Source organism: Lactobacillus sp. B4015, from assembly GCF_026536055.1.
Lineage (GTDB): Bacteria > Bacillota > Bacilli > Lactobacillales > Lactobacillaceae > Lactobacillus > Lactobacillus panisapium.
This window is the reverse complement of record NZ_JAFNOY010000001.1, coordinates 205,714-321,056: the sequence shown is the minus strand read 5'-3', so window position 1 is coordinate 321,056 and position 115,343 is coordinate 205,714. Positions and strand designations below refer to the sequence as shown.

111 protein-coding genes, 1 pseudogene and 1 riboswitch (1 of these 113 running past the window's edge) are annotated in these 115,343 nt (G+C 37.3%); of the genes and pseudogenes, 94 read left to right on the top strand and 18 right to left on the bottom strand.

Going from position 1 to position 115,343, the window contains the following annotated elements:
* Nucleotides 1-84: 84 nt before the first annotated feature.
* The 10 genes from metG to J3U71_RS01545 all read left to right on the top strand — a co-directional run bounded on the left by metG (nucleotide 85) and on the right by J3U71_RS01545 (nucleotide 10,645).
* Entirely contained in the window at nucleotides 85-2,061 is a 1,977-nt protein-coding gene (gene metG, locus J3U71_RS01590) for a methionine--tRNA ligase (protein ID WP_267392432.1), read from the top strand.
* Nucleotides 2,061-2,828: a TatD family hydrolase gene (locus J3U71_RS01585; RefSeq protein WP_267392431.1), complete on the top strand. Its 768-nt coding sequence runs from the start codon at nucleotides 2,061-2,063 to the stop codon at nucleotides 2,826-2,828. The genes metG and J3U71_RS01585 overlap by 1 nt, the downstream gene beginning before the upstream one ends.
* On the top strand, nucleotides 2,815-3,387 hold the full coding sequence (rnmV, locus tag J3U71_RS01580; RefSeq protein WP_220268506.1) for a ribonuclease M5: 573 nt from the start codon (nucleotides 2,815-2,817) through the stop codon (nucleotides 3,385-3,387). Before J3U71_RS01585 ends, rnmV begins: the two co-directional genes overlap by 14 nt.
* Complete coding sequence (gene rsmA, locus J3U71_RS01575; protein WP_267392429.1) at nucleotides 3,380-4,267, top strand: 16S rRNA (adenine(1518)-N(6)/adenine(1519)-N(6))-dimethyltransferase RsmA; 888 nt, start codon at nucleotides 3,380-3,382, stop codon at nucleotides 4,265-4,267. The genes rnmV and rsmA overlap by 8 nt, the downstream gene beginning before the upstream one ends.
* A gap of 85 nt (nucleotides 4,268-4,352) precedes the next feature.
* Nucleotides 4,353-4,598, top strand: coding sequence for a Veg family protein (locus tag J3U71_RS01570; RefSeq protein WP_103752268.1), 246 nt, complete (start codon nucleotides 4,353-4,355; stop codon nucleotides 4,596-4,598).
* Between the two features lie 119 nt (nucleotides 4,599-4,717).
* A complete protein-coding gene (gene purR, locus J3U71_RS01565) occupies nucleotides 4,718-5,548 on the top strand; it encodes a pur operon repressor (protein WP_103752269.1) in 831 nt (276 codons plus the stop codon).
* Nucleotides 5,549-5,606: 58 nt separating this feature from the next.
* Complete coding sequence (gene glmU / locus J3U71_RS01560) at nucleotides 5,607-6,992, top strand: bifunctional UDP-N-acetylglucosamine diphosphorylase/glucosamine-1-phosphate N-acetyltransferase GlmU (RefSeq protein ID WP_267392428.1); 1,386 nt, start codon at nucleotides 5,607-5,609, stop codon at nucleotides 6,990-6,992.
* Nucleotides 6,993-7,088: 96 nt separating this feature from the next.
* The gene (locus tag J3U71_RS01555; protein ID WP_220220170.1) at nucleotides 7,089-8,432 is read left to right on the top strand and encodes an MFS transporter; all 1,344 of its coding nucleotides are present in this window, start codon (nucleotides 7,089-7,091) and stop codon (nucleotides 8,430-8,432) included.
* Between the two features lie 181 nt (nucleotides 8,433-8,613).
* On the top strand, nucleotides 8,614-10,164 hold the full coding sequence (locus J3U71_RS01550; protein WP_220268503.1) for an SLAP domain-containing protein: 1,551 nt from the start codon (nucleotides 8,614-8,616) through the stop codon (nucleotides 10,162-10,164).
* A gap of 88 nt (nucleotides 10,165-10,252) precedes the next feature.
* The gene (locus J3U71_RS01545; protein WP_220268502.1) at nucleotides 10,253-10,645 is read left to right on the top strand and encodes a nuclear transport factor 2 family protein; all 393 of its coding nucleotides are present in this window, start codon (nucleotides 10,253-10,255) and stop codon (nucleotides 10,643-10,645) included.
* Nucleotides 10,646-10,791: 146 nt separating this feature from the next.
* On the opposite strand, the gene J3U71_RS01540 is transcribed toward J3U71_RS01545, so the two are convergent.
* The 4 genes from J3U71_RS01540 to J3U71_RS01525 are packed head-to-tail and all read right to left on the bottom strand — an operon-like array spanning nucleotide 10,792 to nucleotide 15,290.
* The gene (locus J3U71_RS01540) at nucleotides 10,792-11,745 is read right to left on the bottom strand and encodes an aldo/keto reductase (RefSeq protein WP_267392426.1); all 954 of its coding nucleotides are present in this window, start codon (nucleotides 11,743-11,745) and stop codon (nucleotides 10,792-10,794) included.
* Between the two features lie 31 nt (nucleotides 11,746-11,776).
* Complete coding sequence (locus tag J3U71_RS01535) at nucleotides 11,777-12,727, bottom strand: carbohydrate kinase family protein (RefSeq protein WP_267392425.1); 951 nt, start codon at nucleotides 12,725-12,727, stop codon at nucleotides 11,777-11,779.
* A 9-nt stretch (nucleotides 12,728-12,736) separates the two neighbouring features.
* Complete coding sequence (locus J3U71_RS01530) at nucleotides 12,737-13,789, bottom strand: NAD(P)-dependent alcohol dehydrogenase (protein WP_220268499.1); 1,053 nt, start codon at nucleotides 13,787-13,789, stop codon at nucleotides 12,737-12,739.
* Nucleotides 13,782-15,290, bottom strand: a complete 1,509-nt coding sequence (locus J3U71_RS01525) for an MFS transporter (protein WP_220268498.1) — start codon at nucleotides 15,288-15,290, stop codon at nucleotides 13,782-13,784. The genes J3U71_RS01530 and J3U71_RS01525 overlap by 8 nt, the downstream gene beginning before the upstream one ends.
* 165 nt (nucleotides 15,291-15,455) lie before the next feature.
* On the opposite strand from J3U71_RS01525, the gene J3U71_RS01520 reads away from it, so the two are divergent.
* The 20 genes from J3U71_RS01520 to J3U71_RS01425 all read left to right on the top strand — a co-directional run bounded on the left by J3U71_RS01520 (nucleotide 15,456) and on the right by J3U71_RS01425 (nucleotide 38,667).
* Nucleotides 15,456-16,817: an MFS transporter gene (locus J3U71_RS01520; protein WP_267392424.1), complete on the top strand. Its 1,362-nt coding sequence runs from the start codon at nucleotides 15,456-15,458 to the stop codon at nucleotides 16,815-16,817.
* Nucleotides 16,795-17,913, top strand: coding sequence for a zinc-binding dehydrogenase (locus tag J3U71_RS01515; protein ID WP_267392423.1), 1,119 nt, complete (start codon nucleotides 16,795-16,797; stop codon nucleotides 17,911-17,913). Before J3U71_RS01520 ends, J3U71_RS01515 begins: the two co-directional genes overlap by 23 nt.
* Before the next feature lie 20 nt (nucleotides 17,914-17,933).
* A complete protein-coding gene (locus J3U71_RS01510) occupies nucleotides 17,934-18,788 on the top strand; it encodes a class II fructose-bisphosphate aldolase (RefSeq protein WP_220268495.1) in 855 nt (284 codons plus the stop codon).
* Nucleotides 18,789-18,957: 169 nt separating this feature from the next.
* Nucleotides 18,958-19,704, top strand: a complete 747-nt coding sequence (locus tag J3U71_RS01505) for a DeoR/GlpR family DNA-binding transcription regulator (protein ID WP_220268494.1) — start codon at nucleotides 18,958-18,960, stop codon at nucleotides 19,702-19,704.
* A gap of 651 nt (nucleotides 19,705-20,355) precedes the next feature.
* Entirely contained in the window at nucleotides 20,356-21,720 is a 1,365-nt protein-coding gene (locus J3U71_RS01500) for a PTS sugar transporter subunit IIC (protein ID WP_220232318.1), read from the top strand.
* Between the two features lie 10 nt (nucleotides 21,721-21,730).
* Nucleotides 21,731-22,828, top strand: a complete 1,098-nt coding sequence (locus J3U71_RS01495; protein WP_267392422.1) for a DUF871 domain-containing protein — start codon at nucleotides 21,731-21,733, stop codon at nucleotides 22,826-22,828.
* 142 nt (nucleotides 22,829-22,970) lie between these two features.
* Entirely contained in the window at nucleotides 22,971-24,020 is a 1,050-nt protein-coding gene (locus J3U71_RS01490) for a DUF871 domain-containing protein (RefSeq protein ID WP_267392421.1), read from the top strand.
* 243 nt (nucleotides 24,021-24,263) lie between these two features.
* Complete coding sequence (locus J3U71_RS01485) at nucleotides 24,264-24,746, top strand: isochorismatase family cysteine hydrolase (protein ID WP_220220165.1); 483 nt, start codon at nucleotides 24,264-24,266, stop codon at nucleotides 24,744-24,746.
* A gap of 204 nt (nucleotides 24,747-24,950) precedes the next feature.
* A complete protein-coding gene (locus tag J3U71_RS01480) occupies nucleotides 24,951-26,921 on the top strand; it encodes a glucose PTS transporter subunit IIA (RefSeq protein WP_267392420.1) in 1,971 nt (656 codons plus the stop codon).
* A gap of 15 nt (nucleotides 26,922-26,936) precedes the next feature.
* Complete coding sequence (gene murQ / locus J3U71_RS01475; protein ID WP_267392418.1) at nucleotides 26,937-27,836, top strand: N-acetylmuramic acid 6-phosphate etherase; 900 nt, start codon at nucleotides 26,937-26,939, stop codon at nucleotides 27,834-27,836.
* 296 nt (nucleotides 27,837-28,132) lie between these two features.
* Nucleotides 28,133-29,110 carry a ribose-phosphate diphosphokinase gene (locus tag J3U71_RS01470; RefSeq protein WP_220268490.1) on the top strand — a complete coding sequence of 326 codons (978 nt, stop codon included), beginning with the start codon at nucleotides 28,133-28,135 and terminating at the stop codon, nucleotides 29,108-29,110.
* Nucleotides 29,111-29,274: 164 nt separating this feature from the next.
* A complete protein-coding gene (locus J3U71_RS01465; RefSeq protein ID WP_267392416.1) occupies nucleotides 29,275-30,876 on the top strand; it encodes an ATP-binding cassette domain-containing protein in 1,602 nt (533 codons plus the stop codon).
* On the top strand, nucleotides 30,866-32,461 hold the full coding sequence (locus tag J3U71_RS01460) for an ATP-binding cassette domain-containing protein (protein ID WP_267392415.1): 1,596 nt from the start codon (nucleotides 30,866-30,868) through the stop codon (nucleotides 32,459-32,461). Before J3U71_RS01465 ends, J3U71_RS01460 begins: the two co-directional genes overlap by 11 nt.
* Before the next feature lie 214 nt (nucleotides 32,462-32,675).
* Nucleotides 32,676-33,704: an SIS domain-containing protein gene (locus tag J3U71_RS01455; protein WP_267392414.1), complete on the top strand. Its 1,029-nt coding sequence runs from the start codon at nucleotides 32,676-32,678 to the stop codon at nucleotides 33,702-33,704.
* Between the two features lie 76 nt (nucleotides 33,705-33,780).
* Nucleotides 33,781-34,845 carry an SIS domain-containing protein gene (locus tag J3U71_RS01450; protein WP_267392413.1) on the top strand — a complete coding sequence of 355 codons (1,065 nt, stop codon included), beginning with the start codon at nucleotides 33,781-33,783 and terminating at the stop codon, nucleotides 34,843-34,845.
* Nucleotides 34,846-34,848: 3 nt separating this feature from the next.
* Entirely contained in the window at nucleotides 34,849-35,268 is a 420-nt protein-coding gene (locus J3U71_RS01445) for a PTS sugar transporter subunit IIA (protein ID WP_220268486.1), read from the top strand.
* A gap of 25 nt (nucleotides 35,269-35,293) precedes the next feature.
* Nucleotides 35,294-35,761: a PTS sugar transporter subunit IIB gene (locus J3U71_RS01440; protein WP_220268485.1), complete on the top strand. Its 468-nt coding sequence runs from the start codon at nucleotides 35,294-35,296 to the stop codon at nucleotides 35,759-35,761.
* Nucleotides 35,762-35,783: 22 nt separating this feature from the next.
* A complete protein-coding gene (locus J3U71_RS01435) occupies nucleotides 35,784-36,587 on the top strand; it encodes a PTS mannose/fructose/sorbose/N-acetylgalactosamine transporter subunit IIC (RefSeq protein WP_220220156.1) in 804 nt (267 codons plus the stop codon).
* Nucleotides 36,577-37,410, top strand: coding sequence for a PTS system mannose/fructose/sorbose family transporter subunit IID (locus J3U71_RS01430; RefSeq protein ID WP_220220155.1), 834 nt, complete (start codon nucleotides 36,577-36,579; stop codon nucleotides 37,408-37,410). The genes J3U71_RS01435 and J3U71_RS01430 overlap by 11 nt, the downstream gene beginning before the upstream one ends.
* Before the next feature lie 90 nt (nucleotides 37,411-37,500).
* A complete protein-coding gene (locus J3U71_RS01425; protein WP_267392412.1) occupies nucleotides 37,501-38,667 on the top strand; it encodes an MDR family MFS transporter in 1,167 nt (388 codons plus the stop codon).
* A gap of 21 nt (nucleotides 38,668-38,688) precedes the next feature.
* On the opposite strand, the gene J3U71_RS01420 is transcribed toward J3U71_RS01425, so the two are convergent.
* The 3 genes from J3U71_RS01420 to J3U71_RS01410 form a co-directional block, all read right to left on the bottom strand.
* The gene (locus J3U71_RS01420; RefSeq protein WP_267392411.1) at nucleotides 38,689-39,423 is read right to left on the bottom strand and encodes a GntR family transcriptional regulator; all 735 of its coding nucleotides are present in this window, start codon (nucleotides 39,421-39,423) and stop codon (nucleotides 38,689-38,691) included.
* Complete coding sequence (locus J3U71_RS01415) at nucleotides 39,416-40,150, bottom strand: GntR family transcriptional regulator (protein WP_267392410.1); 735 nt, start codon at nucleotides 40,148-40,150, stop codon at nucleotides 39,416-39,418. Before J3U71_RS01415 ends, J3U71_RS01420 begins: the two co-directional genes overlap by 8 nt.
* Nucleotides 40,151-40,384: 234 nt before the next feature.
* Nucleotides 40,385-41,095, bottom strand: a complete 711-nt coding sequence (locus tag J3U71_RS01410; protein WP_267392409.1) for a GntR family transcriptional regulator — start codon at nucleotides 41,093-41,095, stop codon at nucleotides 40,385-40,387.
* Nucleotides 41,096-41,404: 309 nt separating this feature from the next.
* Between J3U71_RS01410 and J3U71_RS01405 the strand changes: the two genes are divergently transcribed.
* The 6 genes from J3U71_RS01405 to J3U71_RS01380 are packed head-to-tail and all read left to right on the top strand — an operon-like array spanning nucleotide 41,405 to nucleotide 45,638.
* Nucleotides 41,405-41,809 (top strand): PTS sugar transporter subunit IIA, encoded by a 405-nt coding sequence (locus J3U71_RS01405; RefSeq protein ID WP_220268480.1) that lies wholly within the window; start codon nucleotides 41,405-41,407, stop codon nucleotides 41,807-41,809.
* A complete protein-coding gene (locus tag J3U71_RS01400) occupies nucleotides 41,806-42,294 on the top strand; it encodes a PTS sugar transporter subunit IIB (protein WP_267392407.1) in 489 nt (162 codons plus the stop codon). The genes J3U71_RS01405 and J3U71_RS01400 overlap by 4 nt, the downstream gene beginning before the upstream one ends.
* A 20-nt stretch (nucleotides 42,295-42,314) precedes the next feature.
* The gene (locus J3U71_RS01395; protein ID WP_220220148.1) at nucleotides 42,315-43,061 is read left to right on the top strand and encodes a PTS mannose/fructose/sorbose/N-acetylgalactosamine transporter subunit IIC; all 747 of its coding nucleotides are present in this window, start codon (nucleotides 42,315-42,317) and stop codon (nucleotides 43,059-43,061) included.
* Nucleotides 43,061-43,891, top strand: a complete 831-nt coding sequence (locus J3U71_RS01390; RefSeq protein ID WP_220220147.1) for a PTS system mannose/fructose/sorbose family transporter subunit IID — start codon at nucleotides 43,061-43,063, stop codon at nucleotides 43,889-43,891. Before J3U71_RS01395 ends, J3U71_RS01390 begins: the two co-directional genes overlap by 1 nt.
* A gap of 14 nt (nucleotides 43,892-43,905) precedes the next feature.
* A complete protein-coding gene (locus J3U71_RS01385) occupies nucleotides 43,906-44,538 on the top strand; it encodes a hypothetical protein (RefSeq protein ID WP_267392405.1) in 633 nt (210 codons plus the stop codon).
* Between the two features lie 2 nt (nucleotides 44,539-44,540).
* The gene (locus tag J3U71_RS01380) at nucleotides 44,541-45,638 is read left to right on the top strand and encodes an SIS domain-containing protein (RefSeq protein WP_267392403.1); all 1,098 of its coding nucleotides are present in this window, start codon (nucleotides 44,541-44,543) and stop codon (nucleotides 45,636-45,638) included.
* Between the two features lie 47 nt (nucleotides 45,639-45,685).
* Here J3U71_RS01380 and J3U71_RS01375 read toward each other — a convergent pair whose 3' ends face one another.
* Nucleotides 45,686-47,053: an HD domain-containing protein gene (locus tag J3U71_RS01375; RefSeq protein WP_267392402.1), complete on the bottom strand. Its 1,368-nt coding sequence runs from the start codon at nucleotides 47,051-47,053 to the stop codon at nucleotides 45,686-45,688.
* A gap of 198 nt (nucleotides 47,054-47,251) precedes the next feature.
* Between J3U71_RS01375 and J3U71_RS01370 the strand changes: the two genes are divergently transcribed.
* The 10 genes and pseudogenes from J3U71_RS01370 to J3U71_RS01325 all read left to right on the top strand — a co-directional run bounded on the left by J3U71_RS01370 (nucleotide 47,252) and on the right by J3U71_RS01325 (nucleotide 59,182).
* Nucleotides 47,252-48,088: a helix-turn-helix domain-containing protein gene (locus J3U71_RS01370; RefSeq protein WP_267392401.1), complete on the top strand. Its 837-nt coding sequence runs from the start codon at nucleotides 47,252-47,254 to the stop codon at nucleotides 48,086-48,088.
* A 1,401-nt stretch (nucleotides 48,089-49,489) separates the two neighbouring features.
* A pseudogene (locus J3U71_RS01365) lies at nucleotides 49,490-50,182 on the top strand (IS3 family transposase); the annotation flags it as partial.
* Between the two features lie 241 nt (nucleotides 50,183-50,423).
* Nucleotides 50,424-51,668, top strand: coding sequence for an arginine deiminase (arcA, locus tag J3U71_RS01360; protein WP_267392400.1), 1,245 nt, complete (start codon nucleotides 50,424-50,426; stop codon nucleotides 51,666-51,668).
* Between the two features lie 33 nt (nucleotides 51,669-51,701).
* Nucleotides 51,702-52,757: an ornithine carbamoyltransferase gene (argF, locus tag J3U71_RS01355; protein ID WP_267392399.1), complete on the top strand. Its 1,056-nt coding sequence runs from the start codon at nucleotides 51,702-51,704 to the stop codon at nucleotides 52,755-52,757.
* Entirely contained in the window at nucleotides 52,750-54,183 is a 1,434-nt protein-coding gene (arcD, locus tag J3U71_RS01350; RefSeq protein WP_267392398.1) for an arginine-ornithine antiporter, read from the top strand. Before argF ends, arcD begins: the two co-directional genes overlap by 8 nt.
* Nucleotides 54,184-54,197: 14 nt before the next feature.
* On the top strand, nucleotides 54,198-55,142 hold the full coding sequence (gene arcC / locus J3U71_RS01345) for a carbamate kinase (protein WP_267392397.1): 945 nt from the start codon (nucleotides 54,198-54,200) through the stop codon (nucleotides 55,140-55,142).
* Nucleotides 55,143-55,421: 279 nt separating this feature from the next.
* Nucleotides 55,422-56,537, top strand: coding sequence for an aminotransferase (locus J3U71_RS01340; protein ID WP_267392395.1), 1,116 nt, complete (start codon nucleotides 55,422-55,424; stop codon nucleotides 56,535-56,537).
* Between the two features lie 211 nt (nucleotides 56,538-56,748).
* Nucleotides 56,749-56,919 carry a hypothetical protein gene (locus J3U71_RS01335; protein WP_267392394.1) on the top strand — a complete coding sequence of 57 codons (171 nt, stop codon included), beginning with the start codon at nucleotides 56,749-56,751 and terminating at the stop codon, nucleotides 56,917-56,919.
* A 141-nt stretch (nucleotides 56,920-57,060) separates the two neighbouring features.
* A complete protein-coding gene (locus tag J3U71_RS01330; RefSeq protein WP_267392393.1) occupies nucleotides 57,061-57,777 on the top strand; it encodes a helix-turn-helix domain-containing protein in 717 nt (238 codons plus the stop codon).
* A gap of 217 nt (nucleotides 57,778-57,994) precedes the next feature.
* Nucleotides 57,995-59,182, top strand: coding sequence for an MFS transporter (locus J3U71_RS01325; protein ID WP_267392391.1), 1,188 nt, complete (start codon nucleotides 57,995-57,997; stop codon nucleotides 59,180-59,182).
* A gap of 22 nt (nucleotides 59,183-59,204) precedes the next feature.
* Here J3U71_RS01325 and J3U71_RS01320 read toward each other — a convergent pair whose 3' ends face one another.
* Nucleotides 59,205-59,978 (bottom strand): biotin--[acetyl-CoA-carboxylase] ligase, encoded by a 774-nt coding sequence (locus J3U71_RS01320; protein ID WP_267392390.1) that lies wholly within the window; start codon nucleotides 59,976-59,978, stop codon nucleotides 59,205-59,207.
* A gap of 314 nt (nucleotides 59,979-60,292) precedes the next feature.
* Between J3U71_RS01320 and J3U71_RS01315 the strand changes: the two genes are divergently transcribed.
* From J3U71_RS01315 to scrK, 27 genes are all read left to right on the top strand, one after another.
* Nucleotides 60,293-60,763 carry a MarR family winged helix-turn-helix transcriptional regulator gene (locus J3U71_RS01315; RefSeq protein ID WP_220268471.1) on the top strand — a complete coding sequence of 157 codons (471 nt, stop codon included), beginning with the start codon at nucleotides 60,293-60,295 and terminating at the stop codon, nucleotides 60,761-60,763.
* Between the two features lie 4 nt (nucleotides 60,764-60,767).
* A complete protein-coding gene (locus J3U71_RS01310; RefSeq protein ID WP_323848330.1) occupies nucleotides 60,768-61,739 on the top strand; it encodes a beta-ketoacyl-ACP synthase III in 972 nt (323 codons plus the stop codon).
* Between the two features lie 30 nt (nucleotides 61,740-61,769).
* On the top strand, nucleotides 61,770-62,018 hold the full coding sequence (locus tag J3U71_RS01305; protein WP_103752288.1) for an acyl carrier protein: 249 nt from the start codon (nucleotides 61,770-61,772) through the stop codon (nucleotides 62,016-62,018).
* A 3-nt stretch (nucleotides 62,019-62,021) separates the two neighbouring features.
* A complete protein-coding gene (gene fabK / locus J3U71_RS01300) occupies nucleotides 62,022-62,975 on the top strand; it encodes an enoyl-[acyl-carrier-protein] reductase FabK (protein ID WP_220220134.1) in 954 nt (317 codons plus the stop codon).
* Between the two features lie 3 nt (nucleotides 62,976-62,978).
* Nucleotides 62,979-63,908, top strand: a complete 930-nt coding sequence (locus J3U71_RS01295) for an ACP S-malonyltransferase (RefSeq protein WP_267392389.1) — start codon at nucleotides 62,979-62,981, stop codon at nucleotides 63,906-63,908.
* Nucleotides 63,908-64,642, top strand: coding sequence for a 3-oxoacyl-[acyl-carrier-protein] reductase (fabG, locus tag J3U71_RS01290; protein ID WP_220220132.1), 735 nt, complete (start codon nucleotides 63,908-63,910; stop codon nucleotides 64,640-64,642). The genes J3U71_RS01295 and fabG overlap by 1 nt, the downstream gene beginning before the upstream one ends.
* Nucleotides 64,643-64,652: 10 nt before the next feature.
* A complete protein-coding gene (fabF, locus tag J3U71_RS01285) occupies nucleotides 64,653-65,885 on the top strand; it encodes a beta-ketoacyl-ACP synthase II (RefSeq protein WP_267392388.1) in 1,233 nt (410 codons plus the stop codon).
* Nucleotides 65,886-66,374 (top strand): acetyl-CoA carboxylase biotin carboxyl carrier protein, encoded by a 489-nt coding sequence (accB, locus tag J3U71_RS01280; RefSeq protein ID WP_267392387.1) that lies wholly within the window; start codon nucleotides 65,886-65,888, stop codon nucleotides 66,372-66,374.
* Between the two features lie 13 nt (nucleotides 66,375-66,387).
* Nucleotides 66,388-66,834, top strand: coding sequence for a 3-hydroxyacyl-ACP dehydratase FabZ (fabZ, locus tag J3U71_RS01275; RefSeq protein ID WP_267392386.1), 447 nt, complete (start codon nucleotides 66,388-66,390; stop codon nucleotides 66,832-66,834).
* Between the two features lie 12 nt (nucleotides 66,835-66,846).
* Entirely contained in the window at nucleotides 66,847-68,250 is a 1,404-nt protein-coding gene (locus J3U71_RS01270) for an acetyl-CoA carboxylase biotin carboxylase subunit (protein ID WP_267392384.1), read from the top strand.
* On the top strand, nucleotides 68,240-69,085 hold the full coding sequence (locus J3U71_RS01265; RefSeq protein WP_323848329.1) for an acetyl-CoA carboxylase carboxyltransferase subunit beta: 846 nt from the start codon (nucleotides 68,240-68,242) through the stop codon (nucleotides 69,083-69,085). The genes J3U71_RS01270 and J3U71_RS01265 overlap by 11 nt, the downstream gene beginning before the upstream one ends.
* A complete protein-coding gene (gene accA / locus J3U71_RS01260; RefSeq protein ID WP_267392383.1) occupies nucleotides 69,085-69,855 on the top strand; it encodes a carboxyltransferase subunit alpha in 771 nt (256 codons plus the stop codon). Before J3U71_RS01265 ends, accA begins: the two co-directional genes overlap by 1 nt.
* 255 nt (nucleotides 69,856-70,110) lie before the next feature.
* Nucleotides 70,111-70,515: a DUF1934 domain-containing protein gene (locus J3U71_RS01255; protein ID WP_103752298.1), complete on the top strand. Its 405-nt coding sequence runs from the start codon at nucleotides 70,111-70,113 to the stop codon at nucleotides 70,513-70,515.
* A gap of 46 nt (nucleotides 70,516-70,561) precedes the next feature.
* Nucleotides 70,562-71,110 carry a DNA-directed RNA polymerase subunit delta gene (gene rpoE / locus J3U71_RS01250; RefSeq protein WP_103752299.1) on the top strand — a complete coding sequence of 183 codons (549 nt, stop codon included), beginning with the start codon at nucleotides 70,562-70,564 and terminating at the stop codon, nucleotides 71,108-71,110.
* A 117-nt stretch (nucleotides 71,111-71,227) separates the two neighbouring features.
* Nucleotides 71,228-72,847, top strand: a complete 1,620-nt coding sequence (locus J3U71_RS01245) for a CTP synthase (protein WP_220220125.1) — start codon at nucleotides 71,228-71,230, stop codon at nucleotides 72,845-72,847.
* A 129-nt stretch (nucleotides 72,848-72,976) separates the two neighbouring features.
* Nucleotides 72,977-74,251 (top strand): UDP-N-acetylglucosamine 1-carboxyvinyltransferase, encoded by a 1,275-nt coding sequence (locus J3U71_RS01240; protein WP_220268461.1) that lies wholly within the window; start codon nucleotides 72,977-72,979, stop codon nucleotides 74,249-74,251.
* A 328-nt stretch (nucleotides 74,252-74,579) separates the two neighbouring features.
* Nucleotides 74,580-74,825 (top strand): hypothetical protein, encoded by a 246-nt coding sequence (locus tag J3U71_RS01235; RefSeq protein ID WP_267392382.1) that lies wholly within the window; start codon nucleotides 74,580-74,582, stop codon nucleotides 74,823-74,825.
* Nucleotides 74,826-74,901: 76 nt separating this feature from the next.
* Complete coding sequence (locus tag J3U71_RS01230) at nucleotides 74,902-75,189, top strand: hypothetical protein (RefSeq protein ID WP_220268459.1); 288 nt, start codon at nucleotides 74,902-74,904, stop codon at nucleotides 75,187-75,189.
* 270 nt (nucleotides 75,190-75,459) lie between these two features.
* Nucleotides 75,460-75,807, top strand: coding sequence for a hypothetical protein (locus J3U71_RS01225; RefSeq protein WP_267392380.1), 348 nt, complete (start codon nucleotides 75,460-75,462; stop codon nucleotides 75,805-75,807).
* Nucleotides 75,808-76,069: 262 nt separating this feature from the next.
* Complete coding sequence (locus tag J3U71_RS01220; protein WP_267392379.1) at nucleotides 76,070-78,808, top strand: sigma 54-interacting transcriptional regulator; 2,739 nt, start codon at nucleotides 76,070-76,072, stop codon at nucleotides 78,806-78,808.
* Nucleotides 78,809-78,947: 139 nt separating this feature from the next.
* The gene (locus J3U71_RS01215; protein ID WP_220220121.1) at nucleotides 78,948-79,721 is read left to right on the top strand and encodes a PTS mannose/fructose/sorbose/N-acetylgalactosamine transporter subunit IIC; all 774 of its coding nucleotides are present in this window, start codon (nucleotides 78,948-78,950) and stop codon (nucleotides 79,719-79,721) included.
* Complete coding sequence (locus J3U71_RS01210; RefSeq protein ID WP_220220120.1) at nucleotides 79,714-80,502, top strand: PTS system mannose/fructose/sorbose family transporter subunit IID; 789 nt, start codon at nucleotides 79,714-79,716, stop codon at nucleotides 80,500-80,502. Before J3U71_RS01215 ends, J3U71_RS01210 begins: the two co-directional genes overlap by 8 nt.
* A gap of 11 nt (nucleotides 80,503-80,513) precedes the next feature.
* Nucleotides 80,514-81,002, top strand: a complete 489-nt coding sequence (locus tag J3U71_RS01205; protein WP_267392378.1) for a PTS system mannose/fructose/N-acetylgalactosamine-transporter subunit IIB — start codon at nucleotides 80,514-80,516, stop codon at nucleotides 81,000-81,002.
* 21 nt (nucleotides 81,003-81,023) lie between these two features.
* Nucleotides 81,024-81,434, top strand: coding sequence for a PTS sugar transporter subunit IIA (locus tag J3U71_RS01200; RefSeq protein WP_267392377.1), 411 nt, complete (start codon nucleotides 81,024-81,026; stop codon nucleotides 81,432-81,434).
* Between the two features lie 14 nt (nucleotides 81,435-81,448).
* A complete protein-coding gene (locus J3U71_RS01195) occupies nucleotides 81,449-82,864 on the top strand; it encodes a glycoside hydrolase family 32 protein (RefSeq protein WP_267392376.1) in 1,416 nt (471 codons plus the stop codon).
* A 13-nt stretch (nucleotides 82,865-82,877) separates the two neighbouring features.
* On the top strand, nucleotides 82,878-83,255 hold the full coding sequence (locus J3U71_RS01190; protein WP_220232285.1) for a VOC family protein: 378 nt from the start codon (nucleotides 82,878-82,880) through the stop codon (nucleotides 83,253-83,255).
* Nucleotides 83,256-83,387: 132 nt separating this feature from the next.
* Nucleotides 83,388-84,260 carry a fructokinase ScrK gene (scrK, locus tag J3U71_RS01185; protein ID WP_267392375.1) on the top strand — a complete coding sequence of 291 codons (873 nt, stop codon included), beginning with the start codon at nucleotides 83,388-83,390 and terminating at the stop codon, nucleotides 84,258-84,260.
* 520 nt (nucleotides 84,261-84,780) lie between these two features.
* Here scrK and J3U71_RS01180 read toward each other — a convergent pair.
* The 4 genes from J3U71_RS01180 to J3U71_RS01165 all read right to left on the bottom strand — a co-directional run bounded on the left by J3U71_RS01180 (nucleotide 84,781) and on the right by J3U71_RS01165 (nucleotide 87,900).
* The gene (locus tag J3U71_RS01180) at nucleotides 84,781-85,491 is read right to left on the bottom strand and encodes a GntR family transcriptional regulator (protein WP_267392373.1); all 711 of its coding nucleotides are present in this window, start codon (nucleotides 85,489-85,491) and stop codon (nucleotides 84,781-84,783) included.
* A 349-nt stretch (nucleotides 85,492-85,840) separates the two neighbouring features.
* Complete coding sequence (locus J3U71_RS01175) at nucleotides 85,841-86,650, bottom strand: PTS system mannose/fructose/sorbose family transporter subunit IID (RefSeq protein WP_220268452.1); 810 nt, start codon at nucleotides 86,648-86,650, stop codon at nucleotides 85,841-85,843.
* Nucleotides 86,651-86,666: 16 nt separating this feature from the next.
* Complete coding sequence (locus J3U71_RS01170; RefSeq protein ID WP_220268451.1) at nucleotides 86,667-87,404, bottom strand: PTS mannose/fructose/sorbose/N-acetylgalactosamine transporter subunit IIC; 738 nt, start codon at nucleotides 87,402-87,404, stop codon at nucleotides 86,667-86,669.
* Between the two features lie 37 nt (nucleotides 87,405-87,441).
* A complete protein-coding gene (locus J3U71_RS01165; RefSeq protein WP_220268450.1) occupies nucleotides 87,442-87,900 on the bottom strand; it encodes a PTS sugar transporter subunit IIB in 459 nt (152 codons plus the stop codon).
* Nucleotides 87,901-88,053: 153 nt separating this feature from the next.
* On the opposite strand from J3U71_RS01165, the gene J3U71_RS01160 reads away from it, so the two are divergent.
* From J3U71_RS01160 to J3U71_RS01105, 12 genes are all read left to right on the top strand, one after another.
* Nucleotides 88,054-89,067 (top strand): SIS domain-containing protein, encoded by a 1,014-nt coding sequence (locus J3U71_RS01160; RefSeq protein WP_267392371.1) that lies wholly within the window; start codon nucleotides 88,054-88,056, stop codon nucleotides 89,065-89,067.
* 145 nt (nucleotides 89,068-89,212) lie between these two features.
* Nucleotides 89,213-89,632, top strand: a complete 420-nt coding sequence (locus J3U71_RS01155) for a PTS sugar transporter subunit IIA (RefSeq protein ID WP_267392370.1) — start codon at nucleotides 89,213-89,215, stop codon at nucleotides 89,630-89,632.
* Between the two features lie 10 nt (nucleotides 89,633-89,642).
* Entirely contained in the window at nucleotides 89,643-90,113 is a 471-nt protein-coding gene (locus J3U71_RS01150; protein ID WP_220268447.1) for a PTS sugar transporter subunit IIB, read from the top strand.
* 17 nt (nucleotides 90,114-90,130) lie between these two features.
* Nucleotides 90,131-90,916 (top strand): PTS mannose/fructose/sorbose/N-acetylgalactosamine transporter subunit IIC, encoded by a 786-nt coding sequence (locus J3U71_RS01145; protein WP_220268446.1) that lies wholly within the window; start codon nucleotides 90,131-90,133, stop codon nucleotides 90,914-90,916.
* Nucleotides 90,906-91,733, top strand: a complete 828-nt coding sequence (locus J3U71_RS01140) for a PTS system mannose/fructose/sorbose family transporter subunit IID (RefSeq protein WP_220268445.1) — start codon at nucleotides 90,906-90,908, stop codon at nucleotides 91,731-91,733. Before J3U71_RS01145 ends, J3U71_RS01140 begins: the two co-directional genes overlap by 11 nt.
* A gap of 18 nt (nucleotides 91,734-91,751) precedes the next feature.
* Nucleotides 91,752-92,750 carry an SIS domain-containing protein gene (locus J3U71_RS01135; protein WP_267392368.1) on the top strand — a complete coding sequence of 333 codons (999 nt, stop codon included), beginning with the start codon at nucleotides 91,752-91,754 and terminating at the stop codon, nucleotides 92,748-92,750.
* Between the two features lie 10 nt (nucleotides 92,751-92,760).
* Nucleotides 92,761-93,624 carry a PfkB family carbohydrate kinase gene (locus J3U71_RS01130; protein WP_220268443.1) on the top strand — a complete coding sequence of 288 codons (864 nt, stop codon included), beginning with the start codon at nucleotides 92,761-92,763 and terminating at the stop codon, nucleotides 93,622-93,624.
* A gap of 578 nt (nucleotides 93,625-94,202) precedes the next feature.
* Nucleotides 94,203-94,688, top strand: coding sequence for a PTS system mannose/fructose/N-acetylgalactosamine-transporter subunit IIB (locus tag J3U71_RS01125; protein WP_267392366.1), 486 nt, complete (start codon nucleotides 94,203-94,205; stop codon nucleotides 94,686-94,688).
* Between the two features lie 2 nt (nucleotides 94,689-94,690).
* Nucleotides 94,691-95,476 (top strand): PTS mannose/fructose/sorbose/N-acetylgalactosamine transporter subunit IIC, encoded by a 786-nt coding sequence (locus tag J3U71_RS01120; RefSeq protein ID WP_258562387.1) that lies wholly within the window; start codon nucleotides 94,691-94,693, stop codon nucleotides 95,474-95,476.
* Nucleotides 95,466-96,299, top strand: a complete 834-nt coding sequence (locus J3U71_RS01115) for a PTS system mannose/fructose/sorbose family transporter subunit IID (RefSeq protein WP_220268441.1) — start codon at nucleotides 95,466-95,468, stop codon at nucleotides 96,297-96,299. The genes J3U71_RS01120 and J3U71_RS01115 overlap by 11 nt, the downstream gene beginning before the upstream one ends.
* Before the next feature lie 34 nt (nucleotides 96,300-96,333).
* Nucleotides 96,334-97,425 carry an SIS domain-containing protein gene (locus J3U71_RS01110; RefSeq protein ID WP_220268440.1) on the top strand — a complete coding sequence of 364 codons (1,092 nt, stop codon included), beginning with the start codon at nucleotides 96,334-96,336 and terminating at the stop codon, nucleotides 97,423-97,425.
* 30 nt (nucleotides 97,426-97,455) lie between these two features.
* On the top strand, nucleotides 97,456-98,169 hold the full coding sequence (locus J3U71_RS01105) for a GntR family transcriptional regulator (RefSeq protein ID WP_220268439.1): 714 nt from the start codon (nucleotides 97,456-97,458) through the stop codon (nucleotides 98,167-98,169).
* A 166-nt stretch (nucleotides 98,170-98,335) separates the two neighbouring features.
* On the opposite strand, the gene J3U71_RS01100 is transcribed toward J3U71_RS01105, so the two are convergent.
* Entirely contained in the window at nucleotides 98,336-99,751 is a 1,416-nt protein-coding gene (locus tag J3U71_RS01100; RefSeq protein WP_267392364.1) for a C69 family dipeptidase, read from the bottom strand.
* Nucleotides 99,752-99,959: 208 nt separating this feature from the next.
* Here J3U71_RS01100 and J3U71_RS01095 point away from each other — a divergent pair, with 208 nt between their 5' ends.
* Nucleotides 99,960-100,175, top strand: coding sequence for a helix-turn-helix transcriptional regulator (locus tag J3U71_RS01095; RefSeq protein ID WP_267392363.1), 216 nt, complete (start codon nucleotides 99,960-99,962; stop codon nucleotides 100,173-100,175).
* The gene (locus J3U71_RS01090; RefSeq protein WP_267392362.1) at nucleotides 100,159-100,632 is read left to right on the top strand and encodes a hypothetical protein; all 474 of its coding nucleotides are present in this window, start codon (nucleotides 100,159-100,161) and stop codon (nucleotides 100,630-100,632) included. The genes J3U71_RS01095 and J3U71_RS01090 overlap by 17 nt, the downstream gene beginning before the upstream one ends.
* Before the next feature lie 85 nt (nucleotides 100,633-100,717).
* On the opposite strand, the gene J3U71_RS01085 is transcribed toward J3U71_RS01090, so the two are convergent.
* Entirely contained in the window at nucleotides 100,718-101,737 is a 1,020-nt protein-coding gene (locus tag J3U71_RS01085; protein ID WP_267392361.1) for a hypothetical protein, read from the bottom strand.
* 190 nt (nucleotides 101,738-101,927) lie between these two features.
* On the opposite strand from J3U71_RS01085, the gene J3U71_RS01080 reads away from it, so the two are divergent.
* Nucleotides 101,928-102,845: a phosphotransferase gene (locus J3U71_RS01080; protein WP_267392360.1), complete on the top strand. Its 918-nt coding sequence runs from the start codon at nucleotides 101,928-101,930 to the stop codon at nucleotides 102,843-102,845.
* Nucleotides 102,846-102,932: 87 nt separating this feature from the next.
* On the opposite strand, the gene J3U71_RS01075 is transcribed toward J3U71_RS01080, so the two are convergent.
* Together J3U71_RS01075 and J3U71_RS01070 are read right to left on the bottom strand one after the other, a co-directional pair.
* Complete coding sequence (locus J3U71_RS01075) at nucleotides 102,933-104,252, bottom strand: nucleobase:cation symporter-2 family protein (RefSeq protein WP_220268433.1); 1,320 nt, start codon at nucleotides 104,250-104,252, stop codon at nucleotides 102,933-102,935.
* Entirely contained in the window at nucleotides 104,252-104,830 is a 579-nt protein-coding gene (locus tag J3U71_RS01070) for a xanthine phosphoribosyltransferase (RefSeq protein ID WP_267392359.1), read from the bottom strand. The genes J3U71_RS01075 and J3U71_RS01070 overlap by 1 nt, the downstream gene beginning before the upstream one ends.
* A gap of 78 nt (nucleotides 104,831-104,908) precedes the next feature.
* Nucleotides 104,909-105,006, bottom strand: a riboswitch (purine riboswitch).
* A gap of 180 nt (nucleotides 105,007-105,186) precedes the next feature.
* Here J3U71_RS01070 and guaA point away from each other — a divergent pair.
* On the top strand, nucleotides 105,187-106,743 hold the full coding sequence (gene guaA, locus J3U71_RS01065; protein ID WP_267392358.1) for a glutamine-hydrolyzing GMP synthase: 1,557 nt from the start codon (nucleotides 105,187-105,189) through the stop codon (nucleotides 106,741-106,743).
* A 363-nt stretch (nucleotides 106,744-107,106) separates the two neighbouring features.
* Here the strand turns inward: guaA and J3U71_RS01060 are convergent, their stop codons facing one another.
* Nucleotides 107,107-108,057: a LacI family DNA-binding transcriptional regulator gene (locus J3U71_RS01060; RefSeq protein ID WP_220268430.1), complete on the bottom strand. Its 951-nt coding sequence runs from the start codon at nucleotides 108,055-108,057 to the stop codon at nucleotides 107,107-107,109.
* 167 nt (nucleotides 108,058-108,224) lie between these two features.
* On the opposite strand from J3U71_RS01060, the gene gtfA reads away from it, so the two are divergent.
* The 5 genes from gtfA to rsgA all read left to right on the top strand — a co-directional run.
* Complete coding sequence (gtfA, locus tag J3U71_RS01055; RefSeq protein ID WP_220268429.1) at nucleotides 108,225-109,670, top strand: sucrose phosphorylase; 1,446 nt, start codon at nucleotides 108,225-108,227, stop codon at nucleotides 109,668-109,670.
* A gap of 15 nt (nucleotides 109,671-109,685) precedes the next feature.
* Nucleotides 109,686-111,125: a 6-phospho-beta-glucosidase gene (locus tag J3U71_RS01050; RefSeq protein WP_220268428.1), complete on the top strand. Its 1,440-nt coding sequence runs from the start codon at nucleotides 109,686-109,688 to the stop codon at nucleotides 111,123-111,125.
* 10 nt (nucleotides 111,126-111,135) lie between these two features.
* Nucleotides 111,136-112,449: a PTS sugar transporter subunit IIC gene (locus tag J3U71_RS01045; protein ID WP_220268427.1), complete on the top strand. Its 1,314-nt coding sequence runs from the start codon at nucleotides 111,136-111,138 to the stop codon at nucleotides 112,447-112,449.
* A gap of 998 nt (nucleotides 112,450-113,447) precedes the next feature.
* Entirely contained in the window at nucleotides 113,448-114,155 is a 708-nt protein-coding gene (gene budA / locus J3U71_RS01040; RefSeq protein ID WP_267392356.1) for an acetolactate decarboxylase, read from the top strand.
* Between the two features lie 185 nt (nucleotides 114,156-114,340).
* Nucleotides 114,341-115,343, top strand: the 5' portion of a protein-coding gene (gene rsgA / locus J3U71_RS01035) for a ribosome small subunit-dependent GTPase A (protein ID WP_267392355.1). It continues 26 nt past the right edge of the window; only the first 1,003 of its 1,029 coding nucleotides appear in the window; the start codon lies at nucleotides 114,341-114,343; its stop codon lies off the right edge, out of view.

Here is a 115,343-nt window from a genome sequence, read left to right as displayed (position 1 = left end):
AAAGAGAACTCCGTAAGGAATTCTCTTTTTTATTGATGTAGTATAATATAATGAAATTAAACGAATCTTAAGGAGAAAATGAACATGGCTGATAAAAAAACTTTTTATATTACAACCCCAATCTACTATCCGTCTGGTCGTCTAACAATTGGTAATGCATACACAACAATTGCGGCTGATGTAATGGCACGCTACAAGCGTAGTCAGGGTTACGATACTTTCTTTTTAACTGGTACCGATGAACACGGCTTAAAAATTGAACAAAAAGCTGAAAAACAAGGTATTAAACCCCAAGAGTTTGTCGACAAGATGGTTAAAACATACAAAAAGTTATGGAAAAGCCTAGATATCTCATATGACAAATTTATTCGAACTACTGACGAAGAGCACGTTAAGGGTGTCCAAAAGATTTTTGAACAGCTTTTAAAGCAAGGTGATATTTATCTTGGTGAATACACTGGCTGGTATTCAGTTGAAGATGAAGAATACTTTACAGAATCGCAATTGGCCGAAGTCTATAAAGATGACACAGGCAATGTAATTGGTGGTAAGGCACCATCTGGCCATGAAGTGCAATTAGTTAAAGAGCCATCATATTTCTTCAAGATGAGCAAGTACGCTGATAGACTTTACCAGTATTATCAAGATCATCCTGATTTCATTTTGCCTCATTCACGTGAAAAGGAAATGGTTAATAACTTTATTAAACCTGGACTTGAGGATCTTTCCGTCACGCGGACAACTGTTTCTTGGGGAATTCCTGTGCCAAGTGATCCTAAGCACGTGGTTTATGTTTGGATTGACGCATTGTCCAACTATATTACTGCATTGGGGTATGGCTCTGATGACGATTCTTTATTTAAGAAGTATTGGCCTGCAGATGTTCATCTTGTAGGTAAAGAAATTGTTCGTTTCCATACAATCTACTGGCCAATTATGTTAATGGCATTGGGATTGCCACTACCAAAGCATATTATTGGTCATGGCTGGGTATTGATGAAAGACGGTAAAATGTCCAAGTCTAAGGGCAATGCCGTTTATCCAGAATCAATTATTAACCGGTATGGCGTTGACGCTTTGCGCTACTACTTAATGCGCGCGTTGCCATTTGGTGCAGATGGTGTCTTTACTCCAGAAGATTTTGTTGAGAGAGTTAACTATGATTTAGCTAATGATTTGGGCAACTTGTTAAATAGAACAGTATCTATGATTAATCAGTATCAAGACGGCAAAGTCAGCCCAATTGCATCAGAGCAAGATGAATTAGGTCAAGATCTAACTGAAGTTGCTAACAGCGTAATCACTGATTATCTGAAGAAAATGGATACACTTCACTTCACTCAAGCCATTGAAGATATCTGGCAGCTAGTTAGTCGCGCTAATAAATATATCGATGAAACAATGCCTTGGGCTTTGAATAAAGAAGGTAAAAAGGACGACTTGGCGCGTGTAATGACCAATCTGGCTGAGAGCTTGCGGATTATTGCGTTATTAATTGCGCCAATTATGACCAGAACACCAGTAGAAATGTTTAAGCAACTTGGTCTTGACTGGAATAATGAGGACCAAAAGAAGCTTAGCTTTGGTGATTTTGACTGGAACGTGCAAGTTACAGAAAAGCCAGAACCAATTTATCCACGCTTAAAACCTGAAGAGGAAATTAAGTATATTCAAGATGAAATGGCAAAAGCAAAGCCAAAAAAGCAAAGCCGGAGTGAAAAAGAAGAAGGCCCAGAAATCACGATTGATGATTTTGATAAAGTTAAGATTCAAGTTGGTAAAATTTTAGCAGTTGAGCCAGTTCAAGGTTCAAGCAAATTGCTACAATTCCAATTAGATTTTGGTAATGGTGATGAGCGGCAAATTCTTAGCGGCATTCGGAAATATTACCCTAATGCAAGTGAATTATTAGGTAAAAAAGTTTTAGCTGTGACTAATTTAAAACCACGCAAGATGTTAGGCCATCTAAGCCAAGGAATGTTGCTTTCAAGCGAAAAGAATGGTCAAGTCAAATTGGCACTAGTTGGCGATGAACATGAAATTGGGGCAGATTTAGCTTAATGGAATTAATTGATAACCATACGCATTTACAGGATGAACCTTTTCGGGGAAAAGAAGAATTTTACCTTGATCGTGCACAAAAGTTAGGTGTAACTAAACTAATTTGTGTTGGGCAAGATCCGGATTTTAATAAGCGTGCGATTGAACTTAGTCAGCGCTTTAGCCAAGTGTATGCAATGGTGGGGTACTGCCCCGATGTAGCTAAGGATTACAATCAAGAAGCTGAAAACCAATTAATCGAGCAGCTGCAAATACCTGGTGTTGTTGCAATGGGAGAAATCGGTCTTGATTATTATTGGGATGAATCACCGCGCCAAAAGCAGCGTGAAGTGTTTGCTCGTCAAATTGAGGTTGCCCACGAATTGAAGAAGCCCGTAGACATCCATACAAGGGATGCGTTTGCTGATTGTTATGATATTTTAAAAAATAGCAATCTGGAATACGGTGCAGTCCTCCATAGCTTTAACGGCGATTCATCGTGGCTAGCAAAGTTTTTGGACTTGAATGTTTGTTTCTCATATTCGGGTGTTGTTTCGTTTACCAAGGCAACCGAGGTTCATGAGGCGGCCAAAAATACGCCGCTCGACCGTTTGCTGGTAGAAACCGATGCACCATTTCTAACGCCTAAGCCTTACCGTGGCCGTCAAAACGAGCCGGGTAATGTCTACTATGTAGCAAAAGCAATTGCGCAGCTTAAAAATATTTCGTTAGAAGAAGTTGCAGAAGCCACGTATACAAATACAATGAGGGTTTATGGTCTTAAATAAAAAACAATTTAATGCTGTTGTGGTCGTTGAGGGCAAAGATGATACGATTCGCTTAAACCAATTTTTTCCTGGGATTGAAACAATTGAAACCAACGGTTCGGATGTTCCTGAGGCGGTTTTAACAGAACTGAAGGAATTGGCAAAAAAGCGTGAAATTATTGTGCTAACTGACCCGGATCTCAACGGTGAACGAATTCGGCGGTTAGTGACAGAGGCTGTCCCTAATGCTAAGCAGGCGTTTATCACACGCAAAGAAGGAGAACCGACTAAGCATGGCCGCGGTAATTCATTGGGGGTAGAGCATGCTTCAAAACAGGCACTCGTGAAGGCCTTGCAGGACTTACATGAAAGCCAAGCTTTACCAAGTGACTTAACTAAAAGCGATTACCAAAGGCTGGGACTGTCCAGTGGTGTAGATTCTCGCAAATTACGAGAGCAAGTCGGCATAAAATTGCGGGTTGGCTATGGCAATGCCAAGCAGTTTTATAAAAGGCTGCATACCTTTGGTGTGACACTTGCAGAACTTGAGCAGGCAGTTAAGGAGGCAAAAAATGAATAACGAAATTCCAATTGGCTCGTTTGTCAGGACTCAAGCAATTATTAACCGTTATTTCGTCCATGCAAAGAAAAATCTTGGTCAAAACTTTCTGGTTGATTTAGATGCTATTCAGGGCATTGTTCAAGCGGCTGAAATAAAACCTGATGATCAAGTAATTGAAATTGGGCCAGGCATTGGTTCGTTGACGGAACAATTATTGTTAGCAGGCGCGAAAGTTTTTGCTTATGAAGTTGACGAGAGCTTGCCTGAAATTTTGCATAATGAGTTACCAGCCAAAGTTAATGGCGCATTGTTGCAGGACCGTTTCAAACTGTTATTAAAAGATATTCTGAAAGCAGATTTTGCTAAGGATCTAAGTGGCTTTTTTGATATGAATAAACCAATCAAAGTAGTCGCAAATTTACCGTACTATATAACAACTCCAATTATTTTCTTTTTAAATCAATCAGACTTAAACTTCACTAGTTTAACCTTAATGATGCAGCAGGAAGTAGCCGAGCGTCTTGGCGCTCAGCCCAATAGCAAGGAGTACGGACCACTAACAATAGCTGTTCAAACGCAGATGAGTGTTCGGAATGCTTTAACTGTTAGAAGCAGTTCGTTTATTCCACGTCCGAAGGTTAATTCCTGCGTTGTAGTGCTTAAGCCTTTAGCAGATAAGCCAGATGTTGGCGATGTTAAACACTTTAATTGGGTAGTAAAAATGTGTTTTGCTCAAAGACGAAAAACATTAAACAATAACTTGAAAAATTTGGTATCTGATAGTGACGAACGTGCCCGAATTATTGCTGCTATTGGAGTAGAGCCACGCATCAGGCCCGAACAATTACAAATTGCCCAATTTATTCAATTGGCAAAGGAAATCCCGGCTGCTGATTGATGAAAGCGACCTTGGGCTGCTCTTAAAAAGAATTGAAAAAATAATAATATTGTGGTAAAATAAGCTCCTAAAGGAGTTGTTATCAGTGCCAACATCTATTACTACCATAAAGCAGAAATTAGATTCACATTTAGGAGATTCTTTAACTGTTGTTGCAAGAGCAGGACGTAAGAAGGTTACCAAGAGACGCGGTGTATTAAAGGAAACATTTCCAGCAGTTTTTGTAGTCGATTTAGACCAAGATCAAAATAACTTTGAACATGTTTCTTACAGTTACACGGATTTGTTAACCAAAAATATTACATTAAAATTTGATGATTCAGCTGAATAAATCAAGTTAGGGTGAAAAAATAATTTTTTGGCATTAACATTGAAAAATGTTAGTGTCTTTTTTTGTGGTTCAGTGTATAGTAGAAACATGTAAAAAACAAACATTGGGGAGGAGATTTTATGAAACGTTCAGAGCGATTAGTTGACATGACTAAATATTTAATGGAGCGACCACACGACTTAATTCCATTACCGTTTTTTGCCAAACGTTATGGTGCCGCTAAATCATCCATTTCTGAAGACTTGGCAATTTTAAAGCATACTTTAGCTGATAACCAGGATGGAATCTTAGAAACTGTAGCAGGTGCTGCTGGTGGTGTCCGCTATGTTCCATTTTGGGGTAAAAAGCATGCGCAACATTACCTGCAGGATTTGGCAACGCGAATTGAGGATCCAGAACGTATTTTAGCTGGAGGCTTTGTTTATCTTTCTGATATTCTGGGCAATCCCCAAGACCTTGAAAAAATTGGCAAGCTGATTGCAACGCGTTACGCTTATGCCGATATAGATGTGGTAATGACAATTGAAACTAAAGGGATTTCACTTGCTCAGGCTGTCGCTCGTTATTTGAACGTTCCGTTTATTATCGCGCGTAAACGCTCGAAGGTGACAGAAGGAGCCACCGTTTCGGTTAATTATATTTCTTCTTCTCTGGATCGCGTGTCTAAAATGGAGTTGCCAACAAGGGTTTTGAAAGAAAACTCAAATGTTTTATTAGTCGATGACTTTATGATGGCTGGTGGTACGCTAACAGGAATGCAGCAACTAGTTAGAGAATTTAACAGTAATATTGCTGGTGTTTGTGTACTATGTGAAGCCGATTTTGAAGATGAAAAACTAATAGAGGGGCATCTTTCTTTAGTTAAAATAAAGCGAGTTGACGGTAAAAAGAAAGTAATCCTGGCCGAACCGGGCACACTTATAGCACATACGGACTTTAACCGCTTTTAGGATAAATGTTATACTAAAAAGTAAAGAATTAATCTGAGAATAAAAGAGGCTAAAAGTAATGAAAAAGTTTGTAGTTGTTCTTGCAGCTGGTAAAGGTACAAGGATGAAGTCCCGCCTTTACAAAGTCTTGCACCAAGTATGTGGTAAATCAATGGTTGAATACGTTGTTCAAGCAGCCCAAGCGATTAAGCCTGACAAAATTGTGACGGTCGTTGGTAATGGTGCTCAGGAAGTTGAAAAAGTGCTTGCTGGCAAATCCGAATTCGCTTTACAGAAAAAGCAGTTGGGTACTGGTGACGCCGTTTTAACTGCCGAAAAAGAACTGGCTGATAAAGATGGCGCTACTCTGGTAATTACGGGAGATACCCCGCTTTTTACCAGTGAAACCTTCCAAAAATTATTTGATTACCATCAGAACAAGGGTAATGCAGCTACAGTTTTAACAGCTCAGGCTCCTGATCCTTATGGCTATGGACGAATTATCCGTGATGATCAAGATAACGTGCTGCGAATTGTTGAGCAAAAAGATGGTAGCCCCGAAGATTTAAAGATCAAGGAAATTAACACTGGCGTTTTTTGTTTTGACAATAAACTACTTTTTGATGCATTAAAGCATGTCAATAATCAGAATGCTCAGGGTGAATACTACCTGACTGATGTCTTGGAAATCTTGCGTAATGCTGGCCAAAGAATTGGTGCCTACAGGATGCGTGACTTTAGTGAAAGTATTGGTGTCAACGATCGGATTGCGCTGGCTCAAGCTACTAAAATTATGCAAAAGCGGATTAATCAAATGCACATGGAAAACGGTGTAACGTTTATTGATCCGGATACTGCTTATATTGATGCAGATGTTAAAATCGCTTGTGATACTGTCATTGAAGGTAATGTGGTTATCAAGGGTAATTCAGAAGTTGGCAGTGACTGTCTGATTACTTCTGGTTCAAGAATCACTGATTCTAAGATTGGCGATCATGTTACTGTAACTTCATCAACGATTGAGAATTCGGAAATGGCTGCTCATACTGATATCGGACCAAATTCTCATTTACGACCAAATTCACTTATTTGCAAGGGAGCACACATTGGCAACTTTGTGGAAATTAAAAATGCTGAAATTGGTGAAAACTCGAAGGTTGGTCATTTAACATATGTTGGCGACGCAACTTTAGGTAAAGACATTAATGTTGGCTGCGGTACGATTTTTGCTAATTACGATGGTGTTAAAAAGGACCATATTAATGTTGGTGACCGAGCATTTATCGGTTCAGGCTCAACTTTGATTGCGCCAGTAAATATTGCTGATCACGCTTTTGTAGCTGCGGATTCAACGATTACAAAGGATGTTAACAAGTACGACATGGCGATTGCTCGCGGTCGTCAAGTTAACAAAGCAGATTATTGGCACAAATTACCGTTGGCCGATGATCCAAATTGGAAATAACTATAATAGTTAAAGCTTTAGCAAAATTGCTAAAGCTTTTTTAGTTTTTTAAAATTTCTAAGAAAGTGCTATCATGAATAAAAAGGGAGTGAAAAAATGTTTAAATGGATCTTAAAACAACCTGACTCACAGAAAATTGTGCCACCTGAAAAGGTTGCAAGTACGTATAAGTGGCGGCAATTTGGCGTGCTGCTCGCAACTTGTATTGGCTATATTGGTTATTACATTATTCGTCTAGTATTTACAACCGAGCAAAATGATATTATGAAGGCCTATCATTTTTCCACGGCTAACATTGGCTTGATTTTATCCTGCTTTGGCATTGGCTACGGTGTGGCTAAGTTATTCATGGGCGTTTTTGCTGATAAATGCGATTCCAACCGCTACCTGATGGCAGGCCTGTTTTTGTCGGCAGTATTAAATATTTTCTTGGGCTCAACCAAAAACTTATATTTAATGATGCTCTTAATGTTTTTAATGGCCGTAACCCAAGGAATGGGTGCAGCGGCTTGTCAAAAAATGATTCAGCTTTGGTGGGGGCCAAGAATGCGGGGCACAATGTATTCGATCTGGTCTTCTGCCCACAATGCCGGTTCATTTATCTGCGTTGCCATAGTACAACTAGCGGTCTTTCTTTTTTCTGGCTCGATTCCTGCAGTTTTCTACACCGCCTCGGTTATTTCATTCATAATTTGCATCTTAATCCTGCTGTTAGGAGCTGATCGGCCAAAGGTAGTGGGCTTGCCAGATATTTCAACTTATACCGGTGACAAAGTCATCCTTGATAATGGCCAAGTTTCTACCTCCGATCAAACAGATTTAAGCATCACGCAAATTTTTATTAAATACATTCTGAAAAATAAGCTTGTTTGGGCGGTAACCTTAACATCAATGTCCTTATACCTTGTGCGCTACGGTATTCAAAGTTGGATTCCTTCTTATTTAGTTCAAAATAAGGGTTTTGATCCAGCAGCAGCCAAATGGGTAATTGGTATTTTTGAATTAGCTTCTGTGCCGGGCGTGATTATCATTGGTGCAATTTCTGACGCTTTAAAGGGTCGGCGGGCGACAGTTTCAATTGTCTGTGTAATTGGAATGCTGCTTTGTTTAACCTGCTACTTTTTCAGTAGCAATCACACTGTAATTATTATTGCCCTAATTATCATGGGTAACTTGATTTATGCCCCGCTGACGCTTGTTGGCTTAATGATCAATGAAGTTGTGCCAAAGTTTGCCGTTGGTGCTTCGACGGGATTCATGGGCTTTTTCCAGTACATTTTTGGCGAGACATTGGCGACAGCATTAATTGGTATTTTAGTTGATCATTTTGGCTGGATTGCCAGCAATACCGTGCTTTACGGTGCATCAATAGTAGCAGTGCTGTTTTTGCTTTATACTGCAATTAGTGAGCGGCAAATGCGTAAAAAAGCTGCTGAATAGTTTGTTCTTTTAGCAAAGTAAAGTATAATTATTACAAAAATTGGCGCAATAACTTTTGTTTTTAGTATTTAATTAAGAGTATTAAGAAAAGTTAAGTTATTACCAACTTGATTTATAAAATCTCTTTTTTAGTATACAATTACTGTATTGAGATTGTTTTTTAAAACGAGGTAGATAATAGATGAAACTAAGTCATAAGTTAATGATGGTATCGACTGCTGCACTGATTGGTGTTAGTCCAGTAATAAGTACTAGTCAAGCTGTAACTGTACAAGCTGCCAAAAAGGCAACGGCTAAGAAGAAAACTTCGAAAAAAGGCACAATTAAGTTAAGTCATAATGCATATGTTTATGACAAGGATGGAAAGCGCCTGAAGACTTACATGGGCAGTGCCAAGAATACTAAAATTGTTAAGGGCATTACCTTGAATTACCGTTCAAAGGTTACAATTTCTGGCAAGGACTACTATGACATTGGTAATGGTGCTTTTGTAAAAGCTGCTAACGTTGGCTATGTTGACGGCAAGAAAGTTGGTAAAACAACTCCAGCAGCAAATACAGCTGTAACAGGCAAGATTAAGCACAATGCTTATATCTATGATGCTAAGGGTAAGACCAATAAAAAGAAGATCAAGAAGGGTCAAACCGTAAGCTTTGACCAATCAATTCATATTGGCAAAAAGCTGTACTACAGAATTAGTGGTCAAGATAATCAATTTATCAAGGCAGCTAATGTTGGCAAGCTTTCTGGTAAGTTAAAGCCTGCTGATACTGATAACACACCAAGTGACAATCAAAATGACCCAACTGTTATTACATTGAGCCACAATGCCTACATCTATGATGGTGAAGGCCATTCAACTAAGAAATTGCTTAGAACTGGTCAACAAATTCAAGTTGATAAATTGCAATACATCGGAAGTAAATTATACTACCGGATTAGCGACAGCAATTATCCTGGTACTGATCAATGGGTTAAGAAGAATAATGTAGGTGTAATTACCGGTAAGCAATTAAAACCAGCAAATTCTAAGCCAGAACAAGATCCTAACTCTACTCTTGTAACTCTTGCTCGTGATGCTAATGTTTACAACGATAAAGGTGTTCTTCAAACTACCAAGACGTTTGCTAAGGGTCACACTGCTCGGGTAAGCGAACTGCGTTATATTTGGGTTGAAGCTGAAAATAAGGCTGTCTTGTTCTACAAGTTGCAAAGCGATAAGAATGGCTTTATTAAAGAAGACGATGTTAGCACAATCAGTGGTCAAAAACTGACGCCAGTGAATACACCGGAATCAGCTAAAAACGCCACTGTAAATGCTGCTGCCTCCGATAAAAAGGCTTTGCAAGATCTTTTAAACCAAGATGCAACGGTTAAGGCAAGTGACGCTTACAAGCTTTCAGCTAAGTCACTTCGCGATGCTTACGATGCTGCAATTACCACTGGTAACCAAATTAATTCTGCTGGTTCAACTATTGCGCAAGTTAATGATGCGGTAAGTAAAATTAATACTGCAAAAGCAGCTCTTAACGGTAAAAAAGTTGTAGTTGCTGATTTAAAGAACTTAACTAGTACTGAAGCTGACCAAATTGTGCAATTAATTGCAACTGTTAATGGGGTAGACAAGAGTGCTATTCAGTTTAGTAACAACAACACAGTTTTAACAATTACTAGTACAAATGGTTTCCAACAAGTTTTGAACATTTCTGATTATGCAACTACTAACAAGTAGTCACGTATAAAAATAGAAGGCGACGCCGAATAGGTGCCGCCTTTTTTCTAAGGTAAATTGCAGTAATAAATAAAAAAGGATATGCGCTATGACTAAAGAGCAGATTGTGAATGCAAAGGAGCAAATTATCAGAGATTATTTTGATTCCTGGGTTAAGAAAGATTTTTCCAAGCTTGATCAATGGTTTGAACAAGACATGTTCTACCGTGAGTGTTACGGAGCTACTTACCAAGGTCTAGCTGAACTTAAAGCATATATTAAAGTGGCGGCCCAGAAACAGACGGTCTTAAAGTGGACAATTTTTAAGATCGAACAAACCACCTCGGGTCAATTTGTTGTTACGTGGTTTTTCCAAGCAAGAGAGGAAAAGGAATACTGTTTTGATGGTGTGTCCCTGATCGATTTTTCTGGACTAAAGATCAAAAGGGTAGTGGAATATTCAACTGAACACAAAACTTATCGACCTTATCAAACCGAATAACAAAGAAAAGCATCCCTAAAATAAATTCGATTATGGATTGGGATGCTTTTTACTATCTTTTTTTGTTTCCTGAACTAATAATAATTTTGATTCAGAGAGTTAATTTTTTAAGAATTGATTATACAGTAGTTAACTAAAGCAACTTTTTAATTATCCAAAGCCTCAGCCATCTTTCTCATTCGTGCGAGATCATTTGGCTCAATTTTAATATTCATTGCTTTACTGTTTTCATCTAATTGATCAAGGGATGTAGATCCACTCAACACATTAACGTTTTCGCTTTGGTTAAGAACCCAGGCAATGGCTAAGTTAGCTAACGTACAATTGTACTTCTGGCATAAAGGTTGCCAAGCGTCAAGCATGTCATCAACTTTTACTAAATTTTCGGGTTTAAACCACTTTTTGCCATTTCGTGCAGAACCTTTAGGCGGTACATAGTCACGTGGCACTGAGCCTGATAAGATACCCATTGACAGTGGTGAGTAAGCTTCTAAAACAATATTATTTTCTTTGCAAAGTGGTAGCAAGTCTTTTTCAACTTCCCGATCAAGGATACTATAACGGCATTGTATAATATCAAGTTGACCGTATTTAAGATATTCTCGCACATCATTAGCGTTAACATTTGCCGCACCAATTCCGCGAATTATTCCCTTCTCCTTTAATTCCATCAAATATCTCATGGTTTCTGAAATTGGTGTTTTATAAGGCTCAACTGATTGCCAGTGAGTCATATAGACATCAATATAATCAGTTTGCAGTCTCTTTAATGTATCGAATAATTCCAAAGAAATTGATTCAGGAGACAAGTTTTTATATAAGGATCGTTCCCCAACTTTATTAAAGAAAGCCCCTTGTCTTTCCCAAGTTATTCCACATTTAGTAATAATAGTGTATTTCTCCCTATTTTCTTTGATAGCTTCTCCAACTAACTTCTCACTTTCGCCGAAATTATAACCTGGTGCAGTATCAATCAAATTAATACCATATTTTAATGCTCCCCTTATTGTCTCTATGGCTGATTGATGGTTGTTATAGTCTGTAAACGCTGGCCCTCCACCTAGTGCCCAAGTGCCTAATCCAATACGTGAAACTTGCATATTGTCTCCTAATTTCATATTTTGTAACTCCTTATCTTTTACGTTTTGTTATTAACTGTTCAGCTTGGTCTTTATTTTTCAAACCATTTATTGCACCTAGCTCTCTTACTGAAATAGAGGCGACTGCGTTGCCAAATAGTGCGCAATTTTCAAAGCTTTCACCTTCAACTAGTTTAGATATAAAACCTGCTGCAAAATTGTCTCCGGCTCCAGTAGTATCAATGTCAAATTTGGATGGCACTTTAAATGAAGGAATAAACTTCATTAAATACTTGTTTTTGATAAAGCAACCTTGATCTCCTGTCTTGATAATGATATTTTTAACGCCTAATTTAAGCAGTAGGTTGGCTTGGTTTTCAAGGCCGGTTAAACCAGTTAGATGGGCAGCCTCTTTGTCGTTCGGAAAGAAGTAATCGATGTAAGGTAGAATATATTTAATATCATCGATTGTTTCGCCCAAACGGGGTGCATCAATGTCTGCACAGATAAGCATATTTTCTTTTTTTGCTTGTTTAAAAATCTTGAGGATGACTTGGTCATCAATTAACGGGTTATTGAAGATACTTGCCATAGACAGAATTTTACTGTTATTAATTGAACTAAAATCAATGTCTGTTTCGTCCATCTTCCACAAACTGCCATTCTTATTTGTAATAAAGGTTCTTTGGCCATCAGGCTTTACTAGTCCAACATTAATTGAAGTTGTTAGTCGAGAATCAATCTTTAAATTAGAAATGTCGACCTTATTTTTTTTAGCCATCTTGATAACATAGTGTCCAGCAACATCATCGCCCACAGCGCTAACCAATGAAACTTTTTTGCCCAATCTGGAGATAATGATCGCCTCATTGATAGCATCGCCACCAATTTTCATGGATATATCTTCGATTGGCGCTGAAACCTCATCCAGTATCTTGGGTGTAATTGGGAATAAAGGAATATCAACTAAAGCAGTTCCTACACAAATTACGTCTTGTGACATTTTTTCACCTTACCTGTATGACTTGTCGACTATCACTACGCTTTTAATAAAATCGCTCTTGTGTTGGGTTGCAAATTCGAATGCTTTTTGGATATCGTTATATACAAAGTACTTATCAACAATGGACATAACATTGAATTTTCCACTTGCAATCATTTTGATAGTCTTAGGATAGTCATTAACGTATCTAAAAAGGGTATGAATTGTTACTTCACGGTTTATTTTGAGAAATTCAACTGGTGTGGTTCCGGGAATCGTTCCCAGAATGAAAAATGTTCCAGTGTTTTTGACAACTTTTAGCCCAATTTGAGCCGTTGCATTACTTCCCGCACATTCGTAAACAAAGTCGGCACCAATTTTACCCACAACTGACTTAATTTCACTGACGATATTTTTGTCTTTACCGTTGAAAGTGGCATTTGCACCTAGTTCTTTAGCCTTCATCAGACGATTTTCCATAACATCGATAACTACAACTTTAGCTGCACCAGCAATTTTTACGGCCATGGTGGTTAACAATCCCTCAGCACCTGCACCTAAAATGATTACAGTTTTGCCAAGTAAATTACCAGCTGATTCTGCAGCATGAATAGCAACTGATGCAGGTTCAGTCATTGCGCCTTCAACTAAGCTCATATTGTCAGGTAGATGGTATGTCCATTCTGCTGGGTGATTTATATAGTTTGTAAGCGAACCTTTATAATTAGGTGCTGTTGCTAAGAAATCAACATTTGGACAAACATTATAGTGCCCAGATAGGCAAAAATCACATGTTCCATCAGGTACCCCAGGTTCAATAGCAACTCTATCACCAACCTTAAAATTTTTAACCTTTTTGCCAACTTTCGAAATTATTCCAGCTGTTTCGTGCCCCAAACCTATTTCTTGTTTTGGATCCTTAGGTGGTAAATACGGGCCATCGGTAAACCCGTGCATATCCGACCCACAAATGCTCACGTCGCAGACTTTAACTTGCACCTCATTATCCTTAGGGTCACCAATCTCTGAATCCTTGATTATCATTTGGCCTGGTTCTTTAAGAACAGCTTTTGTATTATGCATGATTAACCTCCTTGTTAGTTTTTAAATTAATAGAACTGTCAATTTCATTAATAGTTTTTTTTCTGGTTTCAATTCCAAATAAGAAAATAATTAATGCACAAAGACCTAATAAAACACCTAATGTGATAAAAACAGCCATAACGCCAAAATCAGTTAAAAGCCAGGCAATTAAATATGGAGAAGTAATAGCAACAAAGCGACCAATTGCGTTTGATATACCAAGTCCGCGCATTTTGACTTGCGTAGGCCAAAGTTCTGTAGCATATACAGCAGAAGAGAAACTGTTATAAATGTAAAGAATGAAAATCATTAGAAAACCAATGACTAAAATATTAGTTTCACTTCTTTGCTGCGCATAAATATACCCCAAAATAGCGATAGCAATAATAAAAATTCCGCCAAACCATTTTCTAGGTAAAAATTCCATAATTAATGTTGATGCGAAAGTTCCTACTGGAGCGGCGATGATCATAATAGTCGTCATTAATAAAGATTTAGTAACAGTTATGCCATTATTCACAAAAATTGTTGGAATCCAATTATTAATGGTGTATAAGGCTAAGTTCATTGCTATTAGTGTGACGGAGCAAACCAAAGTTCTTCTACCTAGAGCGCCATAAAAGAAATATTTTAAGGGAATGTTGACTTTCCTTTGGTTTTCAATTGGCGTAGTCAATTTTTCTTTTGGTATGTTTATTTTGTGTCCCTGTTCTTTTTCTACTTTGTTTACTATTTCCTTAATTAAATGTTCACCTTCTTTTTTATAACCATTTTGCAATAACCAGTGAGGCGATTCTCGAAAAAATCGATAAAAGAAGACGAAAGAAATAAAACCACAAACAGAACAAATTATAAAAACAGATCTCCATCCGGTTGTAGGGATTGCTAGCAAACAAACTATCGAAGCAATTAACGGTGAAAGATTACCGAAGCAGGATAGCATAGCCTGCCATTTGCCTCTAAATTTAGCTGGAATTAGTTCAGTAAAAGAGCCATAACCTAATTCGATTCCTGCTCCCATACCAATACCCATTAGTCCTCTGCAAATAATCAAAAAAACCATATTTGGTGAAAAAGCTGCTAATAATGAAAAGCTCGTAAAGATAATGATTGCTATTTCATTTGAAAGTTTTCTACCTAATTTATCACCGAGCCAACCGCCAAATAGTGATCCAATAAAGAATCCAGTCATCATGACTGACGAAAAAGCTGCATTCAAATAATTATTAGACCAACCTTTATGAACCAAATCAGCTAGAATTGAATTTCCAGAAGAATTGAGAACACCGTTGATTTGTAAACCAAATCCTAAAATAAAGAAATTCTCTAGATGCCACCGTGAGAAAGGTAAATTATCTAGAACTAGTTCGGAACTATATCCATTATTCATTTCTATCCTCTTTTCGTATTTTTTGAAATCGCTAACATTATGGTACAACAAAAAATGTTGTTTTGAAACATAAAATGTAAAAAAAGAATGCAAAATAAAATAATAAGGCAAACTGTTCTGCAATAAATGCTAATAAAACAACACTTTAATAAATAATTAATGTATTAAACGAAAACAAAAAATAAAAATAATATTGACTTTTGACATTTTTAGCCTAGTATAAAAGTTGAGTCATGACTCAAATAGTAATAAGGACTTTCTAATAAGGAGGTCAAAATGGAAAATGGAAAAATACCTCATGCGGGATCCAGACTGGATAGACTTCCAACAAGTAAATTTCATTGGAAAATATTTCTCATTGTAGGATTTGCGCTATTAACATGCTGGAGCAATGCAATTGGTGGACTAGTTTTGGCACAGTTAAAAACCATCGGCTGGACTAATAATAATTTAACTGCTTTGTTCACTTCTTTAAGTACTGCAGGAATGTTTTTTGGAGCTTTGCTAGGTGGTTATGTAGGAGATAGATCAGGTAGAAAGAAAACATTTTTGTTTTTTGAGGTGATGCATATATTAACAATGATAATTGCAGCTGCGTCTCCGAATATGAGTTTCTTGATGTTTGACCGCTTTTTTATGGGTATAGCTTTAGGTGCACTGTTAACAATTCTTTTTGCTAGCTTTACTGAATATATGCCTTCAAGAAGTAGAGGTACTTGGTCATCACGTGTTTCTTTTATTGGAAACTGGTCATATCCAGTATGTTCAGTAATTGCAATGTTTTTAACGGAAACAGTTGCCCCCGATATGAATTGGCGTTTGCAATTCATAATTCCGGCTGTTCTGTCCAGCCTCATTTCTTGTGTTGCATGGAAGGTCTTTCCCGAGAGTCCTAGATGGTTAGAATCTAAGGGACGCTATAATGAAGCGACAAAAGTGTTAACTAGCATTGAAAATGAAGTAATTAAAGAAACTCATAGTAATTTGCCCAGTGCCAAGAAAGAAAATGTGAATATTAAACAGAATATTTCTTATTCTGAACTATTTAAAGGTGACCTTTTGAAGAGAGTTGTTTTAGGTTCCTTTTCGTTAATTGCAATGAACGTTACGCAATATACTTTGATAAATTGGCTACCAACAATGTTTTTAACACAAGGAATTAATATTAAAAATTCTGTTTTTCTCAATACCATGAATATGTTTGGGGCACCTGTAGGCATATTTATAGCCACTTTAATAATGGATAAAATTCCACGAAAAGCAATGGGAATAGGCTTATTGAGCATTATGGCTATTTTAGGCTATATTTATTCATTACAAAAAGGAATGCTAATGATTTCAATTTTAGGCTTCTTTTTAATGATCTCAGTCTATATGTTTGTTTGTTATGCCTCAGCAGTGTATGTTCCTGAAATTTGGCCAACAAATGCAAAATTACGAGGGTCAGGTATATGTAATGCAATAGGTAGAATTAGTGGAATTATTGTTCCGTTCGTAGTTGCTAAATTATTAGATACAGTTGGTGTTACCGGTGTTTTTATACTACTTGGTGTTACTTGTTTAATTACTGCTCTTATGATTGGAATTTTTGGGATTGAAACCAGAGGAAAATCTGTTGAAGAAATTGGTTCAATATAAAGGAAAGAAGGTAAATGATATGAAAGCATTAGCTCGCTATGGTAAGCCATTTGGTGGCTATAAAATGATTGATGTACCGGTGCCTGAAGTGGGTCCGGAAGATGTTTTAATTGAGATTAAGGCTGCAACAATTTGCGGCGCGGATATGAAACATTATAAAGTTGATAATGGATCAAAAGATTTTAACTCTATTCGTGGACATGAATTTGCGGGTGATGTTGTTAAAGTTGGAAGCAAGGTTACTGACTGGAAAGTTGGCGATAGAGTAGTTTCTGACAATACTGGTCATGTTTGTGGATTGTGTCCCGCTTGTGATGAGGGTGATTTCTTACTTTGTCCACATAAAATCAACTTAGGTTTAGATACTAATCACTGGGGTGGCGGCTTTACAAAATACTGCTTAGTTCCTGGTGAAATTTTGCGTATTCACAAGCATGCACTTTGGAGAATTCCAGATAATGTCAAATATGAAGAGGCAAGTTGTCTTGATCCTATTAGTAATGCTTATAAAGCAGTAGCTGAACAATCCGGATTAAAACCTGGCGATGATGTGGTAGTGTTTGGTACGGGCCCTTTAGGTCTTTTTTCAGTACAGATAGCTAAACTAATAGGTGCTTTGAAGATAGTCGTGGTTGGCCTTGATGCAGATACCAAATATCGTTTTGATATAGCTAAGAAATTGGGGGCTACGGACTGCGTTAACGGTTCCAAAGAAGATGTAGTGAAGCGCTGCAAGGAAATAATTGGAGAAGAGAACCTGGGCACTGTTATTGAATGTTCTGGAGCAATGGTAGCCTTACATCAATCTATTGAAATGGTTTGCCCAAATGCAACAATTGTACGTGTGGGTATGGGATATAAATCATTTAATTACCCAATTAACCGTATTACTGAGTGGAACATTGATATTAAAGGGCATCAAGCCTATAGTTCATCAACTTGGCGTCGGACGACAAAATTGTTGGCTGCTCATAAGGTCGATGTTGAATCAATGATTACCCATAGATATGGTCTTTCAGAGTGGCAGAAGGGCTTTGATGCTATGGCTGACAAGTCAGCTATAAAAGTTGTATTTCATTATGATTTTGATGATTAAATTTTGGGAGATTGAATATAATGTTGGCAGATGTAAGATATTGGGAAAAAATTGCTCAAAAAAACCATTTTGCAATTCCTCATTTTAATGTTTGGAACGTCGAAATGCTTGAAGGAGTAATGGATGCCTGTGAGCAGGAAAATTCACCTGTGATTATTTCATTTGGTACAGGTTTTATCCATAATACTATTTTTGAGGAATACGCTGGCATGATGGTCTCAATGGCAAAGCATTCATCATTACCAGTAATAACACATTGGGATCATGGACGCAGTTTTGATATCGTTAAAAATGGATATGATTATGGTATGAATTCTGTAATGCGTGATGCCTCTCAGCTATCGTTTGAAGAAAATGTTGCCGAAACGAAAAAAGTAGTTGAATATTTTCACCCTTTGAATGTTGGTGTTGAGGCTGAGCTTGGTCATGTGGCGGATCCAAATAAATATGAAAAGGCAATGGAGAACTATAAATATACCGATCCATCGATTGCTAAAAAATTTGTGGATCAAACGCATTGTGACTCTTTAGCGGTTGCAATTGGTCAAGTTCATGGCGTATATACTTCAAAGCCAAGCCTTAATTTTGATGTATTAGAAAAAGTATCTAATGTGGTGTCGGTTCCACTAGTTCTGCATGGCGCATCGGGAATTCCGGATGATCAAGTTTCTAAGGCAGTTTCAATGGGAATTTGCAAGGTTAATATTCATACTGATCTTGGTATTGCGGCTATGAAAGCATTTAATAAACATCGTGATCAGCTTTACCTTGAGGTTCAAAAATATGTTCGTGAGGGGATAAAAGATGAGGCTGTTCATAAGATTCACGTACTTGGTTCACAGAGTAAGGCCGAGTTAAAACTAGATAATTATTAAAGTTTTTACCCTTTTAATTACTACTAAAGTTAAATTTGTTTTTAGCAAATAAGATCAAGTCTTTAAACTTGGTCTTATTTTATTTTTTAAAAGTTAGATATATTTTTGTATTATATTAATTAAACATTTGCTAGAATAGATTTAAAGACTGTCGGAAGTGGGAACTTATATGGAAAGAATAGAATTAATAAAAAAAGATTTGATAGATAATCATTCTGTTAATATTTCTGATTTAAGTAAAAAATTTGGTGTTACAAATCAGACTATTAGAAGGGATTTAAGTCAACTTGAATCAGAAGGGCTAATTACTCGTACATATGGTGGGGCAATTCTAAATGAATCTAAAATTGATTTTGCAGTACCGTTTTATAGACGCTTAGCTAGAAACAAAGAAAATAAAGATAAGATAGCTTTAAAAGTTACATCACTGTTGAAAAATTACAGTAGTGTTTTTGCTGATTCAAGTTCGACGGTTGTCAATGCCATCAAATTTCTAAGGGATACAAATTTGACAATTGTTTCTAATTCTGCTGAAGTTCCTAGGCAACTATACAATGGCAAAGCCAACTTTATTTCTTCAGGTGGAATATTAGATAGACAAAGCCTTTCATTTCATGGTGTGATTGCGGAGCGTACTTTAAGAAACTACAATGTGGATGTTGCCTTAATTAGCTGTAAGGGCTTAGATATAGCTCAAGGTGTCACAGACTCAACAGATTCTGAAGCCGTAATTAAGAAGATTATGATTGAGCAAGCAAATGAAGTCTATCTTCTTGTAGACTCCACTAAATTTTGGAAAAAAGGTTTTGTTCATCTAATAGATATTTCAAAATTGAGTGATGTAATTACGGATAAAAAACCTGATACTGAATGGGTAGAATATTTTAAACAAAAAAATGTAAATTTAATTTTTTAATAGCAAGCAAATAAAGTCTTAAATATTTTTATCTTGAAAAATTCAATATTTGAAAAACTCTTTTATAAGTTTTTATCTTAATAATTACTGGCTTTTTTATCTAAAAAGGCAGATAGTGTTACCAGCTTCTTTAAATAAAGTTTTTGAGTAAATAAGGAAAAAATAATATAAAATATTTTTAAAGTCTGACTATGACTAGTATATTAAGAATATTAGTTGTTCATGGTTCATACCAATTTTGCAATTTTAATCGCCACAATGAACACTCACATTAAATTCTAAAGCGTTCCCAACTTAAAGGAATAAAAATGGCAAAAACTAAATAAGTAAAAACCAAGTGGTAATTGCTGCTTGGTTTTTAGTTGCAATCAAAAAGATTATCTCAAAATTTCCTCAAAACTGCCTGTCTTTGCTATACAAATGCTGAAAAAGCTTTCTTTGTAATTATATTTATGGTTTTTTTAAAAAAACTTTGGTATATACCATTATTGATGATAATCAATAAATATACCGTGATTATGAGCTTACTTTGGTGTATACCAATGCCGTCAGCGCTACAGCCACGTGGATTTCTGCCCAAAAAATACTAAAGCGTTTCCAAATTATGTGTTATAATTCAGTTGGAGTAGAAATATAGTAAGGAGAATTATTATGAATGCTTTAATAAATTGGTTAAATAAGCATGTCGTCCCAGTCGCAGCCAAGATTGGGTCAATTCGCTGGCTTGTAGCTTTGCGTGACGCGTTTATTTCACTTATGCCACTGATTATGGCTGGTGCTGTTGCAAATGTGCTTAATGCCATCTTCAGAGATGTACCTACAAACTTAGGTTGGACTGGTATAGTCAACTCAATGCAATGGTTGATTAATATTAATGCAGTAGTTTGGACAGGAACAACTGCTATTTTAGGTGTATTGTTTGCATTTACATTTGGATATCAAATGTGCCGGCAATATGATGTAGAACCAATTGCCGGTGGGTTAGTCACCTTAGGTACCTTTATCATGGGATTGCCTCAAAGTTTTTCTTTAGACTTAAAGAATGCTTTGTCAAAAATTGATATCAAGAGTTTAACTGATGCTGGTGCAGCTGTTGCTGGTAAAAATGTTAGCGCTTGGGGTTATTTCAATTTTGGCAAGTACTTTGGTTCATATGGCTTCTTTACCGTTATGATTATGGGAGCTATTTCAGTTTCAATTTATATTTGGTTAGTAAAGAAACACATCACCATTAAGATGCCAGAAAGTGTCCCACCTGCAGTTTCAAATGCCTTCACAGGGATTATTCCTGCAACTGCAGGTTTATATGTTGTTGGTATTATTTACTATTTGTTTACTTTAAATAACACGACTGTTATTGACTTTATTGCCAAAACAATTCAAGAGCCGCTGATGAAAATGGGACAGGGATATGGATCAGTCATACTGATTACGTTCTTAGTTCAATTGTTCTGGTTCTTTGGTATTCATGGTACGAATGTAATGGCACCAATCACAGAAAGTATTTGGACGACTGCATTGCTTGCTAATCAAAGTGCATATAAAATGCAGAAACCATTGCCTTATATGTGGACTAGAACAGATTTTGATTTATATGTTTGGATCGGTGGTGCTGGTTCAACATTGCTTCTTATTTTAGCTGTTTTAGCTTTTTCTAAGCGTGAAGATGAGCGAGCTGTTGCTAAAGTTTCACTTGTTCCTGGCATTTTTAACATTAATGAACCTGTGATGTTTGGTATGCCAATTGTTTTAAATCCAATATATATTATTCCATTTGTCATTGCTCCATTAGTTATGGCTTCAATTGCTTATGGTGCTTTGAGCCTTGGCTTAGTAAATAGAGTATATACTCAGATAACTTGGGCAATGCCACCATTTTTGAACTCTATTCTTGGTACTATGGATTGGCGTGCAGCTATTCTACAATTGATTAATATGGTAGTTGGCTTCTTAATCTACGTCCCATTCGTCATTGCTTCAAACAATGTTGATCCAAATAAAGTTAATAAAGCCTAAGGAGTAAAATATGAAACAGTTAGGTATATCACTTTATCCTGAGCAGAGCTCATTTGAACAGGATAAGAAATATATGGATTTAGCCTACAAATATGGCTATCGCAGAATTTTCACCTCACTTCTGCAGTTAAAGAGTGCTGATGGCGAAGACCTGCTTGCTAAATTAAAGCAAGATATTGCTTATGCTAATAAGTTAGGCTTTACGACCGTAGTTGATATCAACCCAGGATTATTTAAGGAATTAAAGATTGATTACAACAACTTGGTTTTCTTCCATGATTTAGGCGTCTGGGGTCTTCGGTTAGATGAGGGCTTCAGCGGAATGGAAGAAGCGGCAATGACGCATAATCCATATGGTCTGAAAATTGAACTAAATATGAGTCGTGGTACAAATTACCTTGACAGTATTATGTCCTATGACCCAGAGCCTGATAACCTAATTGGTTGTCACAACTTCTATCCTCAGGAATATACGGGACTGAGCGAAGATATCTTTATGGATTATTCGTTCAAGTACCGTGAATACGGGTTGCATACCGCTGCGTTCATTTCTTCTAAAAATGCTAAGTTTGGTCCATGGCCAGTTCATGAAGGCTTGCCAACAATGGAAAGTGACCGTTTGCGCAATATTGCTAGTCAAGTCACGCATTTACGCTTAAGTAAAATGATTGACGATATTATTATCGGTAATGCTTTTGCTAGTGAAGAAGAATTGGCAGCAGCTTCCAAGGCTTTTAATAGTCCATTTCCAGTTTTAGGAATAGAATTTGAAAGCGATGTTTTGCCAATTGAACGCACAATTTGCTTGAAAGAACCGCACTTATACCGCGGAGATGCATCGGAATTTTTATTGCGAGATACTAAACCACGTGTTGTTTATGCCAAGGAAGATATTCCTGCCCATAACAATCAAAAGACTACTTTTGAATGTGGAGACATCGTTGTTGTCAACGAGCAATACCCACGTTATAAAGGTGAATTACAAATTGTCTTAACCCCATTTGAAAATGATGGTAGACGAAACTTAGTCGGACACCTAAGAGCAGATGATTTAGACCTGCTCGATTTGGTAGAACCTTGGAGTACTTTTAACCTTCAAGAGAACTAATATACAAATTAAATATGAATAAATGAAGAGTCGTGAAAAAAATCACGACTTTTTGTTTTATAATCAATTAGTGAATTAAAATAGTATAATATTATTTGTAAGTGTTTTCACTTTAATAATAGAAATGGGAGAGCAAAAAGACATGTTGGGCTTTTCAATATATCTTAATCATGATTTAACGGCTGAAGACTATAATTATCTACTTGCAATGCGCAATGCTGGTTTAACTACGGTTTTTACATCCTTAAATATTCCGGAAGATGATCCCGCTCAAGTATTAAAACGCCTGCAAGAGTTGACTAAATGGTGTCAGAACTTGGAAGCAGCAATTATTGCCGATGTTTCGCGAGAAGGCTTAGAACGATTAGGAGTAGCAATTAACGATGTGGCGCAGCTTAGTCAGCTGAATTTATCGGGATTGCGCATCGACGCTGGTGTGAATGTTAATACAATCGCAAGACTATCAAAAAAAATGCCGATTGCCTTGAATGCAAGTACAATTAGCGAAGATGAACTAGCTGCTTTGCGCGTTCACGGTGCTAATTTTGATCATTTGCAGGCATGGCACAATTATTATCCACGACCTGAAACTGGACTCGCTAGCTCATGGCTTAAAGAAAAGAATGAATGGTTGCACCAAGCAAATCTGAAGACCGTTGCTTTTGTTGCCGGGGATAGTTGTCGGCGCGGACCTATTCATGCAGGTTTGCCAACTTTAGAAAAGCACCGCAATGAAAATCCGTTGGCAGCAACGCTGGAATTGCAAAAGTTAGGCTGTGATCATGTGTTTATTGGGGATGCCGCTTTAAAGGCGACCACAATTGCTAGTTTCACTAATTATACAAAGAAAAAGGCCCTCACTTTGCACTTGGATCGGGAAGTGCCTGAATTATTGACGAATGAATGGCATAATCGTCCTGATGCTGCCCGCGATGTTGTTCGCTTAGTGGAAGGTAGAAAAAGGCAGTTATTTGACGTGAACGCGCAAACAAGTCCTAAAACGCGTCCTAAGGGAAGTCTGACATGTGATAATGAACGTTACTTACGCTATCAAGGTGAATTGCAAATAACCAAGTGTGACCTGCCAGCTGATGAGCGCGTTAATGTGATTGCTAATGTCGTTTCGGCTGATTTGGCTTTACTTGACCAAGTTGAAGCAGGACAAGAGCTGATTTTTACGGCGGCAAAATAAAATTCTAAAAAAATAGAAATTACAATTCGTTCAAAAGACCGTCATAGAGCGATTATTACCAATTTATTACAATTTTTCTTAATTGTAATAATGATTATATTGAAAGTTGACATTATCGCGTTATAATGAAAACAGATTCAGAGAAAAGTTGCTGAATCGATGAACTTTAAGTTTATGTATGCATATATAGTATACATAAAAGTTTTAGATCTTATTTATTTTTCATCAAGCGAGAGGTTAACTATGTCAGCCGATAATTTATTGTTAGTTGTTGATGTTCAAGAGCAATCAAAGCCATTCTGGGGAGGAAAAGCCGGACAAACAAGAAGGATTAATCAAATTAATCGTATTATTAAAACCTTTGAAAAAAGTAATGAACCTATTTTTTACATTAAACAGGAAAATCATGGTAGCTTGTCTCCTCAATTGGAAGTAGCAGATTCAGCCCCTGTTTATACTAAAAAATTTGCGAGTGCCTTTACTCAATCAAACCTTGTTCAGCGAATTCACGAAATGAGACCAAAGAATATCTTTGTGGTTGGATTAATGAGTCAAACTTGTTTGAAGGCAACTGTTCAGAGTGCATTAGACGAAAAGTACTCGATCACGCTAATTTCATATAACCACGATTCAGTTGTAAAGCCAATCCGTGAGCATTATAACCACTTGTTAACTAAACTTGGTGCACATCGGCTGACGACTGACGAATTTTTATTAGTTAAATAGTAAAGTTAATAAAACTGCAGGAACGTTTAAGTGCGTTAGCTGCAGTTTTTTTACGTTATGGCAATAATATAAGTAATTTTGATATATTGGTATAGCCCTAAAATAAAAAGAAAAAAAGTCAACATCAATTGATTGAGCGGTAACAATTGAAAATTGGTCTATTTAATAATATACTTAGCTTGTATTTTAAATAGGAGGGGAAAAATGAGCTCAGACAAATATGATGAAATGGGTAGGCAGATTTACGAGCAGATTGGTGGAATCGCTAACGTTAAATCGCTTTACCATTGTATGACTAGAATCAGAATAGCACTTAAAGATCCAGATCGAGTTGATCTTGAAAAGCTTAAGCAAGTTCCTGGAGTTATCGGTGTTGTTGCTGGGGAGACACTAGAGGTAGTTGTTGGTCCAGGCGTTAATACCAAGGTAGCACAGTCGATGGTTAAGGCTGCTGGTGTTCAAGAAAATGATCCTTTTCCGGAGAATCTTGAGCAAAACTCGACTAGTTCATATGACGAAAATAAAACAGCGGTCATGAAAAAGGCAGCTAGCGTTCACACTGCCCAAAAGGCTAGTTTAAAAAATACTTGGTGGCGCAGTGCATTGGAGCATATTTCAGCTATTTTCGTTCCGCTAATTCCAGCATTCGTTGGTGCGGGACTGATTTCTGGTGTAGCTGGAATCTTACGTAATATGATGACAGCCAAGATGCTTCCGCTTAGTTGGAACCTAGGGGTTACTGTTCTTGGCGTTATTGCCAACGGGCTTTTTATTTACCTAAATATTTACGTCGGTATTAATGCGGCCAAAGAATTTGGCGCCACTCCTGGACTAGGTGGAATTATTGGCGGGATTGTTTATTTGCCCGGAGTAGTTGCACCAATGACCATTCCCAATATTTTTGACAAGTTGCCTCTTGCAGCGGGTCAAGGCGGGATCATTGGCGTCTTACTTAGCGTCTGGCTCATGTCCTATGTTGAAAAATTTTTCCATGATCACATGGGAGAATCACTAGATTTAATTTTCACACCATTTTTAACTTTATTAATTATGGGATTAGTCACCATTTTTCTAATTATGCCGTTTGCCGGTTGGGTATCAAATTCACTAGTCGGTGGCATAAATTGGGTCCTGCATGTTGGTGGGCCAGTTGCTGGTTTTATCCTAGGCACCGCCTTTTTACCAATGGTTCTGTTTGGTTTACACCAGATTCTGACGCCAATTCACCTGCAAATGATTCAAAAAATGGGCTATACACCGCTTTTGCCAATTTTAGCAATGGCTGGAGCTGGCCAAGTTGGTACGGCGATTGCATTGTGGGTTAAATGCCGGAAAAATAAAGAACTCACTAAACTAATTAAGGGTGCCTTGCCAGTCGGCATTTTGGGTGTTGGCGAGCCGCTTATTTACGGTGTTTCCCTGCCATTAGGCCGTCCCTTTGTTACTGCTTGTCTCGGCGGCGGAATTGGTGGTGCCGTTCTGGGAGCCTTTGGTAATGTCGGATCAATTGCTATCGGAACCTCAGGCATTGCGTTAATTCCGTTGATTGCTAATAACAAGGCGTTGATTTACTGTTTTGGCTTATTAGCAGCTTATCTTGGCGGTTTTGTTCTTACTTACCTTTGGGGTGTTCCCAAGAGTGCAATGGTAGCTAAAAATGAAGATGGCTCATTAGTAGCTGGTACCGCAGAGCCAGCAGTGTCTGCGGCTGCAACAGAAGTTACATTGGCCAGTCCCGTAAGTGGTCAGATTGAGAGCCTAACGGCCGTTCCAGATGATGTTTTTTCTAAAAAAATGCTTGGAGACGGCTTCGCTGTTATTCCTAATGAAGGTACCATTATTGCGCCTGTTGATGGTCGGATATTAACAATTATGGATACCAAGCATGCAGTTACGATGGAGTCAGCAACCGGCCCATTAGAATTAGTGCTACATTTTGGCATAGACACGGTTGAATTAAAGGGTGCACCATTTTCAATTGAGGTTGCCAGCGGTCAACACGTTAAACGCGGAGACATTATTGCAAAAGTTGATCTTGCTGCTCTTAAAGATGCAGGTAAGCCAACAGATGTAATGACAATCATTACTAATATGGAAGATGTTGCTCAGATTACGCCGCTTGCTGCTGGTCAAGTAGAAATTAACCAGGATGCTGTAACAGTTAAAACCAAATAAAAATGAGAAGAATTAATGAACATTAAAGATTTAATTACGGAAGAACGCAATCCCGACACGATGAACATTGATTCGATGTCAACGCTTGAGATGGTTCGTACAATCAATCATGAAGATCAAAAAGTTGCTACAGCTGTTGGCCAGCAGGATCAACAAATTGCGCGAGCAATTGACGCCGCAGCTAAAAGGTATAAGCAAGGCGGCCGCCTAATTTATATTGGTGCGGGCACCAGTGGCCGGCTGGGAGTACTTGATGCAGCTGAGCTAGTCCCGACCTATGGCATTAAGCCAGAGCGGGCAGTTGGCTTAATTGCAGGCGGCAAGAAGGCAATGCTACAGGCGGTTGAGGGAGCAGAAGATGATCTTGAGCTCGGTCAGCAAGATTTGCGCCGACTTCATTTATCTGCAAAAGACACGGTGATAGGCTTAGCGGCGAGTGGCCGAACGCCTTATGTAGTTGGCAGCCTTGATTTTGCTAACGAGGTTGGTGCGTTAACGATTGCAATAGCTTGTGTTCCGAATGCCGTAATCAGCTCACATGCAGAAATTGGTATTGAAGCCGTTGTTGGTCCAGAAGTTATCACGGGCTCGACACGAATGAAGGCTGGTACCGCACAAAAAATGATTTTAAATATGATTTCCACCGGTGTGATGATTAAGCAGGGGAAGGTTTACCAAAACGTCATGATTGGCGTTCAGCCGACTAATGCCAAGCTAATTGACCGTGCATGCCGCATTATTAGCACAACAACCGGTGTTTCCACTAGTGAAGCAATGACGGCTTTACATAATAGTGCAAATGATGTTTCTGTAGCAATTATTATGATTGAAACTGGTAGGTCAAAGGCAGATGCTAGGGATTTGCTGGCAAAAGCACACGGTAATGTTGCTGCAGTTTTGCATGCGAATAAATAATGAATTAAACCTTGGCCGCATTAATAATGCTTTTTCTAGTTTAATTAGTGCAATTTATGTCATGCTTTCATGAAGTGTTCGGGCTAGGTGATAAAGCTATAAAGCAGCTAAGTTGTAAAGCTTTTAGTTTAAAAAGCTATGCTAAACTAGAAAAAAATGCCTTTTTTCCTGAATAATTAGCCCTAAGGGCTTGAATGTCACTGGTTAAAGTTGAATAATAAATATGGTTATTAACTTTTTTTCGGCAACTTTTGGTAAAATAATAAGTTGTAGACAAATATTATACGGAGGAAATTATGTCTTATAAAGACAATATGATGTTGTTTGCCCTTAATTCGAATGTACCGTTAGCGCAAAAGATTGCTGAACGCGTTGGTATTCCACTAAGTGAATCCAGTGTGCAGCGCTTTAGCGATGGCGAGATTCAAATTAATATTGACGAGTCAGTCAGAGGCAAAGACGTGTATTTGATTCAGTCAACCAGTGTTCCAGTCAATGACAATTTGATGGAATTGTTAATCATGATTGATGCCGTCCGCCGTGCAAGTGCACAGACGATTAATATTGTGATTCCCTATTACGGCTATGCTCGCCAAGACCGTAAAACACGTCCCCGTGAACCAATTACCGCTAAGCTAGTAGCAGATATGTTACAAGAAGCTGGCGCAACTAGAGTATTGTCACTTGACTTGCATGCACCACAAATTCAAGGTTTCTTCGATATTCCTGTGGATAATTTGATGGGTGCACCATTACTGGCAGATTATTTCTTAAGTAATCACTTGGAAAAAGATGCTGTAGTTGTATCGCCCGATCATGGCGGCGTTACCCGTGCTAGAAAGTTAGCAGAATTTTTGGGTACATCAATTGCGATTGTTGATAAACGTCGCCCACGTGCTAATGTCGCTGAAGTTATGAATATTATTGGCGATGTTAAAGGCAAAAGAGCAATTATTATCGATGATATGATTGATACTGCCGGAACAATTACTTTAGCAGCACAAGCATTAATTGATGCGGGTGCGACTGAAGTTTATGCCAGTGCCACTCACGCTGTATTGTCTGGCCCGGCAATTAAGAGACTGAATGATTCTCCGATTAAAAATTTGGTGTTAACAGACTCAATTAACCAACCTGCCGAGAAAAAGTTGGATAAGACTTTACTTGTTTCTGTCGGTCCACTTATTGGGGATGCGATTAAGTGTATTCAAAAAAATGAACCGCTTAGTCCATTGTTCAATACCAGATACCAGGAAAATAAGCCAAATATATAAATTAATATATAACACGCAGAAAAAGACTTACTTGCAAAAGTTGGTCTTTTTTTGTGTGAAAAATTTGGCCACTTAATAGGCTTATTTGACCGCTCACCCGTTCTTTATTTACATGATAAAAAGCTTAAGTTTAAATAAGTGCATGGAAAATAAAGGAGAAAGCCATGTCAATAAAAGAATTGTTTAAGTCGAATATTCCCCGTGGGATGCTTATCATGCTTGCTTATGTTTTGTATGCCATTGCAGAAACCCTCAATAATTATTTAATCAAATTTGCAACCGATAATTTAACCAAAAAAGCTTGGACTAATGCGGTCATGTGGCTCGTAATTATTGCTATTATGGGACTATTTACCTTTTTTCTATTGCCTCTAGGAACATATCTTTTTAATCAGCAAATTCAAAATTATCTTCATCAAATTCGAACGCACATGATGAAGCATTATTACGGCCAAAAATCGGTCAATGTAGCTGAAATGGCGAACCAACTAGGCAATAATTTAAAGATTTTAACCGATAACTATGCTAAACCATGGATTGACATTTGGAGCACGATTCTAAGAGTTATATTAGCCATTACCGCCATCTTGACAATGCACTGGTCAATTGTAATTGCCACGATTTTAATTACGATCATTGTTCTGCTATTACCTAAGATTCTGGAGAAAAGATTGGCCGGAGCTTCCGCGATTGTAGCTAAAACGAATTCAACATTTTTGAATACGATTAGCAATTGGTTTTCTGGTTTGGGTGAACTTCGCCGCTACCAGTCCAAAAAGACCTTGAAGCAAGCAGTTAAGCAAAAAAGTCAGGCTTTGGCCGATGCGAATATCACCCAGGGAAAAATTAGTGGTGAAGCTCAAATTATTAATGGTATTGGCAATTCAATTGGTCAAGTTGGTATTTGTTTCTGGTGTTCTATTTTATATTTTTCGCAGCAGATTACAATCGGAGATTGGCTAACAAGTCTTGGCTTTGTTTCAATAATTTTTAATGGACTTTGGCAAGTTATAACTGCGATTACTAAAATAAAATCGACTGCAGAATTGCGTAAACAAGTTGCCACACTAGTTCAACCAGTCAAAATAACTAATAAGCGAGTTATTGTTGATGCTGTCCAAAGCCATAATTTGGTTGTTACGCACGCAAATGGTGAAAAACTAACTTATCCTGATTTTGAAATTAAACCAGGAGAAAAAGTTTTGTTAACGGGTGACTCGGGAACGGGCAAGTCTACTTTATTTAAAGTTTTATTGAACCAAATTAAGCCAAGTGCAGGCTCAGTTATGTTCAAAGCGACTAATCAGCAGTTAATTAAACCGCAAAATGCCCAAGTTGGGTATATCGCTCAGGATGCTAGTCTTTTTCCCACAACCATTGCGAATAATATTACGATGTTTAATCAGCAACTTAACGGTAAACTAAAACAAGTTTTACAAAAAGTGCAGCTGGCCCCAGATTTAACTAAGTTTCCGGCTCGAGCTAACACCGTTATTGACTTAGATCAACCTAATTTGTCTGGCGGGCAAAGACAGAAAGTGGTGTTAGCACGCGCAGAAATTCACGAGACCAAATTCTTGCTGCTAGATGAAGCTACTAGTGCAATAGATCGTCAGGGTACAAAACAAATTATTAGTGAATTACTCAAGACAAACGCAACGATTTTAATGATTGCACATAACTTTAGCCCCGAATTAATTGCACAGTTTGACAGACAAATTCATTTAACTACCAACAGTAAGGAGGCTAATAACAATGACAATTAGAGCATTTTTTAGAATAAATCCGGTAAGATTTATTGGGATAATGATTAACGTTGTCTTCATATTTGCCTCCATGATTTTTGATACTCAACTATTAATTATTGAAACGACAGCATTAAAAAATAATGATCCCCGAACCTGCTTTAGCATTATTGCAATCGAATTTGGTTTAGCTTTGTTTAACTACCTAGTTCAGGGCCTAAATTCCTATTTAATTATCAAGCAAGAGCAACAGTACAATGTTGCTTTACGTGAACAAATTACTGACCATTATTACTTAGATGGTCAAGATCATCCGGTAGCGCAAGTACAAAATCGCTTGACTAATGATTTAGTGCAAAATAACGAAAATTATCTGGAAGCTTTTATTGGCTTTGTTTCTGGTCTAGTCACACTAGTGCTTGTTTTTATCTTATTAATTACAATTCATTGGAGCTTACTAATAACAATTATTGCAATGACGCTTGTTTCGCTGTTGGTACCGAAACTAATTGCTAAACCGTTACAAAAAGCAACAATGCAGATTTCGACTAGCAACCAGCAATATCTTGATTGTTTGAATAAGTGGCTTAACGGATTAGACGAAATTAGACGTTATTTAGCAGGTGAAAAATTATTTCAGGTGACGGCTAAAGCGGCCAAAAAATTAGAAGATGCCAATGTGAAGCAAACTGGTTTCACGCAATGCCTATCAAGTATCAATAGTCTAATTGAAGTGATCTTTTCTTTGATGTTGTTTCTTCTTGCCGGTTTCTTATTTTTAAATGGGAAAGTAGCTTTTGGTGTAATTGTGGCAGCGTCTAACTGTGAGTACTACATGAACTTTGCGATTAGCAAGATGGTTGATGCGTATGGGCAAATAAAGGGCGCACAGAAATTGAATACTGAGATTGCGGCAACTTGTCGCCTTCTGCCACAACCGGAGCTAGGAAATGCTACACCAGCTGCATTTAGTACCCACAATCTCAGCTTACAGTTTCATAACGGTGAAAATCTGTTCTTTCCAGATATTGCTATTCAGCCGGGTGAGAAAATCTTATTTACCGGTGATTCCGGTTCCGGTAAGACGACATTATTCAAGTTGATTTTAAAGCAGATTAAGCCAAATACGGGTGAAATAGTGTTTAAAGATCAAAATGGCAAAATAATTAACCCTGATATGAGTCAAATCGGTTACATTCCACAAGATCCCGTGCTTTTTCCCGTCAGCATTGCTGATAACATGACAATGTTTAATAAAAAGCTACAAGTCCGGCTACCAAGTTTAGTGGCAAAAGTACACTTGGACAGCGATATTGCCAAATCTGATCAGGGATTGAATGAACGAATTGATTTGAATAAGCTAAATATTTCCGGTGGACAAAGACAGAAAATTGTACTGGTTCGTGCTTTAGTCCATCAGAGTAAAATTATCCTGATTGATGAGGGCACAAGTGCAATTGACCAAAAAGCGACAATGGCAATTTTGCGTGAAGTGACCAATACATCGTCAACGGTGTTGTTTATTGCCCACAATTTCAATTCCCAGATGAAACAGTTATTCGACCGTGAGATCCACCTTACAAAGTCGAGTAAACAAGTAAACTAAATCAAAATAGTGACCACCTTTTATCTTTATGCAAAAGGTGGTCTTTTTATTAGTTAAAGTCTATTTACACCAAGTAAATCTCACAGAATCTAAAAAAGTGTAAGCGATTTAAAAAAAGCTGTTGAATTAATCAGAACAACTGGTATACTTAAAATTGAAATAGGGATTCAAAAGAGTCCAATTTTGAAATTTAATTTAATTTTGGGAGGTCAAAATGGAAACTGAAAAAGTAGAATTAATCGATTTTAATCAAGATGGATACCTTGCCGATGACGATTTTGTCTATTCAAAGCGGCCTGAAATTGAGGCGCTGGCGGACAAGTTATCGACTGAAGGTTATAAAAATATTTACTTAATGGGCATTGGTGGAACTGAGTTCGAATTGTACCAGTTTGCTTATGCAGCTAACAGAATGTCTGCTTTACCGGTTAAGTGCATTAACGCTGCCGACTTGAATAGTGTGCATCCACGCGACTTAACCCAAGACTCAATTGTAATAACGGCAAGCGATAGCGGAAACACGCCCGAAATTATTGAAGCTGCTAAATGGTTGATTAAAGCTAATATTCGCTTAATTGCATTTACGAAAAAAAGCGGTGAGCTTGGTGGGCTAGCACCAAATGTTATTGAAGTTAATGGCTCTACCGGGTCAGGGCAAAATTATTACATGGCAGAAGCAATGTTAATTTATCGCTTACTATACAAGCACGGTGATTTCGCAGGATACCCTAAATTTGCTGATCAACTAAAAGGCGTATTCAAGGATTTATTGGCAATTCGTAAAAAGTTTGAACCTAAAGCCGATAAGATTGCTCAAAAATGTTACCAGGCACCGTACACGATTTTTACAGGTTCTGGCGCACTTTGGGGAGAAACCGAATTATTTGCTGAATGTCTTCTTGAAGAAATGCAATGGATTAGGACTCGTCCAATTACTAGTGCCAAGTTTTTCCACGGAACACTTGAACTGGTCGAAAAAGGTGTACCGGTCTTTATCGTTGAAGGTGAAGATGAATTTAGAAAGCAAGATGTTCGGGTGCAACGTTTTTGTGAAAAGATTGGCGCAGAACATTATGTGATTGACACGAAGGAATACAGTCTGAGTGTTGATGACGAATTTCGTCCATTAGTAATTCCATGGATTGTAAATTCACTATTAACTGATCGGTTAACCAATCATTATCAGGTTTACACAAAGCACAATAAAAACTACAGAAGATATTATCGTCAATTCGAGTACTAATTTTACTGGTGATTGGCAGAGGGCGGGATACAGTGTATCCCGTTTACTTTATTAAGCTAGATTAGGAGTATTAGTCATGGAAATGCTTGATTATGTGAAAGTAACACCAGCTAAATTAAAAGAGAATATAGCTGATAAGAACAGTTTAGTTTCCCCATTAGTCAATCTTTTTTTTAAGCAGAAAAATGGAAGCGTTACCATAGTTGCATCGGGGTCATCTTTTAACGCGGTAATGATGTCTAAACCTTACTTAAAAATGCGGTTAGCTCGTTCAGTTGAGGTCGTTACGCCAGAACTGTTTGAATTAACCAGAACTAGTAAAAACATGAATAATTTTACCTTCTTTGTTTCTCAAAGTGGGGCTTCAACTAATATTTTGCATGCAATGAAGTTCGTTAATGAGCGAAATGGTCGAACCATTGCTTTAACAGGAAATACACACAGTGAGGTGGCACAAAAGGCTGACATCGCGATTGATTATGGTGTTGGTAAGGAAACTGTGGGGTACGTCACAGTGGGGCTTTCTACCTTGGTGATGTATCTGGTCTTATTTGCAAATGAAGTTGCGCAAAGAGAACAAAGGCCGATTGACAGCGATGATGACCTGTTACAGCTGCCCGAAATTATGACTGAAACAATCAATACTGCTCTTGAATTTGTTAACGATCATTTTATGGAATTAGCACAAATGGGCCCAACTTTTATTTGTGGTAATAATATGAATCTTGGTGTTGCTCGCGAAGCAGCTTTAAAGTTTCAAGAAACACTAAAAATACCGACATTACATTACGAGATTGAAGAGTTTATGCATGGACCCGATATTCAATTAAGTCCGCAATATAGCATTTTTCTAATTGATAATCCGCAGGCAAGTCCTAGAATTGCTGCCATTTATACCAGTTTGGCTGCTGTCACTGCACGGCATTACCTTATTACATATAATTCGGACAAAGTTCAGCCTAATGTAATTAATATCAAGCTACCTGCAATTAATAGTTTGTGCTCATTGGCAACAATTCCATTTTTCCAAATAATAGTGGCCAGCATGATGCCTGCTTTAAAGCGAGAAGATGCGCATCCACTGGCGACTAAATTTATGAATATGATTCCAACCAAAAACTATGACAATCAGGGGAGGTAGAGAATGGTTCAGGTAATAATTTGCACACATGAACAAATGGCAATTGGCGTCAAAAAGACGGCCGAGTTCATTATGGGACCACAAGAAAACCTGCATGCGATTGCAGCTTATACTAAAGAGCAAGTTGATTATGAACATGAAATTGCTACCTTTTTACAAAAACATCCTATTGAGCCGGTCGTAGTACTGACTGACATTGTCGGAGGTAGTGTCAACACGGCTTTGGCAAAGATGATCCCAACCCATAAAAATTTACAGTTAATTGCTGGTGTCAATTTACCAATGGTAGTCCAACTTTTACTTTCAAATGAACAAGACTTAGAAGCAACGATTGCAAAGGCAATTCGGGAAGCAAAAAACGGTATTCAGGATATTAATCAAACAATTAAGACTGAGACGGAAACAATTAGCGATGACTTTTAGTTAGCAGTTAAAGGAGATGTTTTGAATGATTAAAATGATACGGGTTGATTACCGGCTTTTACATGGACAAGTAGCGGTTTCATGGACCGGTACACTTGGTGCAGATGCTCTGTTATTGGTCAGCGATACTTTAAAGCACGATAAATTACGGTTGCAGATGCTTGCTTTGGCAAAACCGAGCGGCGTTAAGGTTGTAGTCAAGGATACACAGGGAGCAATAGATGTCATTAAAAGTGGCAAGACTGATAATTACACTTTGTTTGTTATCTGTGAGACGGTTGAAATTGCGGCAAAATTAGCACGCACCTTCAACATTAAGCAGGTTAACTTAGGCAATATTTCATTTGCAAAGGGAAAAGAAAAAATAAGTAATAGTATTTACATCAATAACGATGAAAGACAAACAATTGAGGAACTAATTGATGCAGGGGTTGATGTCTTTATTCAGATGGTACCGACTGAAAATAGGATTGAAGCAAAGAATGTAATTTAGAGCGACAAAGGAGATGTTCTAGATGATTTTAAAAACATTTTTGATTTTTCTTGTAGCCTTAATTGGCTACAGTGATGCTTTTACTGGTACTAGCTTGATTCAGCGTCCATTGGTCATGGGGATGCTGACCGGACTAGTCTTAGGAGATTTGAAAGATGGAATTATTATGGGTGGTGCCATGGAATTAGCAATGGTTGGCTCGGTTTCAATTGGAGCTTACATTCCACCTGATATGGTTTCCGGAACAATTCTAGGCACGGCATTAGCTATCCAAGCCCACGCAAATTCTGCGGCCGCTTTAACGTTAGGAATTCCAATCGCCACAATCGTTTTAGCTTTAGAAACAGCTATTGGTCAACCGTTAAAACTAATCTTTGTTCACCGGATTGATAAAAATGCTCAAGATGCAAATACACGAGCAATCGCACGCAACATGATTATCGGGGGTTATGTTGGCAAGTTACCTGGTTTAATTATTGTTCCGACAGCTTTTTATTTTGGTCAAAGTGCGGTAACAACCCTATTAAGCAACATGCCAAAATTTATTACAACTGGGATGACAATTGCTTCGGGCCTATTACCAGCTTTGGGATTTGCCATGCTAGCCCAGATGATTATGAATAAAAAAGTTGCTGTGTTCTTTTTCATCGGTTTCTTTATGGTTGCTTACGGTAATCTTTCAACTACGGGAGTGGCTTTGTTTGCAGCATTAATCATTATTGTTATGTATATCTTTATTGAAAAAAGAAATGGCAATTCTACGAAGGTAGCAACTAGTTCAACAACTTCAAGTGAAGAACAAGGAGATGGGTTCGATGAGTTTTAAAATTCAGCCTCAATATAAAGGCAAAATAACTAAAAAGGATTTACAAAAGGTTTTTTGGCGCAGCATTCCTACCGAACATTTATGGAATTATGAACGAATGATGAATGTTGGTTACACTTATGCGATGATCCCAATTTTAAAAAAGCTTTATCCGAAAAAAGAAGATTTATCCGCAGCTTTGACTCGTAATTTGGAAGTTTATAATGTTACTCCTTATATCATTACTTTACCCGAAGGAATTGCAACGGCAATGGAAGAATTGAATGCAAGTGACCCAAATTTTGACACGGAATCAATTTCGGCGGTCAAACTGGCCATGATGGGACCACTATCTGGTGTCGGGGATGCCTTTTTCTGGGGCACTTTACGTATACTTGCCACAGGTGTAGGTACTTCCTTAGCGCTGCAAGGCAATATTTTAGGCCCAATTCTATTTTTGTTAATTTTTGATGTCCCGCACTTTATTATTCGTTATATTATGACCTTTTTGGGCTACGGCTTGGGTTCTAACGTGATTGATAAGCTAAAGCAATCAGGCATTATGGATAAGGTAATGGAATATGCTTCAATCATGGGGATCATGGTTGTTGGTGGCATGACGATGAGTATGTCTAAAGTTAATTTTGTGACAAAAATTGGTTCAGGTAAGGGCGCACAAACAATTCAAAATTTACTTGACGGAATAGCCCCAGGACTAGCAACCCTTGCGCTTTTTGGCATCATGTATTGGATGTTAAAAAAGAAAATGAATCCGTTGTTAATTATGCTGATTGTCCTCATTGTCAGCATTGCTGGCGCCTACTTTAATGTTCTAGGAGTATAGCCAGGTCAATTTATTAAATTAACGAAAAGAAATGAGTGCCGTAACTACTCATTTCTTTTTCTTTCGGTTAGCGAATTAAAGAGGTGAAAAATGACTAATCAAAAACAAACTGTCTCACTTAAATGGCTTCTGGTAGGTGTTTTGATTACGAACACAGCAATGAGCTTTATTTGGCCGTTAAATACGATTTATCTTCACGAAACTTTACACAAAAGCTTAGTTATTGCTTCGCTGGTTCTCTTTTTTAACCAATTTGCCACAATGCTCGGAAGTTTAATCGGGGGAAAATTATTTGATCAGTGGCAGCCGTATTACGCTATTTTACTCGGTATTGGCTTAAATATTTTTGCACTTGGTGGACTGATTTTCCTGCATACTTGGCCGTTTTATGCCATCTTGCTCATCCTTTCTGGCTTTGCCAATGGCATTTCTGTAACTTGTGAGAATTCATTGGCAACACGGGTAAAAAATAGGCGATCAAGCTATGTTTTTAACTTGCTGTATTTTGCAGCTAATTTTGGCCTTGTATTTGGTACCCTAACGGTTGGTTACATTTTACCGTTAGGAATTGGTTATGTTTTTGCGCTTGCAACTAGCATTCAAATATTATTTTTACTTGTAGCTTATAAAAAATATAATGTTGCCCGCTCTGTTACTGAGAATAAGCGTAATTTTACAGCGCACAAGGGGAAAATGACATCGCAAATTTTGGGAGTCTTGTTTTTGACACTAGTTTGTTGGCTAGTGTATGAACAATGGCAGAGCAACTTATCAGCTTATATGGTTGAACTTGGCTTTCCAGTGAAAAAATATAGTTTATTATGGACACTCAATGCGGTCTTGATTGTTGTTTTTCAGCCCTTAGTCACTTTTTTTGATGATTGGTTGCTTAAACATCTTCGTGGCAGGCTTAATTTAGGGGCGTTACTGCTAGTAAATTCCTTTGTCATTTTATTATTACCGTTTAAACACCATTATTGGCTTTATTTATTATCTATGTGCTTGCTAACACTTGGAGAAATCCTTCTATTTCCTGGCGTAGCCAGCTTCGTTGACCTTGCCGCACCGACTAATCTAACTGGGTATTATCAGGGCAAAGTACAGGTCTTTAGCGCACTTGGAAAAGCAATCGGGCCCGTTTTTGGTGCATTAATCATTGATAATTCTAACTATGAAGTACTTTTTCTAGTTTGTGGAGTTATGGTGCTTGGGGCAGAACTAGTATTTTCATTGCCATTACTAAAAAAGACGACTTGATTAAGACGTCTTTTTCATAATTTATTTGAAATTTAAATGGTATTGAATAATGCCCTTATTGGCTTTTACATAACTTTCGGTATACTCGATTATTTGCTGGTTCTGATCGGCACTAGAGTAGCAAGACTTGATAACATATGAATCTTCTGCAACATTTAATAGTTTTGCTTCTTCAGGCATCAAAGTTTCAATTTGCTGGTAAACTTGGTAATTCTCCAAGTTATGACCTTTACTTTCCATGTAGTCGTACAAGCCGACATTATTAAAATCAATTTCATAAAAATCGGTAAATAAAGCTCCAGGAACAAACGAGTTTTCAAGGGCAAAGGGCTTGCCACAGTGCAACTTGAGCCGCTGTACGCCGAACACAGGCTCATCGTTTGCTAGACACAGCTTTTGCCGTAAAAAAGCAGAGTCAATGCTAGTAAAAAATTTGATTTGCTTATTTGCAATACTGATTCCGCTTGAAGAAAGTGAATTTGTTAATGAACGTGAATTTTGAAAGGAAATGTTAAAGCGTTGGTCGATACCAGAAACTACAAAAGTGCCTTTGCCCAATTTACGTGTTAATAAACCTTGTTCAACGAGAGAATTGATGGCGTGTTTAGTGGTAGTTCGACTAATCTTATAATGCTCGGCCAGTTCTCGTTCGCTCGGAATTTTTTGTCCGGGAAGGTATTCTTGTGTTTGAATTTTTTCGTAAAGAATGTGTTCAATTTGCTCATATAGCGGTGTCTTATAAGCTAACTTATTCATTAAATGTACCAAGCTTTCTGCTAATAATTTCTGACGGCATGATGCTAACGGCGTGATTGGCATCACTGAACTGTTCTAAAAATAAACATGTTTGATTATTTTTGTCCTTAAAAATTGTGCTTGTAGTTAATAGCGCACTGTGATTAGGCACATGCAGGAAGCTTGCTGTGTTATCATCAGCAAAGCTAAGGTTCATAGTTACTTCGGCATCAATTGCTAATTGCAGCTGCTTTTTAATTAAAGCCATAATCTGTTCTTCATTAATAGTAGAAGAAATTTTCGCCGGAATAAAAACGCGACAAAGTGTGTAATTGTTGGAATCTGTTTCTAATATCTGCAGCGACACTAATAAGAAGACTGTCCCTAAAATTACTTTTAACTTTTCGGATAATTCTTTGTCTGTATCAATTAATTTGGTGGAAAGAATATTAATGGTTTGAGCCTCATTGAGCATCGAAAGAGCGGCAAACTTATCAGAAAAATAATTAATAAAGTTTAATAATGGTTCTTTTTTGGGTTGATTGATGAAGTAGCCAACAGCTTGTTTAGATTTAATCAATCCTTCTTTTTCTAATCTTTGCAACGCTGTTCTCGCTGTTCCGCGAGAAATGGCATATTCTTTGGCAATACTGCGTTCTGACAGCTTTTGTCCACTGCTGATTAGTCCCTGGTCGATTTTATATTGAATATCTTTTGCTACTAACTCTTCTTTTCTGATAGCTGACAAAATGGCAACTCCTTAAGATAAATCTGATTTTATCTTGATGAAAAACATGAAATGTTCAAATTTTACTAAACACAAGTTTACCAAATATCCTCTAGAAGCTCTAGCGTAAACCTTGATAAATAAGTAACTGTCAATATAAATAGTAAAAATATTTTTATCCATTTTTTTCAATTATAGTAAAAATACTCAGTTTTCCTTTTAAGGTAAGGCTGAGTATTTTAGTAATTAATTTTATTATTGTGCTTCATTGAAACGATAAGTATAAAAATCGGGATTGTAATAAGAAACAAACACACCTAGGGGGACACGTTGATTACTGGCAGTGATTGTATCTGCATTAGCAAGCGTCATTAATAAAAAATCGACGTCTAAATTTAAGGCCTTCTGTTGCTCTTTAGTTGCTCTTACTGCCTTAATTTCAACAAAGTTCTGAATAACTGGTAACTTTAGCTTCTTTAAATAGGAATAAAGTGAGGTTGTTAGAAGGTTGAAGTCAATATTAGTGATTAAATCCGCATTCAAGTAGTCTTCCGTAATTGCAATCGGCTTATCATCACCAGTGCGCAGTCTTACTGTATGGTGAAATTTATTAATTGGCGTTTCAAATTCAGTTGCCGAAGGAACTTTGCTACTGGGTAATAAATTGTATGAAATAAGCGTGGATCCTGGAGTCATTCGTTGCTGTTTAATGATGTCGCTAAAACTGATGTTATCAGTTAATAGGCGTAAAACACTTTTTTCTTTGACAAAAGTGCCGCGACCAGCAATACGCGTAACATAGCCTTGTTTCTCTAAGTCCTTCATGGCCTTATTAACGGTCATTCGACTATAGCCATATTTTGCACTGATTGTAATTTCTGGCGGCAACTTATCTCCGGCTTTAAGTAAGCCCTTATTGATTTTTTCAATAAAAAAATCTTCTACTTTTTGATATTTAGCTTTCACTTGTTTGTCCTTAATTAATGGTTTGGAATTTAGTTTTTGCAATAAACGTTACTTTAATTATAAATAATGGAATGACATTTAAGCAAAAAAGTTTTATTGCTATTTGATAAAATGTATATACCAATAAACATAAAAATTATTACATTAATAATTAATACTGGCTAAAATGCATGATAAAAGGAACTTATGTCAATAAATGCAAAAAATACCCTTGCATAAATGTATATACAGTAGTATATTTAAGCTAGTTTTAATGTTGGCGCTAACATTTTACTTAAAAAATCGAACTTACTGAAAGGAAGGTAATCAATGAGCCAATTTATCATAGCTACCCATAGTTATTTAGCAAACGGGTATCAGAGTTCACTCAAGTTCTTTGATAGCTCAGTTAATAATGTGCAATTTATTAATGCTTACGTTGATGAGCAAACTAATTTTACTGATGAATTAAGTCAAATGTTAGATCAGATGCCAAATGAGCAAGTAGTAATTTTAACTGATATGCCTGGAGGAAGCGTAAATCGCGAAGCAGTTAATTTAATTAAGAAATATCACTGCCAAGTAATTAGCGGAATTAATTTGGCCTTAGTACTAGAACTTGTGTTAAATGCTGACCAAACATTGTCAGATGAAACGATTCGTTTAGCTGTTAGTCAGGCTCAAAAGCAACTCGTATACGTAAATGATTTGTTGAAGGAGGATGATTTGGAATGATTACACTATTACGTGCAGATGATCGATTAGTTCATGGCTTAGTTGCCGTATCTTGGACTAATCAATTGCAGCCAGATATTCTACTAGTCGCTAATGATCATGCAGCTAGTGACACAATGACTAAAATGACGATGAAATTAGCTAAGCCAGCTGGAGTAACGTTAGGAATTAAAGACCTAAAATCAGCCGCTCAAATTCTAAATAATCCTAAGTATGCCAATAAAAAGATTTTCGTAGTCACGATTAATGTTGAAGATGCTCTGAAATTGAAAAAAGAAGTCCCTGGGATTGCAAAAGTAAATGTTGGCACTGCTGGTATTCACGAAAAAAACGGAGTAGCTGTCTTACCACAGGTAAAAATGACCCAAGAAGAATTTGCTTGTGCCAAGGAATTGCAAGAGCAAGGCGTTGAAGTGTTTGCTCAGGTAACACCAACAGCAGAAAAGCTGAATTTTGCGGGAATCGAAAAGGCTTTTACTAAATAAAGTCTGAAAGGAGGTAAACAATGTTACAGGCATTTTTAGTTGCACTGATTGGTGCCGGCGTTTACATGGAAAGCCGTATTGGCGGCCAGCATATGCTTGATCGACCGATTATTATTGGACCACTTGTGGGCTTGGTGATGGGAGACTTTACCACTGGACTAATATTAGGTGGACAACTAGAGCTAGTCTGGATGGGGTTAGTTGGTATTGGTACCACTACGCCACCCGATGTTGTGGTTGGTTCGGCCCTAGCAACTGCTTTGGCAATTAAAACCGGCACTAATTGGCAAACGACATTAACTTTAGCCATACCAATTGCCCTGATTGCACAGATGATTGCAATCGCAATTGGCAGTTTTAACGCTATTTTTACTCACTATGCTGATCGGCAGGTGGCAAGAAAAAACTGGAAAGGAATTGCAATTGGTCAGTGGTCTGGCACGGCAATGCTGTTTTTGGCTAAATTTATTCCGATAATTGTGGGCTATTTAGTAGGCGCGCCAGTAATTAAATTGATCGTTAAAGCAATCCCTAAAGTTATTCAAGATGGATTGACCCAATCAGGTAATTTATTGCCGGCTTTAGGAATAGCAATGTTAATGCAGTTAACATATGACAAAAAGTATGCACCATTTTTGTTTTTAGGTTTTGGTCTTGTTGCTTTCTTGAAAGTTCCGATGATTGGAGTAGCAGTTTTTGGCCTAATTATTGCCTATGTTTATTATGAGTTTAAGCCTGCTGCAAATGATGAGGAGGACTTATTGTAATGACTGATTCTAAAGCGACACAAACAGAGAAAAAGTTAACTAAAAAGGATTTACGCCGTGTTATGTGGCGTCATTATCAACTCTTAGGATCCTTTAATTATGAACGTCAAATGTCATTGGGGTATGCGTGGGCCATGACTCCTGTCATTAAAAGGTTGTATGGGGATAACGACCAGGAAATGCAGAAGGGGTTTCAGCGACATTTAGAATTTTTCAATTGCTCAACTTCGACTTCACCCTTAATTTTAGGAATCAGTTGTGCAATGGAAGAGCAAAATGCTAATTCGGAAAAATTTGATGCCAATTCAATTAATTCGGTAAAGACTGCCTTGATGGGTCCACTCGCCGGAATTGGCGATTCTATGTTTTGGGGAACATTGCGTGTTATTGGAGTAGGAGTTGGTGCCCCTTTGGCTGTCAAAGGCAGCATTCTAGGACCTATTCTTTATTTCCTAATTAATGTAATTCCGAGTGAACTTTTGCGTTGGTTTGGTTTTAAATTGGCTTATCAGGGCGGCAATAAGTTTCTAGCTGAAGCAAGTGAAAATGGCACTCTACAAAAATTAACTGAGGCGGCTAAGATATTAGGCTTGGTTGTTGTAGGAGCAATGATTGCCTCGATGGTTATTATTAAAGTACCGTTAGTAATGAAATTAGGTGGGACCAAGGTTGGTTTGCAACAGACCCTTGATTCCTTGATGCCCGATTTGTTGCCATTGCTATTAACTTTTGGCTGCTATGGCTTGTTACAAAAGAAAGTCAACGGAACCGTCATTTTGATTGGGCTAATTATCCTAGGAATTGTAGCTGTTGCGCTAGGGTTGCTTTAAGACAGGTAAATTGAATGAAAACAGTATGGATTGTGCTTTTGCTAGTTGCGGCTTTATCGTTTAGCTGGGTGGCAGAATCAGGTTTAAGAAAAAGACTATTGTCTGAATTGCTACGTCTGCAAAAGGCAGGTAGACAAAAACAATATTTTCAGCTTTTAAATGGCCCAATTTCATTAATTTGCTTACCGGTCAAGACACGCAGACTATTAAGCCTAGATTATTATTTAGCATATGGTAATGAAGATAAGATTAAGCAAATGGTTAATCTGCTAATTGCTAAATATAAAAAGTTGGATTCGGAACAGGCCGTATTAATTCGCTTAATGCGTTGTTACATTTTCTTTTTGGATAAAAAAAGTAGTAAAGAGGCAGATAAACTGGCAAATTACTTGCTTAAAAATTGTCACCTAAAAGAAGTTCAAGATGAGGTAAATGAATTATATCAAGTATATTTGGCACCCAATAAAAAACTGTTAGATCAACTAAAACAACAATTATCCGTAGCAAGTGAGCCACAACAACAACTAATTATTTATCAAAGGTTGGCTAAAGCTACTGAAATACTCGGATTGAGAAAACAAGAACAGACATACGTAATGCAGATGCGTAAACTCGCGCATCAAACAATAAAAATGGAGGAGTTTTAAACATGACAAAATTATCAATGATGGGACATATTGAAGACACTGCACGAGTTTTGCAACGAGCAATTGCCGAAAGGGATGAATATGGTCAAGAGCTGATTGCTTTTTGGCTAAAAAAGGATTTTAAGAAAGTTATTTTTACGGGATCAGGTACCTCTTACAATGCCATGAGAGTAATCCGCAATATGTTTGTTAAGCTTTTACATGTTGAAGGCGTTGCAGTAGAACCAACCGTTTTTACTTATTCGGAGAACATTAACCCTAGCAGTAATTTTAGAAATGATCAGATTCTAGTGGTTGGCTTATCACAACATGGGGATAGTATTTCTACTTGTGATGCACTGCGACATGCACAGCAGAGCGGATATGCTACGTTAGGTATTACTGAGCAACTGGGATCAGCCATTACGAAAATTGCTGATCATTATGTTCATTTGGTTTGTGAAGAAGAACAGGTTGGGCCAGAAACACGTGGTTATACTGAAACTTTGCTGCAGTTCTATTTGTTAGCTGTTGAAATTGCTTATCAATCAGAGCAAATTGGTAAAGCTAAGTATGATAATTTAATTGAGCAAGCTCAGCAGCTAGTCAATGATTTTCCAATCGTAGTTAAGGAAAGCCTTGAGTGGTATGAAAAGCAACAAGCGGAGTTAGTTGACATGCAAAAGGCCTCTATTGCTGGCTATGGCGTTAATTTGCCGACAGCTTTAGAAGCTAGGCTAAAATTTTTTGAAACATTTGGACGTCCAACGACGGCTTATGAACAAGAAGAGCAGCTTCATGGACCGCTGCGTGCTTATAATCAAGACAATTATATTTTCTTGATTGGTGGCAATCTTGGGCCTGAGTTTGAACGGTTGCAAGAGATAAGTGCTTATTATCGTCGTGCCTATACTAAGCATGTTTTCGTGATTTCTGGAGAGCAATTTAAGGCAACCGAAAAAGATTTGAAATTGAGTGTAAAGACTTCTGAACTGCTTTCACCAATTTTCTATATCGTGCCTTTTCAAATTCTGGCGGCTAAGTTATCTGAGAAAGTTGGAATTGATACCAGTGTTAGTCCGGTAACTGATACTTCCATTTCTGGGCACATGAATGTTTAAATAAAATAATCTATCAAAAAAATGAGTTCTATTCGGAACTCATTTTTTTATTTTTTACTATTTTTTGGTTTTCTCAAATAGCGCAACTTGCCGTTTTTAACGTAGCGCTGAAATTGCTGGTAAAGTGGATCAAAAATCTGTGGTTCCGCACTGTTTGACATCATAATTTTAGGGAAGAAAAAACGTTCATCTCCTTGCAGTGTGCCATTAAGTGCACGAGCCAATGGACTTAATTGTGACAACTCGATTAGCTGTCCGTCGCTTTGCATAATTTCAATTTGGCTGTTGGCGTTTTTACCACTCGGCTTATACGCATCATAAGGCTCATCAAAGGCAGAATTAGTGTCGGTATAATAAAGTGGATCAAATCCTGCTTGCTTGATCAAATCCTTCAGTTTAGGAAGCAAGTTTTTGGTTTCTTCATCAATGCAGACGCTTTCCAGAGGCTTTCTGAATAAGTAGCTACTTGCTAAGTCAGCTAAGATTGGGTCGCTAGCCTGGGTCCATTCTAAAAAGTTACTTTCCATAACGCCATCGTCTAGTTTAAGATAATCTTCGAGGGTCCAATTTCCGGCTAAAAAGTTGGCTAGATTAGGCGTCACCCGCAACGCTCCTTGTTGGTAAACCATTTTGGCTCGTTCCAGCAGATGTTGCAGAATTACTTCCATTGATCTGCCAACGCGATGAAAGTAGACTTGCTGATACATCTGATAACGCGAGACAATATAGTCTTCAACTGCGTGCATTCCAGCCATTGTGAAGCAAATTCCTCCACTGTATGGTCTGATTTCTTGCAAAATTCGTGAAAGATCAAATTCGCCGTAAGTGACACCGGTGAAATAGGCGTCACGCTTTAAATAATCCATCCGATCAGCATCGGCTTGGCTGGAGATCATTTTAACGACTTGTGGGTTAGGGTAAGTTTTGGCAATAACACTAGCAACCAAATCGGGAAAATTAGGTGCTACTTTGCGCAATACCTGATTGATTTCAGTACTAGAGTCAGTGATAATCTTTTGCCCAATCTTTTCGTGGTCTGTGCCAAAAAGATGCTCAAAAGTATGGGAATATGGTCCATGACCGATGTCATGCAATAATCCCGCGCACTCGACTAATAAGCGGTTATTGTCATCCCATAGTCCGTCGCCGGGAACTCGTGAAGGATACTTGGTAGCAAAGATGTTGCAAATTTTGCGGGTTAATTCATAGACTCCTAGATTATGCTCGAAACGTGTATGAGTAGCACCGGGAAAAACGTAGGCTAATGGTCCCAATTGTTTAATCCGTCTCATTCGTTGAAACTCTTTAGTTTTTAAAATATCTAGGATTATTTGATCCTCGATATGAATGTAATCATGAACGGGATCGCGTAAGACGACTTCCTTAACTAATTTTTTGCTTTGAAATTTAGGCATATAAATTCCTCAAAAATTTAATTTCAGTTGATATTGAAAAAATCTACTACTTACCTTGATTATAGCAAACTTAAAGGATTACAGTTAGTTTTTGATAATTAAAAAAAACAAAACTATTAGAAAAAAATAATAATTTTGAATAATTTAAGCTAAATGTCCATAATTAACTATATAAAACAGAGAAAGGAAATTGCTGAGATGAGATATATCGGGAGAAAGTTAAAACAATTGCGTTATGATCTTGGACTGACTCAAACAGAGATGGCTGCAGGAGTAATTTCGGTTTCTTTTTACTCAAAAGTTGAGCGTGGGCTTCACGATATTGGCGCAGAGGAACTAATTAAAATTTTACAAAAACATAATGTTAGTCTTGAAGATTTTTTTTCTGATGTAAAAAAAGAAAATTGGAATAAAAAGAAAATAAATATTTTATTAAGTAGATTTGTTAAAGCAGCGAATGAAGATAATGATTCAGAAATTAATATCATTATTAATGAATTAGAAAAAATTGAACCTAATACTCCGTTTATTAAGTCTGAAATATTACTGACCAAATTAATTGCTAATACTCATGATGCAGATGCACTTAAAAAACTAACTGAAAAGGAAAAAAATGAAATAAAGAAAATTATTTTCCAAAAAGATACTGATGAAAATGAAAATCTAAGATTAGCTATTATTGCAAATACAATACGTGTTTATAGTTTTGAGGAAGCTTCTTTTATAGTTAGTAGCATCATAAGAAGGTATAAAGATATTGATAGGCTTGGTGAAAAATTGTTGATGGAAATAAGCGCATTAATGATAAATTATGTAAATTGGTGTTTTGAAAATAGAAAAGCAAATTTTTGTACGGATGCTTTAAAATATTTAAAAAAATTACCTATCACAGTAGAACTTGCTTTTTCCAAAATACTTGTTGAATATTATGAGTGTTTAATGAACAATAAAATTAGTGATGCAAAGTTGATTCGTAAACTTTTAAACAAGGCAGGCTACAATACTTTTGTTAAAAAGTTAGTAAAAAGTAGCTAGAGCTATTTGTGATTTATAACACATTATAAAAACTATCAGCTATTAAGCAAACAATGTTAACCCTATATTTTATTTAATCTCAAATAAATTAGACCTTGTTTGGTATACTATTTTCTTACAAATATGCTAAGCAAAACTTTATGACGGAATATAAATCAATTCAAGCCAAATATCCAAAAGTATAATATGTTACATTTTTTATACTAGCAATATAATAAGAAAACAGCATTTGATATTCCGATTTATCTTATAGTTTCTAAAATATTTATTATTACCTTTTAGATTTCTAAAAGTTTATTATCAAATACGAAAAAAAAGTAACAGAATAACTAATTAGTAATAATATAGATTTGTTGAAATTTAAGATTTAGTATATGAGAAGAATTCAGTTTGAAGCATAATTACATTTACAAATAATAAGTAAAATAGCTTTATAAGTTGAATTTTTACTCATAATAGAATGGAAAGGAGCATAGTTATGGATTTGTTAAGAGATTTAATTGTTGTAATCTTATAATCTGAATTTTATTCAATTATTTTTTATTTGAATATATAAAGAGCTTAATTATATAATATCTTTTTACTCTAAATCTGACAAAAATGTTAATTAATTTTTTAAAAAGAGAGAGTAGGGGAAGAAATTAGCTCTTTGAATAAAAAGGAGCAGGTAATACACTGAAAAAGGTTGTTTACCTGCTTTTTATTTCCTAGTATTGATCATTCAGTTCTTTTATTTTTGAATATATATTCAAATTCATGGCATTAGCATTAGTCCTAATTTGTTTTTAATTTTTGTCTTTCTCTTGAGCGGAGCATACCATTTATATTTTTTTAGTGACTAAAGACTGATTCTATGTAAATCTTGCGTTAACCGTGAATGTGTTTGTCGGTTTTGCTTGAAATGCTGCTTAGTTCTGTTTTTAAGTACAGGTAGGTGGGAATATAGTTGGTACGCCATGTTAACTTTTGAAGCCTTGATCAGAGCCATTTTAGTACTGCTAGGCCGGGATTCATCTGCTACATAAACTTTAAATTGGTTGGTAAAATTATGCAGGTTAGTAAACTTAATTTAGTTGCAGTAAACGGTATTAGCTACAATCGTGTCAGATACGCTCAAAACCTATATCTTCTCAAGGTAGGGCACTAAAGTCTTGATATCAGTTGGATTGCATGAATGCCAAAACGCGGTATAATTTTATACCACTTTTTTACTTATAAAATATTCAAAGCTTGATGAACAATAGTAAAACTAAGAAATAATATATACAAGAAATAGCCCCGCATCTATGAATTGAACTCCGAAATTGGAACAGTTTCGGAGTTTTTATTATGAATAAATTATTTAAACAAGATAAAATTAAAATCTTCAAACTTTGGCACAATTATTGCATTGGGCATAAAGAATTGAGTCAACTATATGGCTATCGGCGCATTACTCTGGAACTTAGACGGCGTGGTTGGCTAGTCAATCACAAAAAAGTACAACGCTTGATGAACAAGCTGAAACTCTTTGGCATCGTCAGTAAACGCTGGCATAAGTATAATAGCTATCGCGGCACCCAGGGTCTAATTAAGACCGACTTGATTAAACGTAATTTTAGCGCAGTTTACCCGGAACATAAGTGGTATTCAGACGTGACCGAGTTAAAACTCAACGGTCAGAAGACCTACCTGTCACCCATTGTTGATGGCTGCACGCAAGAGGTGATTGCCTATTCCATTTCCCGCAGTCCTAACCTTAAACAGATTATGGACATGCTAAAACAGGCTTGGCGCAAGCATCCAGCATTAAATGGTCTAATTTTTCATCCAGATCAAGGCTGGCAGTACCAGCATCCTAAATTCCAAGCTTGGCTAAAAGACCATGGAATTGAACAATCCATGTCGCGTAAGGGCAATTCCTTAGATGACGAATTAATGGAAGGGTTCTTTGGCATACTCAAACGGGAAATGTTCTATGGCTTTGAAGGCCAATTTAAGAATCTAAAGGAGCTGGAAGAAGCAATCAAAAAATATATCAGTTACTACAACAAGCAAAGAATCAAAGTAAAAGGACTAAGTCCGCTTGAATATCGGGCATTAGTCCTTAGTTAAAATTTATTAAACTGTCCTAATTTTAGGGTTCACACCGTATCAAGTTCAAAACTTTTATGTTGGTTTGGAGAACATTTTCCAGACCAATTTTTTTGCACTGCTTTTATGTATTTATCCAATTGGATAAAAAAGTCTATCTAAAACACCGTTTAAACAATAATTGCTTTTTGTGATAATAAAATCGTAAATTAATGAAAGCGCTTTTTATGATTTTACATTACTTTACAAAGGAGAAGCAATTATGGATAATCCGGCAATTAATGTTAATTCGGAAATCGGTAAATTGAAGACGGTTTTACTAAAAAGACCTGGTGAAGAAGTTGAAAATATTACACCAGATACGATGGAGCGGCTTTTGTTTGACGATATTCCTTTTTTAAAAATTGCTCAGAAAGAGCATGACTATTTTGCTGAAACATTAAGAAAAAATGGCGTGGAAACATTATATATTGATGATCTTGCAGTTGAGGCGCTCTCAAAAGATGATGATATTAAAGAACAGTTTTTAGAACAGTATCTTGACGAACACGGTTATGGTTCAGGGACTACGCATGATGTTTTGTATGAATATCTGATAAATTTAGAAACTAAAGACATGGTGGAAAAACTGTACAGCGGCGTTCGGCGTAATGAAGTTGATTTGGATGTTAAACACGAATCACTCCATGATTTAGCAGGTAGTGACGCTAGCGATCCGTTTCTACTTGATCCACTGCCTAATGCATATTTCACACGTGATCCACAAGCATCAATTGGTTCAGGTATTACCATTAACCGCATGACATTTGCTGCTCGGCGCCCTGAATCATTGTTTACCGAGTTTGTGATGAAATATCACCCTCGTTTTGCTGGCAAAGTAGATATTTGGCGTAGTCGCAATCACACCACCAGAATTGAAGGCGGGGACGAACTGGTCTTGAACGATCATGTTTTAGCTATTGGTGTTTCCCAACGAACCTCATCTAAGTCAGTAGAAGGCTTAGCTAAAGAACTCTTTACCAATAAAGATAGTCACTTCGATACCGTAGTGGCAATTGAGATTCCACATAATCATGCAATGATGCACCTAGATACGGTCTTTACGATGGTTAACACAGATCAATTTACCGTTTTCCCAGGCATCATGGACGAAGCTGGCAAAATGAATATTTTTGTTTTGACACCTGGTGATAACGGTGAAGTAAGAATGGAACATCACACTGATTTGGGCGAAACTCTGAAACAAGTTTTGCATTTATCAGAACTAGATTTGATTTTAACTGGTAACGGTGATGACATTGTTGCTCCGCGTGAACAATGGAATGACGGTTCAAACACGCTAACAATTGCTCCGGGTGAAGTAGTTACCTACAACCGTAATTATGTCAGCAACGAAATGCTGAGAAAGCATGACATTCTGGTTCACGAAGTTATTTCAAGCGAATTATCACGCGGTCGTGGCGGCCCTCGTTGTATGTCACAACCATTATGGCGTGAAGATTTATAACTAATTCAAAAAAGAGAGTAAAGAGGTTTATCAATGGCAATTAACTCAGTATTTCAAGGTCGTTCATTATTAGCGGAAAAAGATTTTACCCCAGGTGAAATTCAATATTTAGTCGATTTTGGTCTTCATTTAAAGACATTGCAGCACAATAATATTCCGCACCGCTATTTGGAAGGCAAGAACATTGCATTATTATTTGAAAAAACATCAACCAGAACACGTTCAGCTTTCACCACTGCGGCCATTGAATTAGGCGCACATCCAGAATATTTGGGTGCAAATGACATTCAATTAGGTAAAAAAGAATCCGTTGAAGATACAGCGATTGTTTTAGGAAAAATGTTTGACGGAATTGAGTTCAGAGGATTCAAGCAATCTGATGTTGAAGCTTTGGCCAAATATTCAGGTGTACCTGTTTGGAACGGCTTAACTGATCAGTGGCACCCAACACAAATGATTGCCGACTTTATGACCGTTAAAGAAAACTTTGGTCATTTACGTGGTTTGACTCTTTCATTTGTTGGTGATGGTCGCAACAATATGGCTAATTCATTATTAGTTACTGGTGCCATGCTTGGTGTCAACATTCATATTGTCGCTCCGGAAGAACTCCACCCAGCTCAAGAAGTAGTTGATTTAGCTAATAAGTTTGCGGCTAAATCTGGTGCGCAATTATTGATTACTGCTGATATTGATGAAGGTGTCAAAGGCGCCAATGTTATCTACACTGACGTGTGGGTTTCAATGGGCGAATCTGATTGGGAAAATCGGGTTAAATTATTGAAGCCATATCAAGTCAACATGGAAATGATGAAGAAGACAGGCACACCAAAGGACCAACTTATCTTTATGCATTGTTTGCCTGCTTTCCACGATACTAATACAGAATATGGTGAGGACGTTAAGGAACAATACGGTATTACCGAAATGGAAGTTACTGATGAGGTATTCAGAAGTGAATATGCCCGTCAATTCGAAGAAGCAGAAAACCGCAAACACTCAATTAAAGCGATTATGGCTGCTACGTTAGGTAATTTATTCATTCCAGCTGTACCTGAACTTGAACAAGCAGGAGAAAATGATGGCTGATTCCAAAGAAAATGGTATTGCCCTGCCGGCCCTAGTTGCCTTAGTTGTTAGTTCCGCAATTGGGTCAGGAATTTTCGATTTACCGTCAACACTAGCTCAAGCAGCTACTCCAGGAGCAGCATTAATTGCTTGGGTAATTACGGGAATTGGAATTTTGATGCTGGCACTTTGTTTAAATCATTTAGTTTTGAATAAACCTGAATTAACTGGTGTATCAGACTATGCTCGTGCCGGATTTGGTGACTTTGTTGGCTTTATTTCAGGCTGGGGCTACTGGCTTTCAGCTTGGCTAGGCAATGTTGCTTTTGCCACAATGCTCATGTCATCGTTTGGTTACTTTTTCCCTTCATTAAAATCGGGTAATAGTGTTAGTGCAATTATCATTGCTTCACTAATTTCGTGGGCATTGACAATCTTGGTTACCCGGGGAATTGAATCTGCTGCAATCATTAACGCAATCGTAACCGTTACTAAAATGATTCCAATCTTTGCTTTCATTGTGATCGCAATCATCAACTTCAAGGCTGGCGTTTTTACTAGCCACTTTTGGGCTAATATGTCCACTAATCTTCAGGGAAGCGTGACATATTCCAAGGCAACTGCTTCAGGTATTTTCGAGCAAATCAAAGGCTGTATGATGGTTATGATGTGGGTCTTTGTCGGTATTGAAGGGGCAACAACAATGGCTGCCCGGGCAAAGAAAAAATCTGATGCTGGTAAGGCAACAATCATCGGATTGATTTCACTCTTAAGTATCTATGTCGTAGTTTCAATCCTACCTTATGGTTATTTGCCATTAAGTAAATTGCAAACAATGCGGCACCCAGTATTACTTTACCTATTTAAAGAAATGACTGGGCCAATAGGTGGAGCCTTCATTGCAATTGGTCTAATTATTTCGATTTTAGGTGCATGGCTTTCTTGGACAATGCTACCAGTTGAAGCGACGTCACTGATGGCGGAACAAGGACTTTTGCCAAAATGGTTTGGCAAGTTGAATAAACATCGTGCCCCTTCAAATTCCTTATGGCTAACCGAAATTTTAATTCAACTCTTTCTAATAACCCTTTTATTTACTGATCAAGCATATAACTTTGCATACTCTTTATGTACATCTGCTATCGCTGTTTGCTATGCCTTGGTTGGTGCTTATCAATTGAAACTCGGTTTGCAGCAAAAGGAATTAAAGGTCATTATTCCCGGCTTAATTGCCTTAGTTTTTGAAGTTCTTAGCATGATTTTTGCGGGATTGCAATTCTTGTGGCTATGCACTATTGCTTATGTAATAGGCTTTGTCTTGTACTACAAGGCACGTAAAGAAACGGGTAACAGCGTCGGCAAACTCGAATGGTTATTTATGGTTATTATTGCCGTATTAGCAATCGGTGCAATCGCTGCTTTGGCACTAGGTAAATTGAAGATATAAAAATTGGAGTTAATATGAAAAGAATTGTTGTTGCATTAGGTGGGAATGCAATTTTAACAAATGACCCATCGGCTAGGGCACAACAGGAAGCCCTAAACAGAACGGCAAGTTATCTGATGGATTTTATTTCTAAGGGTGATATTCAATTGATTATCACTCATGGAAACGGCCCTCAAGTTGGTAACTTATTGTTACAGCAACTAGATGGTAGTACTAAAAATAATCCTGCAATGCCGTTAGATACTGTTGGTGCAATGACACAAGGTGAAATTGGTCTTTGGCTAGCTAATGCGTTAAATATGAATGCAGACAAACGTAACATTCCAATAAATGTGATGGCAATGCTAACAAGAACTGTGGTTAATGAGCAAGATGCGGCTTTTAAGAATCCCTCAAAACCCATTGGAGTTTTTTATAGCAAAGACGAAATAAAAGAAGTTGAGAAGGATCATCCTGACTGGCAAATAACTGAGGATGCCGGTCGTGGTTATAGACGAGTGGTTCCATCACCAAAGCCAATTAACATTTTGGAAGCTGATGCAATTAAGGAGATAGTTAACAAAGGTATTACTTTAATTGCAGCTGGTGGCGGTGGTGTCCCAGTTATCAAAAGAAATAATGAGATTCATGGTGTTGAAGCTGTGATTGATAAAGACTTTTCTGCTGCTAGATTAGCAGAATTAGTAAAGGCAGATGAATTGATTATTTTGACAGCAGTACAGTATGTCACTTTAAATTATCAAAAACCGAATCAAGAAGAGTTGCATGATGTCACAGTTTCAGAAATGAAGCAGTACTTGGCAGAAAACCAATTTGCTAGTGGATCGATGAAGCCTAAAGTTGAAGCTGCGGTTTCATTCGTAGAGTCAACCAAGAAGAAAGCTGTCATAACCTCATTAGACAGTGTGTCCTCCTACTTAATGCATGGGGATGGAACAATAATTAGTCCTAGTAAATGATGTTCAAAAATGTTGAAGTATCGAAAAATAGAGGATAACCAATAGTTAATAGCATTTTCCAAATCTTGAATAGAGCTTTAGACTTCTAATTTTTTAGAGTTAAAAAGATGACCTATGATTATTTATTGACATATTGCCTAGATAATCTTAATTGTCATCTGAGTGTACTTACAAGTTTTTAGATATTTAATTTTATTTAACATATGATCTGTGACTTATTCAATCACTTGTAATTATAGCTGCTATGGAACAATTTTGTATATCTTAGTTGGAGGAAAAATGAAAATCGAAAATTTTGGTGTAGAGCAGTGGCTTAATACTTGGGAAAAAAAGGCAACTTATGATATTTCGCAAAGCTCAATTGAAGCTTTGACTCTTGAAGAACTCATGGCTTTTAGCGGTAAAAGTGGTGCTGATTTTTTTGCAGAAATCTCTCATAAGCATTTAGATTATGGTTGGATTGAAGGATCAAATCGGTTTAAAGAGCTTGTTTCCTCTTTATATAAACATATGACACCAGAAAATATTTTACAAACTAATGGTGCAACTGGAGCGAATTTCCTTGCTATATTTGCGTTAATAGAAAAAGGTGATCATGTAGTTTCGATGCTTCCTACTTATCAACAACTTTATGATTTACCCAAATCCTTGGGTGCTACTGTTGACTTTGTGAAGTTAAATCATGATGATTGGCAGTTAGATCTCAAAGCATTGGAAGAAAAAGTCAAACCTAATACCAAAATGATTTGCTTAAATAATGCTAATAATCCTACTGGAACTTTATTAAATCAAGAGCAATTGCAAAAAGTTGCTGCAATCGCTAGAAAAGTAGGCGCCTATGTCCTGGTTGATGAAGTTTATGCCCCATTGACAGATAAAGGAAAGTTTTGTTCAATCGTTGATTGCTATGAAAAAGGTATTGCGACTAATTCTTTGTCTAAAACTTACTCAACTCCGGGTATTCGTATCGGATGGACAGCAGCTAATGAGAAAATTACTGAATCCTTCCGTAAATATCGCGATTATACAATGATTTGTGGAGGTGTGGTTTCTGACGAGTTAGCTATTCAAGTATTGGAAAACAAAGAAAAAATCTTAGCACGAAATAGAAACATAGTTTCAGATAATTTAGAGATTGTTAAAAATTGGGTAGCTCAAGAGGATAAAGTAGAGCTGGTTTTTCCTAACTATGTTTCCACTTCATTTATCAAACTGAACATTCCCCAAAATGATTATCAGTTTTGCGTGGATCTGCTTAAGGATAAAGGAGTTTTACTTGTACCTGGAACTGCATTTGGCGTACCAGGATATGCTCGATTAGGTTATTGCTGTAAGAAAAAAACGTTAGAAAATGGTCTACAGCTGTTATCAGAGTATTTGAAAGAGAATTTTTAAAATTAATAAGCTTTGGGTTTGAAAGTAATTGATTTTAAAATTAATAGGCTCTCATACATCAGTTTGTAATCGAGGCAGTTATAGACAAAGACTTTTCTGTGGTTAAACTAGCAGAATTAGCAGATACTGATTAGTTAATTATTTTAACCACAATGAAATATATTGCAATAAACCATCACAAAGAGATTTGCATCAGGTTAAGGTTGCAGAAATGAAACAATTTCTTAGTGAAAATCAATTTGCACCTGGATCGATGAAACCTAAAGTAGAAGCTGCGATTTTATTTGCTGAAAAATCGAATAAATCGGCTGTTATTACCGCACTAGACAATATCTCTTCGTATCTTAAAAATGGTGACGGAACAATTATTTTGCCAGACTAAAGTTTCATAAACATGTATAAATTTAAAGTTGTTATAAGAGTTATATAGTGGCCTATTTGTAATTAGCAAGTCTAATGGATTAAATCATTATAGTATAAGTTTTATTTATACAAATCTAAATATACAATAGGAGAATAGGATATGCTTGATAAGTTTATGCATGAATGGCTATATGTATCTGACTACGATGTTCCTGTCGCAAATAATGGATTTGATGGCCGCGCAAAAATGAATGGAGTTGATTTGGATGTGAAATATCTTGCTATGGTTGTTTCTTCTGTTACCAACTTGCCCGAATGGCGTTTAGCGTTTGATCTTGACAAGAACAATCGGGTTTATGTAATGCGGCCTAAGCAAGAAAGTAAATTTTTAACTAGTTTACCCAAAGAAACCAAAGTTGGTATAGGTAAACGACATTTCGACCTATCTGGGAGTATTAAAGAGGCACTTTTTGCCTTATTGTTAAGTAATAAATTTGATTCAATTGTTCAGTACGATGAAGTAGCCAATATGTATAGTATCGTTCATTCTTCACTGGACTATCCTGATGTCAGGAAAAAATTAAGCCAGTTAGATGAAGATACGCAACTAACTTTATGGCTATATACTAAAGAGCAGGCTACATTGTCTTCACTTGCACGTATTTTGATGGTTCACCCCAAAACAATTGAGTATCGCCTAGAAAAAATCAGACAGGCTACTCAGTTAAATCCTAAAGTAGGAATCGATTTATTACCTCTGACAGTTGCTTATTTAAAAGAAAAAACTGACAATCTCGGCATTTTGGAAACAGAATTACAAAGCTTTTCTGATGATATGTTGCCGCGAGATCGGACAATCTCAGTTAGTATCGACTAGTAATTACTATCTATAAGTCAATTTGTTATGTAAAAATCTCCTTAAGAAAATAAGAAGCACATACCTGTTAGTAGCGGGTATGTGCTTTTTAAGTGCTAAAAGTGCTTTGCTTTTAGCATTCATAATATTAAAATAATAATTATCAATTTAATGATCTGTTAATTAAAATCTGCTTTGCCTAATTGCTGAATCAATAATGTGGATAAGAGGTAGGTCAATGTTAAAAAAGAAATTTTATCTAATATCTCGACTAGTTAGCGGACTAGGCAATTCTTTATACGGATTGGTTTTTATTTGGTGGCTGCAAACCCAGACCGAAAGTTCATTTATCGTTGGTATCGTTAATGCTATTTTTTCTACGACAGCAGCATTGTCGATTTTTTATGGTCCGATCATCGATAGCCACTCTTATAAGAAGACAAGCATTGTTGCAATGGTTTGGCAAGTAGGTCTAACTTTTACGTTAACAGCCATTATTACCTTTTTTGCACACAATTATTTTTGGGCAATTTTAATTGCGGGAGCACTATCTCTTTGTGATGAATTTTTTGATCCAGCTGACCGGGCAATTCTAAAAGGCACTCTGACGAAAGAAAATGAGATGACCTCAATGATTGCTCAAATCAATATTGTTGATCAAGTGGTCCAAATTGGTGGTATCGCACTTTCCGGCGCACTATTAGCTTTTCTAACTAGTGGACAAATTATTTTTATTTGTGCATGCCTAAGTTTGTTGGGCTTAATCTTATTGCTAGTTGCGCTTAATCAAGTCTCCAGCCAAGAGCATGACCAGGTAAAAAAGGTTTCTCATACAGCGACACTTGCAAATTATTGGCAGCAAATTGTCAGCGGGTACCAATATGTGCGAGCAAATAGTTTTTTGCGGCGATACTTTTGGTCATCATTTCTATTTTCTTTTGCTAGTCCGGCGCTAATTCTGCTTTTGCCGCGTATTGCTCAAAAAAGTGGTAAGCCGATGCTGTACAGCACATTTTATCTATTTCTAATGGCCGGCTTTATTATAGGCGCACTATTAGCTGGTAAAATGAATGCTGATACCCGAATAATGGCAACAGCCTGGATTTTAAGTGTAATTCCGCTTATATTAATGCTCTTTTTTATGACTAATATGATTGCATTTATTTTTCTGTTGTTTATTTTTGGGATTACAACTAGTATTCATAATGTTTTAGGCGAAGCCAAAAAGCAAAATGTAACAGAAAATCAATATTTAGCAAGAGTATTAACAACTATGCGCACTGGGACCGAAGTTGGCGGACCAATCGCATCAATTATAGCAGGCGTTCTTCTTGACCGTGTAGGCCAGCAAGAGCTGATTATTGTTTGCGTTATCTTAATTTTATTAGGTGGCATCAATTTAATACTGGTTAAACCGGCAGATTAATTCTTAAAAAGTAGGTCATTTTTTAGTGGATTCTAGTAATTTCGCCAGCATTAAATGACTGGCTGCCTGTTTCAGTTTCCAAAACTAAGTTACCCATAGGTGTTAGGTCAACCGCACGTCCTTGAATGGTTGTTTGACCCAGTTGAAGGGTAACTTTTTTGTTTAAAAGCATCATGTGTTTTTTATATTGGGGAAGAAAATCGCTGTGGATAAAATTAGGGATAAAAGAAAATAGGTGGTGGACTAAATTACTAATTAAATGACAAGTTTTTGCAGTAGTCGGCTGGGCAATAAGCAAATTAGTCGCACTGGGTAACTCTTCGCTTAGATGGGCTTGAAAAAGATTGCAGCCAATGCCAATAATTGCAATGCGTGGAGCGGGACTTTCAACTAGAATGCCCGCTATTTTTTTGCCCTGCCAAAAAAGATCATTAACCCATTTGAGCTCTGTTTCTATCTGTAATTCTTGTTTAATGGTTTCGTAAAGCTGCCAAGCAATACCAGTGGTTAACAGGCCCTGATTTTGTCCGGTTAATTGCGGTACTTTAATTACTAATGAAAGATAGATCCCCCCGTAGCGTGAGATGAAGGGGCGCGCACTTTTGCCATAACCGTCTGTCTGCACGTCACTACCAAACAATTTGGGACCGTGATAGCCACTTGCTAAGAACTCTTCTTTAGCAGTTAAATTAGTCGATTGGCATGTTTGCCACCAATTTATTTGTAATGGTAAATCTGCTAACAACATTTTGAGAATCTCTTTTTTATGGGAAGTGCTAGTTTGTTTATTACACATTTTACTGATATAACCTCTTTCAAAAATAATAGTTTGATTATCAAAGTATTTAAAGAAGAAAAATTAATTTAAATTATTAAGATTTTAACCTAAAAAGCGCAAATTACAATATTTATTTGACTTTTTTTACTTAATACAATATCATACTTTCATAATTTATTTTGAAATACAAAGTAAATAAGAAAGATGATGATTGTTGCTTTTAATTTTTAAGTTGTACGATTTTACAAGTCAAAAAGGGAGAGTAGCTGTTTTTTGATTAGTATTAAAGAATAGAAAATCGCAATTTAGTAATAATTATTAACTAAGAGGTGATGCTATTGGAAACAGATTTGAAAAGAATTAATAGCCTGTTAACAACGGTTTATTCCGATATTATGCGCGTAGAAGAACGCGAATTACGTAAAAGCGAGTTTAAAGACATTTCAATTAGAGAACTACACGCAATTGACGCAATTACGATGTATGAGCATAAGACAAGCTCGCAAGTTGCTAGTGAATTAATGGTTACCGTTGGCTCATTGTCAACGATGGTTAATAAGTTGGTGCGCAAAGGTTATGTTATTCGAATTCACGGAGAAGATGATCGCAGAATTATTCGCCTGGGGTTAACCAATCGCGGTCGTTTGATTTACCGAGCACACGACTCGTTTCACCGACACATGGTTAAGAAATTTATCGAAGGTTTTGATGAAGAGCAGATAGCCATTATTGAACGGGCTCTGCTCAATCTAAGGGCTTTTCTCGAATTTCCACCGCATATTGATAACAAGAAGGGGCATTAACCTGATGGGGTTAAAAATTACGCAAACAGCCAGCTATGTACCACCCCAAGTTGTCACAAATGATGACTTGACAGAGATAATGGACACTTCTGATGAATGGATTTCATCCCGCACTGGTATTAAACAGCGCCATGTTTCTCGCGGTGAGCAGACTTCAGATTTAGCTGTTAAGGTGGCGCAAAGTTTACTAAAAAAAGCGGCTGTTGATGCTGATCAAATTGATTTTATTATTGTGGCTACAATGTCACCGGATTTTTTAACTCCTTCGACAGCTGCAATAGTGCAAGGAAAGATTCATGCCCAGCATGCTTTAGCTTTTGACCTTAATTCCGCCTGCTCTGGGTTTATTTACGCCTTGGCCGTTGCGGATAAGTTGCTTGCTGGTCCTTATCGCAGGGGACTGGTCATTGGTGCGGAAGTTTTAACCAAGTTAGTTGACTGGCAAGATCGCTCTACTGCCGTGTTGTTTGGCGATGGTAGTGGTGGCGTACTTGTGGAAAAAGATGTCACCACCGCGGGAATTATTGCTGAAGATTTACGTGCATTTGGTGAACAGGCGGCAATTCTAACCGCCGGCTATCAGCCGACTGTTTCCACCTTTAGCCAAGATGATACCGATCAGCACAAGCACTATTTGGAAATGCAGGGCCGCGATGTTTATACCTTCGCTACACATGAAGTGCCAAGTTCAATTAACCGGGTATTAACACAAGCTAATTGGCAAAAAGATGACGTTGATTGGTATCTTTTGCATCAGGCCAACGGCCGCATTTTAACCGTAATTGCCAAACATCTTAATGAGCCAGTAGCTAAGTTTTTGAATAATGTTGCCCGTTACGGCAACACTTCGGCGGCTAGTGTGGCAATTTTGCTAGACGAATTTGTAACATCGGGTGATATTCAACCCGGCCAGAAATTAATTTTAAGCGGCTTTGGTGGCGGTCTGACGGTTGCCAGCATTGCACTGATTTTTTAACTAAAGAAATTAACAAAGGAAGTATACAAGATGACAGAACAAGAAATTTTTGAAAAGGTAAAAGAAATTATTGTTGCCCAAACCGGAGAAAGCGATGCTGCAGTGACGCCTCAAGCAAATATCAAGGATGATTTAAATGCCGATAGTTTGGACGTTTTTGAAGTAATTAATGAATTGGAAGACGAGTTTGACATCAAGATTGAAAGTGAAGATGGTATTCAGACCGTTCAAGATTTAGTTGATTTTGTGCAAAAACAGCTAGCTGCGAAAGAGGGTTAACTCATGGAATTAAGTCCATTAATGAAAAGTTTGGGACTTAACTATCCAATCTTTCAAGGCGGAATGGCTTGGGTTGCTGATGGTAAGTTGGCTGCCAGTGTTTCCAGTGCTGGTGGCCTAGGAATTATTGGTGCCGGCAATGCACCAGGCGATGTTGTAGCGGCAGAAATCGAGCGGGCAAAGTCGTTAACTGACCGTCCTTTTGGAGTCAATGTCATGTTGCTATCACCATATGCCGATGATGTGGTTGACGTAATCTTAGCCAATAAGGACAAAGTTGCCGTTGTCACTACTGGTGCCGGCAATCCTTCCAAGTATTTATCCGAATTTAAAAAAGCACAGATTAAGGTAATTCCTGTTGTCGGTTCAGTAGCACTTGCGCGAATGATGGAGCGCATTGGTGCTGATGCTGTCATTGCGGAAGGGATGGAATCTGGTGGTCATATTGGTAAATTAACAACGATGGCGCTGGTTCCACAAGTGGTAGATGCCGTGGAAATTCCGGTAATTGCTGCTGGTGGTATTGGTGATGGCCGCGGTCTTGCAGCTGCATTTATGTTAGGTGCACAAGGTGTTCAAATGGGTACCCGCTTTTTAGTTGCGAAAGAATCAAAGATTCATCCGAATTATAAAAAAGCTGTCTTGCGTGCTAAAGATGCCAGTACGATGGTAACCGGCGAATATGCCGGTCATCCTTCGCGCGTTTTGAAAAACAAGATGGCAAAGGACTATATCAAGCTGGAAAAAGAAGAAGCATTGCAGCCTGAGCCCGATTTTGCCAAATTAGAAGAGATGGGAAGCGGCAGTTTGCGCCGGGCAGTCATCGACGGGGATCCGGATACCGGTTCATTTATGGCCGGTGAAATTTCCGGCATGGTGCATGAAGAACAACCAGCTGCGGAGATTTTGGCTGAAGTAGCTGAACAAGCAGAAAAACTATTGACTGGCGGTCGTTAAGCAATGATTGGATTACTATTTAGTGGACAAGGAGCACAAAAAACCGGGCTTACGCTAGATTTATATCAATCAGTACCGCATTATCGTCAGTTGATTGATCAGGCCAGCAATATTTTGCAGTTTGACTTACCTGATCTACTTTATGATCAGGCACAAGCACAGCGATTGGCGGCAACTGAATATGCACAGCCAGCTATCTTAGTAGTGAGTTATGCACTTAACCAAGTATTGCAGGATAGCGTAGATATACCTGCTTTTGGCATTGGTCTTAGTTTAGGCGAATACAGTGCACTTGCGAGTGCGCATAACATTGATTTTGTTTCAGCTTTGCGGCTTATCCAAAAACGCGGCGAACTAATGGGAAAAGCAAGCAAGCAACATCCTGGTGTGATGGTGGCCGTGATGAAAAGTTCGCTACCTAAAATTAAGACGGTTTTAGCAACTGTCCAAGATTTAGGAGAAATCGGCATTGCTAACGTTAATACCCCAAAGCAAGTGGTAATTGGCGGGGCGGAAAAGCCTGTCACCAAGGCATGTAGTGAGTTAACTGCTCAGGGTGCGCGGGTAGTGCCGCTGCGGGTTAGCGGAGCTTTTCACACTCCGTTAATGCAGTCGATTCAGTCAGATCTTAATGCCGAATTAAGGCAAGTTAACTGGCAAAAAGGGCGCTTTCCGGTATACAGTACAACGACGCAAACAGAATTTACGCCCGCGAATTTGACGACAAATTTAACTAATCAGCTAGTGAGTTCAACTTATTTTGCTAAGACATTAATGCAGCACCAAGATAAATTAACCGCGGTAGTCGAGCTTGGTCCCGGTCAAACTTTACTGTCTTTTGCCCGTAAAGTGGTTGTTGGTGTGCCAACTTACCGCACGGATAGTTGTGCTGACATGCAAGCTGCAGTTAGTGCATTGGAGGCAATGAAATAATGGATTTAAAAGATAAAGTTGTTTTGATAACAGGCAGCTCACGCGGCATTGGTCTGGCTATCGCACAAGCTTTTGCGCAAAATCATGCCAAGATTGTTTTAAATGCGCGTAAACCGGTAGCACCAGCAATCATTACAGAACTAAAAAAATATGGTAATGATGTAATTGATCTTAGCGCCGATATAACGGATGTCTCTGCTGTCAAAGAAATGATTGCCCAGATTTATGCCCAATTTAATCAGTTAGATGTCGTGGTTAATAATGCCGGAATTGTCAAGGATGGCTTGTTGAACCGAATGTCAGAAGAAGATTTTCAAAGCGTGATTGATACTAATCTGATTGGTACGTTTAATGTTATCAGACAAGCAGTCAGACCAATGTATAAGCAGCGCAGTGGTTGTTTTATCAATCTGGCAAGTGTAATTGGGTTGACCGGTAATATTGGGCAAGCAAATTATGCCGCCAGTAAGGCAGGAGTAATCGGCTTAACCAAGTCTGTTGCAAAAGAAGTTGCCATGCGTAACTTGCGGTGCAACGCGATTGCACCCGGAATGATTGCTACTCAGATGACCCAAAATCTTAGTTCTAAATTGGAGCAGCAGATAATTGACCAGATTCCACTTAAGCGTCTAGGCCAAGTGGAAGAAGTGGCGCAGGCGGCTATTTTCTTAGCTCAAAGTGATTATATAACCGGCCAAACAATTACCGTCGATGGCGGTTTAACCATGCAGTAAAGGAGAGGCTATGACAAGAGTAGTAGTTACGGGAATGGGAGCTCTAACTCCCATTGGTAATGATTTAGCCAGCTTTCAAGCAGGTTTAAACAAGCAGCAAGTCGGTTTTGCGCCAATTTCCTATTTTGATGCCAGTTCTACTGGCGTAACCTTAGCTGGACAATTGAAAGATTTCGATCCTCTGAAGTATTTAGCTAAAAAAGATACGAGGCGGATGGATCGGTTTACGCAATATGCGATGTATGCGACGGCCGAGGCCATTCAGCAAGCCGGTATTAATGAAACAAATACCAGTAGTGAACGTCTGGGTGTTATTTGGGGTAGCGGCATTGGCGGCTTGACTACGATTCAAGAACAGGTAATCAAGTGGCATGATAAAGGTCTTGACCGGGTTTCACCGATGTTTATCCCAACGGCGATTGCAAATATGGCCGCTGGCAACATTTCAATTAAATACAACGCGCAAGCAATCAGTACAACAATTGTTACGGCCTGCAGCTCAGCTACAAATGCAATTGGCGAAGCCTTTCGGCAAATAAAGGATGGTCATGCTGATGTCATGATTACCGGCGGATCGGAATCAGCAATTAATGAAAGCGGCATTGCCGGTTTTGCGGCAATTACAACTTTGGCAACAGCGACAGATCCCCAAAGAGCCAGTATCCCGTTTGATCAGGACCGCTCTGGCTTTGTGATGGGTGAGGGTGCTGGTTCAATCATCCTTGAGTCACTGGAACATGCGCAAAAAAGGGGCGCTAAAATATGGGGCGAGATTGTTGGTTACGGAGTCAGTTCTGATGCTTACCATATTACATCGCCTGATCCTGCAGGTACGCAAGCGGCCCGCGCAATGAAGTTGGCGCTTACGGAAGGTAAAATTGCACCAGAACAGGTCGGCTATATTAATGCTCATGGTACAAGTACAAAGGCTAATGATATAGCTGAAGCAAAAGCAATTAACCAGGTCTTTGGAGCGGATAGCAATGTTCTCGTTTCAAGTACCAAGAGCATGACCGGTCACTTGCTAGGAGCTGCTGGTGCTGTTGAAGCTATTGCCACCATTTTGGCTCTTAATTCTGGTCAATTACCAGTTAATGTGGGGCTCAAGCAGCAAGATCCGCAGTGTGCAATCAATTTGGTTACTAAAAATAATTGCCACCAGCAGGTTGATTACGCCTTAAGTAATTCGTTTGGCTTTGGTGGTCATAACGGGGTAATTGCAATGAAAAGATGGGGTGATTAGATGAAATTTGCGGAAATTCAAGAATTAATCGCACAAATTGATCAAAGTGAAATTCAAAAGCTTGAGTTGGACTTTGAAGGTGGCCATATTTTAATTGATAAACGAGACATTGCTGACCAGCCGGTTCAGGTAACCGGCACAGGTGAAGAAGTTGCTAAGCAGCAGGAGCAAGCTAGCCCCGCACTGCCGACAGCTTCAGCCAAGGCAGTCCCTGAATCTGCTAACCAAGCTACTGAGGTAAAAGCTAATACAGTGCAAGTTAAGGCACCACTGGTTGGTATCGTCTATTTGCAGCCAAGTCCCGATAAACCGCAATATAAAAAAGTTGGCGATCATGTTCAAAAGGGCGAAGTTGTTTGCCTGATTGAAGCGATGAAAATGATGACTGAGATCAAAAGCACTAGCAGTGGAACAATTACTGAAATCTTGGTAGCTAATGAAGAAGTGGTTGAGTACGATCAACCATTGATAACGATTATTCCTGATTAAAGGAGTGCAAATGATGAGTGAAAAAGAAACTAAGCAAACCTTATCAAGTCAGGAAATTCAGCAAATTTTGCCTCACCGCTACCCAATGCTCTTGATTGATCAAGTGCTTGATTATCGTCCGGGAGAATATGCCCATGCGCGCAAGAACACAACCATTAATGAAAGCTATTTTCAGGGCCATTTCCCCGATAACCCCGTTATGCCTGGTGTATTAATTACCGAGGCTTTAGCGCAGACTGGAGCAGTTGCCTTGCTAACCATGCCGGAGTTTACTGGTAAAACCGTTTATTTTGGCGGAATAAAAAATGCCCGTTTTCGGGCTATGGTTAAACCGGGCGACACCCTAGATTTAACAGTTGAACTGGATAAATTGCGTGGCTCGGCCGGAATAGGACTAGCTAAGGCGACCGTTAATGGTAAAGTGGCATGCACGGCTGAATTAATTTTTGCCATACAGTAAAGTAGGATAAACATGTTTAGTAAAGTATTAATCGCTAATAGAGGAGAAATTGCAGTTCGCATCATTCATGCTTTACATGAGTTAGATATTACTGCGGTGGCAGTATACTCAACTGCCGATAAAGACTCCCAACACGTCAAAGAAGCGGACGAGGCTGTCTGTATTGGTCAGCCTCAGCCGGCACAATCATATTTAAATATGCAAAACATTATTAGTGCGGCTCTTTTAACCGGAGCACAAGCTATTCATCCCGGCTATGGCTTTTTATCTGAAAGTTCGGAATTTGCCCAGATGTGTGCTGAATGTCACCTGGTTTTTATTGGACCGCAGGCCAAGACCATTTCGCTTATGGGAAATAAAGCCAACGCGCGGGAAACAATGCGGCAACATGGAGTTCCCGTTATTCCTGGCAGCACTGGTCCCGTTAAAGATGCTGCCCAAGCCCTAACTGTAGCTAATAAAGTAGGTTTTCCTGTAATGCTTAAGGCTGTTGCTGGTGGTGGCGGAAAAGGAATCAGGAAAGTTAAGCGTCCCGAAGATTTACCACAGGCATTCAGTCAGGCCCAAGAAGAAGCAAAACTTTCTTTTGGCGATGATTCGATGTACCTTGAAAAAATCATTTCACCAGCCAAGCATATTGAGGTGCAGATTATTGCAGATCAAGCGGGTCAGGTCGTAGCTTTGCCTGAGCGTGACTGCTCAATGCAGCGTAATCAGCAAAAAGTGCTTGAAGAAACGCCTTGTTCACAGATTAATGATCAAGAACGGCAATACTTGCAAAGGATTACGTCCAAGGCAATTAAGGCCATTCACTATGAAAATGTGGGAACAATTGAGTTCTTAATGGATCCAGCACATCATTTTTACTTTATGGAAATGAATACGCGTATTCAAGTCGAACACTCGATTACTGAAGAAGTTGCACAAATTGATCTTGTTAAAGAGCAGCTTCATATTGCTGCCGGGGATGATTTAAGTATTACCCAAGATGATGTCCACCTGCATGGTGCCGCCATCGAGGCTCGAATTAATGCCGAAGATCCGCTTCACCATTTTCGTCCGCAAGCCGGTAAAATCAAGCAGATGTCTCTGCCCAGCGGCTTAGGTATCAGAATTGAGAGTGGTGTCAACAGTGGGGATCAAGTCTCACCTTTTTATGATTCCATGATTATTAAAATTATCGCTCATGCCGATAATCGTTCGCTGGCCATCAGACGGTTATTAGACGCCCTAAGTGAGTTTTCAATCACGGGTCTGAAAACTAACCGCGACTTTTTAGTGGCGTTATTAACCGATTCGGCTTTTCAAAGTGGTAACTACTTGACCACCTACATTGATCAAAAGTTTTTACCTTATTATATTAAGCAGAAAAAAGAAAAAGCTGGGACTAAGGAGGTTGTGACAGATGGCAATTAAGTTCTCTAAGCATCCTCACCACGCATTAGCCAATTACCAGGAAAATGTACCACAGGGAATCTTTCGGATTTGTCCGCAGTGTAAGACCAAATTTTATTTTCGCAAATTGGGCAAATACCGGTTGTGCCCTAACTGCGGCTACGGCTTCCGGGTAACTGCCAGAACAAGGCTTAAAATGCTGACTAAAGAGTTCAGCGAATGGGATGAAACAATTGCGACAACTGATCCGCTGGCTTTTCCCCAATATCAAGCCAAAATTAAGCAAATGCAGACCAAAACTAAGCTTAAGGATGCCGTTTTAACTGGACAAGCTAAAATTGGTGGCTATGAAACGGCTCTTGGCATTATGGATCCTGATTTTATCATGGGAAGTTTAGGAAGTGCCACAGGTGAACGGATTACGAAAATGTTTGAGCGGGCAACCGCGGAAAAACTACCGGTCATCATGTTGACGGCTTCTGGTGGGGCTAGGATGCAGGAAGGAATTACTTCGTTAATGCAAATGGCCAAGATTTCTCAGGCAGTCAACCAGCACCGCGAAGCAGGACTGGTTTATATTGTAGTCATGATGGATCCGACAACTGGTGGGGTAACTGCCAGTTTTGCTTCCCAAGGTGATGTTATTCTTGCCGAACCCCATGCCTTAATTGGCTTCGCTGGTCGGCGGGTAATTGAACAGACAATTAATAAAAAATTGCCGCCAAATTTTCAAAGTGCTGAAAATGCATTTGCTAACGGCTTTATTGATGCTATTGTGCCCCGAACTGAACAGAAAGAATGCCTAGAACAGCTCTTGGCAATTTTTGCCGCTAAAAAGTGGGAGGGAGCGAGCTAATGGCAAATGACAAAATTATTGCCATCATGAATGGTGCCCGTAGTGATAGCAAAACTGACATGAACAAACTGGTAAAACAGCTCTTTCCTGATTTTTTCGAAATGCATGGTGACAGGGCAACCGGTGACGACGCCGCAATTATTGCCGGCTTTGCGACAATTAACGGCCGTAGTGTTGCCGTTATTGCAACTAATAAGGGGCAAGAACTGGACAAGCGGTTAGCGACGAACTTTGGTAGCCCGCTACCGTGTGGTTACCGTAAGGCTAACCGAATAATGAAAACCGCGGCTAGTTTGAACATTCCAGTGATTACATTATTAAATACACCCGGAGCATACCCGGGAGCTGACGCGGAAAAAAGTGGTCAAGGGCAAGTCATTGCCCAAAGCATTAGTGAGATGCTTCAGCTTAAGGTGCCGCTATTAACCGTTATTGTGGGTGAGGCTGGCTCCGGTGGCGCGCTTGCTTTGGCCTGCAGTGACGAAATTTGGATGCTTGAGCACAGTATGTACACCGTCTTGTCGCCAGAAGGTTTTGCCTCAATTATGTGGAAAGATGGTAAATTAGCTAGTCAAGCTGCCGAATTAATGCATATTGAGCCGCAGTGGCTGAAAGAACACGGTATAATTGAACGTGTTTTACCTGAAGATGTGTTAGCTCAGGATGCGGTTAAATTGCGGCAATTGCTTGCGCAAAAAATTGCCGCTTTTGCTAAAGTGTCAGTTAATGAGTTGCTGACTAAGCGTAAGGCCCGCTTTCGGCAATTTTGAGTTTGCTTCAGTTATGCTGGCAAGTGCCATAATTGCACTAAGTTGATTGAAACTAGGGTTTGCTTTACTGGCGAAAATCGGCTTTTTACTTTATAATAATGACAATAAGCAGTCGACTTCTGCTCGATTAAAAACTTTTAAGTTGGCCAGTTTGACTGTAAGATTTTAGCTAATCTAAATGGTTAGCTTTTTTTATTTAACAAACCGAGTTGCTGGTGCCAGCTTTTGGTTAAGATGAGGAATTTAAGTTAAGTCATGACTAAAGTAAAAATTGCGTTTACTAGTACAATTAAACAAGAAAAGGAAAGCGAAACTTTTCGCAAGTCTGGTACTGGCGAATTAACCGAGCATAATGGGATTACCCGTGTCTCTTATCTGGAAGACGGCGAAGTGCCCGTTAAGCTTTTAATTAAAGAAAATGATGTGATCATTAGACGTGGTGATTCTGCCAGTGATTATTCCCAACTCCACTTTAGTGTGGGCCAGAAAAAGGAATGTCGTTACGTAGCCCAAGGTTATCAGATGGATTTAACTAGTAGGGCTAAAATAATTAAATTTTTCCCTAAAATTGATGGATCTAGGGAACTTCACATTGAATATGACCTCTTTAGTGGTCTATACTTAGTAGGAAATTATACCGTCACGTTGATTTTTACTTAAACGCTTAGTAAAATAAGAAGGATTGTTAAAAGAGAGGAATGCAATTGTGGGATTAAACGACTTTAAAGACAAAAATCGTAATGAATTATCAATGATTGAAGTTGCTCGCGCAATTTTGGAAGATAACAATAAGAGAATGGCTTTTGCTGATATTGTTAATGAAGTACAAAAGTACTTGGGTGAGAGCGACGAGGAAATTCGGGAGCGTTTACCCCAATTTTATACTGACTTGAACACTAATGGTGAGTTCATTTCAATGGGTGAAAATGTTTGGGCTTTGCGCTCATGGTTTCCTTATGAGTCAGTTGACGAAGAAGTCAACCACCCTGAAGATGAGGATGAAGAAGATACCCGTGCTCACCATAAGAAGGTCAATGCTTTCTTAGCAAGTGCTACTGGTAGCGATGATATTATCGATTACGATAATGATGATCCAGAAGATGAAGATCTTGATGCTACCGCTGATGACGATGCTGACGACTTTGGCGAAGATGACGATTTCGTTGATACGGATGACGAAGATGATGAAGACTTGCCTGACGGTATCGAAGGTCAATTATCTGAATTAAATGATGACGACGATGAAGATGAATAATTTTTCTTGACTTCATGTCTGAAAATGATAGTATTTTACTTGGGCACCCTATGTGCGTTTATGCTCCCGCAAGGGAGCTTTTTTTATTTTTTATTTTTTGCAAAAGGAGTTTGGCTAATGACAAAATATATCTTCGTTACTGGCGGTGTTGTTTCTTCTCTGGGTAAAGGAATCACTGCTTCAAGTCTCGGCCGGTTGTTAAAGAATCGGGGCTTAAAGGTAACTATGCAAAAGTTCGATCCCTACATCAATATTGATCCAGGTACAATGAATCCTTACCAACACGGCGAGGTTTTTGTCACTGATGACGGTACTGAAGCGGACCTTGATTTAGGTCACTATGAGCGGATTGTTGACGTACGGACAAGTAAATATTCGAACGTAACAACTGGGAAAATTTACAAAGAAGTATTAGAAAAAGAACGTCGTGGTGATTATCACGGAGCTACTGTTCAGGTTATTCCGCACATCACGGACATGATTAAGCAAAAAATCATGCGGGCAGGGCTGACGACTGATTCTGATGTGGTTATTTCTGAAATTGGTGGTACGGTCGGTGATATCGAGTCGACCCCATTTATGGAAGCAATTAGACAAATGCGGCGTGAAGTTGGGGAAGAAAACGTGATGTACATTCACTGTACATTGGTACCTTACCTGCACGCTGCCCAAGAAATGAAGACTAAACCAACACAGCACTCAGTAGCCGAACTCCGTAGTATTGGTATTCAGCCTAACATGTTGGTTTTACGGGCAGAAATGCCAATTGACCAAGAACATAAGGACAAGATTTCTAACTTTACTGATGTTCCGGTTGACCGGATTATTGAATCCATCAACGCACCATCACTCTTTGACTTGCCACTAGCATTCCAAGAGCAAGGCATGGATCAAAAGGTTTGTGACTTCTTACACCTGCAAAGTCCGAAAAAGGAAGCTGACATGGCGGAATGGATTCGGCTTGATGAGCGGGTTAAGAACCTGAAGTATAAGACTAAGATTACTTTGGTTGGAAAATACGTAGAACTTGAAGATGCCTACATTTCAGTTACTGATGCCTTGAAGCACGCTGGTTATTCATACAACACCAATGTTGAAATTAATAAGGTACAAGCAGAAGATATTACTGAAGATAATATTGCTGACTTTATGAAGGGCTCAGATGGATTAATTGTTCCTGGTGGCTTTGGTACGCGTGGCTTAGAAGGCATGATTACTGCAATTAAGTATGCACGGGAAAATGACATTCCATTCTTAGGTGTTTGCTTAGGAATGCAAATGGCAACGGTTGAATTTGCTCGTGATGTTCTAGGCTATCGTGATGCTAACTCAATCGAAGCAGATCCTGAAACAACTCATAATGTAATTGATATCATGGCAGATAAGCGGGATGAAGAAAACATCGGTGGTACTTTGCGTCTTGGCTTATACCCAACTGCCTTAAAGCCTGGAACTAAGACCGCTGCTGCTTATGGTAACCAAGAAGTTATCCAAGAGCGTCACCGTCACCGTTACGAATTCAACAATGAATACCGTGAAGCATTTGAAAAAGCCGGTATGACTTTCTCTGGTGTTTCTCCAGATAATCACTTAGTTGAAGTAATTGAAATAACTAAGAACAAATTCTTCGTTGCTGCGCAATATCACCCTGAATTTTTGAGTAGACCACAAAGACCAGAAGGCTTATATAAGGCATTTATTGGTGCAGCTTGTGGATTACCAGAACAGAAATTGTAATGCGTGTAGTTGAATAATACAAAAATCTTAATTTTTAAGCAGGGAGGACAGAAGTCTTCTCTTGTTTTTTCTGTTAAATTCCTTTAACATTATTATGACTAATCGAAATAGAAAAGGATTTTTTCGCCAATGAAGCAAATGATAATTCATGGTGGAAAGCCCCTACAGGGTGATGTCTGGATTGGTGGTGCAAAGAATTCCACTGTAGCACTGATTCCGGCATCAATTTTGTCGCGTACACCGGTAACTTTGGAAGGCGTTCCGAGGATTGCTGATGTCGACAACTTAATGGACTTGTTAAATGAAATGGATGTTAAAAGTGATTTTCAGAAAACCACTTTGCATATTGATCCCGAGAACATTAAGATGAGCCCATTGCCAAGCGGTAAAATCAAGAGCTTGCGTGCTTCATATTATTTTATGGGTGCTCTTCTTGGCCGGTTTGGTAAGGCTGTTGTGGGCTTCCCTGGTGGGGATGATATTGGACCCCGCCCCATTGACCAACACATTAAAGGCTTTGAAGCCTTAGGCGCATGTGTCACAAATGAAAATGATCAAATAACAATTACGGCTCCCGCGACCGGTCTAAAGGGAGCGACTATCCACTTAGAGATGCCGTCCGTTGGTGCGACGATGAACATTATTATGGCTTCAGTTACGGCACAAGGGCAGACAGTCATTGAAAATGCTGCTAAAGAGCCGGAAATAATTGATCTTGCGACTTTTCTTAACAACATGGGAGCAACCATTCGTGGTGCTGGGACCGACTCAATCAGAATTGAGGGCGTGGAAAAGCTGGAGGCTAGAACCCCACATACAATTATTCCGGATCGAATTGAAGCTGGAACTTATATTTCACTTGCTGGCTGCATTGGTAATGGTATTTGTATTCACAACATTATTGAGGAACACCTAGATTCTTATTTAGCAAAAGTAGAGGAAATGGGTGTTGTGATTGATGCTGATGAGGATTCTCTGTATGTTTATCCTGCAGGTGATTTAAAAATGACACAGATCAAAACCGGTGCTTACCCTGGTTTTGCAACCGATCTGCAGCAACCGGTCACGCCACTTTTACTTACCGCTAAGACCGGCGAAGGGGTAATAATTGATCGTATTTACCCTAAGCGGGTTGGCCATATTGAGCAGCTGCGGAAAATGGGAGCTGACATCAAGGTTGAAGATGATATCATCCTAGTGCACCCAACTTCTAAATTGCATGGTGCAACAGTTTCCGCTGGTGAGATTCGGGCCGGTGCTTGTCTAATGATTGCCGGCCTAATGGCCCATGGTGAAACTATTATTAATAATGCTGGCAATATCTTGCGTGGTTATGACCGGGTTCAGGAAAAACTGCGTTTGCTCGGCGCTGATGTGACAATTCAAGATGTACCAGATAAATAAAAAACTGCGCTCTGTCGAATCTTCCAAAAGGGAAAGCAGATAGAACAGATAATTTAGGCATCAAGCTATTAGATAGCTTGGTGCTTTTTCTTTGCCCGAGCTGATCAAAAAATTTTTAACCCAGTCCTTTAATTGAAAACTATTTATTCTGTCTCTTAGTGCTTGCTTAAATTAAATAACTAGCTTCTTAATATATTTGTAGTATTATATTTATAATAAATATTAACTTTATTGACGTATTCTGAACGGTTTTGATGCTCATCGAACTAAGAAAAAAATAAATTTTGCTTAGGGAAAGGTATTTTTGGTAATAATTGGAGAAATAAAAATGAAGACAGGAATAAAAAAGGTAACTAAACTTGCTGTGATTACAGCACTTTGTGGGATTGCCAATTCAACAATTTTACCAGCAAGCGATGTAGCTGCAGCAACTACGGTCAAGGCGCCATATTCAACAGCGAAAAAATGGACTGCAAAGTTAGCAAAAGCTGGCTATGTCTTTGAATTGCCGAATGCTGTAAAAGGGGGCGCTCTATCATCAATCAGGAAAACCTTATCGGCAAAAAACGCTTAAAAAGATTGTTAAAAATCAGCCACTTTTTAAGGTTAAACGTGTTAATAAGATTCATAATGGTGTATCTGTTGACTTAGTGTCGAAGAATGGCAAGTACAAGGGCAATACGGTATACATTAATGGTATCTTAAATCACAACTCAAAAATAAAAGAACTTCAGCCACTAATTAAAGCAGAATTACGGGTAATGGATGCTAGAGGCGACCAACGGCCGACAGCTGAACTGCTTAAGCAGGCTGAGCAAATTGCCACTGGATTAACAGTGAAAAATAAGCAGATTGCGTTAACCTCAATCAAGCAGTTAAAGGAATTTATTAAATATGGTACAATGGCTGAAACACCGGATCTTTTGATTGGTAGCTGACCTAATGACGATTTGGATAATTAAGTCACGACTTGAGTAATGCTTTGCAATTAGTAATCATAAAATCAACAACGAATAAGAGATACGTTCTTTTATTCGTTTTTTGTTATTTGCGATCCCAATAATCAGGTAAAAAGGCGAAAAGCTACTTAGTAATAAATATGATTAATTTTTAAAGCGCTTGCAAAAATAGGGTATAACTTCTAGAATGAAATTAATTATTAGCTGAGCTTATTTTTAAGTCAGAGATGAAAGAAAGGAATTATCATTGTGAATCGTGACTTAATGGACATTATCAGCAACTTAACAATGTCATATGGGATAATCGGAATATTGTATTATGTGCTCAAATATAAAAATAGCGATCACTTTCCCCTAAATTTTGCGGCCTTATCAAAAAAAATTCAGGTTCTTTTTATAATTCTAATGACTATTCCGTGGTTTCTTCCTGCCAGAGCAATTCTCTTTCCGTTGACGCCACGCTTATCCATGTACTACAGTCGTTTAATTGGAAACATTAGTCTGTTTCCATTGGCCGCAGTTATTACTGATGTTCTGCTATATCTATTTACTAAATTATTCAGAGAAAGAACTAACAGAAAAGCTAAAAATAGTTAATTAATCTAAGTCTTGAAAAAACATTTTCGAGGCTTTTTTAGTTCACACTAGTATGTCATTTTTCACAGTAAAAAAAGCCGAAATTTTTATTTAAATTGAGCAAACTGGTTCTTGCTTAATATCTGTGACTTTTATCATCTAAGTTTTGTCTATCGCTTACTTTCACAGTAGAACACGCACTATTTGTAGAAAGAATTGCGGTAAAATGTCCTTTGAAAGCGATTTATCTTGAAAATGAAAGGGCAGAGAAGTTGAGGAGAATATGCTAAAAAATGATGTACTGGCTTATCTTAAAAAGCAAACTAAGACGCTTGATTTAGATCATCTTGACAAGCGGTTTACGGCTGGCGGTATTGCTCAAGCACTTAATGCAAAGCGCAATACTGTCAGCCTTTATTTAAACCAATTAACAAATGAGCATAAATTAGTAAAGGTTCAAACACGCCCAGTGCGTTTTATTCACAGAGCCCAGTTTGAAAAAAGCAATTATGCGTTAAAAAAAGATACTTATTTAACAGTTGCTCAGTTAGAACAAGAAAATAACAACCAAGATATTTTAAAAAGTTTTGCGCAAATAAATCCTAGTCTAAAAGAAAGTGTCGAACGTGTTCGGGCTGCTGTTTTATATCCTAATAACGGACTACCATTGCTTATTACAGGTGAAAGCGGCACTGGTAAAAGTTATTTAGTTGGGTTAATCAATCGGTTTTGTCGAACGAATAAATTAATTAAGACAACTGCACCATTTGTTACAGTTAATTGTGCCCAATATGCTGATAATCCGGAATTGCTTACTAGCAACTTATTTGGGTATAAGAAGGGTGCATTCACAGGTGCAGATCAAGATCATGACGGGGCGTTTGTTGAAGCAAACGGTGGCATTTTATTTTTAGATGAAGTTCACCGTCTGGGACCAAAAGGGCAGGAGAAATTGTTTACTTATCTTGATCAAGGACTGGTTTATCCAGTCGGTGAAACAAGTCACGGCAAAAGGGTAAGTGTCCGTTTGTGCTTTGCGACTACTGAGGAAGTAGAAAATAACTTTTTAACTACTTTTATGCGTAGAATACCGGTTAAGATTAGCTTGCCGCCACTAAGTCAGCGAAGTCGGGAAGAAAGACTGAATTTAATTTATACCTTACTTTGTAATGAACAGCGTGAGATTGCAAAACCAATTACTGTTAGTGATCAGGTGCTTGAAATGCTGGCTAATTATCTTCCTGTTGGAAATATTGGCGACTTGAAAAATGCCGTCAAATTAACAATTGCCCGTGCTAATGCCGATGAAAAAAAGGCGAATAAATTGACACTGACAGCTTATAATTTACCAGTCGACGTTTTAATGAGAAGTAAAACAGAATCATATCTGTCCGCTAAAAAAACACTGCAAATTACTGATGAAACTGAACCAGCCGACCTGATTGCCCGCAGTTTTCCTGAAAAGAAGATTTTTCTTCATAGTCTAGAGCGCTTGTTAACGACCTATGAACAAAGTAATAATCATTTGCCAAACTGTGAATCAAAGCTGAAGCAAATTGTCTACCAGCTATTCGATACTTTATTATTTGAGAAAAATGCCAGTAAGCAGCTTCCCTTATTGTCCTATGTAATTGAGCACCTTAAGCATCTTTTTGAGCAGTTACAAAATGCTTATCAATTGCAGGTAAGTGGCAATGCCATTTATGCAATTAGTTATTATCTCTTTGAGCGCCAAAAAATTCAGTGGAATATCGATGAGGTTAGGCAAAAAAATGCGTTGCACAGTTTATATCAGGAAGTACGCCAGCGCTATCCTGAGGTTTATGCTTATGTCGGTAAATTGCTGCTATTAATCAAAAATAATTTAGAAATTGAATTAAACGAAGTTGACTATATTTTCTTATCAATTTATCTCAATAAGCTCGAAATTATTACTAAAACTGGGCTAATAAAGGCAATCGTATTGGCTCATGGTTACGCGACGGCTGGCAGTATTGCCAATGTGGTCAACCGACTTTTAAATGCCCATACTCTTGATGCTTTTGATATGCCAATTAATGTTAGTACACAACAGATTGCTAATAAAATAATTGATTACAGTGAAAATAATGATGTCAGTCATGGCCTAATTATCTTAGTTGACATGGGTTCATTACAAGAAATTGAAAAACTATTTCCCCGCCAGCTTGATGCACCGCTGTTGTTGATCAATAACGTTTCGACATCACTAGCTTTAATAGTTGGCGAAAGCATTTTACAAAAACGCAGTTTTCGCGAAATTGGCCAGTTAGCACAACAAAAAAGCAAGATTGAAATTAAGCTAACCTATCCGGCTAAGCGGCGTCAACAAGTAATTCTGACTACTTGCTATTCAGGAATTGGTACGGCAACTCATGTGGCGCGGCTATTAGAGCGTTGCATGCCAAGCAGTAGTAAAATCAAGATTATTCCGTATGATTACCAAGCTTTAAAGGATCCACATAAGGTAAAAGTGGTTAATAAAATGTATGATGTTATCGGCATTGTCGGTACGGAAAATCCAGAAATTCCGGGACTAGATTTTATTCACCTTGAAAAAATATTGTCTGATAAGGGGACAGCTAAGCTGCAAAAATGGCTGACTAAGTCTTTCACGGTGCCAGAGATTAAACTCATTATGAATAATTTGGTTAAGAATTTTTCTCTTGAACGTACGATTAATATGGTGACTATCCTTGACGCACCTAAAGTGATTGAAAACATTACTATTTTTTTACAGGAACTTGAACGGCGCTTTTCAATATCTTTGTCTAATCAGAAAAAATTTACCTTGTACGTGCACATTAGCTACTTAATTGAACGACTAATCAGAAAGGAGAAAAATGATCTTGATCCCGAATATGCCAAGACGTATGCACACAAATATGCAACAGATCTTAAAATTATCAAAGCTGCTTTTAGTGTGATTATTGACAATTATAATGTGAAAATTCCAGTGTCTGAGTTAATTTATATTGACCAAATAATTTTTAATTACCAATAAAATAGCATGTTAGTTAGTATTTGCTGATTAGCATGCTTTTTTCTTCCCAATCTTGGCATGGTATTTGCTAATAAAACGGTAGAGGGCAAATTAGTCCAAGTAAAAGATATTTGGATCATTATAAAAGAAGGAGAAGAAGATGCTATTACGTAACATTTTAGTCGTAATCTACGGCTTTATTATTAACTTCGATAAAGAAGGACCAAAATTAGGCATTTCGCAACCAGTTGTTGCTGGTTTTATCACTGGCCTAATTATGGGGGATGCTGAGACTGGGCTCTATATAGGTGGTACTTTGCAACTGATGACGCTAGGAATTACCAGTTTTGGGGGAGCTTCGGTACCTGATTACCAAACAGCCGCATTAATTGGAACATATCTAACGATTGCAACGCATCAAAAAGCCGCAATTGGGATTGCACTAGCGATTCCTATTGCACTATTAATTGTTCAAGTTGATGTTTTAAAATGGTCTGCCAATATTTTCTGTCAACAGCGGGCAGAAAAATTTGCGGAGCAAGAAAATTATCAAATGATTAATTGGATGCAATATTTGGCTACGTTATTTACAAGTTTTGTTTCAGGAATTCCGGTCTTATTAACTGTTATCTTGGGACCAAAGATTGTGGGCAGTTTTATAAATTATATTCCTGCTTGGTTATCAGGCGGTCTTAAAACCGCGGCCGGAATTTTACCAGCAGTCGGAATTGGCATGTTATTACAGTACCTGCCGACTAGAGATTATTTTTCATACATTATCTTTGGATTTGTACTGGCAATTTACCTCAAGATGCCAATTATTGGAATTTCATTGATTGGTTTTGCAATTGCCCTACTGTTATATCAAAACCAGACTAAAACTAGTGAAGGAACAACAAATGCTGTGAACGGAGGGGCAAACGAAGATGAGTAAAATGAAAAAGATATACCGCAAAGTGATGAATCGGTGGATTGTGTTTGGTGCAACTTCGCTAAATTATGAAAAATATGAAGGTTTGGGTTATACCTATGCCATGTTGCCTTTCATCGAAGAAAATTATCGTGATGACCCAGCTGGTAAAAAGACAGCCATTACCACACAACTACAGTTTTTTAATACTACTCCGTACACGGCACCATTTATTATGGGCGTTGATGTTGGAATGGAAGAAAATGGTAAAACGGCTTCACTTGAGGCAGTTAGTGCCTTAAAAACTGGGTTAATGGGACCGCTTGCCGGAATTGGTGACAGCTTATTTGTTACGATTCCATGGACAATCTTTGGTGCAATTGCCGCTAACATGGCCTTGCACGGTAATCCATTTGGCTGCATTTTGTGGATAATTGCGTCTATTTTAATTCGGCTAACTGCCTATCCGCTATTCACTGCTGGTTATCGCTCAGGAACCAAAATGCTTTCTTCAATCAATACAACGTTAAAAGCATTAACCAATGCCGCTTCTGTACTTGGCTTAATGGTAGTTGGAGCATTGGCTGCAACAATGGTTAAGGTCAATTTAGCCTTTACGTTTAAACAGGGTAAGTTAACGATGACTGGTAACAGTATTTTGGATCAAATAATGCCTGGATTGTTGCCAGCAGCAGTTGTTGGCGTAATTTACTATTTATTAGGAAAAAAGGTTAAACCAGTTTATGTGATTTTAATTGTATTAGTAGTATCAATCGCATTAAATGCGCTACATATTTTGGCATAGGAGAAAAAGTAATGACAGAGAAGATGGCAGGAATTATTCACGTAAGAATTGATGATCGAATGATTCACGGGCAGGTGGCTACGCAGTGGAGTGGTCGGCTTAACGCAACAAGAATAATGGTAATTAATGATGCAATTATGAATGACGACATGCGGAAAAGTGTTGTTCGTTTGGCTGCTCCGGCTAACGTTAGCACCTCAATTTTGGGTAGAGAAAAGGCGGTGTCGAATATTAAAAGTGGTCGGTATGAAGGGCAACGCGTATTGCTGATTTGTGTTTCACCAGTTGATGTGAATTACTTGCTTGATAAGGGCTTGCCTATCACAAAAGTAAATGTAGGCAACTTGGCGGCTCGCCCTGGAACAACCCGCATTAGGCCTTCAATTAATGTTACTCAAGAAGAAATAACTGCCTTTAAGCAATTATTGGACCGTGGTGTGGAAGTAACGGTTATTCCGACACCACAGAGTCCAACAGTTTATTTAAAAGATTACCTTTAATAGTAGAAGGATTATGATTTTATGTTCAATATTATTATTGCAACACATGGCCAATTAGCAGAAGAATTTTTAAATGTCTTACAATCGCTTTTTGGCCACTTAAACCAAATTGAAGCACTCGGTCTTAAAGATCAGGGAGTCGTTAGTTTTGGTAATAAGGTAGATCAGTTATTAGCGACAACAGCTAATCAGTCGATACTTGTTTTATGCGATTTGGCTGGCGGAACCCCGTTTAATGAGTTTGCAAAAAGAAGCAATAAATACAGCAGTGACTTTTTCTTGTTCGGTGGCGTTAGCTTACCGGTTTTAATTGAAGCGTTAAACTTGCGGATGCAGAACCAGTCACTAGATCAAGTGGTTGAAAAGCTGCAACAATTAACTCCTTTAACCATGTTTAAAGCACAAGACAGAAAAAATGCAGAAGATGAATAAAGAAAGAATTTAATATGCAAAAAATATTTTATCAACCAGAAGGATATTGGTTTGGCGATTGCATGCCATTTTTTAATGAAAAAGACCAGACCTTTTACCTTTTTCACCAGCGTGATACTCGCAATCCTAAGCCATTGACTGATCCATTTGGCTGGTCATTAGTTACGACAAAAGATTTTGTTAGTTATCAGGATCATGGTGAGGTTTTACCTAAAGGTAAACATGATGCTGCCGATCAGTTTATCTATGCTGGAAGTATAACCCAAGGCAAAAATGAACAAATTGCATTTTATACCGGACATAATCGCCAAGCAAAATTAGCTAAAAAGACTTCCGAAATTTTGATGTCAGCAACTAGTCAAGATTTACTTCATTGGCAAAAAGAAGGCAAGGAAACTAGCTTGGCTCCGCAAAAAGGCTATGATCATAATGATTGGCGCGATCCAGTTATTGTTTATTCAAAGCAGCGCCAGTGTTATGTTCTTGTGTTAGGTGCACGACTGCCGGGAGATAAAAAGAAGCCAACAGGGCGCCTGGTTTATTTTGAATCAGAAGATTTACATCATTGGCATTTTAAGGGTGACTTTTGGGTACCGAATGAGTTTAACATGATTGAAATGCCAGACTTATTTGAACTTGATCATACCTGGTACCTAATTTTTTCTGAATATTCTGAAGATAAACGGACCAAATATCGCGTTAGTGATGGGTTATTCAATCAATGGCATTCCCTTAGTGATGAATTTTTTGATGGCAAAGCCTATTATGCCGCAAGAACGGTCGGTAACAATCAAGTCGGGCGCTTTTTAACCGGCTGGGTAGCAACTAAAGAAAATGAGCAGGACTTAGGTAATTGGGATTGGGGTGGTGCATTTGTGCCTCACCAGATTATTCAACGGCCTGATAAGACTTTAGGAGTAGATCTTCCAGAAACAATTACTGCTAATTTTGCTGAAAGTCGACCACTGCCTCAAATCAGGCTTAGTTGTAATGATGGGAAAAAGGAAGAAACCATAATCAAAAATCTTCCTGACCAATTTTTACTTGAAGCCCAAATTACAATTTTACAAGATACTAAGTCTTTTGGCATCAAAGCATATGTTAATGAAGAAACTAGAGCAGGCTATCAATACCAGGCATATGGACCAGAAAATATACTTAAATTTACTTGTATGCCTAACTATCCTTGGCCCTCATATTTTGCCACTGGCTTAGAGAGACCACTTCCCCTAATTAAAGGTAAGACATATGACCTGAAGCTGATTGTAGATGACAGTATTATTATTTTATATATTAATAATGTGGCGTTGAGTGCTCGGATGTATAATAAGCTTGGTCGAGAGTTAAGCTTTTTTGTCACAGAAGGTCAGATTTTAGTTTCAAAAATAAAATATTATCAGGATTGGCAAGAAGCAAATACGAGAAAATAAATTGAGGTAAAAAATGATTTTTAATGGTTTACAGCATATTGGTGTTCCAACGAAAAAGTTTGAACAAAGCAAGAAATTTTATCAGTCATTAGGATTTAAGTTAGTGAATACCGAAGATAATAATGGTAGCCAAGTCGGTTTTTATCAATTAGGTTCTTTAATGATTGAAAGCTGGGAATCGCCAGCAGAAGCTCCGGAAAAAGTTGGGGCGATTAATCATATTGCTTTAGATACGGACGATATTGCTGCAGCATTTGCGCAAGTGCAAAAGTTAGATGTTGAATTTGTTGAGAACGGCATCCAAAGCTTGCCGTATTGGGAAAATGGTATTAAATATTTTAATTTTTATGGTCCAAATAAAGAAATCTTTGAAGTCTGTCAGCGATTGTAATAAATAGTGCTTAATAACAGTGATTAATATTAATTTTTAGTGGACATTTAGTAAAAGCTATCGAGTTATTATGCTTTTCGCTGTACACTTAATTAAGTAAAGATATTCAATTAAAATTGAAAGGAAAACTAAATGTTATTAGGATCAATTGAAGCTGGCGGTACTAAATTCGTGTGTGCGGTCGGCAATGAAAATTATCAGATTAAAGATGAAACTACCTTTCCGACCACAACGCCTTCAGAAACTTTGCAGAAGACGGTTGATTACTTTAAAAAATTTCCGGTGGATGCGATTGGAATTGCATCATTTGGTCCGATTGAAGTCCGCAAGACCGCGCCCAATTATGGCTTTATTACTGATACACCCAAGGCTGGGTGGAGCAATACTGACTTTGTCGGTTTCTTACAAAAATCTCTCAAGGTACCAATGTATTTCACAACTGATGTTAATGGTTCTGCTTACGGTGAATACGTGATGTCTTTGTTGTCAAACGACGACATAGATTCACTGGTCTACTATACTATCGGAACGGGTGTTGGTGGCGGTGCCATTATTAATGGCAAACTTGTTGGCTCTTTAGGCCATCCCGAAATGGGTCACGTTAAATTAAAGCGTCATCCAGATGATCTGGCTTTTGCAGGCGTTTGCCCGTTTCACCAAGATTGCTTAGAAGGTTTAGTATCAGGTCCCACATTTGAAGCACGACTGAACAAGCCAGGAAAGGATGTCCCGTTATCTGACCCTGTTTGGGATATTATGAGCTATTACGTTGCGCAAGCTGCTCTTCAAGTAACACTGATTTTGCGCCCTGACAAAATTGTTTTTGGCGGCGGGGTAACCAGTGAAGCATTTTTGCAAAAGGTTCGGCGTGACTTTGCTAAGTTGCTGAATAACTACGTTCATGTTCCTAAACTTGAAGAGTACATTGTTTTGCCAGCAATTGATAATAATGGTTCAGCAACAGTTGGCGATTTCGCTCTAGCCAAGCGGCTATTAAGAGAATAATTTAGAGTAACATTTAAAGGCTTGAGTTTCTTACTCGAGCCTTTTTTGCTTGGAAAAGTAAAGACTTATTGAAGCCGATCTTCCGTGGCAAATCTAAGATTGCAAAAAAAACCACTAGCTATTCTGAAGAATTTATCAATCCCTTTGAATACTTTTATGCCTTGACTTTGAAGCTAATTTTAATGAAAAATCGACTAAGGATAATGTCATTTATCCCTTAGCAAAAAAGATTAAGAGTGGGCCAGAGTATCAATTTGCGAGATCTTTTTAACACTATTGTTAGGTGATCATTTTGGCGAAAGTGGAGACGGTGATGAACTAATTAAGAAGTCTGGCTTCACCGTAGCTAACTTGGTTCAAACTTACTTAAAAATTTGCGAAAAAACATAATAAAAAATAAGCTGCAGAGTTCATGTAAAAATGAATTCCGCAGCTTATTTTGTTTTTCAATGAGTTTCAGTAGAAATTAAAAAGATTAATTTTGTCTTTTTATTAAGGAAGCTTTACATCAACTATCTTGCTAGCAAACAGTACTTTCAAATTTCACCTTGTAAGCAGGATATCTGGATACCTCGTATTCAAAGGGAATATTTTTACTCGTATAGCCGATGCTTGTGAATTTTAGAATAGGTTCATTTTTCGAAATGTCCAAGTAAAGGTGGTCTAAAGATGTTACTTTAACGACCTCAATTGTTCGTTTAGCTTTAGACAATTGAAGCCCGTTTTCTTTAAGGACAGTGAAAAGTGATTTTTTACTAAAGTCTTCCTTAACTAGCTCATTATCAAATTTTAGAGGAATATATGATGTAGCAATGCACATCGGTTTTTCTTTAATGTACCTAACTCGTGAAAGAACGAAAATAGGATCGCCTTTTTGTAAATTAAGTTTTTTAGCCACATCTTCATCGGCATATTCAACCGACTGTTGCAAAACCTTGGAAGAAGTGGGCTTTTGCTGATGCTCAGCATCTTCATAAAATCCAATGAATGTGCTTAATTCGTGATCAATATATTTATCAGTGGTAGTAGACTTTTGGTTAATAACATACCCACGGCCATAGTTTTTGGTAATTAATCCGTCCTGTTCAAGCGAAGTTAGTGCTTTTCGAATAGTTGGTCGGCTGACTTGAAACTGTTCCGATAAGCTACGTTCTGCTGGAATTAGTTCAGATTGGCTTGCTTTTTTGATATATTGATCAAATATTTTTTCTTTAACTTCTTTATATATCATTAATGAATCCACCTAATTTGAGCGAAAATAGTCAATATTTTGTACTAGTAGATTTTAGATTAATCTAGTATGCAGTTTTAAATCTTAAATTTGCTGATAATTAAGTATTAAGTGTACGATTAATTGACCTCTGTATCAAGTTTAAACTGCATTAGTAAGAATAGGCAAATTTTCAAACTTAGCCGGATAGAAAAATTTGATTTTTACCAAACTTCTTTATTTAAAGTATAAAACAAAGTGGCGAAATTCAAAAACTGCTGGTCAAAAACAGCAGTTTGATATTTTTATTTAAAGTTATTTATAAGAGAAAAGCAAAACTTCTTTTTAATACCATTAATTGCCATTAGTACTATCTTAAAATATTTAAATAAACACCAGCAATTGCCAATATAAATATTCCTAGAATTAAATAAATGACTTTAACTTTTTTATTTAAAAGGTAATACATTAAAAACGTTAGTCCTAAAGGTAATAATCCAGGAAAAATGTCGTTTAGAATGTTTTGTACGTTGATTGTACCACTAGCAGTTTTCCAAATTGCCGCTATTTTGAAATTGACCAGTGAAGAAGTCATTGAGCCAATTGACATAAGTCCAACAATTGATGCTGCTAAGGTGAATTTCTCAAGATAATTTCCTTCAAAAGCTTTTTCCATTGCCTTGACGCCAGTATTATAACCTAATCGAATACCGCCGTAGCGTCCGATAAAGTGAAGAGTGGTATAAATTAAAAAGTAAAGAATTGGCCCAAGAATATTTCCTTGCGCCGCTAATGACATCCCAATGCCAGCAGCAATGATTCTAAATGTTCCCCAGTATAAAGTATCGCCGATTCCGGCAACTGGTCCCATTAATGCCGCTTTTAGAGACGAAATTGCCTCAACATCGAAGTTAGGTTCTTGCGCATTTTCTTCTTCTAAGGCTAATGACATTCCCATAATAAAGGTGGCAATGTGTGGGGTAGTGTTGAATAAAGCGGTGTTTCTTAAAGCAGATTCATAAAGTTTATCTTCTTGACCGGAATAAATTTTCTTTAATGCAGGAAGAATAGAAAAAGTATATCCCATTCCTTGCATATCTGTGTAAGACTCCGAACCTTGTAATGCAAATGAGCGCCAGAAAACACGATTTAAATCTTTAGTTGATAATTTTTGAGTCATTTTTTCTCCTTTCCGGTTATTCTTTTATCTTGTTTTGAGTTGAATTTTGAACGATTAAAAGAGCAAATAATAATGCCAATACCGAGACACCAATAACTGGCATTTTTAAATATGAAGTTAAGATAAAACCAATGAAAAAGTATGGTGCAATTTTTTTATTAATCATCATCTGAATTAGCATGGCAAAACCAACAGCAGGAAGTAGTCCTGCAGCCACCGAAAAAGAAGTCATTAGTTTAGTTGGTAATAATGAAATTAATGACTGGGCAGCTGTAGTTCCTAGCTGTAAAACTAAAAATGTAAGTATTCCCGATGGTAATCTTAGAATGAGTGGAAAAAATTGCCATCTTTGCATACTTGCTAAATGATGTTTTTTAATTGCATCACGACCTTTTTTGATTGTATAAGAATTAAGCGTAAAGGCTAGCATATTCAAACCTTGTGCGACTACTGCAAAAGGCATGGCCAATGTAACTGCAACATTTGTACTGGCTCCACTTTGAATTGCCAATGCTGTTGCAATTGTACTAGCTACTCCTACGTCTGGTGGTAAAGCTGCACCAATTGTCACAATTCCGATAAACATTGCCTCAAGTGCCGCACCAATTAAAGTTCCCTTTTGCAAGTCTCCTAAGATAAGTCCAACTATCGGCCCAATAATGATAGGGCGATTCATCATTGACGCACCTAAATAACGTTCATCAAGCTGAGAAATATAAGCGACCAGCGCTATTAAGGTATTTTGTATTATCATTTTCTCGTTTCCTTTCAAAAAATGTAAAACGACTAAATTAATAAGAAGTCATTTTGGATGTTGGGGTACCCTGAATGTAAATTTTAAAGCCCTTTTTTTTAATTGAAGCTAGGGCCTTTTTTTCTGCGTCATCGACATATATTGCATCAGCAATTTTTTCCTTATCGGGACCACTTTTTAAGTTTCCTAAATTTACCTTGAGCTGGTTATCAATTTCTGGAGAATCCAATATCTTTTTGGCTTCAATTGGATTACCTACTACTACCATTACTTTTTGCTCTTTTAACCTTTGGTAAGTTTGACTGAAGTCCACTGGATCGATTATTTTGGCATCAACTCCTGAAGGCTTGGCCAATAAGAGAGCCATTTTTTGCAATTTATCATTAGCTGCACGTGAATCAACAGCTAGGATCACATCAGCTTGGGCAATTCTAGACCAGGCCATTGCAACTTGACCATGAATAAGCCGATCGTCAATTCTAAATAAAGTAATCATTATGTTCTACTCCTTCCAAATATATGTAATCGCTTACTAGAATAATATTACCTTTGGTAAAATAAAATGTCAAATAAATATTGACACTTTGTAATAAACAGTGTTAATGTTAAATCGTAAAATATAACCAAAGGTAATTTTTAGGAGGTAAAAATGTTTAATTTTGATGAACAAAGATTTTTGGATACGCAAAAAGGAGCAATAAATAAAAAAGATAGTATCAATCAAATAATTGATACAGTTCTTCCAGACACGGATAATATTTTCTTTATTGGCTCAGGTGGAGTGGGTATTTTGTTTGATTCAACTATTGAATTTGCCCGCACTAGAAGTAATTTCCCATTCCATAGGATCTTAGCTGCTGAATTTATTGCGGCACCAAGTAAAATGCTTTCGCGAAACTCTCTAGTTGTTATACCTTCTTTATCTGGAACAACTAAAGAAACCTTAGAGCTAGTTGATTTTTGTCGAAAGCAAAATGTTAAAACCTTGGCTTTGGTGGGTAGCCCTGAAACACCGCTTGAGCAAAAAGCAACCTATTCCGTTTATAACGATGTTTTAGATGATACTAGTTCTGAAAGCTATTACTTACAGGGAATATTGATTGTTTTACGAGTAATGCTTAAAAAGGGCGAAATAACACAAGCAAAATATGACTCATATTTGAACGAATTCAAGAAGCTTCCACAAGAATTAATAAAGGTAAAGAAGCAGGCCGAACCAATGGCCCAGAAATTTGCCGACAAATTCCAAGATACTAATTACCATATTATTACAGGTGCTGGGGACAGTTTCACAGAGGCTTACTATTATGGCATGTGTATTTTGGAAGAAATGCAGTGGATTAAAACTAGACCAGTTCAAGCAGCAGACTTTTTCCATGGAACATTGGAACTGGTTGAAAAGGGTGTAAGTGTGCTTGTTCTTGAAGGAGAAGACTATTCAAGACCAATAGTTGAAAGAGTCAAGCGCTTTTTACCGCAAGTTACAGATACAATTACAATTTTTGATACAAAAGACTACCAAATGGATATTTCTCCAGAAACTAAAAAGATTATCTCACCAATTGTTTTAGCTACAATTTTAGAACGAGTAAGTGCATATCTTTCGGATAAGCGAAAGCATCCACTCACTGTTAGACGCTATTACAAACGAATCCCGTATTAAAATCAGATAAATTCCGGTTTTAAGCAATTAGCTGATTAACTAATTGCTTAAATAAATCTTCAAAATAGCGATACCACTTAATAGTTGCACTTTTTGCAATGATTATTAAGAAAAAGAATTTAAAAAGAAGGAGTACAGGTAGAAGATGAAAATCTTATGTATGAGTCACGGAACGATGGCACAAGGTGTTGTCCAATCAGCAAAAATGATTGTTGGTGATGTTCAATTTCTTGAATACATTAATGCTTATGTTGATCAAGAAACAAATATTGATCACCAAATAAAAACGTTTTTAAAGCAAAATAACAACCAAACTATCATAGTTTGCACCGATCTTTTTGGTGGGAGTGTAAATAACTGCTGGATGAAATATTTGGACAGTGAAAAAAATCTTTATTTAATTGCTGGTTTGTCTTTGCCACTAATCATTGAATTAGTTTTGAAAATTGAACAAAAATCAGGTGAGAATATCAATGATATCATTACTAGTTCAATTAAAAATGCCAAAAAGAGCTTGACGTTTTGTAACAAACTAGATTTTCACCTGACACACGAAGAGTTTTGAGGAGATTGAAATGATTGTTGCAATGAGAGTCGATCATCGTCTTGTGCATGGTCAAGTAGCTTTTTCATGGGTCACGGCAATTAATGCAAACTGTATTTTAGCTGCTAATGACGATGCGGCTCACAATGAAATACAAATGACGGCCTTACAGTTAGCCGCCCCACAAGGAGTAAAAGTTGTTGTAAAAACTATAGCTGAATCAATCCAACAAATAAATTCAGGAGTGACGGACAAATATCGACTTTTAATAGTTGTCAAAAATGTGCAAGATGCTTGGCACCTGATTTCTGAATGTAAGCAAATAAAAGAGCTTAATGTTGCTGGCACTAATAAAACTGATAACTCGGAGCAGGTTACTTCAGCCGTCTATTTGACTGCAAAAGATAAGCAGGAATTAAAGATGCTTTCTGCTAGTGGCGTAAGAGTTTTCTCACAAATGGTACCTAGTGATAAAAGCATTGATTTGATTAAGAAATTATAAAATGAAGGAAGTCAAATATGAATATTCTTACACAAGCAGTATTACTTGCTGTGGTTACGGCAATTATTCCAGTTGATTGGCTAACTGGCACAAGTAATATTTCGAGACCGCTTGTAACAGGGGCTTTAACCGGACTAGTTATGGGCGATTTAAAAACTGGAATAATAATGGGGGCAACAATTGAGTTGGCATTTATAGGTGCAATTACAATTGGTGCTTCAAGGCCGCCCGATGTAATTGCTGGAGGTGTTTTAGGTACTGCTTTTGCAATTTCTACTGGTAAGGGAGCAGGTTTTGCAATTACTTTAGCCTTCCCAGTTGCAGCCCTTTATTTAATCATTGATAATTTACTGACAATTTTAGTTTTGCCTATTTTTTTAAAAAAAGGCGATGAATATGCTGAACAAGGTGATTCTAGGCACTTAAATCGAATGAATATCTATGGCTTTATTACAGTAAAGAGTTTACCAAGGGCTATTTTTGTCGGCTTAGCTTTTTACTTAGGTGGACCGGTTATGACCAACTTATTGAATTTAATACCAGACTTTGTGCAAAATGGTATTAATGTTGCAGCTGGAATTATGCCTGCATTAGGCTTTGCACTATTGCTACAAATGATTTTGAAAAAGAATGTTGCAATTTACTTTGTGCTTGGGTTTGCTCTTTACAGCTATCTAAAGATTCCTATTTTAGGCATTTCGATTTTCGCATTTTGTTTGATGTACATTATTCTACATTTAGAAACAAGAATTGATCATAGCCAGACTAAAATTAATCAGGGAGGAAACGATAATGAGTTCTGAAGAGGCAAATAAGGCAATTACCAGATCTGATTTAAAAGGCATCTTTTGGCGTTCACTGACTTTGGAGGCATCATGGAATTTTGAACGTCAGCAGAATATGGCTTATAGCTATTCTATGAATAAGGTACTCAATAAGCTTTATCCTGAAAAAAAACAACGTAGTGAAGCATTAAAAAGACATATGGCATTTTTTAATTGTTCACCCCCACTTTCTACCATTGTCATGGGGATAACGGCAGCGATGGAGGAAGAGAATGCTAACCATCCAGATGATTTTGATCCTGAATCAATTAATAATGTCAAAGCGGCACTAATGGGACCATTATCTGGCATCGGTGATTCCTTCTTTTGGGGAACATTGAGAATTTTAGCCACTGGTTTAGGAACATCTTTTGCTCTGAAAGGCAGTGTTTTAGGACCAATCTTATTTTTACTTGTCTACAATATTCCTGCCTTAATTGTTCGCTGGTTTGGCTTAGTTAAGGGCTATGATTTAGGAGCTTCAATGTTGAAAAATGCTCAATCTACTGGTCTACTTAAGAAATTTTCTTACGGTGCTTCAATTTTAGGCTTGATGGTCATTGGTGGCATGTCTGCCAGTATGGTAACAATAACTGTTGCTGGTAAATTGGGTCAAGGTAATGATGCACAAACTTGGAATAGTATGATTAACGGTATTTTACCAAATTTATTGCCGTTAGCCTGTGTCTTATTTATTTATTGGCTGCTTAAAAAGAAGGTTTCAACAATTGCCATTCTGACAGGGATATTTGTATTTGGAATTTTAATGGCTTATTTAGGCATTTTAAAACCTTAAATATGGAAAGGAAAACTAATGATAAAATTTGATGCTGAAAAATTCATTCATGAGGGTGAAAAAGTTTATAATTTACGTGACAAAATTGAAGCAATTGCTATCCAGCTTTTTAATGATGGCATAAAAAATATTTTCTTTACCGCCTCAGGTGGATCTAATGCTGTTATGCAACCCTTTTATTATTGGATGGAAAGCAAATCTAATATCCCAAGCTACTTAACGACAGCTGCTGATTTGTTAGCTTCGGGTAATAAAAAGATCCAAAAGGATAGTCTAGTTGTTTTACTTTCAAAATCTGGTGATACAAAGGAAACAGTTGCAATTGCTAAAAAGATGGAGAAATTGGGAATTAGAACTGTCTCTTTTGTTAATAAAGATAATACTCCATTACAAAGACATTCAACATACACTGTTAATACTTTCGGATACCATCCACAAGAAATGGCATTTTACTTCTTTATTGGAAAAATAATGGCAAAAAAAGGTGAATTTTTGGAATATGATAATTTTGCTAAAGAGCTTAAATATTTGCCTGCAGACATGAATGACGTTGCAAAACAAGTTGATGAACAAGCTAAACAATTCGCTGAACGTTATCAAAATGCAGGTTATCAAATCTGGATTGGCTCAGGTGATTTATGGGGGACAACTTACTGTTACTCAATGTGCGTCTTGGAAGAATCGCAGTGGCTGAGGACCAAATCAGTCAGTTCACCTGAATTCTTTCATGGTACCTTTGAATTAGTGGAGAAAAATGTCCCAGTGATTTTACTCGAATCTGAAGGTAATACCCGTCCTTTAGACGAACGAGTTGCTGCTTTTGCTAAGAAATATACTAACGAATTTACTGTATTTGACATGAAAAGCTTTCCATTAACCCATATTTCAAAACAATTCAGGGCATTGGTGGAACCAGCCGTGATGTGGGCGGCTTTGCGCCGAGTAAGTATTCATCTTGAAAAAATTAGAAATCATCCACTGACTAAAAGACGTTATTACCGCGTTGTTGAATATTAAGGTTAAACTTATGCCAAAAAAATATGTTGTAGGCCTAGGAGACAATGTGGTCGATTACTATCAAAATCAAAATATTAAATATCCTGGAGGAAATGCAGTAAATTTTGCAGTATTTGCTCCTAAGGAACTAGTTAAAGCTTATTATGTTGGCAGTGTAGCTGATGATCAAGATGGCGATTTAATCCTTGCAAGTCTAAAAAAGCACCAAGTTGATACTACTTTTTGCAATCGAATTGATGGTAAAACAGAAAAAACGATTGTCAATCTAGTTGATGGTGATCGCCAATTTGTAAGCAGCGTTAAGGGACCACGTAAATTACCAGAATTAACCGAGCAAAAATTGGCTAAACTTTTAACCTCGGCCTTAGTTGTCTACAGTGCTTGTCATGCCAATGCTGAAAAAGAATTAGGACAAATTCACCGACACGGAATCACAACTGCTTTTGATTTTTCAGAAATGGCTAAATACCATACTAATGAATATTTAGGAAGAGTAGCAAAGAATGTTGACATAGCACAGTTTTCTTTGGCCGAAGCCCAAGCTACTGAAGTAACAAGAATTCTGCACCTTTGTAAGGAACAAAAAACAAAGTTAGTTTTATTTACTAATGGCGCTAAGCCCTCATTGTTGGTTGACTGTCAAAATAACCGAAAATATATTGGAAATGTAATACCTATCTCACATCCGGTTGACACAATGGGAGCTGGTGACACTTTCTTTGCTAATTTAGTGACGTATTTACTTACTGAGAATAGTTGTCTTCGGAATCTTTCTGAACAGACTTGCCAAAGAGCCCTGAATAAGGCTGCTATAGCAGCTGCTAAAACCATTAAGCAATCAGGCTCATTTGGCTGCGGTGCAAGAATCGACTAATGTCATAAAATTTATTTATCCAACTTTTAGAGCTCACTACATTATGAGGCAATGCAGTTAACTTATCTATTTTACACTAAAGTGACTGATTCATACTATATGGATAGTCTACTAAAAATAATAAAATATAAATAATTTATCATAGTTGCATTAGTCTTAATACATCTGGGGTCTTATTCACAAATGTTGATGAGTGTCCCTTGTTGTTAGACGTAGTCAAAGAAAAACATATTCTGACAAAATTAAATAAAATCATGGGAGTATGGGTGGAAGAGATATTTTTTGGTAATTCAGTTGTCTATTTACTCACGAAAGCTAAAAATTAAATAATTTGTGAGTAGTTAAAATAATAAGAGTCTAAATAATGTTACACTGGTTACTGCTAAAACGGCCAGATGAAAAGGATCTTTAGATCTATTAAATTTTGTTTTTAAATAACCCTCTAGATTGATTTTAATTCAATCTAGAGGGTTTTATATCATATAATTAAATAAATATTAATTAAATATTGCAAAAATATTTTAAATATGTATAATATGTTTCGAAAGGTATTATTTAAAAGTTGGGAGGAAAATGTTTTGATTGTAGCAATGCATATGGATGATCGGCTTGTACATGGTCAAGTTGTTATGACTTGGCTTCCGAGGGTACAGGCTAACGTGGTTTTAGTAGCGAATAATGCCGTTTATAACGATAAAATTCGTCGGAGTACTATGAAGCTTGCTGTACCAAGCAGTACCAAAATAGGTTTTAGAACAATCGCGGGAGCTATTCAATTTTTAAATAATCCGCAAAATAGTTCTTATCGCGTTATGGTCTTAACCAATAATCCCTTGGATGCAGAAAAGATTTGCAAGCAAGTGAATGGGATTGAAAAGATTACTGTTGGTGGTATTCGAAAAAATGCACCAATGATTCGTGATAATTTAAATTTAACATTGGAGGACATTGATTCTTTTAAGAGAATCATTTCTAAGGGAATAAAGGTTGGTATGCAACCGACGCCTAACCATAAATTTGAAGATCTGTCAGATACTTTTAATTGTACTAGGAATAAACAATAAGTATGTTTGAGAAGAAAGGGGAGACTATGATTCAGTCATTCTTAGTTGCGTTAATTGCAGGAATTGGTCATATTGATGAAAGACTTTTTGGTATGACCATGATGGAAAGACCACTTGTAATTTGTACGCTTGTAGGATTAGTTTATGGAAATGTTAAAACAGGTCTAATTTTAGGAGCTCAAATTGAACTTCTTTCGATGGGTATTGTAGGAATTGGAGCCAATGCTGCACCACCAGATGTTATTTTAGGAGGTGCACTTAGTACTGCATTAGTATTGCAGTCACATACTGACCCTAAAATTGCGCTTGCTTTGGTAATGCCGATTGCTGCCTTTGCGATGGCCACAAAATATATTACTTACGTGCCTTTAAATCAAATCTTAAGTCAAAAGTCATTGAAAGCTGCTGGCAGAGGCGACACTAAAACTATGGAAAGAAATCAATGGTTGGGTTTATTTAATTACTTTATTTTCCCATTCTTGATTGCATTGGTAGCTATGCTTTTAGGAGCACCAGTATTCAAATCTCTAGTGAAATTTATTCCAGATTGGCTCACTGGTGGATTTGCTTTAGCAGCTGGTGTTTTACCGGCATTAGGTTTTGCGCTGCTCATGCAACTGACCTTTACCAAAAAATTTGCTCCATACCTATTTTTGGGTTTCATCTTGGTTGCATTCTTTAAGCTTACTAATATAGGAGTAGCAATGGTTGGTGCAGTAATTGCAGCATTAATATTATTATCTAACAGCGGTGGAGTCGAAGGGAATAAAGCAGACAATGAAATCTAAAGCAGAAATTTTTAAAGGAAAAAAATTAACTAGAAAAGACTTAATGTCAGTATTTTGGCGCGCTTTCTTGTTGCCAGCCTGTTATAGCATGGACCGAATGCAGGCGCCTGGATTCGCATATTCAATTATTCCGGTGTTAAAAAAGCTTTATCCTGATAAAAGGGAGTTGAGTAAAGCTTTGACCAGAGAGTCTGAGGTCTATAATACTACTTATGCTATGTCGCCTTTTATACTAGGAATTACTGCTTCCATGGAGGAAGAAGCAGCTACCAATTCCAGCTTTTTCATCTCAACTATTAATAATATTAAAGTTGCTTTGATGGGGCCAATGGCAGGAATTGGAGACACATTTTTCTGGGGAACATTTAGAGTTATTGCAGCCGGTGTCGGAACTAGTTTGGCTTTAAAAGGAAATATCCTTGGACCAATATTATTTTTGATTTTATACAACATCCCTCATTTTTTGACTAGGTATTATGGCCTGTTTCTTGGCTATGATTTGGGAACTAAAGCAATTGACTCCCTATCTACTGGTAACGGATTTCAAAAAGCAACTAATGCTGCTTCCGTCATGGGATTGACAGTGATAGGTGGTATGATAGCTTCAATGGTTAGTATCAATTTTGCTTATGTTTTTAAGTCGGGCAAAACTGTTTTGAATCTACAAAGTATTGTTGATCAAATATGTCCGGATTTATTGCCATTAGCAGTTACATTCTTCATATACTGGTTACTGCAAAAAAAGCATGTAAAAACTTCCTGGATTATGATCGGCTGTTTTGTCTTCGGAATAATTTTTAAATATTTCGGAATTTTTAAGTAAATACTGCTATTAAACAGGGGAGAGGATAATAAAATTGAAAACTTGGACTATGATTGATTATGTTGATGAAACAGAAGATACTCTTAATAAAATAATTTCCATAAGAGAACAATTGTATGAAAATTTTGCACAAACTTATGCGGTTAATACGAATAAATACCGCAATATATATTTGATTGGCTCTGGTACTTCCTTTAATTCATGTATAACGGCACAACCTTTTATGGAAAAAATCTTGAAAAAGCACACAATTCCAGTTAACTCATATAATTTTGCTCATTATGAACAATTGGCAACAAATGATGATTTGATCATTGCTATTACTCAAGAAGGTGAGAGTACTAATACAATTGCGGCCTTAAAAAGAGCAAATGGCTTAAATTGTGATAATTTCGTAATTACTGAAGACCGGGTTAATTCATGTTCACAAATAGCGCAAAACAAGATTATTCTAGCCTGCGGCTTTGAGCACATTGGGCCAAAAACTAAAGGCTATAGTGCATCTATTCTTACTTTTTATTTAATTGCGCTTGAAGCAGCTAAAAAAGCTGGACAACTGACCGTTAAAGAATATGATGAATATATTAGCCGTTTAGAAAAAACGGTCAACAATTTAAGCAAAATCATTAAAGAGAGTAAGAATTGGTTTGAAGAAAACTCAGCTGATTTGAAAAACTGCCATCACGCATACTTATTGGGTTATGGCAATAACAAAGGTACAATTATGGAAGGAGCACTAAAATCTTTAGAAACTGTCAGAGATTATTTCCAGCCTTTTGAAGTAGAAGAATTTTTACACGGTCCTATTGCTTCAATGCATAAAGAAACATATACTATTACTATAGCACCGGTAAATTATGGCTATGAAAGAGCTAATAAGCTTTTCAAAGCCTTAAATGAACAAACGGATCATGCATATTCCATTGGTAGGCAAGAAGGAGTATTTTCTAAGCATGTATTAAAAGGATCATTTATAAACGATAAAGATTTCTGTCCATTGGAATATTGTATACCGGTACAATTATTTGCTTTTTTACTTTATACTAGTCAAGATAAGGACCTTAATATTAGGAATTATCCGAATACAAAAGATATTTTAGCAACTAAAGCAAATAACGTTAAGTGATTGTAAAAGGTGAAGTCGGTTTTCAAAAGAATGAAAGCAAAAAATACTTTATATTACCAAGTAATGTTGAAACTAAAGCAAAAAATACAAGATGGTGAATATCCAATCAATTCAAAACTTCCTATCGAAAGTGAATTACAAGATGAATTTGGGGTCAGTCGAGTAACTTTAAGAAAGGCAATCAATCAACTTGCAACAGAAGGACTAATCGAAAAAATTCAAGGTAATGGCAGCTATGTCAGGAAACCTGGAAAAGTAAAAAAACTTCTGCGGCTTAATTCTGTGGAAGGATTCTCTTACACGGCTAAAAAGAATGGTTTTTTACCTTCATCCAAGATAATCAATTTTTCCAAAATTATTCCATCACGCAGAATTCAAAATATTTTTTGCTTAAATTCTTCAACTTGTTTAAATATTAAAAGGGTTCTATTTCTTGACGAACAACCAGTAATTGTTGATGATAGTTATATTTTGGCACCATTCTATGAATTTCTTCAACAAAAAGATATCGAAATATCTTTATATAAGGCATTAAAAAAGAATCCACTTATTAAAAAACTAAGTCCTCAAGAAACTTTAATCAGCGCAACTGAAGCTAATAAAGAATTATCTGATTTACTAATTAAACCGTTTGGCTGTTCATTAATAAAAATTGACAATGTACTTAATAATCAGGATGGTAAGGTAGTACAGTGCAGCGAAGAATTTGTGGATCCCGATGTTTATCAAATAAGAATTAGGTAGTTGATTAAATATATTAGTAAAAAACAGAAATTAAAATTTAAAAGCTATAGTGTTAATTCTATAAAAACTTACATTTAATTTTCTAAAATAAGCAATATAAAAGGCTCAGTAACGTTACTTTATGTTATTGAGCCTTTTTAAATTCTCTTTAAAGCTTGACCAGTGATTAATCCAATAAATCAAACTTCAACGTAGCTAAGTTGTGTCCTTCGTTAACCATGTTGCCGAGCAGTTCAATTGTGTTGTTGTATACTTGATCGGCCATCTTTTGGTTAGCTTCGGTTAGAGCCTCTTCGACTGCTTTACCTGAAAGACCAGCAACTTTTTTATCAGTTTCATGTTGAATGAAGTGGCATTGAGCCAATGATTTTTGCTCAAAATCATTTTCTAATTCGCCGTAAACTTTAAAGTTAGTGTCACCAAGTTGAGCAGTCAGCTTGTTTAACCAGAAAATCTTGTTCAAGTCAAACTTAGGACCGGTTTGGAAGCTAGCTGGTGTGTCATTAACGTTGGTGTAGAATGGGACAAAACTGTTAAAGGTATTTGGACCAAAGCAAAGCCATTGCACACCGGCAATTTCTTCTGGCACGTCGTTTCTAACTTGTAAAATATGTGTTTCAAAGTTACGGTTCAAGGCAATTGGCCGGTAAGTTTTCTTTTGTTCAGGGGTACCTTGGTCGCCATATGGATCAAATGGGGTATCTTGGTAGTGTGAACTTTCAACAAAGCAAATGTCCTCGATGCTGATCTTGCGGTTAGCATGGCAAATGAATGGTTGATCCTGATCGCTAGGCTTGCCGCCAAATTCAGGATCAAAATAATTGTGAACAAACCAAGCACGTGGATTGTTGTAATGTGCGTCCTTGATGGTAGAACTACCAAAGATGTGGCGCATGTTGTAGCCTTCACGGTCAGGGTTTAAATGGTACTCGTCAATTAGACCCTCGAGTTTGTCATCAGCCATAAAACCGTCTTGACCAAAATGGAATTCATCAATGTTCAAGCGGTTAGGAGCAACAACATATGCATCATCAGGAATCCGGCGAGCAATCCAGTGGTGGCCACCAATTGTTTCAAGGTACCAAATTTCATCGTGATCAGCAAAAGCCATCCCGTTCATTTCGTAGGTACCATATTTTTCTAGCAAGTAGCCGATACGCTTAACACCGTCAAGTGCGCTATGGATATAAGGCAAGGTTAGGGTAACAAAATCTTCTTCGCCCAGTCCGCCTTCACTAATTAGTGGATCAATTCCCTGAATGCGGGAATTGGTTGTAATTGTTTCAGTCGCGGTCATCGCAATGTTATCGGAGTTGATTCCGGCTGCTGCCCAAATACCACTTTCACCAGAAACGTCCGGTGCGCTGGTATAACGCATAGGAGTTTCAGCTAAATCCTCATCATCAATTTTTTGGTGACTGATGACACTTTCATAGTGCTTAGGTTGTTTTTCAGGAGTAACTAGTTCGAAGCCCTCAGGGATAATTTCGCGTCCGCCATCTTCACTTCTGGCAATCATTGCTGAGCCATCAATTGAAGCATTTTTACCGACAAGAATTGTCGTACATTCAGCTTTTTTCATTTAATCTGTCCTTTCAAATTTACTTAACCTATATTGTATTAAAAAAAGTAGTGAGTTGGCAAAGAAATACGTAATCTTAAGCCTAAATTATTCATTCACCCCACTTGGTTAAAGTTTTCTTATCCAAAAGGCTGCTTTACTTACTTGCTAATTGATGTCAAACATGTTTTACTAAAAGTGTCAAACAAGTTTGACAAGGAGAAGAAACGTGAAAAATAAAATTGCCAAGCTGCGCAAACAGCAGCGCTATTCACAGGCCCAACTTGCGCAGGCAGCAAATGTAACGCGGCAAACGATTAATGCAATTGAAAATGATAAGTATGATCCGTCCCTCGGTTTGGCCTTTGAACTGGCTAAGATTTTAGACGTGACGGTCGATGAATTGTTTTGTCCGGGAGAAAAAGAAAATGAAAAAGATGATTAACACTAAAAAGAACATCATTGTGAGTGCTGCAATCGAAACTTTCGTTTTGGCTTTGTTTGTTTTGGAGGCCTGCTTAAGTAATATCTCTATTTCTGACCAATTAGTGATGATTGTGCTCTTTAGTTTATGCTTGATCATTTCAAGCATGAGACAGGCAAAGTACAAAATCAAACAGGTAAAAATTCTGGATTGGAAAAGCGACGGTTATCCGATTGACTTGTCTCATAATGATGAGCGTGAATGGAGTTTGATGCTGCGCGCGCATTATATCGCTAATCGGATGACTGCAGTATTACTGGTTGTGCTATTAGCTCTATTAACGGTGATTAATAAATTGCCTTCACAAAAAATTGTTCTGCCTGTTTCGGCTAATGTCTTAGGTATTCTGCTAATTACAATCACGATCTTAGTTAATGAGTGGGCTTATGCCTTTGCTTATTGCTATATGGACCGCTAACAGTTAGCTTTTTGACCAAATAAAAAACCTGAAGGGAAAATTTCAGGTTTACTAAGTTAAATACCTTTTAGGTAAAACTCCGCTTTTAATACCTAAACTTTAATTTTTTAAAATTTGCAATACCAGACAAAATTAAACTGATAGAAAGAAAAATCAATCCAATCGTCGTCAATTTAGTTTTTTCTATTAGATTAGTGTCAGTTTGCGGTAATCTGTTGCCATATGTAAGTGTATACTGCTTATTAGTAGTAGGTTCAAAATGTTGTTCGTTTTCTCTAATTGTAGTCATGGATTGAATAGGTGCTTTACGCAACTTGGCATTTTGACCGTCTATATCATTATTTTTATTGTTAGAATCGGAGTTAGCTTTTTCAGACTGAATTTGCTCACTAGGATTAGCTAGGTCATTAGTATTCTTTGGCGCATTAGATTGAGAATTTGGTGCTTGAATTGTTTTAGAGGTGGCAGGTGATAAGTTAACAGCGCGAAGAGGGCTGCTGTCATTAGTGGCTTTTTGATTAGCGGCAAAGCCTTGCTGATAAGGTTGGCTTTCTTGTGCTGGATGAGGGATATTTGTTTCAGCTTGTTTCCCGGTATTTGCGGCACTATATCCGTCAAGTAAGTCCTGGGACGAATTAGCAGCAGCTTGCTTTATTTGATTAGTGTTGCTAATTTGTTTTTGCAATAAATGAAGTTGATGATAGATCCGCTTGAACTGCTTGTTAGTCGTGCGCAGTTTCTTTTGTAAACTAGCGATTTGTTCTGCTCGCTTTTTCTTATCCGCATCATTAGTTTCGGTTTTAACCCGCTCCAGGTTGGCCTTAAGGGCTGTTATTTTATGACGCACTTTTTTTAATTGTTTTTGATACTTTGTTTGTTGCGCTAACAAATGATTAATAGTATCCTTTTTTTGGCTAGTTTGCAAGTCCGGTTTTGCTTGCCCAAGTTCGTGTTCATGCGGTGCTAATTCACTAAAATTACTATCAGATACTTGCGCGGCCATAACAATAGTCGCACTATTCAGTACAAAAACTAATAGGGTGGTAGTTAGGGTAAAAATAATGGCCATGATAATGCGCATTCCTGTAACCTCTTTTTTATCCATCTTAACTTCCTTTCATTTGGCTAAATAGCAATACCTTTTCACTTGTATTATAAAACTAATCAGATTAATTTTACTAAATTATGCTTATAAGTATATTTAAATCTCATTATAGGATAGCTTAGCAAAATAAGTCTTGTATGTACCAAAATTTGCCTAAATGAAAAAATAATTTACGATTCAGGGTGATATTATGAAAACAAAACAGATTATCCAAGCCAAATTAGAGGCTGAGCTAAGTCAAATTACGCATCAATCATTAAATAGTACATTTGTTGGTTATAGTAAAAAATTACAAGAACAAGTATTTGTTAAAGTATTTCCAAATAAAAGCAAGTTTATTACCGAAAAGGCGGTCAACCAACAGCTATACCAACACCGAGTTCTAACTAGTTTTACGATTACCGCTGCACAGCAATTGTATGTTTTAGTGATGAAAGATTTAGCTCCAATTGACTTAAAACTGCCGGTAACGGTTGAACTGGCTCATGTAATGGGAGTCAAACTGGCAGAATTTCACCAGAAGGTAAAACCGTTTGCGGGAATTTATCCTAATAATAATTTGTTTGCAAAAGCTGAGTACGATATTGCGCAGTTGCAGGAATCAACCATTAAAACACGGTTGCAGTTGCTTTTACGGGACCTTTCATCATTGCAACCTACTATTGAGTCAGATTTATTTAACTATTCAACTACTGTTCTTCATGGTGATGTAGGTGTTCGTAATTACAAAATAATTAACGGTAAACCGAATTTGATTGATTTTGAACGCGCACGAATGGGCGTGAATTACCAAGACTTTATCAAACTGTTTTACCAAGATTTTGGCTTAAACAAAGAGCTGATTACTTCTTTTGTTAACGGTTATAAATCTTTGGGTGAGACGGTAATGGCAAGTCCTAGTACGCAGGTATTTTTACTTTTGCTTACTGCTATTGGCATTATGAGCTATATTGCCAAAATTTCTGATCCTCCTTTTCAACGTGTTGGTGAAAAGATGCTTGATACGGTAGAACTCTTTTTAAAACGAATGAATTCATCGAGTAACATACCTATTAATGAAGCAAATAGTTCAATTCCTGAACTAATCGTATTGATTCCTAGGGATTAGCCCTATTTTTTAAGAAAAGAAAAACACCTTCGCATTGTCGAAGATGTTTTTGCGTAAACAAATCATATTTAAGGGAAAATGGTTAGTTTACGAGATATTTGCAGTTTGAGTTTTCGTTGTTGTGTGTTGTCGTTTTTCACCTCCTTTAAGTAGTAAGTTTAAGATTGTGGCAGATAAACTAGTAATCACAATCCCGTTACTCAAAAAGAGTTGCAACGTAGCCGGCAAGTTTTTAAAGAACTGAGGGTAAATGGTTACACCTAAGCCTAGGCCAACGGAAATGGCAATAATTAAAATGTTGTTGTTATCGCTTAAATCGACTTTGGTCAGAGTTTTAATTCCCTGAACGGCAATCATCGTAAACATAACTAGCATGGCGCCGCCAAGTACTGGTGTTGGAATAATTGTTACCAAGGCACCGATTTTGGGTAAAAGCCCCATTGCCATTAATAAGCCAGCTGCCCAGTAAATTGGCCGCTTGGTCTTAATTCCTGAAAGCTGTAACAGTCCAACATTTTGGGAAAAGGTGGTATAGGGAAAGGCGTTAAACAAACCACCAAAAATTTGGGCCAATCCTTCGGCTCTGTAGCCTTTTTTGAGATCATCTTCTGTTATATTGTGGCCAAGTAAATCACCAGTAGCAAAGAAAACTCCGGTCGATTCGATCATTGAAACAAGCGCAATAATGATCATCGTTAGGCTGGAAGACCATTCAAATTTAGGAATGCCGAAGTAAAACAGTTGGGGTAAATGAAACCATGAGGCATTAATTACTGGCTGGAAGGAAACTAGTCCCATTAAAGAAGCAATAATTGTTCCGGCGATTAACCCGATTAAAACTGAAATTGAACGTAAGAACCCTTTTGTCCAAATTTCCAATGCTAAAATGATGAACATTGTGCAAAAGGCTAAAAACAAATTTTGCCCACTACCAAAATTTCTGGCAGTAGCATCGCCACCGCCCATATTTTGGATAGCTACTGGGATTAGGGTTAGGCCAATTGTCGTAATTAACGTTCCAGTGACAACTGGCGGAAAGAACTTTTTGATTTTGGCAAAAAGACCAGAAATAAGTATTACGAAAATACCGGCAACGATAATTGCCCCATACATGTCGTTAATTGAAAACTTCTGCCCAATCATCTGCAAGGGCGCAACTGCTTGGATAGCACAGCCTAAGATGACGGGAAAACCAATGCCAAAATATTTATTACGCAAAAGCTGCAATAAGGTGGCGAGTCCGCACATGAAGATATCAATGGAAACCAAGTAGGTCATTTGTTCAGCGTTAAATTTTAGTGCCGAGCCGATTAGTAGTGGAACTGCAACTGCTCCAGAATACATCGCCAATAAATGTTGTAACCCTAGAACCGCCGCTTTTTGTTGACTAACTTCTTTTTGTGCCATTATTCTTCACCCATAAAATGTACTTGGTTGTCTCTAAGACTTGCAATATTGGCGAGAGCTTCCAGACGGTAGCCGTGCTCTTTAATCCAAGCACTGCCTCCTTGGAAATTTTTAGCAACAACAATACCGATGCCAGCAATATTGGCTTTTGCTTGCTTAGCGATATTTATCATACCCTTGACTGCTTCACCATTGGCTAAAAAGTCGTCGATAATCAGCAGATTGTCATCTTCATGGAGAAATTTTTGCTCAACGCAGATTTGGTTGGTTACTTTTTTGGTGTATGAATAAACATCGGCCCAGTAGACCGCATCGTTCAGTGTAGCTGGCTTTTTCTTACGGGCAAAAACCATGGGCACATGCAATTCATAAGCAGCCATTACGCCCGGTGCGATGCCAGATGCCTCGCAAGTTAGGACCTTGGTTACGCCACTATCTTGAAAAAGCTGGGCAAATTCTTGTCCAACAGCCATCATTAGTTCTGGATCTACCTGGTGGTTTAAAAAAGAGTTGATTTTTAGGACATTCCCAGGCAAAACTTCACTATCACGACGAATGCGGTCTTCTAATAACTTCACAATTTCCTCCTTGAAAAAATAAAAGGGCCTTTTCTACCAAACTATGGTAAAAAAGACCCTTACAGCAGTAAGAAACTGCAATAATTGCTCTTAATCCATAGTTCAGAATTTATGGTTCTGAGTAGAAACTGCCGACCTTATTACGGCAATATACAGATTTAATATTGACTTGATGACTGCATTCTAACAAAGTAAATTAAGTTGTGCAAGATGAGATTTAAGGTGGTAAATAATATTTTTTATTTCTATAACTGGCCTTTTTTATTGCCCCTTTTTCTCTTAAAAAGTGGTTGACCCGAAGAGAAATTCTTAGTACAGTTTAATCAAATTCTTGTTTTGGTAGAAAAGGAGCTCGGATGGCAGTAAAAAAGAATCTTCATGATTTTGATGAAATTATTGTTTTGGACTTTGGTAGTCAATATAACCAGTTAATTACCAGACGTTTACGTGATTTTGGGGTTTATTCTGAGCTCTTGCCGCATGACATCAGCATGGCTAAGATTAAAGAAATTAATCCCAAAGGAATTATTTTTTCCGGTGGCCCAAATAGCATTTATGATGAAAATGCTTTGAAAGTTGATCCGCAGATTTTTGAACTCGGTATTCCGATTTTAGGAATTTGTTACGGCATGCAACTAATGTCATATTACTTAGATGGCGATGTGGAAAAAGCCGCTAACTCAGAATATGGCCGTGCGGATATCGCTATTGAAGATGCCAATTCGGTCTTGTTCAGTGGCTTACCCAAAGATGAGTATGTTTGGATGAGTCACGGCGACTTGGTTAAACAAGCTCCTGCGGGTTTCAAGGTGGTAGCTTCAAGTAAAAATTGTCCGATTGCTTCAATCGCTAATGATCAAGCTAAACTTTATGGCATTCAGTTTCACGCGGAAGTGCGCAATACTGAATATGGTCTTGATATCCTGCGTAATTTTGCCTTCAAGGTCTGTGGCGCCAAAGCTGACTGGTCCATGACGGACTTTATTGACCTGCAGATTGCTGAAATTCGGCAAACAGTGGGGGACAAGAAAGTTATTTTAGGTTTATCCGGCGGTGTAGATTCCAGCGTTACTGCTACACTATTGCATAAAGCAATTGGTAACCAGTTGACCGCAATTTTTGTTGATCACGGAATGCTCCGCAAAAACGAGGGTGACGAAGTGATGGCAGCCTTGAATCATGAACTTGGGGTTAATATTATTCGGGTCAATGCCCAAGACCGCTTTTTAGCCAAACTAAAAGGCGTTACTGATCCCGAACGAAAACGGAAGATTATCGGTAATGAATTTATTGAAGTTTTCAATGAAGAAGCACAAAAATTGCACGATGTTGACTTTCTAGCTCAGGGTACACTCTACACTGATGTGATCGAAAGTGGCACTAATACCGCACAAACAATTAAATCTCATCATAATGTGGGTGGTTTACCAAAAGACATGCACTTTAAGCTGATTGAGCCGTTGCGTAAGCTGTTCAAAGACGAAGTACGTGAGCTTGGTGAAAAGCTGGGCATTCCACATGATCTAGTTTGGCGGCAGCCGTTCCCAGGTCCAGGCCTTGGAATTCGCGTTCTTGGTGAAGTTACTGAAGACAAGTTGAAGCTTGTGCGCGACAGTGACGCAATTTTACGTGATGAAATCAAAAAGGCCGGTTTGCAAGAAAAAGTTTGGCAATACTTCACTGTTTTGCCCGGTATCAAGTCAGTTGGCGTCATGGGTGACGGCCGAACTTACGATTACACCATCGGTATCCGTGCAGTTACCTCAATTGACGGCATGACCGCAGATTTTGCCCGTTTGCCGTGGGATGTTTTACAAAAAGTTTCAACCAGAATCATCAACGAAGTTGATAACGTTAACCGCGTAGTTTATGACGTGACGAGTAAGCCACCATCAACGATTGAATGGGAATAATAGAAATAGTATATTAATTATCAAGTTTTTGATATTTAGAATAAAAAATCATTTTATATATAAAAGCACGTAAGAAAAAATTTTTCATATGAATTAAAATGAACACTGCAATTAGAGTGCTTAATATCAGTTTTAGACATAAACCCCATAATTAGAATAACTAATTATGGGGTATTTGTATGGTTAGATTATCAAATACAGCATAAAATGAGATATATTACTTTTTTGTAAATTGTGTTCAAGGTTCTAACCAACCAAACTGTTGATACAATACTAATTAACTCTATTTTTATTAAAAACAATTAGCTGCATTACCTTATAGTGGAAATTAAAAATTTATTTTAATATTATACTTTTTCACATTTAAGAAATTAAAGTAATTGGTAAAGTATACGTCTTTTTAAAGTTTTCGGTTGGGTGATGAATCTTTTGCACTAAAATTTCAGCAATCAATTCTGTCATGTCTTTAACTGGTTGTTTAATGGTAATTAAGTCAGGGAAGAAATTTCGAATCATTTCGGTACCATCAAAACCAGTAATCAAGGGATAGTAATTTTGGCTGTTCGTATATTGCTTTACTAATAATGCTGTATTGTCATCAGTACAGCAAATTGCGTCATAAACCTTGGAATTTATAATTTGGGCAATTGCAATTTTCTTAGCCATGGTTGAGCTATTAAAATTTAAGTAATTAGTATTGACATTCACTTTGTATGAATTTAGTACTGATAACATTCCTTTAATTCTATCATTAATAGGATATAAATCAGACTTGTCGCCTGAAATAATCAATACGTTCTTTTTTCCAAGACTTAATACCTTTTCTGCTATTTTCTTGCCACCATTTAAATTGTCACTTCTTATCTTGATAATATTTTTAAAATTCCGATCAAATGAAATAATTGGCAAGTTACCAGATAGCTTGTGGTGAGAGTCTTGTAAATGTGAACTGACAACGATTCCATCAACTTTGCTGGAGCGGATATCGTTAATGTAATTGTCCAGACCTTCTTTAGGATTGTTAGCAATAGTAAAAATGACATCATAATTGTAATAATTGAAACTTTCTACGAGACTATTGAAAAAATCCGCATAGAAAGGATTATTTAATCCTGGCAATATAACCTTAATAAGCCTTGGGGAAATTGGGGAACATTTTTTCTTAATTGGTACCTGATATTTGGATTCTTTGATGGCTTCTAATACAGCTTTTCGTGTTTTTGCACTAATATAACCATTATTATTAATAACTCTAGAAACAGTAGCTATAGAAACATTAGCTTGTTGTGCTACATCTTTGATAGTTGTTTTCATTTTTACACCTATTTATGTAAATTTACATACGCTTAAATTCTGCGATTACGCAATATTATATACTTTTTAATGTAAATAACGTAATTACGCAATACATGGTTTCAGTTCTGTTATCATAATTATATAGAAATAAAGCGATTTCACAAACTTTGAGAGTGAGGAATTTAATGAAAATCAAGAACAAGGCTTTATTAATTACATATCCAGATAGTCTTGGTAATAACTTAAAGGATTTAGCTTTAATCATCAATAATTATTTTAAAGATGCATTTGGAGGAATTCACATATTACCGTTTTTCCCGTCATCAGGTGACAGGGGATTTTCACCAGAAAGGTATGATCAAGTAAATTCAAAATTTGGTACCTGGAAAGATATTGAAGATCTTGGTAAGAAATATTATCTCATGTTTGACTTTATGATAAATCATTTGTCACAACATTCTGATTACTTTAAAGATTTTCAGGCTAAAAAAAATAAAAGTAAGTATCAGAAACTGTTTCTAAGTTGGGATAAGTTTTGGCCCAAAGGACGGCCGACTAAAAAAGACATTGACTTGATTTACAGGCGTAAAGATAAATTACCGTATAAAAAGATAACTTTTGAAGATGGTAGTAAAGAAAAAATGTGGAATACTTTCGGTCCTGATCAAATGGATTTAGATGTCAGAGCTAGTATTACTCAAAAGTTTTTAAAAGATAGTCTTCAATCTTTAGCTGGGCATGGTGCTAGTTTGATAAGACTTGATGCGTTTGCTTATGCCATTAAAGAGCTTAATTCCAGTGACTTCTTTGTAGAGCCAAAAGTTTGGCATTTACTTGATCAAATAAAGACTTATTTGAAAAATACTGATACGACTATTTTACCTGAAATTCATGAGCATTACACTTTATCATTTAAGGTAGCACAACATGGTTATTTCATTTATGACTTCGCTTTACCGTTGGTGTTACTTTATACACTTTATAGTGGTAAGAGTTCACGATTGGCAAATTGGCTAAGAAAATGTCCAATGCATCAATTTACCACTCTCGATACCCACGACGGGATAGGTGTAGTAGATGCTAAAGATGTTCTGAGCGATCAACAAATTGATTACACTACTGATAAACTTTACCAAGTAGGTGCAAACGTTAATAAAAAGTATTCTAGCTCTGAGTATCACTGCTTAGATATTTATCAAATTAATACGACCTATTACTCAGCTTTAGGTAATGATGATAAAAAGTACTTTATTGCTCGTTTGATTCAAGTTTTTGCACCTGGTATTCCGCAAATATATTATGTCGGCTTGCTTGCTGGGAAAAATGATATACAACTTCTTGAGAAAACTAAAGAGGGTCGAAATATTAATCGCCATTTCTATAGCATTAAGGAAGTTGACAAAGAAGTTCATCGGCCCATTGTTAAGTCCTTAATTAAGCTATTAGAATTTCGCAATGGTGAAAAAGCATTTGATTTAGATGGGACAATTAGTGTTTCTACCCCTAGTGATCATGAAATTGTAATAGTACGAATGAATAAAAGCAAGACACGTAAAGCAACTGCAAAAGTTGACTTTATGGATTTAACGTATTTGGTAACAAACAATGATGAACAGATTAGTTTTGAATAAAAAGGAATTATCATTATGAATAAATTGCGAAAAGATTTTTTATGGGGTGGCGCTGTTGCCGCAAATCAGGTAGAAGGAGCTTGGAATGAAGGTAATAAGGGCCCAAGCATAGCAGACGTAGTAACTGAAGGAGCGGCCGATAGACCAAGGAAAATTACTAGAGGAGTTCAAAAAAATAAGTATTATCCAATGCATCAAGCTAGTGATTTTTACCATCATTACAAAGAAGATATTAGATTACTAGCCGAAATGCATTTTAAGTGTTTTCGGCTATCGATTGCATGGACAAGAATTTTTCCTAATGGTGATGATAAAGAACCGAATGAAGATGGTTTGAAGTTTTACGAAAATGTATTTAAGGAATGCCAAAAATATAATATTGAGCCTGTAGTTACATTCTCTCATTTTGAAATGCCATATAACTTAGTAGAAAAATACGGAGGTTGGACAAACCGTCAAGTAATAAAATTTTACTTAAAATTTGTTGAAGTATGTTTTTCAAGATATGAGAATCAGGTTCACTACTGGATGACATTTAACGAAATCAATAATCAAACTGACTATAACAGTGATTTAAGTATGCTGGCGGACTCTGGGATTTTAATTAATGATCTTTCGGATAAAGAAAGAGAAGAAGAAATGTACCAGGCATCTCATTATGAGTTAGTCGCGAGTGCTAAAGCAGTACAAATTGGGCATGCAATAAATCCAGATAATCAAATTGGCTGCATGATCAACATGACTCCACAATACCCATACTCCTGTAAGCCAGAAGATATTTTTCAGGCGCAGAAGGCTATGCAGAGACGATATTGGTTTGCGGATGTGCAAACACTAGGTAAATATCCTAGAAATATGGAGGCCTATTTCGAAGAAAATCGGCTACGCCAAGACATTACAGATAGAGACCGCAAAGACTTATTAAACGGCACAGTTGATTTTGTAGGCTTGAGCTATTACAACTCAAATACAATTGAGTTTAGAGAAGATAATCCAGATTTTAAATTTGTTGGTACTGAATTAAATGTAAAAAATCCTTATTTAAAACAAACACAATGGGGATGGCCGGTAGACCCATTAGGCTTTAGATATTCGTTAAATTGGTTGACTGATCATTATCATAAACCGCTTTTTATAGTAGAAAATGGCATTGGTGCTAAAGACAAAGTAGAAAGTAATAATTCGATTCATGATGATTATCGAATTAATTATTTAAGAGAACACATAAAGTCAATGATTGAAGCTATTGAGCAAGATGGGGTTGATATTATAGGTTATACACCTTGGGGTTGCATCGATTTAGTATCAATGGGAACAGGTCAGATGTCAAAAAGATATGGATTTATTTATGTTGATAGTGATGATAAAGGAGTTGGTTCATTTAAAAGACTAAAAAAAGATTCTTTTTATTGGTATAAAAAAGTAATCGATTCTAATGGTAAGGATTTATTCTAGGAGGTTAACAATGAAAAATGGATTTTCACAGTGGGTTAATGATAATTTAGTTCCACCAGTGCTTAAATTTGTAAACTTGAAAGCAATTAAAGCCTTAAAAGATGGTATTCTTTATACTTTACCGCTTTTAATGATTGGTTCGTTATTTACTTTAATTGCGAATTTCCCTTGGGCACCAGTTACTAATTTCTTAACTAAAAATGGATGGATGGATCCCTTAAATCAAATTAATGGCGCCACATTTTCAATTATTGCAATCATTGCAGTATTAGGTGTGAGTTATCAATATGCTAAAAATGAGAATGTTGAACCTTTAGGCGCAGCCGTAATTGCACTCTCTTCATTCATAGTACTGACTAAATCAACTGCAATTAGTGCAGATGGTAAATTTACAGTTGCCAATGTCATTCCAAAAGACTGGACTAGTGGGCAAGGAATGATTGCAGCGATTATTGTTGGTCTGCTAGTTGGTTGGGCCTATTCAACAATGATTAAACTTCATTGGACTATTAAAATGCCAGAGACAGTTCCATCTGGTGTGTCAAACTCTTTTGCTGCCTTAATTCCTGCAGCTGTAATTATTTCAGCATCATTCGTTGTTTATTCATTTATCCATTTTGTTTGGAATACAACCTTTATTGAAGGAGTATATAAAATTATCCAAACACCTTTGCAAGGAATGACAGACTCAATATGGGGCGTAATGGCATATTGTATAATTGCTACCTTTTTCTGGTGGTTTGGTGTTCATGGCGGTACTATTGTTACCAGTATTTTTTATCCAATTTTATTAGCTAACTTAACCTCAAATCAAAAACTGTTGGATGCCGGTAAGACATTAACTGTAGCAAATGGTGCGCACGTATTTACTGATCAATTCACTGCCATCTTGATTAATATGACAGGTACTGGTGCGACTATTGGATTGGTTATATATATGTTTTTCTTTGCCAAATCTAAACAAACTAGACAATTAGGCAAACTTGCAATTATTCCTTCACTTTTTAATATTAATGAACCTGTGATTTATGGTACGCCAATTGTGATGAATCCATTTTTATTCATCCCATTTGTATTAACACCGCTAGTAATTGGAATTTTAGACTATTGTCTTATGACTGCTGGTGTGCTGCCATTATTCAGTGGTGTTCAGGTTCCATGGACGACACCAGCAATTATTTCCGGTTTTATTTTAGGTGGCTGGCGATTAGCCTTGGCCCAAGTTGTTAACATCATTATTTCATGTTTAATTTACTTTCCTTTTATTAAAAAAGTTGATGACCTTAATTACGAGAAGGAACAATCTTCTGAGAGTACAAAATAAAAAAGACTTTTTATAAGCAATTAAAACAAATTAAAGAGAATCAGTTATTTGGTGAACTGATTCTTTTGCTTTAAGTTAAAATAAAAAACACATGGTTTTTTGGTAGGAAGATGTAATCAAAATTAATTTAGGCAGATTTAAATAAATATTTAAGACTAAATGAATAGCCGCGATACAATATCGCAAAAATTGTTATTTTTTCAGTAACTTTTGGGATTCTGATATTTAAACCATAAGTTTTGATCAGTAAACTTTAACTTCATAAAAGAGCCTCCATATATCTTTGCATCTCATTATTCACATTGAAGAGTTTTGCATACTTTGAAAGCCTGAGTAGGTTTTTGTGGTTCTTTTTTACATACGTATTCATTGCTTGTTTAATCGTTTCAGCGTCTGAACGATCTCTTTTTCAATGTCACACAAAGTTCGTTTAAGATTGTAAGTTCGACCCTTATGACCTCTAGGACTAATAATTTCTTCAGTTCCAATTTGAAAAAGCTTATTGGTTTGACGATAAGTTTTTAAAGGAACATCAATAAATTTTGTATGAGAATTAAAAATAGAAAAATTAATTTCATAAATTTTGGGAATCCGATCAATCATTCCATGTAAAAATAGTACTGTATCTTTATAGAAAATTCCCTTAGAATAACGATATTGTAAATTTGCTAACTCATTGCCAAATTCTTTGGGATCAATAAAAACGACTGGAGCAATTTTTGTGATTTATAAGCGATAGAGAGTGTCCTTTGGTACTCTGGCTTTTTCGGCTTCCTTGACAGTAATCTGATTTATAAAGTTTAAAACAATTTCTCTTTGTCCCGTGTCACTATCTCTCACTTCTTATATATATATATATAAATTATATAATTAAATGTATATTTTGGTAATTAAGTAAAGTACTATCAAAATTATTGAAACTAATCATGCTTGCCTTAAACTTCAATAAAATTGCATAATAAACTTAATCTTAGTAAAAAATGGGAGGAGCAAGTATTATGAAAAATACTCTATTTCAACATGGCACAATGCAAATGCTAGTAGAAGGATTATTAGATGGCACTTTGCCATTAGAGGAGTTGCTAAAGCACGGCGATATTGGCATTGGAACGGGTGATGGCGTTGATGGTGAATTAGTGATTTTAGACGGGATTGGTTACAAAATTGATACGACTGGAAAAGCTGTTAAGTTACCACCCGATTTTAAAGTAACATACGCAGATGTTAGCTTTGCGAATTATCACGACTTTAAAAGCTACCAGAATATTGAGTTAGCAGAGATGCTTTCCCAAGTTTTAACAGCAAATAATGCGCAAAATCGTTTCTTGGCAGTTAAAACTAACGGTGTTTTTCAGAAAATTCGAACTAGATCATCCAAGAAGTCAAAGAAACCTTATCCTTCATTGGGTGAGATTGCACAAAATCAGGTCGAATTCGAAGCCGAAAATATTACTGGAACTATGATTTCATATTACACGCCGAAAGTTTTTCAAGGGGTGGGCGTTTCTGGCTTTCACAATCACTTTTTAGCTGATAGCCTGTCTGTGGGCGGTCATGTTTTGGCTGCGACAATGAAAGATGTAACTGTCAGCGTTCAGTTGCTGGATAATTTGCAATTACATCTACCAGCAGAAAGTCAGGACTTTTTAGACGCAGATTTAACCGATATTACTAAACTTGACCAAGTGATTTCTAAGTCGGAATAGGAATCTATTACCGCCACTTTGATGGTGTAAAAAGATTGGCATTAATAAAATATCTAAATAATTATATGTTGTTGGCTTTTTCTGAAATAAATATGATAAAATACCCTAATACAACTTATTTGAGTTAATTATTTTAATATTTTTAAAATAAAATATGAACGATTTTTTCGAAAAAAGGGGAAATTTTGGAATTAGGATTAAATACTTATCAACAACATGAACAAATTGATTGTGAAAAGACACTCGGTAGAATCTCGTTAAATTCGGCTGACATGTATAAAGTAATGCATTTGGACGGACGCGAGAGTAATGCCATTCCTAAAAAGCGCACCGAGCAGTTTTTAGTAGGCGACTGGGTAACGCTTGATCCGCAAATTGATTTTGATTTAATTAATGAGCGTTTGCCGCGCTATAGTACTTTAGGTCGAATAACTGGTGAAGAATATCGGGCGGAGCAAAAGTGTGCAGCTAGCAATATTGATCAATTGTTTATCTGTATTTCACTGAATAAAAATTTAACTGACTCGCGGATTAACCGTTACTTGTATGCACTAAAAAAGGATGATGAATATCAGACTTCAGTGGTATTGACTAAGTCCGACTTAACTTCAGATAGTAGTAAAATCGCTGTCCAACTTGCTGCCAAATTGCAAGTTCCCGTCTTTTGCACTTCCAGTGTAACCAGTGATGGCATTGAAAAATTACGTTCCAGTATTTTGCCGGGACAAACTGTTTCCTTTTACGGTAACTCAGGCGTGGGTAAATCGAGCTTAATTAATATTGTTGCCCAAAAAGAGGTCATGGCGACCAGTGATATTAGTGCAAAAACTGATAAGGGCCGCCATACAACTACGAGCTCAAGGTTAATTCCAATTGAAAATGGGGATTTTGTCTTAATTGATACCCCAGGCGTGAAAAGCATTGGTGTTGGAGCTAACGACCTAGCACAGGTTTTTCCTGAAATTGCGGAGCTAGCAAAAAATTGCCGTTTTAATGATTGCCGCCATCTCAATGAGCCTGATTGTGCCGTCAAAGAAGCTGTACAAAACGGGACTCTAGCGCAGAAAACTTATGATCAGTTTCTTGCTTTACAAAAAGAAAGTGAATTGACCCAAGGCTACCTTGACAAAAAGTTGGCGAAGAAATTAAATCAGAAGGCTGAATTTAAGAAGCAAACAATCAATTATC

Excerpts from the sequence above, each read along its gene's own strand:
- metG (WP_267392432.1), top strand. The coding sequence starts at position 85 with ATGGCTGATAAAAAAACTTTTTATATTACAACCCCAATCTACTATCCG.
- J3U71_RS01585 (WP_267392431.1), top strand. The coding sequence starts at position 2,061 with ATGGAATTAATTGATAACCATACGCATTTACAGGATGAACCTTTTCGG.
- rnmV (WP_220268506.1), top strand. The coding sequence starts at position 2,815 with ATGGTCTTAAATAAAAAACAATTTAATGCTGTTGTGGTCGTTGAGGGC.
- rsmA (WP_267392429.1), top strand. The coding sequence starts at position 3,380 with ATGAATAACGAAATTCCAATTGGCTCGTTTGTCAGGACTCAAGCAATT.
- purR (WP_103752269.1), top strand. The coding sequence starts at position 4,718 with ATGAAACGTTCAGAGCGATTAGTTGACATGACTAAATATTTAATGGAG.
- glmU (WP_267392428.1), top strand. The coding sequence starts at position 5,607 with ATGAAAAAGTTTGTAGTTGTTCTTGCAGCTGGTAAAGGTACAAGGATG.
- J3U71_RS01555 (WP_220220170.1), top strand. The coding sequence starts at position 7,089 with ATGTTTAAATGGATCTTAAAACAACCTGACTCACAGAAAATTGTGCCA.
- J3U71_RS01550 (WP_220268503.1), top strand. The coding sequence starts at position 8,614 with ATGAAACTAAGTCATAAGTTAATGATGGTATCGACTGCTGCACTGATT.
- J3U71_RS01545 (WP_220268502.1), top strand. The coding sequence starts at position 10,253 with ATGACTAAAGAGCAGATTGTGAATGCAAAGGAGCAAATTATCAGAGAT.
- J3U71_RS01540 (WP_267392426.1), bottom strand. The coding sequence starts at position 11,745 with ATGCAAGTTTCACGTATTGGATTAGGCACTTGGGCACTAGGTGGAGGG.
- J3U71_RS01535 (WP_267392425.1), bottom strand. The coding sequence starts at position 12,727 with ATGTCACAAGACGTAATTTGTGTAGGAACTGCTTTAGTTGATATTCCT.
- J3U71_RS01530 (WP_220268499.1), bottom strand. The coding sequence starts at position 13,789 with ATGCATAATACAAAAGCTGTTCTTAAAGAACCAGGCCAAATGATAATC.
- J3U71_RS01520 (WP_267392424.1), top strand. The coding sequence starts at position 15,456 with ATGGAAAATGGAAAAATACCTCATGCGGGATCCAGACTGGATAGACTT.
- J3U71_RS01510 (WP_220268495.1), top strand. The coding sequence starts at position 17,934 with ATGTTGGCAGATGTAAGATATTGGGAAAAAATTGCTCAAAAAAACCAT.
- J3U71_RS01505 (WP_220268494.1), top strand. The coding sequence starts at position 18,958 with ATGGAAAGAATAGAATTAATAAAAAAAGATTTGATAGATAATCATTCT.
- J3U71_RS01500 (WP_220232318.1), top strand. The coding sequence starts at position 20,356 with ATGAATGCTTTAATAAATTGGTTAAATAAGCATGTCGTCCCAGTCGCA.
- J3U71_RS01495 (WP_267392422.1), top strand. The coding sequence starts at position 21,731 with ATGAAACAGTTAGGTATATCACTTTATCCTGAGCAGAGCTCATTTGAA.
- J3U71_RS01490 (WP_267392421.1), top strand. The coding sequence starts at position 22,971 with ATGTTGGGCTTTTCAATATATCTTAATCATGATTTAACGGCTGAAGAC.
- J3U71_RS01485 (WP_220220165.1), top strand. The coding sequence starts at position 24,264 with ATGTCAGCCGATAATTTATTGTTAGTTGTTGATGTTCAAGAGCAATCA.
- J3U71_RS01480 (WP_267392420.1), top strand. The coding sequence starts at position 24,951 with ATGAGCTCAGACAAATATGATGAAATGGGTAGGCAGATTTACGAGCAG.
- murQ (WP_267392418.1), top strand. The coding sequence starts at position 26,937 with ATGAACATTAAAGATTTAATTACGGAAGAACGCAATCCCGACACGATG.
- J3U71_RS01470 (WP_220268490.1), top strand. The coding sequence starts at position 28,133 with ATGTCTTATAAAGACAATATGATGTTGTTTGCCCTTAATTCGAATGTA.
- J3U71_RS01465 (WP_267392416.1), top strand. The coding sequence starts at position 29,275 with ATGTCAATAAAAGAATTGTTTAAGTCGAATATTCCCCGTGGGATGCTT.
- J3U71_RS01460 (WP_267392415.1), top strand. The coding sequence starts at position 30,866 with ATGACAATTAGAGCATTTTTTAGAATAAATCCGGTAAGATTTATTGGG.
- J3U71_RS01455 (WP_267392414.1), top strand. The coding sequence starts at position 32,676 with ATGGAAACTGAAAAAGTAGAATTAATCGATTTTAATCAAGATGGATAC.
- J3U71_RS01450 (WP_267392413.1), top strand. The coding sequence starts at position 33,781 with ATGGAAATGCTTGATTATGTGAAAGTAACACCAGCTAAATTAAAAGAG.
- J3U71_RS01445 (WP_220268486.1), top strand. The coding sequence starts at position 34,849 with ATGGTTCAGGTAATAATTTGCACACATGAACAAATGGCAATTGGCGTC.
- J3U71_RS01440 (WP_220268485.1), top strand. The coding sequence starts at position 35,294 with ATGATTAAAATGATACGGGTTGATTACCGGCTTTTACATGGACAAGTA.
- J3U71_RS01435 (WP_220220156.1), top strand. The coding sequence starts at position 35,784 with ATGATTTTAAAAACATTTTTGATTTTTCTTGTAGCCTTAATTGGCTAC.
- J3U71_RS01430 (WP_220220155.1), top strand. The coding sequence starts at position 36,577 with ATGAGTTTTAAAATTCAGCCTCAATATAAAGGCAAAATAACTAAAAAG.
- J3U71_RS01425 (WP_267392412.1), top strand. The coding sequence starts at position 37,501 with ATGACTAATCAAAAACAAACTGTCTCACTTAAATGGCTTCTGGTAGGT.
- J3U71_RS01420 (WP_267392411.1), bottom strand. The coding sequence starts at position 39,423 with ATGAATAAGTTAGCTTATAAGACACCGCTATATGAGCAAATTGAACAC.
- J3U71_RS01405 (WP_220268480.1), top strand. The coding sequence starts at position 41,405 with ATGAGCCAATTTATCATAGCTACCCATAGTTATTTAGCAAACGGGTAT.
- J3U71_RS01400 (WP_267392407.1), top strand. The coding sequence starts at position 41,806 with ATGATTACACTATTACGTGCAGATGATCGATTAGTTCATGGCTTAGTT.
- J3U71_RS01395 (WP_220220148.1), top strand. The coding sequence starts at position 42,315 with ATGTTACAGGCATTTTTAGTTGCACTGATTGGTGCCGGCGTTTACATG.
- J3U71_RS01390 (WP_220220147.1), top strand. The coding sequence starts at position 43,061 with ATGACTGATTCTAAAGCGACACAAACAGAGAAAAAGTTAACTAAAAAG.
- J3U71_RS01385 (WP_267392405.1), top strand. The coding sequence starts at position 43,906 with ATGAAAACAGTATGGATTGTGCTTTTGCTAGTTGCGGCTTTATCGTTT.
- J3U71_RS01380 (WP_267392403.1), top strand. The coding sequence starts at position 44,541 with ATGACAAAATTATCAATGATGGGACATATTGAAGACACTGCACGAGTT.
- J3U71_RS01375 (WP_267392402.1), bottom strand. The coding sequence starts at position 47,053 with ATGCCTAAATTTCAAAGCAAAAAATTAGTTAAGGAAGTCGTCTTACGC.
- J3U71_RS01370 (WP_267392401.1), top strand. The coding sequence starts at position 47,252 with ATGAGATATATCGGGAGAAAGTTAAAACAATTGCGTTATGATCTTGGA.
- arcA (WP_267392400.1), top strand. The coding sequence starts at position 50,424 with ATGGATAATCCGGCAATTAATGTTAATTCGGAAATCGGTAAATTGAAG.
- argF (WP_267392399.1), top strand. The coding sequence starts at position 51,702 with ATGGCAATTAACTCAGTATTTCAAGGTCGTTCATTATTAGCGGAAAAA.
- arcD (WP_267392398.1), top strand. The coding sequence starts at position 52,750 with ATGGCTGATTCCAAAGAAAATGGTATTGCCCTGCCGGCCCTAGTTGCC.
- arcC (WP_267392397.1), top strand. The coding sequence starts at position 54,198 with ATGAAAAGAATTGTTGTTGCATTAGGTGGGAATGCAATTTTAACAAAT.
- J3U71_RS01340 (WP_267392395.1), top strand. The coding sequence starts at position 55,422 with ATGAAAATCGAAAATTTTGGTGTAGAGCAGTGGCTTAATACTTGGGAA.
- J3U71_RS01335 (WP_267392394.1), top strand. The coding sequence starts at position 56,749 with ATGAAACAATTTCTTAGTGAAAATCAATTTGCACCTGGATCGATGAAA.
- J3U71_RS01330 (WP_267392393.1), top strand. The coding sequence starts at position 57,061 with ATGCTTGATAAGTTTATGCATGAATGGCTATATGTATCTGACTACGAT.
- J3U71_RS01325 (WP_267392391.1), top strand. The coding sequence starts at position 57,995 with ATGTTAAAAAAGAAATTTTATCTAATATCTCGACTAGTTAGCGGACTA.
- J3U71_RS01320 (WP_267392390.1), bottom strand. The coding sequence starts at position 59,978 with ATGTGTAATAAACAAACTAGCACTTCCCATAAAAAAGAGATTCTCAAA.
- J3U71_RS01315 (WP_220268471.1), top strand. The coding sequence starts at position 60,293 with ATGCTATTGGAAACAGATTTGAAAAGAATTAATAGCCTGTTAACAACG.
- J3U71_RS01310 (WP_323848330.1), top strand. The coding sequence starts at position 60,768 with ATGGGGTTAAAAATTACGCAAACAGCCAGCTATGTACCACCCCAAGTT.
- J3U71_RS01305 (WP_103752288.1), top strand. The coding sequence starts at position 61,770 with ATGACAGAACAAGAAATTTTTGAAAAGGTAAAAGAAATTATTGTTGCC.
- fabK (WP_220220134.1), top strand. The coding sequence starts at position 62,022 with ATGGAATTAAGTCCATTAATGAAAAGTTTGGGACTTAACTATCCAATC.
- J3U71_RS01295 (WP_267392389.1), top strand. The coding sequence starts at position 62,979 with ATGATTGGATTACTATTTAGTGGACAAGGAGCACAAAAAACCGGGCTT.
- fabG (WP_220220132.1), top strand. The coding sequence starts at position 63,908 with ATGGATTTAAAAGATAAAGTTGTTTTGATAACAGGCAGCTCACGCGGC.
- fabF (WP_267392388.1), top strand. The coding sequence starts at position 64,653 with ATGACAAGAGTAGTAGTTACGGGAATGGGAGCTCTAACTCCCATTGGT.
- accB (WP_267392387.1), top strand. The coding sequence starts at position 65,886 with ATGAAATTTGCGGAAATTCAAGAATTAATCGCACAAATTGATCAAAGT.
- fabZ (WP_267392386.1), top strand. The coding sequence starts at position 66,388 with ATGAGTGAAAAAGAAACTAAGCAAACCTTATCAAGTCAGGAAATTCAG.
- J3U71_RS01270 (WP_267392384.1), top strand. The coding sequence starts at position 66,847 with ATGTTTAGTAAAGTATTAATCGCTAATAGAGGAGAAATTGCAGTTCGC.
- J3U71_RS01265 (WP_323848329.1), top strand. The coding sequence starts at position 68,240 with ATGGCAATTAAGTTCTCTAAGCATCCTCACCACGCATTAGCCAATTAC.
- accA (WP_267392383.1), top strand. The coding sequence starts at position 69,085 with ATGGCAAATGACAAAATTATTGCCATCATGAATGGTGCCCGTAGTGAT.
- J3U71_RS01255 (WP_103752298.1), top strand. The coding sequence starts at position 70,111 with ATGACTAAAGTAAAAATTGCGTTTACTAGTACAATTAAACAAGAAAAG.
- J3U71_RS01245 (WP_220220125.1), top strand. The coding sequence starts at position 71,228 with ATGACAAAATATATCTTCGTTACTGGCGGTGTTGTTTCTTCTCTGGGT.
- J3U71_RS01240 (WP_220268461.1), top strand. The coding sequence starts at position 72,977 with ATGAAGCAAATGATAATTCATGGTGGAAAGCCCCTACAGGGTGATGTC.
- J3U71_RS01235 (WP_267392382.1), top strand. The coding sequence starts at position 74,580 with ATGAAGACAGGAATAAAAAAGGTAACTAAACTTGCTGTGATTACAGCA.
- J3U71_RS01220 (WP_267392379.1), top strand. The coding sequence starts at position 76,070 with ATGCTAAAAAATGATGTACTGGCTTATCTTAAAAAGCAAACTAAGACG.
- J3U71_RS01215 (WP_220220121.1), top strand. The coding sequence starts at position 78,948 with ATGCTATTACGTAACATTTTAGTCGTAATCTACGGCTTTATTATTAAC.
- J3U71_RS01210 (WP_220220120.1), top strand. The coding sequence starts at position 79,714 with ATGAGTAAAATGAAAAAGATATACCGCAAAGTGATGAATCGGTGGATT.
- J3U71_RS01205 (WP_267392378.1), top strand. The coding sequence starts at position 80,514 with ATGACAGAGAAGATGGCAGGAATTATTCACGTAAGAATTGATGATCGA.
- J3U71_RS01200 (WP_267392377.1), top strand. The coding sequence starts at position 81,024 with ATGTTCAATATTATTATTGCAACACATGGCCAATTAGCAGAAGAATTT.
- J3U71_RS01195 (WP_267392376.1), top strand. The coding sequence starts at position 81,449 with ATGCAAAAAATATTTTATCAACCAGAAGGATATTGGTTTGGCGATTGC.
- J3U71_RS01190 (WP_220232285.1), top strand. The coding sequence starts at position 82,878 with ATGATTTTTAATGGTTTACAGCATATTGGTGTTCCAACGAAAAAGTTT.
- scrK (WP_267392375.1), top strand. The coding sequence starts at position 83,388 with ATGTTATTAGGATCAATTGAAGCTGGCGGTACTAAATTCGTGTGTGCG.
- J3U71_RS01180 (WP_267392373.1), bottom strand. The coding sequence starts at position 85,491 with ATGATATATAAAGAAGTTAAAGAAAAAATATTTGATCAATATATCAAA.
- J3U71_RS01175 (WP_220268452.1), bottom strand. The coding sequence starts at position 86,650 with ATGACTCAAAAATTATCAACTAAAGATTTAAATCGTGTTTTCTGGCGC.
- J3U71_RS01170 (WP_220268451.1), bottom strand. The coding sequence starts at position 87,404 with ATGATAATACAAAATACCTTAATAGCGCTGGTCGCTTATATTTCTCAG.
- J3U71_RS01165 (WP_220268450.1), bottom strand. The coding sequence starts at position 87,900 with ATGATTACTTTATTTAGAATTGACGATCGGCTTATTCATGGTCAAGTT.
- J3U71_RS01160 (WP_267392371.1), top strand. The coding sequence starts at position 88,054 with ATGTTTAATTTTGATGAACAAAGATTTTTGGATACGCAAAAAGGAGCA.
- J3U71_RS01155 (WP_267392370.1), top strand. The coding sequence starts at position 89,213 with ATGAAAATCTTATGTATGAGTCACGGAACGATGGCACAAGGTGTTGTC.
- J3U71_RS01150 (WP_220268447.1), top strand. The coding sequence starts at position 89,643 with ATGATTGTTGCAATGAGAGTCGATCATCGTCTTGTGCATGGTCAAGTA.
- J3U71_RS01145 (WP_220268446.1), top strand. The coding sequence starts at position 90,131 with ATGAATATTCTTACACAAGCAGTATTACTTGCTGTGGTTACGGCAATT.
- J3U71_RS01140 (WP_220268445.1), top strand. The coding sequence starts at position 90,906 with ATGAGTTCTGAAGAGGCAAATAAGGCAATTACCAGATCTGATTTAAAA.
- J3U71_RS01135 (WP_267392368.1), top strand. The coding sequence starts at position 91,752 with ATGATAAAATTTGATGCTGAAAAATTCATTCATGAGGGTGAAAAAGTT.
- J3U71_RS01130 (WP_220268443.1), top strand. The coding sequence starts at position 92,761 with ATGCCAAAAAAATATGTTGTAGGCCTAGGAGACAATGTGGTCGATTAC.
- J3U71_RS01120 (WP_258562387.1), top strand. The coding sequence starts at position 94,691 with ATGTTTGAGAAGAAAGGGGAGACTATGATTCAGTCATTCTTAGTTGCG.
- J3U71_RS01115 (WP_220268441.1), top strand. The coding sequence starts at position 95,466 with ATGAAATCTAAAGCAGAAATTTTTAAAGGAAAAAAATTAACTAGAAAA.
- J3U71_RS01105 (WP_220268439.1), top strand. The coding sequence starts at position 97,456 with ATGAAAGCAAAAAATACTTTATATTACCAAGTAATGTTGAAACTAAAG.
- J3U71_RS01100 (WP_267392364.1), bottom strand. The coding sequence starts at position 99,751 with ATGAAAAAAGCTGAATGTACGACAATTCTTGTCGGTAAAAATGCTTCA.
- J3U71_RS01090 (WP_267392362.1), top strand. The coding sequence starts at position 100,159 with ATGAAAAAGATGATTAACACTAAAAAGAACATCATTGTGAGTGCTGCA.
- J3U71_RS01085 (WP_267392361.1), bottom strand. The coding sequence starts at position 101,737 with ATGGATAAAAAAGAGGTTACAGGAATGCGCATTATCATGGCCATTATT.
- J3U71_RS01080 (WP_267392360.1), top strand. The coding sequence starts at position 101,928 with ATGAAAACAAAACAGATTATCCAAGCCAAATTAGAGGCTGAGCTAAGT.
- J3U71_RS01075 (WP_220268433.1), bottom strand. The coding sequence starts at position 104,252 with ATGGCACAAAAAGAAGTTAGTCAACAAAAAGCGGCGGTTCTAGGGTTA.
- guaA (WP_267392358.1), top strand. The coding sequence starts at position 105,187 with ATGGCAGTAAAAAAGAATCTTCATGATTTTGATGAAATTATTGTTTTG.
- J3U71_RS01060 (WP_220268430.1), bottom strand. The coding sequence starts at position 108,057 with ATGAAAACAACTATCAAAGATGTAGCACAACAAGCTAATGTTTCTATA.
- gtfA (WP_220268429.1), top strand. The coding sequence starts at position 108,225 with ATGAAAATCAAGAACAAGGCTTTATTAATTACATATCCAGATAGTCTT.
- J3U71_RS01050 (WP_220268428.1), top strand. The coding sequence starts at position 109,686 with ATGAATAAATTGCGAAAAGATTTTTTATGGGGTGGCGCTGTTGCCGCA.
- J3U71_RS01045 (WP_220268427.1), top strand. The coding sequence starts at position 111,136 with ATGAAAAATGGATTTTCACAGTGGGTTAATGATAATTTAGTTCCACCA.
- budA (WP_267392356.1), top strand. The coding sequence starts at position 113,448 with ATGAAAAATACTCTATTTCAACATGGCACAATGCAAATGCTAGTAGAA.